Source organism: Cohnella sp. GCM10012308 (assembly GCF_042649185.1).
GTDB lineage: Bacteria > Bacillota > Bacilli > Paenibacillales > Paenibacillaceae > Cohnella.
The window spans coordinates 1-97,079 of sequence record NZ_JBHRYU010000034.1; the positions used below are offsets into that span (position 1 = coordinate 1).

The window sequence follows — 97,079 nt, forward strand, 5'->3', positions numbered from 1 at the left end:
CAACCTACACACCTCTACAATAGGAGATTTTTTCATGCCTATCCACGAAAAAAGTAACACGAAATAGAAAATATAGTAATTTATTGATTAAAAATTTAATGCGTTAGTTTTAATGCAACACTAGTGACACAGGCTCCGCTATTGTCGCAAAAGTGGCGGGATTCATCTGCGAATAAGCGAAATAAAGGCTTTCCTGTCCGTAACGATCCGTTTGAAGCCGCTAACGCAAAATAAGGGATCTGGGGTCCGCTAGACCGCCGTTTAGCGGCGAAGTTAACATCAATGGAGAAAAAGCCGCGAAGAAAGTTATAGCGATTTGATAAAACGAAGGAGCCGCCCCTCAGACAAGAGGGCGGCTCCTTCGTTACTTCCATGCAAGTTTTAAAGCTCGATCGTAATGCTGCCATCGCCTTGCGAACGGCGCACGTTCAGTCCGCGTCCGTCCGTCGCCGCGGACGCCTCGCCGCCGGAGACGCTGCGGACCGCCTCGATCCCGCGCAGCTGGATCGACCAGTCGGCGCTGCCTGCGGCTTCGCCCGATGCCGTGACCGAGATCGTGCCGCCGCTGCGCACTGCAGTGACGGTGAGACGTACTGCGCCGTCTTCGCCGACGATATCGGCGGCGGCGGACGCGCCGTCGCCGAGCTCGAACAGGTGCAGCGTCACCGCGTCCGTGTAGTCGTAATCCGGACGGTCGTCGGTCGCGCCGACTGCGATGAGCGATCCTTCGCGGGCATACAGCGGCAGACTCATGTAGTCATAAGTCTCGCGATGCCATGAGCCGCCTTCGACGACTTCGCCGGTCAGGAAGTGCGTCCATTTGCCCTTCGGCAAGTAATAGGCCGATTCCCCATCGCTATTGAAGATCGGCGATACGAGCAGGGAGTCGCCCAGCATGTACTGGCGATCCAGATAGTCGCAGGCCGGGTCTTCGCCGAACTCGAGCAGCATCGCCCGCATCATCGGCAGGCCGAACCGGCTGGAATCGGCCGCCTGGGCGAACAGGTACGGCATAAGACTTGCCTTTAGCTTGGTGAAGCGGCGCAGCACGTCGACCGCTTCTTCGTCGAACAGCCAAGGCACCCGGTACGAGGTGCTGCCGTGCAGGCGGCTGTGGCTGGACAGCAGGCCGAAGGCGACCCAACGCTTGTACAGGTCGGGCGTAGCGCTCTGCTCGAAGCCGCCGATATCGTGGCTCCAGAAGCCGAAGCCGGAGAGGCCGAGCGACAAGCCGCCGCGCAGGCTTTCCGCCATCGATTCGAACGTCGCTTCGCAATCCCCGCCCCAGTGCACGGGGAACTGCTGTCCGCCGGCCGTTGCCGACCGGGCGAACAGCGCCGCTTCGCCGCGCCCCTTTTTCTCCTCGAGTACGTCGAATACGACCTTGTTATACAGCTGCGTGTAATAGTTATGCATCTGTTGCGGGTCCGAGCCGTCGAAGTATACGACATCTTCCGTCGGAATCCGCTCGCCGAAGTCGGTCTTGAAGCTGTCGACGCCCATGTCGACGAGCGCGCGCAGCTTGTCTCCGTACCAGCGGCAGGCGTCGGGATTCGTAAAGTCCACGATGCCCATGCCATACTGCCACAAGTCGGTCTGCCAGACGCTGCCGTCCTTGCGCTTGAGCAGGTAGCCGTGCGCCATGCCTTCGTCGAACAACTTGGAGCGCTGGGCGATGTACGAGTTGATCCAGACGCAGATCTTGAGTCCCTTTGCCTTCAAGCGATCGAGCATGCCCTTCGGATCCGGGAATACGCGCTCGTCCCATTCGAAGTCGCACCATTGGTATTCCTTCATCCAGAAGCAGTCGAAGTGGAAGACGGACAGCGGGAGATCGCGCTGCGCCATGCCGTCCACGAAGCTGTTTACGGTCTCCTCGTCGTAATTCGTCGTGAACGACGTCGTCAGCCACAGTCCGAACGTCCAGGACGGAGGGAGCGCAGGCTTGCCGGTCAGCGACGTGTAGTTGGCGAGCACATCCTTCAGCGTATGGCCGCCGACAATCATATACTCGAGTTGTTCGCCCTGCACGCTGAACTGCGTTTTCGATACTTTTTCCGAAGCGACTTCAAAAGAAACAAGTTCCGGGTGGTTGACGAAAACCCCGTAGCCGCGGTTCGTGACGAAAAACGGCACGTTTTTGTAAGCTTGCTCGGAGGCCGTTCCGCCGTCCTCGTTCCAGATATCGACGCTTTGACCGTTCTTGACGAAAGCGGAGAAGCGTTCGCCGAGCCCGTATACCGTCTCTCCGACAGCCAGATCGAGCTGCTCCCGAAAATAATGAACGCCGTCCGCGCCTTTTACGAACCCGGTCTGGCGGAATCCGCTTCCCGTCAGCTTGCGGCCTTTATAAAAGTAGGTAATGCGAAGCGGATGCGCCTTCGTAATCGTGACGCTCGTATCGCCGCTGGTCAGCGTGACCCGATCCTCGTTGTCCTCGATCGTTACGGGAGCGCCCTCATTGCCGCTCGTCAGCGGGAACGAGCCAGGCGTCAGCCGTTTGCGTCCTTTGTGATGGTAAAGCTTCACGCGAATGACGTCGGGGATCGGAGAGTCGAATTCAATCGTCGTAAGCGCCTCGTTGAGCGTATTGCCCCGATGCTCGAGATGGCGATGCGGCGCGAACACCGTCAATTTGTCCGGCGCGATATCGATGCTATGCACTTCGTGAGGCGTCAGCACTTCAAAGCCTTCGCGGGTCAGCCAGTAGCCGTTGCTGAATTTCATGAATCGGACCTCCTGTTCGAGCGCTTGGAAAACGCTCTCTTTGAGTAACATAATACCGATTGATTTATCGAATTTCTTGCAATATTATGCTTATTAATAACACGATTATGAGGCGGCTGCGATTCCATGGACAATAAATTGTTAAAAGAGGACCGCAGGCACGGCACGCCGGGCTTTCCGGTCGGTTTCTACCAGCAAGCGCGTACGCCCTTAGAAGGCATCCTCGATTTTCATTGGCACGAGGAGATCGAATTTCTAAGGGTTACGTCCGGTCGCGCGGTGTTCCAGATCGGACTGTCAACCTATGAAGTGTCCGCAGGAGAGGCCTTATTCATACCCGGCGGCCTGCTGCACGGCGGATACCCGCTCGAAGCGTCCGACTGCGCGTACGAAGCGCTCGTCTTCGACCTCGGCTGGCTGGACGGCGGTCCGGACGACGCGATGTCCGCGCGTTATTTGCGTCCGCTGCAGCGCGGCCGCTCGGGACCGCCGCTCTATTGGACGTCCGGGACGCCATGGGGCGAGGCGGCGATCGAGGCGCTTGCCGCCATTCAGCGGCTGGAGCATGCCCTGGATCCCGCGCGCGAACTGAGAGTGAAGGCGGGTCTGCTCAATCTGATCGCCGATTTGATCGGCGCGGGGCAGTGGCTATCCCGCTCGCCGGCGGACGAAGGCGAGAGCCACGCGGCGGAGCGGCTCAAGCAGGCATTGACCTATATGGAAACGAATTTCGCGCGGAAAATCAGCCTCAGGGAGCTGGCGGACGTAGCCGGGATGAGCGAGGGCCACTTCAGCCGCATGTTCAAGGCGTACATGCGCAAAACGCCGGTGGAATACCTGAACCGCTACAGAGTCCGGTATGCGGCCGGCAGGCTCGCCGGATCCGATCTGACGATCTCCGAAGTCGCGATGGAGGCGGGGTTCGATAATTTCAGCTACTTTATCAAATTGTTCCGCGGCGTCTATGGCTGTACGCCGAGAGCTTACCGCAAGGCTGGTTCCGCGGAAGAAGGCGTTACGTGAGCAGAGCGCGAATTTGCGCGAAACGCAAAAAAACAGCGCCGTAAAGCAGAAGGCGCTGTTTCTTTAATAATTTTATTGGCCGCCCGTCTTGCTGCCGTCCCGCGGAGGGCGCGGAGGACGCTTTGCGCGGAAGCGCGGCGACACGTAGTTGTGCTTGCGATCGCGGAAAAAGATCCAGCCGCCGATGAAGCCGACGCCGGCGAGAAACAAAACGAAGCCGAGCAGGAAGTGCCAAAGGTCGAAATGGGGATCGGGCAGGCTGACATTCCCGAACTGTGCGAAATAATCGAACAAGGCGTCCTTCATCAGCAGGAAGCCGTAGGCGGCGGCGAGGCCGGGCACGACGAGCAAGAGAATGGCGATCAAGCGCGAGATAACGAGCTTCAACGGTCATGTCCACCTTCCTGTTCTATGTTCCTATGATAGCGATTTATCGAGAATATGTCTATTGTAAACGAGAACGGAAAGGTCGAATTCGTACAAGATCGTTCGCTTTTAACAAAATTGGCGGGAACTGGGCGGCTTTGACGAGGAATTCGCAAAAGATCAAACCGTTTGCCAGGATTCGCACCTGTCGGCACATAAATGTAAGCGCTTAATATGAAGGTGCAAGCCAATTTGAACGGAAAGGGGAAGTGAAGATGAAGGTAAAGGTAAAGGAAGCTTGGAAAAAAGCTATTCGCACGGGCCTGGCCGCTATACTGTTCGCTGTCGCAATCGGAGGAGCGTCGGTCGGAGGCGGACCGTCCATCGTCCATGCGGCGGGAAATATGTATTATGTCGATGCTGCCGGGGGCAACGACGCCAATCTTGGCACGAGTCCCGCTCTGGCGTGGAAGACGCTGTCCAAGGTCAATGCCACGACATTTTCGGCAGGCGATCAAATTTTATTCAAACGGGGCGGCGTATGGTACGGCCAGCTGTATCCGAAGGGCTCCGGCGCGCTCGCGGGAGGCGTCGCGACTCCCGTGACGATCTCCTCTTACGGGACCGGCGCCAAACCGCTGATTGACGGAGGGAGCCTCGCGCAAGGCGCCGCGGTTTATTTGCTGAACCAGGAGTACTGGACGATCGACGGTCTCGAGGTGACGAACAATTCCGGATCGGACAATGCGACAGGCGTACCCCGCTACGGCATTCTGGTCAAGGGGGACAATGCAGGCAAGCGCCTGAACGGGATCACGATTACAAACAATGACGTGCATGGCGTCAACGGCTGCTACAATTGCAACGGGACGATCGATCCGCATATTAACGCGGGCATTACCGTATTTTCCGCGCAGGATACCGACGCCTTCGCCAACGTCTATATCGGCGGCAACGCCGTGACGGATGTCGGGCGCAACGGGATTACGGTGTGGGACTACTCGTTTACCTCCGAGTATGTCAACGTGCCGGACGGCTTCAACACCCGCGTCGTGTCGATCGACGCCAACAAGGCGGGAGCGGGGCTCACGGTCGAAAACAACATCGTGACGCGGCCCGACGGAGACTCGATCCTCGTGTACGGCTACAAAAACGCGTTGATCCAGCATAACGTGTCGAACGGCGCAGGACAGCGTTCGATGCCCGGATATTCGATGGATTCAAGCGCGGGCATCTGGCCGACGATGGGCGACGGCACCGTCGTTCAGTACAACGAAGCGTTCGGCACGAAGCTGAACAGCACGGACGGGCAGGGCTTCGACGTCGACAACGGCCATACCAACGCGGTCGTCCAATACAACTACAGCCACGATAATCAGGGCGGCTTCCTGCTGCTGATGGACGGTTATTCGTCGCGGAATACGGTGCGCTACAATATTAGCGCGAATGACGGCGCGAACGGGCAGAAAGGACTGATCACCTTCTCCCTGGGGCTGCCGGACCTGACGAACATATACAACAATACGTTTTACATCGGCGCGGCCTCCGCAGCCAACCCGGTCTATTGCGATCTGTGTCCGGGCACGAATCCGGGCTCCTGGACGTTTAAAAACAATATCGTCTACAACCTCGGCAGCGGTACGTGGCAGCGCCCGCCGGGCAACAACGGCACGTTCGATTATAATCTGTTCTACGGGAATCATCCCGCCAGCGAACCGTCGGACGCGCACAAGCTGACGAACGATCCGAAGCTGACGAATCCGGGTGCTTCGCCGGCAGGTCTGTCGTCGCCGGTCGGCTACAGGCTTCAGACAGGCTCGCCCGCGCTGTACAGCGGGACGGTCATCGCCGGCAACGGCGGCAAAGATTACTTCGGCAATGCCGTCAGCGCGACCGACGCGCCTAGCCGTGGCTTTTCCGAAGGACCCGGCATCACGCAGGCGTCCGCTTACGTCGATCCGGCATCCGACTGGAGCTATACGTTCTCGCGCAGCGCGGCGTCCAATTGGCGGGTGGACGCTTCCAATGCCATCTATTTTAATGGCGATACCGGCCGATTTACCCGCAATACGACCGCGACGGCGGAGCTCGTTTACAGTCTGCCGAACGCCAGGCAGTTCAGCGCGCTCATCTACGAATTTTCGATCGATCTGTCCAAAGTTAAATTTTATTCTTCGCCGAACGGCACCGTCTGGACGGTCGTTCCCAGCGTATACGCGCCGCCGACGCTCGTCGCCAACGGCTGGTCCTATACGACCTATACGCCGTCCGCGAACCTGCCTTCCGGAACGAACTATCTCAAGGTCGAATTCAGCGACACGACTTCGGCTTACGGCACGCAGCTAAGCCAGATTAGCCTGACGACCTGATGGAAAGCCTGCGGCCGGCAGTTCCGCACCCGCTTCGCCGACGCGCATTCGTCGCCGTCGCGCTCGTCTGGGCGGTTTTGTTGATCAGCGCGTTCGTCCAGGCGGAACGATCCTCCGACATGACGGACGAGCGGCCTGCAACCGGCGATTACGCCGTCGTCGCCAAGGCCGGCGATCTGGCGATCGAAGCCGGAGAGCTCAAGCTATGGATGCGGCTAAAACGAAGCGAGGTGATCGGTGCGTATCGTAAAAGCGACGGAGAGCTCGTTCTGCCGGACGATTGGAACAAATCGTTTAACGGCCGGACGCCGCTGGAAGCATTAAAGAAAGAGGCGCTTTCCGGCGCCATCCGTGCTAAAGCCAAGCAGACGCTGGCGAAGCGATTCGGCATCGATTCCGATTACGGGTATCGCAAACTGAGCGCTATGCTAACGGCTGAAAACCGGAGACGAAACGAAGCCAAGTCGAGGGGCGAAGCCGTATACGGTCCCTTGCAATTCGAGGAAACGACGTATTATGAATATCTCCTTTCCAATCTCGATTTGAAGCTGAAACAAGCGTTAGGCGGATTGACTGAGCCCGACTATGCGTCCCGAATCGACGAAGCGGCAAACGAGCTGCAACTGAGCCTTGTCGTCGATCGCGACGTCTACGATGCCTTGACAGCGCCTTAAACCAACTGATTAGCCGCAAGTGACGGCCCCTCGTTCCGATTCGTCGGACGGGGGGCTTTGTCGCCTGCGGCGAGTTCGCAGCCAGTCAAACGAAATCGCAGGCTCATGGGTATCGATCGATTTCCGGAAGCGCTATCATCAAGATGATCCCGTCAACCGACGACAGAAAGGAAATGGACATCATGCTCAATTCCGCGCAGACGCGCGCGCAGCCGGGGACCCGCCGGTCAGGACCTGCTGCAATGCGCCGTTATTTCATCCGTGAATGGTCGTCTTGGCTGCTCGTCGTGCCGACCGTTCTCGTGTTTTTCGTTTTCGCCTGGCAGCCGCTCGTTTCAGGCATCGCGCTTTCGTTTTTTAAAACGGAGGGCTACAAAGCTACGTCATTCGTCGGTCTGCAAAATTACGTCGACGTCATTTCAAACTCCGTATTCAGGCAAACGCTCATCAATTCGTTTTCTTACGTTTTCTGGTCGCTCGTTATCGGTTTCGCTTTTCCGATCGCGGTCGCCGTCGTCATTAACGAGCTCAGGCGCGGCCAGAGCTTTTTCCGGTTCGCGGTTTTCTTTCCCGGCATGGTGCCGGCGATCGCGGCGTCCATGGTATGGGTGCTGCTGTTCCAGCCCGGCGAGGCCGGCGTGCTGAACATGATCCTCCACGCCGTCGGCATCCCCGCCCAAGAGTGGCTGCAGGACGAGCGCCTGACGATCCCGTTAATCGTCGTCACGATGACGCTGCGGGGCTTCGGCGGATCGGTACTGCTCTATCTGGCGAGCTTGCAGGGCATCAACCCGGAGCTGTATGAGGCCGCTTCGATCGACGGCGCCGGCGTTCTGCGCAAGCTTTTCAGCATCACGATGCCCCAAATTTCCAACATCATCGGACTCATGCTTATCCTGCAGATCAGCGGCGTATTCCAGGTATTCAACGAGCCGCTCGTCATGACGGAAGGCGGACCGAACAATGCGTCGATGACGCTGATGCTGCAAAGCTTCTTTTATGCCTTCCGCTACTTCGAGGCAGGTCATTCGATGGCGCTTGGCGTCATCACGTTCCTCATTCTCATGGTACTGACGGTCGTCTACTTCCGGCTTGACCGCAAATTCGATAAGGAGGGCTAGCACATGTCCAAGCCTGTCAGAGGCGGCATCATCGGCGCCCTCGAGCTTAAATCGCCAGGCATCCGGCTGCTCTATGCCGCGCTCATGCTGTTCATGATCGCGTTGGCCGTCGTCTGCATATTCCCGTCGCTTTGGGTGATGGTGTCAAGCCTCAAGGATATCAAGGAATTTTACCGGATGCCGCCTACGCTGTTGCCCGAGACATTCGATATCGGCAAGCTTGGCCGCGCCTGGAAAGAACTGCAGTTCATGCGCTATTATGCCAACACGGCCGTCATGACGGGTGGCTCCGTTCTGTTTTGCCTTTCGTTCAACGGGCTTGCGGGTTATTTCTTTTCCAAGCTGAAGCCGAGAGGCAGCGCCGTATTGTTCACGCTCGTCGTCTGGACGATGCTGCTGCCGAACACGGTGGGAATGGTGCCGATGTTCAACAATATCGTCGATTTTCCGCTGCTGCACCTGAACCTGATCGACACGTACTGGCCGATGTGGCTGATGGCGGCGGTCAATCCGGTCGTCATTTTGATTTTCAAAAGCTTCTTCGACAACATTCCGTTGTCCCTGCTGGAGGCGGCGCGTATCGACGGCGCGACCAAGCTCGGCGTATTCGCAAAGGTCGTGCTGCCGCTTAGCGTCCCGGTGATCGTGACCGTTACGATCATGACGATCAACGCGGTGTGGATGGATTTTTTCTGGCCGTACATGATCTTGAAGGATCAAGCCAAATGGACGGTCGTCGTCGCGATTTACAATATGAAAAGCATGATGCCGATCGACCTGCAATTCATCGCGCTCGCCTTCGTCATCGTCCCGCCCGTGCTCCTGTTCATGCTGTTCCAGCGTTATATCATTCAAGGCTACACGTTCAGCGGCATCAAAGGCTAGCGAATGCGCAACATTCCGAACCGTTTCTCAGTATTGCCTCCTATAGCGCCAGGAAGCGATATGATAGTCTGTTCTTGCAACGTAAGTAAGCGCTTTATACAATAGAAAAGGCGAGGGATAAACGATGATGAAACAGCAAAGATGGCTTGCGATGACAGCGGTGCTGGCCATGACCGCGACCGTTCTCGCGGCATGCGGCGGCAGCAACGAGGCCGCTCCGTCCGCATCGGGCGGAAGCTCGGCGAGCGCATCTCCTTCGGAGACTGCCGCAGGCACGGCTTCCGCGTCGGCCCAGCCGACCGAGAGCGCGGCGCCGGCGCCGGTCAAGATCAAGATCGGCAATTGGCCGAAGCCCAACGACGATGCCAACAAAAAGGTTTTCGAGGATGCCGAGCGGCAAATGAAGGAGAAGTACCCGTACGTCACGATCGACAAGGACGAGTGGGGCTACGACGTCGTCTCGTTTCTGCCGAAGGCCGTCAGCGGCCAGCTGCCGACGCTGTACGACTCCTACTATACCGAGGCGGACAAGATCATCAAAGCCAAGTATTCGGCGGACGTGACCGCCCAGGTCAAAGCCTACGGCTTCGACACGGGCATCAATCCCGACCTGCTGAAGCTCGTCGAGCGCGACGGCAGGTACTACGGCTTGCCCAAGGACGGGTACGTCATCGGCATGATGTACAACTTGAACGTGTTCAAAGAAGCGGGCCTGCTGGGCGCCGATGGCGCGCCTGCGTTTCCCAAGACCTACGACGAGCTCGCGCAGACGGCAGTCGAGATCAAGAAAAAGACGGGCAAGGCGGGCTTTTTCTTCCCGACGAAAAACAACCAGGGCGGCTGGTTTTTCATGAACATCGCCTGGGCGTACGGCGCGGATTTCGAGACGCAGGACAACGGGAAATGGAAAGCGGTCTTCAACTCGCCCGAAGCGGTAGAGGCGCTGCAGTACGTGAAGGACCTGAAATGGAAATACGACGTGCTTCCGGCCAACAATCTCGTCGATACCAACGACCTGCTGATGCAATTCGGTACCGATCAGGTCGCGATGAGCTTCGGCATGTACGAGTTCATGGCGCCGCTCGTGCTTAACGCCAAGATGTCCAAGGATGCGCTCGCGCTATCGGCGAATCCGGCCGGTCCCAAGGGCAACGCGGCCGTACTCGGCGGCGGGCTCTACATGTTCGCCCCGGGCTCTTCGCAGGAGCAGCTGGATGCGGCCTTTAAATGGCTGGAGCTGCGGGGCACTTCGCCCAAAGCATCGCCGGAGGCGCTTGCCGCGCTCGAGACGAACCTGCAGGCCCAATCCGGCCAAGGGTATCCGATCGGTCCGCACGGCCTGCAGATCTGGACCGATCCGGACCGTCTGGCCGCCGAGCAGCAGATCGTCGACAAATACACGAACGTGAACATGGCGCTGTTCCGCGATTATATGGACAACGGCACCCAGGGGCTCCGTCCGGAGCCGCCGGTCAACGCGCAGGAGCTTTACAAGACGCTGGACGTCGTCATTCAGGCGGTGCTCACGAAAAAGGACGCCGATCCGAAAGCGCTGCTCGACAAGGCCGCCGCCGAGTTCCAGCGCGATTATCTCGACAAAGTCCAGTAAGGCTGATTAAGCGGGTCAAGCAATTAAAGCCAAAGAAGACAGTGAGGCCAGCTGAGCCAGTAAAGTCAATAACGACCGAAAACGACAACAAGGCCTTCGGCGCATTTCGCGCCGAAGGCCTGATGTCTTGCCGGGCAGCCGGCTTGAACACGGCATGGGAGGAGGGACGGCGTTGTTCAAAAGCCTGGGTCGCAAAATCGTCGGCTTGCTGCTCGGAGCCGTCCTGATCTATGTGCTGGCGTCCAGCTGGATTTTGTTTCGCACGATGGCTTCCAAAGGGGCCGATACGCTGCAGGGCATGGCCGTCCAGTATACCGGGCAGCAGTTTAAAAACGCCCGGCTCTATATGCGGTGGCTGGAGGAAACGGCCCAGGTCGCGATCAACAAACCGGTGGTCGCGAAGGCGCTGTCTTCCGGTCAGGTGGACGATTCGATCCAGCCGGAGCTCGACGGCCTGCGCGCGTCCAATCTGGATATTGTCAGCATCGCGCTTTACGGCAAACACGGCGAGACGTACACGTCCGGCCACCTGGGCGGCCTTATGACGCTCGACCGGCTGGAGGGCCGTCCGGCGACTTTTTGGGCGTCCGGCGCGTCAGCCGGCTGGATGATTCTCGATCCGTCGACCTTGTACTTCACCTCATGGGGCGGCGAGCCGCGGGAAAGTCTTTTTTATATGGCGCGCATCCGCGGCGCGAACGGGGATGTCGGCCTGCTGCAGCTGGAAGCGAGCCTGCCCCGGCTCATGGCGTTGTTCAAATCCGATCCGGACACGGTATACGGCCGCATCGTGCCGTACCTGATCGCGTCGGACGGCCAATGGCTGGACGACAGCCTACGCAGGATCGATGCGCTTCAGGGTCCTTTTCCTGCGGCGGAAGGCGGGGAGACGTCGGTGCTGCTGTCGGACGATGCCGTTATGATGGGCTATCCGCTGCCGCTGTCCGACGACCGGATTGCGATCTACATCACAGATGAGCGGATGTCGGACGAGCTTGCCATGCTGCGCTGGCTGCTCGTGCTCGTCGACGTCGCGACCGCGCTGCTGTTCGTCTGGCTCGCGCGGCGGCTCTCGCTCAGCCTGACGCTGCCGCTTCGCGCGCTTTATCGCCGGATGCGCGCCACGATGAGCGGCTAGCGACCCGCGGCTACCTGCGGAACGCGGCGGAGTCGCGCCGCAGCCGGACGACGACGGTCGTGCCCGCGCCCGGCTCGCTGCGCACGGTAAGACCGCTGCCGGCGCCGTACTCGAGCCGGATGCGCTCTTCCACGTTGCGCAAGCCGTAGCCGCTGCGGAACAGGGCATTCTCGTCGGGACCGGGCAGCGCCTGGCCACCCTTGAAGCCGACGCCGTCATCATCGACCTCGAATACGTATTCCTCGGCCGTTATCCTCCCCGTGACCCGGATAAGGCCTTTTCCCCGTTTTTCGCCGATCCCGTGCTTGATCGCGTTTTCTACGAGCGGCTGCAGCAGCAGCTTCAGAATCGGAATCCGCTTCATCTCCTCCGGCACGTCGTAGCCGATCTCGAATTTGTCCGGGATCCGCATCGATTCGACGGTGACGAAGCTTTGCACCAGCTTGATTTCTTCCTCCACGGGAATGAACTTGTCGCCCTTATGCAGGCTGATCCGGAAAAAAGTCGCGAGCGAAGAGATCATCCGCTCGATCTCGGGCTGCTTTTTCAGCCGGGCGATCCAGGCGATGGCGTCGAGCGTGTTGTATAAAAAATGCGGATTGATCTGCGACTGTAGCGCGACCAGTTCCGCCTTTCGCTGCTTCTCCTTCTCCTCGTCGTTTTGCAGCAGCAGCTGATTGATCCGCTCGACCATTTGATAGTAGCTGTTTTCCAGCTCCCCGATCTCATCGCCCCGCCTGCCGCGCTCGTCTACCAGCCGAAGCCCCGTTTTGCCGTACGCGGCAAGCTTGCGGCGAAGCCTGAGCACGGGATTCGTGATTCGGCTCGCCAGATAGAACGAGAGCGCCAGCAAAAAGAGAAAGGTCAGCGCGGCGAACAGCACCGCCGCCCGGTTGCCCTCAGACACCGCAGTCAGCAGATGCGGGGCGGAGACGACGCTGACGAATTTCCAGTCGATGCCGAGCGCGGCGAGCCGGTCGTCAAGCGGATAGGTGATAAGCAAATAAGGATCGCCGTCCAGGCGAAATTTGCGGTAACCGGCCGCCGGAGCGGGATGGTACAGGTCGCTGGCCGGGAGATCGTCCCCGAGTCTCGACTTGTCGGGATGCGAGATGAGACGGTCCCCTCCGCCGACGATAAACGAATAGCCGAGCCCGTCCAGGCTATCCCCGTAGAGCGCGTAAAAGGCCGACTCTTTGACGTAAAAAACGATTTCGCCGATCGTCTGTCCCGTATTGAAGTTGCGGTACTGCTGACCGAACGGAATATAAGCTTCTCCGCTCAGTCCGTGCTTGACGCTGCCGACGACCGGCGCGCCTGTGCTGCCTATGCGATGAAGCAGCAGGTCGTCGGGCCGCTCGACGACCGTTCCGTCCGGCAGCATCCGGTACGTTTCGCCGTCCTGCGCGATGACGAAGACGTCGCCGATCCAGTCGTTGCCGTCCGTGAGCGATATGGCGAGCGTGCGGAACCGGTCGCGCTTTTCGGCCGCGCTCAGCGCCTCGTCGCCCATCGTCTTGTACACGTCGGCGTTCACGAGAAAACGCAAAAACAGCATCTGGATATCGTCCACCATCAGCTCCACGCTCAGGCCGATCTGCCGGTGCGTCTGTTCGACATGGCGATACAGGCTGCCGGTCAAATATCGTCCGGAGAAAAGATTGAAGACGACGAGCAGCAGCGTTAAATGGAGCGTCAAGCCGATCAGCACGACGACCGCGAACCGGCTTCTCACGTTCAGCCTGCGCAGCAGGCCGGTTCGCTCAGACATGGGACTTGGCATAATCGCTCGGCGACATGCCGGTCAATTTTTTGAACAGCTGGCTGAAATGCTTCGGATCGCCGAAGCCGGCGAGCTCGCACACCTCGTATACGCGGTGGCGCCCGTCCCGCAGCATCCGCTTGGCTTCCTCGAGCCGGAACTCGGTCAGGCACTCGTACAACGTTTTGTTCAGCTCTCTGCGGAATAAATGCATGAGATGCGTGGGACTGACGAATACCTCCGCGGCGATCGCTTCCGCCGTAACGTTCGAGGCGTAATGCTTGCGCATATAAGCGAGCGCCTCGCGGATCTCTCTGCGCGTCCCCGCGCCGCCTTCGTCGAGGGCATAACGCACGCTGGTCACTTCCGCGGCCGCCTTGGCCGCCGCGTCCGAAGCCGCCCGGCAGGAGACATGCAGCTCGGACAAGCTGCCGGCCGGGGTGCCGATGCCTACGGCTACGTCAGAGCAGCCGGCCGCCCTCGCTGCGGCAGCGAGCGACCTGCCGAACGCCCGCAGCCCTTCAAGGGCGGTCTCCCAGCTGCCGGCGCATGCCGCGGCCACTGCCCAGCGGTCGATGCCAAGCCGGAGCAGCGCGGAAGCGTGGACCGAGTTCGCTTCCAGAGCGCCGCGAATCAATGGCTCGCCGAGCCGTTCGCCGCTTGAGCCGCCCGCTGCAGGCGAGTGCCGGGCGACCAGCGCGACGGCATGCGGCGTCGCGCCGAGATCCGGCAACTGCAGCAGGATCCGCTTGCGCTCGCCTTCCGCCTCGTCGGCGGGCGCCGCTTGCAGCAGATCCAGCCAATATTGCCGCGCCAAAGCAGGCAGCTCGCCTACTAGCCTGCCGACCAGCTCCCGGCTTGCCAGCCGCTCGCGGGCTTCCTGCCCGAGACGGCAAACGCTGTCGGCCAGCTCCGCCGGATCGATGGGCTTCAGTAAATAAGCCGAAGCGCCGTGGCGCATCGCGGCTTGGGCGTATTGAAATTCATCGTATCCGCTCAGGACGATGATCGATGCGTTCAGCTTGCGCTCGCGAAGCGCGGCGATCAGCTCGAGGCCGTTCATATGCGGCATGCGCACGTCGGTCACGATGACGTCCGGCTCGTGGCGCAGCGCCAGCTCAAGGCCGTCCTCGCCGTTTTCCGCTTCCCCCACGATTTCGACGCCCATCTCGTTCCAGCCGATCGCATCGCGGATGCCGGCGCGAACCCAGTATTCATCGTCGATGATAAGCGCTTTCAACATGTTGCTCACCTCAGTCGTTCGTTCTGCTAATTGGATTTCGACGGCCGTATCCTATTTCCTTGCGAAAGGCGGCTCAGCGCAGAAATGCAAACTATTTCGCAGCCTGTCGGGGTGCGGGCGGGGGAGGGACATGGTACGATTTGCGCATCGAACCGCCGCGGGCGGCTCACGGGCAAGCTTCCGCAGTCCTTAGGCGACTTTTGTGGGATGCAGAGCCGGCACGATGAAGGCGCGAGAGGAGACGACCATTCGGATGAGAGAACTGAACGCGAACGCCGACACGCTTTATGCGGCGGTGGGCAAACCTATCGTCGATGACCGCCGGTCGGGCGACCGGCTGAGCGTCCCCGTCCACGAACGGATAGTAGGGCGCTCGCTGGGGCTTGCGGCGTATCGCGAGGATGCGGCGGGCAACGTTTTTTTCGAGCCGCCGTCCTATTGCGACGATTCGAAAAGCTACTTCGTCGAAGGGGGTAAAGGCGGGACCGCGCGGATGGTATGTCTGGACTGGCTGAACGATTTTCCGGTTGCGACGCACTGGGATGCTTCGCTGAACGGCGGCGGAGGAGGCATGCGCGCAGGGGGCGTGGACGGGCTTGGCCGCTTGATCTGGGACGCGGAGGCTGGAGCCGCGCAGAGCCGTCTCGATCTGGCGGACTCCGATCCGGACAGCCCTTATCTATACGCGTCGGACCGCAGCGGACTGGTCGCGGAAGACTGGGCCCATCCTGGCGGCGAGGCACTTCGCGCGCCTTCTCTTGACCGGTACATCGGCGCCGGTTACAGCTTGTTCGGGGTGGAGGAAGAGATTGCGCTCCGGCTGTCGGACGATATGCTGGAAGCGTTCGGTTATCCCGTCGTCTTCCGCAATGCCGCGCCGGAAGGACCCGGTCCGCTGCGGCATGTCGAGGCGTTTCAGATCGTCAGCGGGCACCGGCTGGGCCGATTCGGCGACCCGCCGCACCTGGCCTCCTTTATTTTGCCGCCGGGCTGGCCCGGCGAGACGGAGGCTGCCTACCCGGCCGTGTTCTCCGGCTATTACGACCTGAACGAGAGCACGTTCGCGGCTTGCGGCCCGCCGTTGCTCCGCATGATCGGCCGGACGCTAACGGAAACGGGAAAATCCGCGGTCGGCATTTTGTGGAACGGCGGCGGCGCGATCGGCACCCGAACGCAGCATGCCTCCGCTTTTGCGCAGATGAATGCGTTGTTCGGCGCGGCTTCGGACGCCTACCGCGTCGATGCCGACCGCATCGTCGCGGTAGGCGGTTCGCGCGGCGGGCTGACGGCGCTGCTCGCCGCGAGCAATCCCGAGGCGCGCGGTTACCGGATCCGCTACGCGGTCTGTTACGGGCCGCCGCTATCGCTATACGGCCGGGCCGAGCGGTTGCTGGACGCGACGTATCCGGCGCGGTGGCAGGCGATCTGCGGGGACACGGGCTTCAAGCATGCATGGTTTCCGGGCTGGCGGGACGCGGCAGGCAGAACCGCCGTCGAGCTGTACCGGGCGAACACGTTCGGCACGTCCGACGAAGCCGAGATCGGGGAGCGGTTCGCGCCGACGTCGGCGCGTTTGCTGTCCGCGCTGCGCGCCATGGGCACGCAGATCTGGCTGAATACGCCGACGCACGATCCGTTCACGGCCAGCAGCTCAGCTTTGACCTGGGCGGCCGCGGCGCGAGCGGCGGGCATCCCGCTCCAGCACGAGCTGGGATACCGGTACGGGCACAACAATTGTACGGATCCGTATGAGAACGCGTTGATTTGCCTGAAGGCTCTGGCGCTAGGAGAGCCGCTGGCGCTGGACGGCGTCAGTCAATACCGAAGGGCGGCGGCGAACGGAGCGGACTGGCGAAAGGCCGAACGCTTCTTACCTGCGGAGCCGCCGTTCTATTTCGAAGGGCCGAAGCGCGCGGTTGCAGGAATGACGACGACGCTTGGCATCTATGGCGTGCCGGGACGCAGGTATCGGCTCGCCGTGCGGTCGGTCGGCGGCTCGGACGGGGAGAGAAGCGGAGACATAGGCGGCGGGAAAGACGTGAAAGACGGCTTTGATGAGAAAGACAGCTATGACATGAAAAGCTGGAGCGGTAAGACGGACGAGGGAGAGAACAGGAAGGCGTATAAGAGCGAGAACGGGAATGCGGACAACGGCGAGGTCGGGAATGCATCCAAGAGCGAGAACTGGAATGCGGACAACGGCGAGGTCGGGAATGCATCCAAGAGCGAGAACTGGAATGCGGACAACGGCGAGGTCGGGAATGCGGACAACGACGAGTTCGGCAATGCATACAAGAGCAAGAACTGGAATGCGAACAACGGCGAAACCTGGAATAAGGCCGGCGACGATGCGCTTGGCGAAACCGACTCGAGCGGAGCCGGTGAGCATGTGCTGGCAGAAGGCGCGCTGCCCGCCGCGGCGCTGCGCGGCGGCAATTCTGCAGCGGAGCTGGCTTCCAGGATCGCCTTCACGGAGATTGCCTGGCAGGTGCCGGAGTCCTGGGGCGGCATGGCTTTCGTCTACGACCTTCGCGTGGAGGACGCGGAAGGCCGCTGGCGGCGAGTGCCGGGCGGCGGCGTCTGGCCTGGCGGCGATGCAGGAGCGCTGCCGGCGCATGATCGTCCTGCCGGAGAAGCGGCGCAGGCCCCTGACTTGATCGTGCTGCGGGAAACGCCAGACTTTACAAGCGGCGCATGGTTGTCGGCCACCATGAAGGACTTTGTAGGATGGGGACTTTCGGATGCGTAAAAAACGTCCTGATGGTTTTTCTCGAATTTATCGGCGATTGTTGGGCATGTAAGCGCGTATTTAGCATGCTGGAGCTTTCTGTCGCGTTGCGGGATTGAAAACCTGCCTTTATACAGGTATTTTCTCCGGACCGACGACACACCATGAAAAGGATGCAAATATACAGGTAAATTTAAAGCATAAGCCGGAAATCGGTTCGATACAGGAAAATAACTGCGGATTTGCAGGTATCCAGTCCAAAAGGGCAGACCTCGGCAAAAATAGCTGTAAATTTGCAGGCATTATCGCAAAAGAACGTCGCGGGCGACATTGGCCGACCCGTCGGTACGGCTAAATAACCGTAAGGGCGCTCCCCGACGGTTATTTTCTATGCACACAAAAGTATATCAGTTAGTCAAAATCCCGCCAAATTCGGAGGTTTGCCAAGTATTAGCTGTTTTTTTAGGTTCGGCGGAAATCCGGGACTAGAATTGCTAAAAAGCCACTTGATAAGCATCGGACAACCGACCATACCGCAAATAAATCCGTCAAACGCCGGCACGAAAAATCGCGCTTGCAAGTCCGCGATCGGCCGCTGCCTGAGGCAGGAAGGGCGCAGGGCCTCTGTTTCAATTCTTATTTTTGATGATTAGTTCGTCGCTAGCCCCGACCTAGCAGATTACTCGGTCTTGCTTAGCCGTGCACGCGCCCAGGCGGCTCAGCTTTTTTGTTGAGGCGCGAGGCGTTATAATGGGAGGACCAGCTGGAAGCGATCATCGGCGTTCCATTAAGCGGCGCCAAGCTCTATATACATATCCGTGCTGTTTCAAAGCCTAATTTCCGGAGGTACCTTCATGCCAATCGAAGTCGATGTCGCCATTCTCGGGGGCGGTCCCGGCGGTTATACGGCCGCCGTCCGCGCCGCACAGGCCGGACGAAGCGTCGCCATTGTTGAAAAGGACAAGCTGGGCGGCACCTGCCTGCATCGCGGCTGCATTCCGAGCAAGACGTTGCTCCGCAGCGCCGAGGTGTACGCGACGGTTAGGGGCGCAGCGGCTTACGGCGTCCGTCTGTCCGCGGCAGATGACGTCACCGTGGACTGGAGCGCAGTCATGAATCGCAAGGAAGACGTCGTCGGACAGCTCCACAAGGGCGTAGAGGCGCTGATGAAGCAAAACCGGATCCAGGTCATCCGCGGCGCCGGACGGCTGACCGGCCCGTCCATCTTCTCTCCGCGCGGGGGCGCGATCGCCGTAGAGCTCGAGGACGGAGAGTCCGAGACCGTCGTGCCCCGCCATCTGATCCTGGCGACGGGATCGCGTCCGCGCAAACTTGAAGGGCTGCCGTATGACGGCATGAACGTCGTAACGAGCGACGAAGCATTGACGTGGCCGTCACGGCCGGCCAGCGCGATCATCGTCGGCGGCGGCGTCATCGGCGTCGAGTGGGCGTCGCTGCTCGTCGACTTCGGCACGGCGGTGACGCTCGTCGAGACGGCGGACCGTCTGCTGCCCGGCGAGGACAAGGATATCTCGTCGGAGCTCGCTCGCCAGCTCGAGAAGCGGGGCGTGAAGTTGCGTCTTGGCGCCAAGCTGGACGCTTCGTCCTGCGTATCGGCAGAGGGAGGCGTCTCCGTGCGCATCGAGACGGCCGCCGGCGACGCCGAGACGCTCGAGGCGGAGCGCATGCTCGTCTCCGTCGGACGCGTCGGCAACGTCGAGAACCTCGGCTTCGAAAATACGGACGTCAAGGCGAGCGGCGGCTTCGTGACGGTCAACACGGCGACGCTGCAGACGGGCGAGCCGCACATTTACGCCGTCGGGGACGTCATCGGCGGCGTGCAGCTGGCCCATGCGGCGATGCACGAGGCGGAGGTCGCGGTTGCCCATATTCTCGGCCAGCCGATTCCCCGCACGCCCGACCGGGATGTGCCGCGGGCCATCTACAGCCGGCCGGAGGCGGCGGCTATCGGCTGGACAGAGGCGAACGCCAAGGCAGCCGGCTTCGAGACGCGCGCGGCCAAGCTGCCGATGCGCATTTTCGGCAAGGCGCTCGTCCAGGGGGAACCCGAAGGATTCGCGAAGGCGGTCGTCGACCGCAAGACGGGCGATCTGCTGGGCGTGCACCTTGTCGGTCCGCATGCTACCGATCTGATCGCCGAGGCTTCGCTAGCGAAGCTGCTGGATGCCGTGCCTTGGGAGATCGGCCGCGCCATTCATCCGCATCCGACCCTGTCGGAGGCGATGCAGGAAGTGATGCAGGCCGTCTCCGGCTCCGCCTCGCACGGTTCATAAAGGAAGAAGAGCCCGGCGCCCGCCGCGGCGCTTCGCGTTCGCGGTTTCGCCGGTTATTCAGGCGAGGCCGTTTTGCGTTGCGGGAACGGGAATGAGAGAAGCTTCCGAGACTGCTCGGCTAACCAACTTCGTCCGCGGTTTCTTTTTCGAACGTGCCGCTGTATAATAGGTTCTAGGTTCAAGTATTAAGACCAGGTTATAACACTAACGACAACTTCTAAAAAACGAAATTCTAAAACGAAGAGCCGGGAGGGACGCTTCATGACCCAAAAGGGCAGCTTGGATCAACAAGCGCGTCATCATGCGCTGGGATTGACCGACGAGCGGGCCGTCGCCATGTACGAGACGATGATGCTCGCGCGCAAGTTCGACGAACGCGGCCAGGTGCTGCAGCGCGCCGGGAAGGTAAACTTCCATATATCGGGCATTACGCAGGAGCCGTCGCAGGTGGCAATGGGCTTTGCCATGGACCTCGAGAAAGATTGGTTCCTGCCCTACTACAGGGATTACGGGCTGGTGCTGGCGATCGGCATGACCGTCAAGGAGTTGATGCTGGCGCTATACGGCAAAGGCGAGGACCCCAACAGCGCAGGGCGTCAGATGTCCGCCCACTTCGGCTGCCGCCGATTGCGCATCGCGACGGGCTCGAGTCCCGTGACGACGCAGGTGCCCCACGCGGTCGGCTTCGCGCTCGCCTCCAAGATTCGCGGCGAATCGTCCGTCGCCATCGTTTCGTTCGGCGAAGGCTCGAGCAACCAGGGCGACTTCCATGAAGGCTGCAACTTCGCGGGCGTGCAGAAGCTCCCCGTCATTTTCGTCTGCGAAAACAACGGCTACGCGATCTCGGTGCCGCTGTCCAAGCAGACGGCCGGCCGCATCAGCGACCGCGCGCTCGGCTACGGCTTCCCGGGCATCCGGGTAGACGGTCACGATCCGCTCGAGGTCTATCGCGTGTTCCGCGAGGCGCACGAACGCGCGCTCGCGGGCGAAGGGCCGACGCTGGTCGAGATCATGACTTACCGCGTCACGCCGCACTCCACATCCGACAACGACATGGCCTACCGTACCAAGGAAGAGGTCGACGAAAACCGCGGGAAAGACTCGCTGCCCACGTTCCGTACTTATCTCGAGGAGCTCGGGCTTTGGTCCGAGGCGCAAGAACAGGCGCTTCAGCAGCGCATCCGCAAGGAGCTCGACGAAGCGACGGCTTATGCCGAGCAGGCGCCGTACCAGTCGGCGGAGGACGCATTCCGCTACGTGTACGCCGAAGACAACGGGGAGGTGCGCTAACGTATGCCGGTTATCGAATATATCGACGCGATCCGATTGGCCATGAAGGAAGAGATGGAGCGGGACGACAGCGTGTTCGTCCTTGGCGAGGACGTAGGTCTCAAGGGCGGCGTGTTCGGCACGACGAGGGGATTGCAGCAGCAGTTCGGCGAGGATCGGGCGATCGATACGCCGCTCGCGGAATCCGCGATCGCAGGGGTCGCGATCGGCGCCGCGATGGCAGGCATGAAGCCGATCGCCGAGATGCAATACTCCGATTTCATGTTCCCGGCGGCTAACCAGATCATCAGCGAAGCGGCGAAGATCCGCTACCGCTCGAACAACGACTGGAGCTGCCCCGTCGTCATCCGCGCGCCGATCGGCGGCGGCGTTTTCGGCGGCTTGTACCATTCGCAGTGCACCGAGTCGGTGTTTTTCGGCACGCCCGGCCTCAAGATCGTCGCGCCGGCGACCGCGTACGACGCAAAAGGTCTGCTTATCGCCGCGATTCGCGATCCGGATCCCGTCATTTTCTTCGAAAATAAAAAATGCTACCGCCTCGTGAGCGACGAGGTGCCGGAAGGGGAGTACACGGTACCGATCGGCAAAGCGAACGTCATGCGCGAAGGCAGCGACATCACGGTCATCGGCTATAGCATGCCGCTTCATTTTGCGATGCAGGCCGCCGAAGAACTGTCCCGCGAGGAAGGCGTAGAGGCGCATATTCTCGATCTGCGCACGATTCAGCCGCTCGACCGCGAGGGGATCCTCGAGGCGGCCGGGCGCACCGGCAAGGTGCTGATCGTTCACGAGGACAACAAGACCGGCGGGATCGGCGGCGAAGTCGCCGCGATCATCGCCGAGGAGATGCTCTACGATCTCGACGCGCCGATCCGCCGGCTGTGCGGTCCGGACGTGCCCGCCATGCCTTACAATCCGGTGGGCGAAAAGCAGTTCATGCTGAACAAGGAAAAGCTGAAGGCCGCCATGCTGGAGCTGGCGCGATACTAGAACCGTCACGGGAAGGAGCTGAACGGACTTGAGCAAAAAGATTACCGAAATCATCATGCCGAAGCTGGCCGAATCGCTGGAGACCGCGACCGTCGACCGCTGGTTGAAAAAGCCGGGCGACTATGTCGAGATGTACGAGCCGCTCTGCGAGCTGATTACGGAAAAGGTGAGCGCCGAGCTGCCGTCCACGGCGCGCGGGGTGCTGGTCAAGGTGCTCGCAGGCGACGGCGAGACGGTGAAGGTAGGCAGCGCGATCTGCCTGATCGAGACGGAGGAGGCCGACGCCTACGCGGAGATTCCGGGCGGCGCGCTCGCCGCAGGCCTTCAGCCAACCGAAGACGCGGTGCGCGCGGCCGAACGCGAGGCCAGCGACAGGCCGGCGGCTTCCGCCGCGAGGCCTGCCGCGACCGGCGCCGCAGGTCAAGAGATGCGCCAGCGCTATTCGCCGGCCGTGCTGAAGCTGGCTGCCGAGCACGGCATCGATCTTGCCCGCTTGGCGGGTACCGGCATGGGCGGGCGCATCACGCGCGCCGACGTGCTGGCGGCCGCGGCGTCCGGCGGCGCTGCGGGATCGCAGCCGCCGGCGGGTTCCGCAGCGTCGGCAGCAGCAGCGCCGCCGACGGCTTCGGCACCGGCTTCGCCGGCCTCCGCTAAGCCGATCGAGCCGATGGATCCGCGCGTGCAGGTACGGTCGAGCGGACTTCATTTGTCCCAATCGCCGCGCATTCCGACGATCGAGGTAGAAGGGCACGAAGTGCCCGGACGCGGCGAATATTTCATCGACGTAACCCCGATCCGCAATACGATCGCGAGCCGCATGCGCCAGAGCGTGACCGAGATTCCGCACGCCTGGACGATGATCGAGGTGGACGTGACCAATCTCGTCGTGCTTCGCAGCAAGCTCAAGGACGAGTTCAAGCGCACGGAAGGCATCAATCTGACGTATATGCCGTTCCTCGTCAAGGCGGCCGTCGGCGCGATCAAGGATTATCCGATCATGAACTCGGTATGGGCGACGGACAAGATCATCGTCAAGCGCGACATTAATATGGCGCTGGCGGTGGGCACCGAGGATTCCGTCGTGACGCCGGTCATCAAGAACGCCGACCAAAAGAACATCGCCGGCATCGCGCACGAGATCGACGACCTGGCGAACCGTGCGCGTCACGGCAAGCTCAAGCTCGATCATATGCAGGGCGGCACGTTTACGGTCAACAACACGGGCTCGTTCGGCTCGATCCTGTCGCAGCCGATCATCAATTATCCGCAAGCCGCGATATTGACGTTCGAATCGATCGTGAAGCGGCCGGTCGTCATCAACGACATGATCGGCGTACGTTCGATGGTCAACCTGTGCCTGTCGCTCGACCACCGCATACTCGACGGCGTCATTTGCGGACGGTTCCTGCAGCGGGTCAAAGAAAACCTCGAGAGCTACAGTCTCGACACCAAGCTGTACTGATAGCAGGCTTAAACCCCAACTAAGAGAGGTCGCCCGGTGCGTGCAAGAAGCCGCGGGCGGCCTTTTGACATGGCTCTAAAGGCTGCTTCCCGCGTGTTTGCGACGACTTCGGGCTTGCGCTACAATAGGGAGGTTAAACGGGAGGCGAGATTTTCATGAGCATGCTGGACACGGCCAAGCTGGGCCGTATCGAGTACGGAGAAGCGTGGGATCTTCAAAAGACGCTGATCCGGGACATCGGCGCGGGGCAGCGCGGGGATACGCTGCTGCTGCTTGAGCATCCGCCGACCTATACGATCGGCACGGATCGTCATCCCGAGCATTTGCTGATGTCGCCGGAAGAGCTCGCTTCGCGCGGCATATCGGTATTCGAGATCGACCGCGGCGGCGATATTACCTATCACGGCCCGGGGCAGCTCGTCGGCTATCCGCTGCTCTACTTGGATGCGGAAGGCCTTGATTTGCATAAGTATCTGCGGGATCTCGAGGAGGCGCTGATTCGTTTGCTCGCGGAGTTCGGACTCGTCGGGGGCCGAAAGCCCGAGTATACCGGCGTCTGGATCGGCGACCGCAAGGTTGCGGCGATCGGGGTCAAATTCAACCGCGCGCGCGGAAGACGCGGCTTCGTGACGAGTCACGGCTTTGCTTTTAACGTGAAGCGGGGCGTCGAGCAAGAGGGGTTCGGCGGCATCGTGCCGTGCGGCATCCAGGAATACGGGGTCACCTCGCTCGAAGCCGAGACGGGCTTGACGCTCGAGGTCGACGAGATCGCGGAGCGGGTGCTCCCGCACTTCCGGGACGTATTCGGCTACGGGGACCTGCGGACCGTCACTGAAGCAGCGATCCGATCGACAGCAGCACGGTAGAGGCAAGCATGGCGATCAGCATGACGTAGACGACGATTTTAAACCAACGCGTGTTGTTCATCGGAACCATCCTTTGCGGCAATATAATGGAATGAGCATAATTATTATTTTAACCGATTTGACGCACGCTTACGAGGAGGATCCTTATGGTTCAAAAAGAACGGCTGATCGAGGAATTCATGGAACTGGTGCAGATCGACAGCGAGACAAAGCAAGAGCAAGCCATCCGCAAGGCGCTCATCGCGAAGTTCGAAGCATTCGGCCTCGAGGTGGAGGAGGACGACGTCGCCGACAAGATCGGCCACGGCTCGGGCAACTTGTTCGCTTGGCTGCCTGCGACGCCGGGCTCCGAGTCGGTGCCCGTGCTGCTGTTCACCTCGCATATGGACACGGTCGCGCCGGGAATCGGCGTCAAACCGAGGCTTGACGCCGACGGCTATATTCGCAGCGACGGCACCACGATTCTCGGCGCCGACGACAAGGCGGGCCTGGCCGCGATGTTCGAAGCGCTGCGCGTTCTGAAGGAATCCGGCGCATCGCACGGCGCCATCCAGTTCGTCATCACGGTCGGCGAAGAGTCCGGCCTGCTCGGCTCCCGCGCGATGGACGGCTCGCGCCTCAAGGCGAAGTTCGGCTATGCGCTCGACTCCAACGGCAAGGTCGGAGAGATTGCGGCCGCCGCGATCACGAATTCCCGCCAGTACATTACGATTCAAGGAAAAGCGGCGCATGCGGGCGTAAATCCGGAGGACGGCATCAGCGCCATCCAGGTGGCTTCCAAAGCCGTGTCCAAGATGAAGCTCGGACGGATCGACGAAGAGACGAGCGCCAACATCGGGCGTTTTGAAGGCGGCGGCGAAGTGAACGTCGTCGTCGACAAGATCAAGATTTACGCTGAGGTTCGCAGCCGCTCGAATGCCAAGCTCGACGCGCAAGCGGAGCTCATGCGCCAGGCGGTCGCGAGCGCCTGCGAGGAGACAGGTGCAACGTTCGAGTTCGTGAGCGAAGTGATCTATCCCGCTTACAGCTACACCGAAGCGGACGAAGTCATTCAGATCGCGAGCGCGGCGATCCGCAGCGTCGGACTGAGCCCAAGCTTGTTCTCGTCCGGCGGCGGCAGCGACGCCAACATGTTTAACGGCAACGGAATTCCGACAGTCAACCTGGCCGTCGGCTACGAAGATATTCATACGACGAAGGAACGGATCAAAGCCGACGACATCGTAAAGGTGACGGAGCTCGTCCTCGCGATCGTCGAAGAAGCCAAAAACCACTGATAGGTCCGCATTCTCGCGGAACGCGAAAAGCCCTTTCGGCCTCGATATAGAGGGCGAAGGGGCTTTTATTTGCTTTTTGTCGATTGACGCTCCTGATAAAGCAGTCCGCTTAGCCGTCGGCGATAATCGGCCCGATCAGTTCCGCGAAAAGACCTGGCTGCTTGCGCTTGCGGCTGTCCTGGGTCACGACGGCGACGAGCTCGGCTTCCGGGACGACATAAACGAATTGGCCGCCGAAGCCCTGCGCGTAAAAATAGTTGACAGACGCAATCGAACCGTCATCCGCCTGGTCGCTCGGAACGCTGCGTGTGGGTTTAAAGGTGCGGCACCACCAGTGCCAGCCGTACTCGCCTTCGTACGGCGGACTTGCCGAAGCGAAGGGGCGTACGGCATTATCGGCCAATTCGGCGGGAAACAGCCGCTTACTGTCCCATACCCCCTTGTGCAGCATGAGCTCGCCGAGCTTGAGCAGGTCGGCGGGGCGCAGACGCAATCCGAAGCCGCCGGTATGAATGCCTTGCGGATCGGTTTCCCACTCGTAAGCGTCAATGCCGATAGACTCGAATAGCGTCTCCTCGGCGAATCGCGCGACGCTCGTGCCCGCGGCTTCGGACAGGATCGCCGACAGCAGCTGAGAGACGCCGGAATTATAAGTCATTCGCGTCCCCGGCGAATCGGACAGCGGCTGGTTCAGCACATGCGTTACCCAATTCGTCTCGCGTGTCATGCGGGGGAAGGAATTAAGCCCGCCGAATTCGTCCCATCGGAAGCCCGCCGTCATCGTCAGCAAATGCAGCAGCGTCATGTCCCGCTTGCGAATATCGGCATCCGTCATGAACTGCGGGAAAAAGTCGGCTGCGGGGGTCGCCGCCGGATCCGGCAGCAAGCCGCGGCCGATCGCGATACAGAGCAAAGCGGACAAAACGCTTTTCGTGCAGGAGTTGATAATGGCGGGCTCCGTCTTGTTGCTAGGCTCCCGATAATGCTCGAACAGCAAGTGGCCCTGACGTTTGACCGAAAAGCTTCGGGGATTCAGCGACGCGATCGCCGCAGGCAGATGGTTCGTCATTGTGTGCAAGAGCGTTCACCTCGGCGTTCGTCGTTAACCTCATTTTACCCGATATGGTCGATCGAAGCTCGCGGGGAGGCTCCCGAATCAGATGCATGGTTCAATTCGGTTTTTTTCTCGTACCTCGCGTTACCGACCGATAACGCGACAAGCGCACCGGCGATCATGACGAACAGCGCCAGGATAAAGCCGTGGGAAATGGCGCCTCCAATCTCACCGCGCATAAAGGTAAGCAAATCCGCGGGCAGCTGCGCGGCGCCTTTAATGACCGTCTCCGGATTCGCCAGCGTGCCGGCTTGATCCGTTGGGATGCTGAACTTGGCGATTGCCTCCCGCGAGCTGTCTTTCAGGCTGGCATTTACGAGCACGGCCATGACGGAAGCGCCTATGACGCCGCCGATATTGCGCCAGAAGCCGACGACCGACGAGGAGATGCCGATATACTTAGGATCCACGGACATCGCGACCGCCGTTTGCCCAAGACTCATCAGCGGACCGATGACGCCAAGGCCGAGCAGGATCATGATGGCGATCACCTGCCAATAAGCCATATCGGCTGACAGATTCATGAGCAGGATAGCGGCGACGACGCCGAGCGCCATGTTAACGAATAAGACCGTGCGGAAGCGAAATCGTGCGACGAAAAATCCGGAGACGATCGCGCCGGCGATCAACGAAGCCATCATCGGCGTCAGAATGCCGTTGGAATTGGTTTTTCCCATGACGGCGGTCGCGTACAACGGGAGATAGGCGATGGCGGAAAACATGATGACGCCCTGGCAGAAGCAGAGCAGACTGACGCCTAGAACGAGCCTGTTTTTAAAAATGGTCAACGGAAGCATGGGCTCTTCGGCCTTCAGCTCCACGGCTATGAACGACGCTCCGGCGATCGCGCCCAAAGCGAACAACCCGATAATCTGCCAGGAGCCCCAGGCGTAACTATTGCCGCCGAGCTCAAGCGCCAAGAGCGCGGAGACGGTGGCGGCGACGAGCAGAACCGCGCCCCAATAGTCGATGCGCGGTTTTTTCTCCGCCTTCGATTCGCGCAGCGAAAATACGAGCACGAGCATCGAAGCGATGCCGATCGGCACGTTTACGTAAAAGCACCAGCGCCAGCTCATATGCTCCGAGATTAACGTGCCGAGCTGCGGACCCGCCACGGAGGACAGTCCGAATACGGCGCCCATCACGCCGGACAGCTTCGCCGCCTGCTTCGGATCGGCGAACAGCGTGAAGATGATCGAGAAGGAGATCGGGAACACGGACCCGGAGCCGACGCCTTGGATGACGCGAAACCAGATCAGCTGATCGATCGATTGCGCCATTCCGCATAGCGCGGAACCGAGAAGAAACAGTCCGATCCCGATTAGATAAAATCGCTTGCGTCCGAACATGTCGGACAGCTTGCCGAATATAAGCATCGTGCTGGTCGATGCGAGCATGTAGGCGGTGAAAACCCAAGATACTTTCTCGAATCCGCCGATGTTTTCGATCACTTTGTTCATGCTGGCGGACACGATCGTATTGTCCAGCGAAGCCATCAGAAGGCCGAGCGCCATGGACAATACGATGAGGCCCGTTTTTTTGGAAACCGTAGACATGGACGAGATCCCCCTTATTTATGAATGCTGGCGCGTACTCACTCAGTTTGGGCCGGGCTTGTCGGTTAAGCCTCCGATCCCGTGAGCCGCTTCAGCGCTTCGCGCAGCGTCTGGGCTTTTGACGCATTCAGGTCGATGCCGATATCGAGGCACAGCGTTTTCGACGCCGGCATGTTTTGCGCCCAGTCCGTCTTCATTCGATCAAGTTGCCCGGCGGCCGTCTCGGCTTTGCGGATCTCGTCGCGTATCCAGTCTGCAAGCGTTTCTTCGTCCGAATATTCGCCGAAAAACATCCGCACGAGAAAGTCGGAACGATAGCTGTCTTTCTCGACCGGCGCGTGCAAATAGTGCTCGAACTGCGTCCTGCCGTCCGAGGTGAGCGAATACACGTTTTTATTGGGACGCCCCTCCTGCACGATACTTTCCTTAACGATGTAGCCCATCGCTTCCATCTTGGCCAGCGTCGGATAAATCGTGCCGAAGCTCGCATCGAAAAAAAAGGATAGCGGCATCTCAAGCTTCTGCTTGATCTCGTAGCCGGATAACGGCCCTCGGTGCAGCAATCCCAAAATAACGTCTTGGCTGTTCATGTGTAGTAACTTCCTTTCTTGTTCCCTCATTTTTACATTTATTATATCGATACGATATATATCGTGTCAATATATGAAAAAGAGACGAGTCGCTTGGCTGCGATTCGTCCCTGTATTCGGGCGCCGGAGAGGGCTTATCCCGCTCGCTCAATAAATGTGCTGATGAGCGCCGGAGAGGGCTTATCCCGCTCGCTCAGAGAATGTGGGGCTGATGAGCGAAGGGGATAAGCCCTCCCCGGTACTTGTAGAAGCATATATCGCCGTACGAGCCCCTAGGAGCGCGATCGAATTTCCTGACGCATGAACGCGACGTAAGCGGCGGCAAAGGATACCGTCGTCTCTGCGACGATCGCTACGACTTGCGGCCATACGAGCAGGAGACTCTGTCCGAACGAGAGCGGCGCACTGATGGCCAGATAAGCTTGATCCTGGGTGATAAATGGGTTTAGCGTCCGCGTATCCGGCAGCATCAGCGTCGAAGCGGCTTCCTGGAACAGATAGGCCGGGGACAGCCGCGAGAGCAGCAGCATCCAATTTTGATGACGGATGACGACGCTCGCGGCGGCCGTATCCGCAGGAGACGTCGCATTGCCCACCAGGCTTACGATCATGCTGTAGAAGACAAGGAAAAAAATCCAGAGCGCGATACCGCATAGCGCCGAGGTCGCGGCCTGGCGGAAGCGGACGGAAAACAGCAGCGACAGATTGAGCCAGAAGCCGACGTACACGACCGTGATCAGCAGCATGACGACGACACGCCAAAATTCCTCGGGCGTCGGCGGATAGCCGATCGTGAACAAGCCCATGCCCATGACGAGGAAGCCAAGGGAGAAGATGACGACCGCGATAAGGAGCAGGCCCGCGACGAACTTGGCGTTCAGGAAGTCGTCCCGGTACAAGGGCTGGGACAGCAGGCGGCTAAGCGTACCTTTGTTGCGCTCCGTGTTGACGGAGTCGAAGCCGAGCGCGATGCCGATAAGGGGCGCCAGAAAGGACAGGAATGTCAGGAAGCCCGGCAGCGAGCCGTCCGTTTCGGTAAACATTTTCAGGAACAGAAAGCTGGCGCTGCCTTCGCCTGCCGCTGCACTGGCCGATTGTCCGGTTTTTAAGGCAGAGACGGCTGCATATAGCGAACCAGCGCAAGCCAGCACTACGATGGCGAGCAAGATCACGAACCGCCAGCTGCGGATATGATCGCCGAATTCCTTGCGGACCATGACCCAGAAGGGGGAAGGCCCTCGGTTCTCCGCAGCCGTAACCCGCCCTTCCCCACTACCGGAGAGAACGGGCTTCAGTTTGCTAATGAAGTTGGCCAACGGAATTCCCTCCTTCGAAGTAGCGGTGATAAATCTCGTCGAGTCCATAACGCAGCGGGCGCAGGCCGAGGAGCGAGGCTCCGCTTCCCACGACAACCGCCGCCAGCTCGGCGGCGATATCGTCCGTGCCGGTGACGCGAACGGTGACGACGCTCTCCGGGCGGTTCGCGGCGGCAAGGGCATCCGCTTCCTGCAAGTCGACGGCGGTCACTTGCGCGAGATCGTGCAGCGCGGATGCGAGAGCTTCGGACCAGCCGCCAATGTCCAGTTCGACGGCGTAGGACGAGCCGCCGTCCAACAGCTGCGAGAGGGCGGCAAGGTCGCCGGACGCGATGAGCCGGCCGCCGACGAACAGGCCGACGCGGTCGCAAATCTGCTGCACCTGATGTAAATGGTGCGATGACAGCAGTACGGTAAGCCCTTCATCGCGGCTGAGCTCCCGGATGAGCGCCAATAGCTCGCGCACGCCCTCGGGATCGATCCCGAGCGTTGGTTCGTCCAGAATGACGACTTCGGGCCGCTTGATCAGCACGTCGGCAAGTCCAAGTCGCTGACGCATACCCCGCGAGTAGGCTCCCGTCTTTTTGCCGGCTGCCGCGCCCAGACCGACTTTATTCAGCAGCTCGTGCGCCCGCCGTCTGGCTTCCGCTTCGGGCACCCGGTTCAGCATCGCCGTATACATCAGGTTGTCGAGACCGGTCCGGTCTTCGTAGAAGCCGATGTCGTCGGGCATATAGCCGACCCTGCGCTTCACCTCGATCGGATTCCGCGTCGCGTCGATGCCGCATACGGTGGCGCGCCCGTCCGATGGCTCCGTGAGCCCGAGCATCATGAGAATGGTCGTCGTTTTTCCCGCGCCGTTCGGTCCCAGCAGACCGAAAATCTCGCCGCGGCGGATGGAGAGATCCAGCTCGGATACCGCGGTGAATTCGCCGTACCGTTTGGTCAGACGGCTCAGTTCGATTACAGGTTCCTCCATGGCTTTAGCGCCTCCCGTACTTGCGGAACAGCCAGTAGACACCGGCCAGCACGACAAGGATGATCAGCACGCCGATCCAGCCCCACAGCACCGAGGTTTTGACCGTAACGCGGATGGCGGCATCGGCCGACTTCTCGGCCGCTTGCGCAGTCAGCTCCACGACATAGTCGCCGGACAGAGACTTATCCGAGCTGTGGATCGTGGCCGTGACCGGCACCGACTCGCCTGCCTTGATCGAGGGGATCGTCTTCGGCTCGAACGTGACATCCCAGTCGGTCGGCGCAGTATTCGTGAGGCTCACGCCCGTGAGCTCGGCGGTTCCCGTATTGGTCACGGACAGCTCGAGCGTCCGTTTGCCGCCGGCCGTTACGTTTGCGCTAAGCACCTGGTTGCTTGTCGACAGATCGATGCCGTAAGTGCCCGTAATGACCGCCTCCATCGTGACGTCGGCGGAGGTGCCGCTGTTTGCGGCATGAACGGGGATTTTGTACGTTTGCGCTGCTGCTTTGGAGGAAGGCGTCAGCGTCAGCGTAATCGACGATGTCGCGTTCGGTTCGATGTCGACGGCAGTTACGTTGTTGCCGCCGGAGCTGAAGCGCGCATCCCAGCCGGCCGGCGGCTCGGCGGTGAGCGCGTATTGCTGCTTGCTGGCGGTTCGGTTCGCGAGCGTCAAATTATAAGTGAAGGTAGAATCGCTGTGGCCTTCCATGTTCGGCTGCTCGGCGCTGAGCTCCGTCTTGTAGGTGCCCTGCTCGGCGACGTTAATCTTGAGCGTCAGGCTGCCGAAGGCGCCCGCGTTAAGCTGCAGCGCATAGCTGCCTTTGGCGACTTCGAAGGGGACGAGCACGCTTAGCGAGGCCGTCTGCGATTCGTGCGGCTTGACCGCGATCTCGGAGATCGGATGACCGCCCGCGGTCAGTTCGGTCTTCCAATCCTTCGTAGGCGCCGCGAAGCTCAGCGATGCGGTCTGAATGCCGTCGCTGTCGTTGATCAGATCGACATCGTACGTGACCGATTCTCCCGGCGCGGCGGACAGGCTGACATAGGGCGTGTAAATCTTGGCGGTTCCCGCGGCCGAGGCGGGGGCGGAAAGCCCGAATACGCCGAGCGCTACCAATACTGTCGCCGCAAAGCTTACCCATTTTCCGATTCTTGACTTGAACATGTGTTTCAAGACCTCCCGGCAATATATTTTTCACCTGGAGTACGCGGGAGCAGGAGCGCCGGATTTAACGTTTGGCCGATTTTTCACATAAAAAATGGCTTAAAGCAAGCTTAAAATCAGATAAAAATCGCGCCTGAACATTACGCGGACCGGCCACGATCTGCTATGAATATAGTTAAAACGTCTGTTGACGAAGGGGAACAAGCGACATGAGCGGGACTTCGGCGGCGTCTGTCCTGGAGATGGCCGAGTGGCTGAAAAAAATGGAGGAAGGCGATCCGCTGGCTTTCGAAAAGCTTTACGAGCAAGCCGTGCCCCACTTGCTGCCGCTGGCATGCCATCTGCTTGGGGACCGGATGGAGGCCGAGGACGCGGTTCATGACGTTCTGTTAAGCGTCATAAAAAGTCCGGGCCGCTACGACGCTTCCCGCGGATCGGCGCAAGCATGGCTCGCCGTACAAGTAAAGAGCAGGTGTCTCGACCGGCTTCGTAAACGAAGCCGCACGGTGCTGCGCGGCGAGACCGGGGACGCGTCCGCCCTGACAGCGGCCAGCGCGCAGCCGGAGAGCGCGGTGCTGGCGCGCATGGAGCGCGAAGCGGTGCGCAGCGCGCTCGGCCAGCTGCCGGGCGTGCAGCGCGAGGCGCTGGCGGCAGCTTATTTTACGCCGAGCAGCCACAAGGAGCTGGCCGATGCCTGGCATGTGCCGCTTGGCACGGTTAAATCGCGCGTGCGCTATGGACTGGGTCACCTGCGCAAGGCGCTCGACCGCATGGGCTGGGGCGCCGGGGAAGGAGGCGGCGGGCATGAGTGAGCGCTCTTGCGACGTTCCGGAGGAACGCTGGGTCGACCTGCTTTGCGGCAGACTAAACGTCCGGGATGCGGAAGCGCTCTGGGCGCATAAGGACGATTGCCGCGATTGCGGCGATGTATTCGCACAGTGGGCGGAGCTGCTAGGCGGCGAGCGCGGTGCTGCGAACCAGCCGGCCTTGCGGGATGAGCCGCGCAGTACAGCGGAGACAGCCGGCTTTTCCGTGCCGTCCGCTGGACTTTCCGTGCCGTCCGCTGGGATTTCCGTGTCGCTCGCCGGCCTTTCCGCGTCGTCCGCCGATATGCAGGCTTTGTCGCCCGAAAAGAGGCGCAGCCTGCTGCTGCGCGCGAGCGTATATGCTGCAGGCAGACGCGCGATGCGCGTGGTGTTTACGGCTGCTACGCGGCCGGCCATCTCCGCGGTATGCGTACTCGGCGCAGCCGTCGCCGTTGCGATATTGCTGCTGCATCCGTTCGCGCGCGGCGCGGTTCGGGTAGCCGGGCCAGAATTAACCCCGGCCGGCTACGCGCAGCTGCATGAGCCGAACGGCGTATCGATGCTGAGCGAGCCGGACACGGTCGTTTACGAAGCGGGGGACCAAAATTCCGCCGGGATGGAGGTCGGCTTTTATGGCGGAGCGAAAGAAACGCTGTGGCTGAATACGCGCACGCACGAGCTCTTTTTGCTGATGGATGGACTTCTGCCCTCGGCGCGCACCGACGTCCAGGCATGGGCCAGCTCCGGCGCCAAGCGCGCAAATCTCGGCTTGCTGAGTTTTCATGACAGCCGCGCGCACCTGTACGCCACGAACGTCCGCCCGGAGGAATGGGAGTCCGTCCTGCTCACGATCGAGCCTAAAGGCGGCAGCTTGACGCCGACCAAGCCCGAAACCGTATCGATCCGTCTTCGCGAATTACCGCAATGAGACTGATGGCAGACGGATGCGACGAACGGCTTCAAGCTTGTTCGCGGCTGTCTGTCCGCGCCTCTTTGCGGACGAGTACGCCGCTTGCCGCGAATGCTGCAAGCGAGAGCGCGAGACAGGCCGACGCGAATAGGCCGAGCGGCGCATACCCGCCAAGCTGAACGTAGAGCAGGCCGGCAACCCAGGCGCCGAGCGTATTCGCGCCGTTCATGGTCGAGTTGGCGAGGCTCGAGATCGTGCCGCGGAGCGTGGCGTCAAGCGACGTAAGCGCGCCCATGACGATAGGGAAGAGGATGCCGAGCACGGCGAAAATGATGACGTAGCAAGCCGTCGCCGTCGACAGCGGCGATAGCCGGGGCAGCAGCGCGTACAACGCGATCAATAACGCCAGGCCGGCATAAACCGTGCCCGCAGCGCCAAAACGGCGGGATGTTACCGCGCTAACCGTACTGCCTAGCATGTTGCCCAGCCCGAGAAATAGCATGACAAGCCCGATCTGGCCGACGGTCAGTCCGAACCTCTCGGACATCCATTTGCCTGCGAAGGCGAAGGCGGTGCCTCCGCCAAGGTGCAAGAGCAAATACGCGAGAAAACCGCCTCTGGCCTTGGCGCTGCGAATCAACGGCCGATAGCGGCTAAATATAGCGATCCGTCCGGCAGCCGCCGCAGGCCTGATATCGGGCAGTTGCACATAGGCGAAGAAGGCAAGCGCGAGCGAAGCTGCGCCTATGGTCCAGAATGGAACTGGCCAACCGCCGGAAGCGAGCCAGCTGCCGATCGGCACGCCGAACGCCTGGGACGCGGCAAGTCCGGCATAGGCGATACCCATCGTCTTGGCGATTCGGGCCGGGGGCATGACGGAGGGGATGGAAGCCCAAACTTGCGGCGCGGTGAAAGCGGCGCTGATGCCCGCAGCCAGTCGGAACAAACACATCGTCCAAAAGCTGTCTGCGAAACCGCAGAGGATCGTCGACGCGGAGAAAGCGACGAGGCCGCACAGCAGGACGGTTCGCCGGTTCCAGCCGTCGGACAGCGGTCCGGCGATCAGGGCGAAGACGGCCGAGCCCAGCGTGTAGGCGCCAAGCATCCAGCCGGTCCACTCGGTCCGGACGCCGAATGCGGCTTGCAGCTCGGGGAGAAGCGGCGAGATCAGGAACGTATCCGTTCCGATCATGAACATGACGAGGAAAAAAAGCAAAGCGTGCTTGAACATCGATGGATCACTCCCGCGGAAAGGTTGCTAGCGGTTCCCATCATAAGACATAATGGTGACAACAATTGTCATGAACCCGGCAAGCTTTTCAGGGAAGGGGGCCGACCGATGCCTAAATCCAAGCGATTGATGGAGTTGATGATGACCGTAAACCGCAAGCGGCGGTTCAAGGTGCAGGAGCTGGCCGACGAATTCGGCGTATCGAAGCGTACGATTCTGAGGGATCTGCAGGAGCTGAGCGAGCTTGGCGTGCCGCTTTATTCTGAGGTCGGCCCCCATGGCGGCTACCAGGTCGTGAGGGAGCGCGTATTGCCGCCGATCGCGTTTACCGAGGAAGAGGCCGTGTCGATGTTTTTTGCCGTGCATGCGCTTCGCCACTACGGCTCGCTGCCGTTCGAAGCAGAATCGGCATCGGCTTTGAACAAATTTTACCTCCATATGCCCGGCGACGTCAGGGACCGAATCGACGGCATGAAAAATCGGGTCGACTTCGTTACGCCCGCGCGACGAGGCTAAGCGCCATGCCTGGCCGTGCTGCTGGAAGCGGCCGTGAGGCAGCGGGTTCTCTCGATTATTTACGTTTCCGGGGAAGAAGGAGAGCGCGAACGGCAGATTCAGCCCGTCAGCATTTATGCGAACAACGGTCTTTGGTATTGCATCGCTTACTGTTTTCTTCGATCGGGAATACGCGTGTTCCGCTGCGACCGGATTCGCGAGGCTGCTCCGGACCAGACGGGCACGCTGCCCCTTGACCTCGGGGCAATCGCGCTCAGCCGGCGCGAGGCGACAGAGCCCGTTGCTCCGATCAGGCTTCGGGCGGAGCTCAGCAGGTCCGGCGTGCAGCGCTGCGAATCCGAGCTGTGGCTTGCGCCGATGCTGGACGTGCGAGAGGACGGCACCGGCGCGATCGATCGGGATGTGCCCCGAAGCGAACTCCCGTTTTACGCGGAATTTTTCCTGCGTCTGGGCGGGGAGGCGACCGTCGTGCAGCCGGAGGCATTGCGGGAAGCGATCCGCGGCAAACTATCGGAACTGCTCGATCGATATCGCTGACAGCGGGCCGAGTAGCAGGTTCATATTTTAAAAGTGTGAAGTTACCGTTTCCTCATTCCTTCAAGCCGGGCCGTATACATCGTCAGCTCCGGCAGCAAATCCTTCAGGCGGGCGTTTCCGCCTTTTTGCCGTTCGAGGCTGCGCAGCGCGCTTTTGATCTCCCAAGCCTTGCCTGCCCACCGGATGCGGTCCGGTTCCGCGTATCGTTTAAGCATAAGATTGCCTCCTTTTGCGTGCGCTGCCGGCTTAGCCTGCTATTCTTGCATTCGGCCGGACAAGCCTATATGGTTGATCTATGCGCCGGCGAACCGGCAGATGCTATTAAATTCAGGATCAGGGGGAAAAAAATGAATACAGAGCAACCTGATAAGAACGTCGACAAGCATCCTTTTTACGAAGAAACCTTGTCGACGGACAAGCGCTTCGAAGGGAAAATCATTTCTTTGCAGGTGGATACCGTCCGTCTGCCGGGAGGCGGCACGGCGACAAGGGAGATCGTGAAGCACCCGGGCGCCGTGGCCGTCATCGCGGTGCACGAAGGCAAGCTGTTGGTCGTGGACCAATTCCGCAAGCCGCTCGAGCGCATGCAGGTGGAGATTCCGGCGGGCAAGCTGGATGCCGGCGAAGAGCCGGAAAAAGCGGCGATCCGCGAGCTGGAGGAAGAAACGGGATACCGGGCGCGCAGCATCCGTTTCGTGCGGACGTTCGCGACTTCGCCTGGATTTGCGGATGAGCTGATTCATCTATACTTCGCCGATGAGCTTGAGGCTGGAGAGTTAAAGCCGGACGAGGACGAGTTTTTGAACCTTGAAGCGCTGACGCCCGAGCAAGCGGACGAATACATCGCAAGCGGCCGCATCTGCGACGCCAAGACGCTGATCGGCGTGCTCGTATGGCGCCATTGGCGCCAGACAGGGGAATTCGGGGCGTGAGCGGACTGCGTCCGTGCTTTGCCGATATGCATGTGCATATCGGCAGCAGCGGGGATGGACATCCGGTGAAAATCAGCGCGAGCCGGAACCTGACCTTTCAAGCGATCGCCGAGGAAGCGTCCGAGCGCAAGGGGATCGCCCTGCTCGGAGTGATCGACTGCCATTCGCCCGCGGTACAGGCCGATATCGACCGGTTGCTGGAAAAGGGCGAGATGTCCGAGGTGCCGGGCGGCGGTATCCGGTATCGGGACACGGTAATCGTCCTGGGCACGGAGATCGAAGTCCGCGAGACCGGCTGGGGCGGGGGCCCCTATCATTTGCTGGCATACTTGCCGTCGCTGGCGGCGATGAAGGAATGGACGGCCTGGATGACGCCGCGCATGAAAAACGTGACTTTAAGCTCTCAGCGGATCCGCGCGACCGGCCGCGAGCTCCAGCGGGAGCTGCTCGCGCGGGGCGGCCTCCTCGTGCCCGCCCACGTGTTTACGCCGCACCGCGGCTTGCTCGGCTGTTCGGCGGATCGTCTATCGGACCGGCTCGATCCGGACGGCATCGCGGCAATCGAGCTTGGCCTTAGCGCGGACAGCGCGATGGCCGGCCGTCTGTCGCAGCTCGACAGATATCCGGTGCTGACGAATTCCGACGCGCATTCGACGGGAATGATCGGCCGAGAATGCAATGAACTGCTCATCGGCGAACCTTCCTTTGCCGAGTTTGCCACCGCGCTCCAGGGGCTAGACGGTCGGCAAATCACCGCGAACCTCGGCCTGCATCCGAAGCTGGGCAAGTACCATGCCAGCTTTTGTCCATCCTGCCGCAAGCCGCTGCCGGCCGGCGCAGCCGACGAGGTTTGCCCGTCCTGCGGCAATCCGCGTCTTGTGACCGGCGTCGACGTGCGGATCGCCCGGCTTGCAGACCGGGATACGCCGGTCCAGCCTGCGGGCAGGCCGCCGTACAGGCATCAGGTGCCGCTCGGCTTTTTCCCTGGCGTGGGGCCCAAGATGAGGGAGCGGCTGCTCCGTGAAGTCGGCACGGAAATGGACATTCTGCACCGGATCGATAGAGAAAATATCGCGGCTGTGGCAGGCGATCGGATTGCCGTTGCCATCCTCGACGCGCGCGCAGGACGATTGCAGTTGACCGCCGGAAGCGGAGGGACGTACGGTCGTATCGGCGAACGGTCTGTTGCGCGAACTGGCTCGCGAACTGGCGCGGAGACCGAAGACCGCGAATAAACGGAGCGCGCGCCGCATACGTATAGGCGTTGATACAAGCCTATGCGGCGGGAGGCGAGCGAACGATGAAGCGCGGCGCGATGGAGATGCCGTTACGCGGCAAGCTGAATCTGTATTTGTTCGTCGGCGTGCTGATCGCCGTCGGCGCGGTGTTCGGCGCGCTCGTCGTGAACGCATTGTCGCTCGAACAGCAGCAGAACCTGTCGGACGAGCTTGGCGCATACCTCGGCGGGACGTCCGCTGGAGCGACGGCGCCGCTGGACGTATTTCGGGATCGGCTGTTTTTTCATTTGAAATGGCTAGGACTAATCTGGCTTCTCGGCATTTCTGTCGTCGGCAGCCCGTTCGTGCTCGCGCTGGATTTTCTAAAAGGCGTATTGATCGGCTTCGCGGTCGGATTGACCGTCCGCCACTTGGCTTGGAAAGGCGTGGCCGTGTCGCTTGCCGTCGTCGCGCCGCAGAATCTGGTCGTCATACCCGCGCTGGCGATCGCGAGCGTATCGGCGGTCCGCTTCGCCTATTACGTCGGCCGCGAGCGGCTGTTTCTCGGCAGGGGAAGGCTGCTGCCGCCGCTCGCCTCGCATACAGGCACATCCGCCGCGCTTTTCCTCGTGCTCGGCATTGCCGCGATGTGGGAGGCGTTTGTCGTGCCTCACATATTGTCCGGCCTGTCCAGCTGGCTGTGAAGCTGCCGCGAGCGCGAATTTTGCAAGATCGCGAAGCTTGAAGGCGACGCGGGTTTGACTTACGGAAGAAGCTCCCCCTATAATGAAAACAAGTGTGTTTTGGGGCGGAGGGGGAAGGACATGGAAGCCCGTATTGACAAAGTGAAGCAGCAATTGCAATCGCAGGGCTACAAGCTGACCCCGCAGCGGGAAGCGACGGTCCGGGTACTTTTGGAGAACGAAGAGGACCACCTCAGCGCCGAGGACGTTTTTATGCTTGTGAAGGACAAGGCGCCCGAGATCGGCCTTGCCACGGTATACCGGACGCTTGAACTGCTCAGCGAGATGCATATCGTCGAGAAAATGAACTTTGGAGACGGCGTCGCGCGCTACGATCTCCGTACCGATTCGAACAAGCACCATCATCACCATCTGATATGCGTGCAGTGCGGGACGATGACCGAGATCATGGAGGATTGGCTGACACCGCTCGAGGAGCGGCTGGAGCGCGAATACGGCTTTAATGTTCTTGACCATCGCCTGGACTTCCAGGGCATCTGCGCCAAGTGCCAAGCCAAGAACGAAGCTGCGTCGAAAAGCTCCGAGGAAGCGGCGGCCTCAGGCATATAACGAATAGCTCGAATAGCTATTGAAATGAAATAGCAAGCTAACGCAAAGCCCCGGCATGGTCCATGCCGGGGCTTTGCGTTTAAGCGCTTATTATTAAAGCAGATCGCGGATCCTGCCTTCGATTTTTTCGGGCGTATCGGTTGGCGCGTAGCGCTTAATGACCTTGCCGTCCCGGCCGACGAGAAACTTGGTGAAATTCCATTTGATTTTTCTTGTTCCGAGCAAGCCTGGCGCTTCGCGGGTCAAATGCTTGAAGAGCGGATGCGCGTCATTGCCTTTGACGTCGATTTTCGCATAGAGCGGGAAGTTCACGCCATGGTTAAGCTCGCACGCTTGCGCAATGGCCTCGTCCTCGAGCGGTTCCTGGTTGGCGAATTGATTGCTCGGGAACCCGAGTACGGCAAATCCCTCGTCCTTGTACTTATCGTAAAGCTTCTGAAGGCCCTTGAACTGAGGAGCGAAGCCGCACTTGGTCGCCGTGTTCACGATCAGCAGCACTTGGCCTTTGTACTCGGAAAGGGGGTGCATCGTGCCCCGCGCGTCGGAGACTTCAATATCGTATATCGACATGGGGAATTCCTCCTTCTTTTAATCTCGTCAAATTAAATTGTATGCAATTAAAATAAAAAGTCAAGTCATTGACACGGGACAGCCGTAAATATAATATTGGATTTGATTCGATTGCAGGCAATTTAATTGTGCGTGCTGATGATATGCGATCACGATCGTTGACCGTAGAAAGGAGAGGAGGTTCCATGTCTTCCGAAGAAGCGTTGAAGCTGGAAAACCAAACTTGCTTTGCCGTCTACGCCTGCGCCAAAGAGATCACGAGGCTGTATCAGCCCGTTCTCAAGGAGCTGGGCTTGACCTATACGCAGTATATTGCCATGCTGGCGCTGTGGGAGCGGGACTCCGTGAGCGTTAAGGAGCTCGGCGAGCGCTTGTTCCTGGATTCGGGCACGCTGACGCCTCTGCTCAAGAAGCTTGAAGCGCAAGGTCTCCTTACCCGTTCGCGGGATTCGGGCGACGAGCGTCAACTGCTGATCCGGTTATCGGCAGCGGGCGTGGCGCTTAGGGAAAAGGCGTTGGAAGTGCCGGAAAAGGTATTTTGCCAGTCGGGCGTGAACGTCGAGATGCTGTTAAAGATCCGCAGTCAAATGAGCGAGCTGATGACTGCGCTGCAGCCTGTCGGAGCCGCCGATAAGAGAGGGGAATAAACGATGTCCGTATACGAATTCAAAGCGCCTTCCATCCGGGGCGAACAAGTCGACCTGTCCGAATACCAAGGCAAGGTTCTCGTCATCGCCAATACCGCCAGCAAGTGCGGCCTGACTCCGCAATACGAAGGACTGCAGGCACTTTACGAGAAATACGGGGACCAAGGCCTTGTCGTCCTCGGTTTTCCTTGCAACCAATTCGCGGAGCAGGAGCCCGGTACGGAAGAGGAAGTCGAGAGCTTCTGCAAGCTGAATTACGGCGTGACGTTCCCGCTTTTCGCCAAGGCTGACGTCAACGGCGACGAAGCGCTGCCGCTGTTCAAATACTTAAAGGGCGAGACGGGCGGGGCTGATATCGCCTGGAACTTCACAAAGTTCGTCATCGACCGCGAAGGACGCGTCGCCAAGCGTTTCGAGCCCAAGGAAACACCCGAGACGATGGCCGAAGAGATCGAGTCGCTGCTCTGAGCCTTTACACGCCTATGCAAAAATCCCCAAGCCGCAACAGGGCTCGGGGATTTTTTCGTCATTTTACACGCGCGATTATAAGCGAACCTCGCGCGCTTGTTGCGTCATCGTCAGCATCAGCCTCTGCGTCTACGCTTGACGCGCAAGCGGCTGCCCGCACAGGAAGGGCGGCAGCGCCCGGGACGGAGCGCCTCGGCCGCCGGCGCGACCTGGAGCAGGCCGGCGCCCACCGCCCGGCGGCCGCCCGGCAGCGGCTTGGCGTTCGCAACGAGCTTGCGCGCGATACAGGCGGCCGGCTTGCCCGGTGCCAGCGAGCGCAGCAGCGCCGCGCCGCCGGCAACGTGCGGCGAGGACATGGAGGTGCCGCTCATGCGCACGTAGCCGTGTCCCGGGGCGGTCGACAAGATGTCTACGCCCGGCGCGGACAGCGCGATCCCTCTCCCTCGGCTTGAGAACGATGCCACGCGATTACGCCTCGTCGTGGCGGCGATGCCAAGCACGCCGGCGTATCTCGCAGGCGCGTCGATGCGGGCGTTGTTCGGGCCGTCGTTGCCGCTGGATGCGGTCATGACGATGCCCTTGCGCCTTGCGCGAGCGACGGCTTCCCGAAGGACGCGGCTTTCTCCCGCCAGGCCGAAGCTCATATTGATCACGTCCATGCGGTTTTTGACGCACCAGTCGATACCCTCGGCGATATCGGAGACAAAGCCGAAGCCGAATTCGTCGAGCGCCTTGACGGCATATAGCCGAACCTTGGGCGCAGCGCCATATAATCGCTTGCGTCCGGTAGCCGCGGCGATTCCGGCGACGTGCGTGCCGTGTCCGTTGTTGTCCTTGAACGAACCGCCGTTAATCGTATTGACGCCTCCGGCTACGGATAAATCGGGATTGGGACCGATGCCCGTATCGACGACGGCGAGTTTCGCGCATCTGCCCAGCGTCCGCTTCCAAACCGGCGGCGCTTCGATGCGGGCGATGTTCCAAGGGATTTTAGCAGGATCGATTCGACAGCTTCTATTCGTCTGCTTTCCGCGGCTTGGCCCCGATTTAACGGGTTTGCCGTGCGCCTTGACGAGGCGGTCCTTTTCGATATAGGCAACGCTGGGATGTCGTTTTAATGACGTCCAGTCGACGTTGCGAGGCGCCTCGCAGCCGATCAAGCGGCAACGTCGCACGGTTTTGACGGGACGAATGCCCGCGGCCTTCAGGTGCCTGATGCAGTCGTCATAGCCCTTTTTGTTTTTGAGCACAATGACGTTTCTCGTCGTTCGGCCAGCCGTTTTGCGGCCGGCTTTAAACTGCCGTGCGAGCTTGCGGATCGTCTCCTTCATGACACGTTCGCCCCCGGACGGCTATTCGCCGTTAATCGTTCGCGAGCAGTTTACGGGCGATAGCGCCCGTTGGTGCAGCGACCGTGGCATTGGCCCGGGCATGATCGTCCTCGGTCGATCATACGGTGATTGTAGACAGGGACGAGCAAGAAGGAGGCGTTCGTATGGATCGGTCGATCGGCAAATGGTGGGATCGTTTGCAATTTACGCTATTGTTTTTGTCTTTGACGGTAGCTTCTCATTACGCTTACGGCTGGCTGCAGACAGCCTTGTCGCCTCTCGATCCGTATCGCGTGCCCGAAGGGCGGGCCGAAAAAGTGTTCGGCGCCGACGGTTCGGATAGCGGCCCTTCGTCCCAAGCGGACAGGCTGCGGCTGTTTTACTGGCTGGGAGAATAACGGCGGGGCAGGATTCGCGGCGGCGGACGTGGAATTAAGCGGTATAGGCAAACGAGGAAGGAAACTGCCCCATGAACCAGGACATCAATCCGTTTCTGTCTCACCTGAAGGCGACGAGACATCTGGCCGCCAACTCGCTGGACGGGTACCGCCGCGATCTGGAAGATCTTGCGCGCGAGCTGCAGGCGCATGACGATATCGTTAGGACGGCGGACATCAAGCCCTTTCACTTGTCCGCTTATTTGAACCGGCTCAAGGAACAGGGAAGAACGAACGCAACGATCTCTCGAAGGATCGTCTCTTTTAAGGCCTTTTTTCAATTTGCGCTCGAGACCGGGTTGACGGCGGCTAATCCTGCATTGCGCCTGGCGGCCCCCAAAGCGGAGCGAAGATCCCCGCGCGCTCTCTCTTTATCCGACGTTGAACGGCTGCTTGAAGCGCCGGACCTGAGCGACGAGGCCGGCGTCCGGGACCGCGCGATGCTCGAGACGCTGTATGCGACGGGCATGCGCGTCACCGAACTTACGAACCTGGACGTCGCGGACGTGCGGACCGATCTCCGTCTTTTGGCCTGCCGCGGAACGGGCGGAAGGGAACGAATGATCCCGATCAGTTCCATGTGCCGCGATTGGATGATAAAATACTTGCAGGAAGCCAGACCAAGGCTGCTGCGCGACGCCGCGGTAGAAAATGCCTTGTTCATCAGCCATTTGGGCAGCCGGATGACCAGGCAAGGCTTCTGGAAGCTGATCAAAAAGCATGCGGCATCGGCCGGCGTCAGCACCGAAGTGACCCCGCATACGCTCAGGCATTCCTTTGCCTATCATCTCGTCGACAACGGCGCCGATCTGCGTTCGGTCCAGGAGATGCTTGGGCACGCGGATTTGACGGCGACACAGGTGTACCAGCCTTCAAGCAAGGCTAAGCTTAGAGACGTGTACGACAGTTTCCACCCCCGCACCCGCGGCGGGCAGAGAGACGAGGAAGAGTAAACGAACTACGGAGTACGAGGGAGGACATCAAGCATGCCTTTTAGAAGAATGGCCGTCATCGTGCTCGACAGTGTCGGCATCGGCGAACTTCCCGACGCGGCCGACTACGGCGACGCGGGATCGCACACCTTAGGGCATATCGCGGAGGGACCGACCGGATTGTCGCTGCCGAACCTGAGGCGCCTAGGTCTTGGCAATATCGCTCCGCTCGGCGATTGGCAGCCGGAAGACGCCCCCGGGGCCTATTATGGCAAAATGGCGGAGGTGTCGATCGGCAAGGATACGATGACCGGGCATTGGGAGTTGATGGGGCTGAAAATCCAGAAGCCCTTTCGAACGTTCCCGAACGGATTTCCTAGAGGGCTGATCGAGGCTTTCGAGAAGGAAACCGGACGCAGCGTCATCGGCAACAAGCCTGCTTCGGGCACGGAGATTTTGGACGAGCTTGGCGCGGAACAAATGCGCAGCGGGTCCTGGATCGTTTACACGTCGGCGGACAGCGTATTCCAAATCGCTGCGCATGAGGATGTCATTCCTCTGGAGGAGCTCTACGAGGCTTGCCGTATTGCCCGCAGGCTGACCAACAAAGACGAATATTCCGTCGGCCGTGTGATCGCCAGGCCTTACGTCGGCAAGCCAGGCAGCATCCAGCGCACGTCGAACAGGCATGACTATGCAGTCAAGCCTCCGGAACCGACCGTGCTGAATGCGCTCAAGAAGGCGGGCAAAGACGTGATCGCCGTCGGCAAGATTAACGATATTTTTTGCGGCGAAGGCATCACGAAGTCGATTCCGACGAAAAGCAACCAGGACGGTGTCGAGACGACGATCCGCCAACTCGAAAGCCGATTTGAAGGCTTGCTGTTTACGAATCTCGTCGATTTCGATTCGCTTTACGGTCATCGTCGCGACGTGGCGGGTTATGCCCGCGCGCTCGAAGCGTTCGACGAAGCCCTGCCCGCGCTGCTTCAGCGACTTGGCCCCGATGACCTCATCGTCATCACGGCTGACCACGGCAACGATCCCGTCCATCCGGGAACCGACCATACCCGGGAATACGTGCCGATCCTCGCGTACGGACCTTCGCTGCAGCAACCCGGCAATCTGGGCACGCTGGCGACGTACGCCGATCTTGCGGCGACGATCGCCGACAACTTCGGCGTTTCGAAGACTGCGCACGGCACCAGCTTTCTCGACAAGCTGATTTAATATTTCATTCGAGTCTAAGGAGCGGTTTCCATTGGTTTATCCCACCATCAACATCATTGAAGAAGCAGCGGCGTATATCTCCGAGCGTACGGACTTGCGTCCGGAAGTCGGTCTCATTCTCGGATCCGGACTCGGCGTCATCGGCGACGAAATGGAAGAGGCAGTGACGATTCCTTACGAGGATATTCCTCATTTCCCCGTATCGACCGTTGAAGGACATGCTGGCGAGCTTGTCGTCGGGCGGCTCCAGGGGCGTCCGGTCGCACTGATGCGCGGGCGTTTTCATATGTACGAAGGCTACGAGCCCGAGCGCACGGCGCTGCCCGTGCGCGTCATGAAACTGCTGGGCATCAAGACGCTGTTCGTGACTAATGCGGCAGGCGGGGTAAACTTGGCTTACGAGCCGGGCAACCTGATGATCATTTCCGATCATCTGAACCTGACGGGACGGAACCCGCTGGTCGGTCCGAACGACAATGCGCTCGGCGTCCGTTTCCCCGATATGTCCGATGCCTACACGCGCAGATTGCGTCAGATCGCCAAAGAAACGGCTGCCGAACTTGGCATTCCGGTGCGGGAAGGCGTTTACGCCGGACTGCTCGGCCCGAATTACGAGACCCCGGCCGAGATTCGGATGCTCCGGGTCATCGGAGCCGATGCCGTCGGCATGTCGACCGTGTCGGAGGTTCTGGTCGCGCGTCATTCGGGGCTCGAGGTAATCGGCATTTCCTGTATCAGCAATATGGCGGCAGGCATACTAGATCAGCCGTTGTCCCACGAAGAAGTCATGGAGACGACGGAACGCGTCAAGCAGCAGTTTATCAGGCTCGTACTCGCATTGCTACCGAAGTTGTAGACGTAACCTAAGGCAACCCTGTTAAGGAGGACGCTGCGACCATGAGAGCCGTAGACATCATTCGCAAAAAACGGTTTGGCGGCGAATTAAGCGAGGACGAGATCGGCTTTTTGATCAAGGGCCTCGTAGACGGCACGATACCCGACTATCAAATTTCGGCATGGTCCATGGCAGTCTGTTATATGGGCATGACAGATAAAGAGACTGCCGCCTTGACCCTTGCGATGGCAAACTCCGGAGATACCGTGGATCTCTCGTCGATCGCCGGCATTAAAGTGGACAAGCACAGCACGGGCGGCGTGGGCGACAAGACGACGTTGATCGTCGCTCCCCTCGTCGCGGCTTGCGGCGTGCCGGTCGCTAAGATGAGCGGCAGAGGTCTCGGCCATACGGGCGGCACGATCGACAAGCTCGAATCGATCCCGGGTTTCCGGACGGAACTTAGCCGCGACGGCTTCTTCGCGCAGGTGGACGAGATCGGCGTCGCGGTCATCGGCCAAAGCGGCAATATCGCTCCCGCGGACAAGAAGCTGTACGCGCTTCGCGACGTGACTGCCACGGTCGAATCCATCCCGCTTATCGCGAGCTCCGTCATGAGCAAAAAAATAGCGGCCGGTGCGGATGCGATATTGCTGGACGTTAAAACGGGGGACGGGGCGTTCATGAAGACGCCTGAGGATGCCGCTATCCTGGCCACCGCCATGGTCGCCATCGGCAACCAGGTCGGCCGACGTACCGTAGCTGTCATCAGCGACATGGACCAGCCGCTCGGCCGCACGATCGGCAACGCGCTTGAAGTACGCGAAGCGATCGAGGTACTGCGAGGCGAGGGACCCGAAGACCTGAGGGAAGTCTCGCTCGTGCTCGCCAGCCATATGCTAATCCTCGGCGGCGTATCCGATGATACCGACGCTGCTCGCCAAAGGCTGGAGGCGGCCATCTCCTCCGGCGAAGCGCTTCGCAAGTTCGCTGCCTTCGTGACGGCTCAGGGCGGAGATCCCGGCGTCACGGAGGATTTGTCGAAGCTCCCCCAGGCGCCGCTTCATCTTCCTGTACCTGCTGCCGGAGAAGGCTACGTGCTGGGCATCGAAGCCGAAGCGATCGGCCTGGCTGCCATGACACTGGGCGCGGGACGTGCGACCAAGGACGACGTGATCGACTATGCGGTCGGAATCGAACTTGCGGCCAAGCCCGGCGACTTCGTTCGCGAAGGAGATTTGCTCGCCACGCTTTATGTGCGCGCTGACGACGAGCGAGCCGCAAGCGCCGTCCAGTCCGTTCTATCCGCCTACCGGCTTGGGGCTGAGCAAGGCCCGCATAGGCCGTTACTCCACGGGATCGTACAATAACGCTCAAATTTACTTCAAAGCACCTCACCTCTTCCGTCGGAGAGGTGTTTTTTTATTGTGGAAAATAATGGATTTCAGCTCCTTGATTATATCCCAAAACGCGTTTCGGGGCTTATACCTTTCGTTCAGCAAGATTTTTGGATTCCGTTGACAATTAAGCTGGCTTTCAATTAAAATAAGAACACGAGTTCGTGTTTTTGGGAGGTGCTTTCGTGATCGTAACCGTATTTCCGGATGGTCCGTGGGAGACGTGGACGGAGGAGCAATGAAGCGATGCCCTTCGTCAAGCGCGTTGGCCCCATGGATTTCGTTGTCCGATTTGTCGCTATTCACACTGCTCCGTAATCCGGACTCGCAAGAATCCATTGTACGTTTGTTCCTCTTGCCGTCATCAGACGTCGGTGACAGCGGGGACCGTCATGCATGGAACGCGAACGCCGTTACGTCACTGGTTTAGAGCCATGCAGTGGCTTGCTGAAGAAAGCACATCCGTCGAGTTGGCTGAAATTTTAGGCGTGACATACAAGACCGCTTGGCTGATCGGACATAAGCTGCGGGATGCATTGTCTATTGAAGCCGAGCAGCAGAAGCTGCGCGGATCTGTTGCGGTGACGGGAGGCATCTACGGTTGGCGTTGTTTCTCGAGCTTGGTCCCTGAACCGACGGATCAACCCATCGTGATCGGGGCCGAGCTAGACGGCGAGGATATTGTGGCTGTTAAAATGGCGCAGATGGATTTGCATTTAGCCGGCCGATCGCGGTTGTTGACACGGTATGTTTATGATGTTTTCTCAGAGCATCACGTAGAGATCGAATTTAAAAAAGTGAATACTTACGCCTATCGCGGAATGAAGAGTCATAAGCCGCTATCAGCCGTCCTGATGCATGTCATGCATTGGTTCGATCACGTCCTCCAAGGATTAGGACCCAAGCATCTGCAAGCTTATTTAAACCATCAAACATTTGTGTTCAATTTCTCGAGCAGCAGAATGCTGATGATGGACCATCTACTGCTCTCATGCAGCTCGCTAAAATCCATAACTTATCGTGAATTGACGCAGCGAAAGCGCCGGCACTTATCGTCTTACAGAGCGGCGTAGAACCCCTGAATTGTCACATTCGTTTTGGCGGCAGCGTATACTCCTCGTTACTAAAAAAGTTTAAACGATCATTTCGATATAAGCACTAAACGATATTAATCGTCGTCAAAGGTGTCAACTCAGCACTCTTATTGAGCGAGGGTATAAAGGAGATATAAACACGCACGTATAACGTTGTTAAACATGAGGAAAAACGAAAGTGTTAAGCTGTTGAGCGAAAGGGATAAGCCTTGAAACGTGTTGCAACGCTATATATCACCGTGAGTCCACCAAAAAATTCCACCCCTTTTCCCGCCCTTCCGATTATTTCTCCAAACTATTCAAGATGACTTTCGGCCCACCTCCACAACTTGGAATATGATGCATATGCTGCGGGCACACTAGTTCTCAAGACGATTCCAGGGCGGCGACTTGGCCGGCCGGCAGGAGGGACATCATTCTTGAGCCACCAGCAACATAAACATCACAGACGTCCTTGGGGACGGGCGTTGACGCTTAGTATCGCTGCTTCACTGCTGATCCCCGCATCGGCTTGGGCGAAGGAAAGCGCGAGCCCGCAGTCAAGCGGTCCTCAAACAGACCTTGCCGCGAATGCACGTTCAGCCGTACTGATGGACGCGGACAGCGGTACCGTTGTCTACGAAAAGAACAGCCATTCGGCATTACCGCCGGCAAGCATCACCAAAATCATGACGATGCTGCTCGTTATGGAAGCGATCGACGATGATCGGATCAAGCTGACGGACCAGGTGTCGACAAGCGAATACGCGGCGTCGATGGGCGGATCGCAAATATTCCTTGAGCCGGGCGAGCAGATGACGGTGAACGACATGCTTAAGGGCGTAGCGATGGCATCCGGCAACGACGCATCGGTCGCGCTGGCTGAAAAATTGGCCGGTAGCGAAGAAGAGTTCGTGAAAATGATGAACAAGCGCGCGGAAGAGCTTGGCATGAAGGATACGCGATTTGCGAATTGCAACGGTCTGCCGGCAGCGGGACATGTGTCGTCGGCTCACGATATCGCGGTAATGTCGAGGGAGCTGCTGAAGCATCCGGAGATTACCAAGTACACGGGGGCCTATCAGGATTACCTTCGTAAGGACAAGGAAAAGCCGTTTTGGCTCGTCAATACGAACAAGCTCGTGCGTTTTTATCCGGGTGCGGACGGCCTGAAAACCGGATTTACGAGCGAAGCGAAGTTTTGCTTGTCCGCCACGGCGAAGCGGGACAATCTCCGTATGATCGTCGTCGTGATGGGAGAGCCCAACACGAAGACGCGAAACGCGGAAGTTTCGAAGCTGCTGGATTATGCGTTTTCGCAATATTCGAACGTACAAATCTACAAGGCCGGCGATACGATCGGCAAGCTTAAGATCGAAAAAGGCGAATCCGCCGAGCTGCCTTTGACGGCGAAGCATTCTTACAGCGTGCTCGTTCGCAAGGGCGAGGGCGGCAAGGAAATCCGTCACGAGCTGGCGATTCAAGACAAGGTTACGGCGCCGGTAACCGCCGGTCAGCAGGTCGGCAAGCTGATCGTGTATCGGGGCAACGAAGTGATCGCGGAGTTTCCGATCGAAGCGCCGCAGCACGTGGATAAGGCGGGATATTGGACGCTGCTCAAGCGCTCTACGGGCAAGTTGTTTTTAGGCGGAAAATGAGCTTACGCAAGGCGGCGGGACGAAAAATCGTCTCCGCTGCTTTGCGTATTTTGTCGTCTTTTTGTAGGCTTCTTCTAGTTTTGTCGGAGAGCAGGAATGAGGAAGCGGCTCGTAGAAAGATATGCATCTACCATAAACTTGAGGGCGCATGAGAGGAGAATCGGAAATGAGTTTGCAGGTGGAACTGGAGCAACAGCGCAACGTGCTCATCGTTCGCTTGAGAGGGGAATTGGACCATCATACGGCGGATATCGTCCGCTTCAAGATGGAGGACGCGATACTGCGCGGCAGGTGCGACCATGTCGTGCTCAGCCTGAGAGATCTGCAGTTCATGGACAGCTCGGGACTCGGCGTCGTCCTGGGGCGCTACAAGCTCGTAAAAGGACGCGGCGGCCGGATGGTCGTCTGCGATGCGCACGACAACGTCAAGCGTCTGTTCGAGCTGTCAGGCTTGTTTAAGATTCTATCGTTCTATGACAATGAACGCTCGGCGCTGGCCGGTCTGGAGGTCGTATCATGAGCATCGACAACCATATGAAACTCTCCTTTGCCGCAAGATCGGAAAACGAAGCTTTCGCGCGGGTCGCCGTCGCCGCTTTCGTATCGCAGCTCGATCCGACGATGGAACAGATCAACGATATCAAAACGGTCGTATCCGAAGCCGTCACCAACTCCATCATCCACGGATACGATAACGATCCTACTGGAACCGTCCATCTCGAGGTAGAGATAGCGGGCGATACGATCTCGATTATGATTCGGGACGAAGGCCGCGGCATCGAAGACCTCGATATCGCGCGTCAACCATTGTTCACTTCAAGGCCGGAGCTGGAGCGCTCGGGCATGGGCTTCACGATTATGGAGAATTTCATGGACGAGTTCGAGGCGACAAGCGCGCCTCGGCAAGGGACGAGCCTCAGAATGAAGAAGCGCATCGAGTCTAAAAAAGCATTGTTCAACTAATACCGCGGCAGGGGTTGGGGGCATGGATATCGAATGGAAACGATCTTCGCCGCCGGGTTATCTTGAAGATGCGGAGGTCAAAAGGCTCATTGCGCTTAGTCAATCGGGCGATTCGGCAGCACGCGACACGTTGGTGTCGAGCAACATCAGACTCGTCTGGTCAGTCGTGCAGCGCTTCGCCGGCCGCGGGTACGACCCGGATGATTTGTTCCAGATCGGCTGTATCGGACTGCTGAAGTCGGTGGACAAGTTCGATCTCTCTTACGAGGTCAAGTTTTCTACTTATGCGGTGCCGATGATCATCGGCGAGATCCAGCGCTTTTTGAGAGACGACGGTACGCTTAAGGTCAGCCGGTCGCTGAAGGAAATGGCGGGCAAGGTGCGAAAAACGAAGGACGAGCTGTCCAAGGTGCTCGGGAGGCAGCCGACCATCGGCGAGGTCGCCGAACGTCTGGGCGTTACGCCGGAAGAAATCGTGTTCGCCCAGGAGGCTAACAAGCCGCCGACCTCCATACACGAGACCGTGTTCGAGAACGACGGCGACCCGATCACGCTGATGGACCAGATCTCGGACGACGCGCAGGAGAAGTGGTTCGACAAGCTTGCATTGACACAGGCCATTCAAGCTTTGTCCGAACGAGAGCGGCTAATCGTTTACCTGCGGTATTTCCGCGATCAGACGCAATCCGAGGTCGCCGGCCGGCTGGGCATCTCGCAAGTGCAGGTAAGCCGCCTCGAGAAGAAAATATTGCAAAGCATTAAGGAGCAAATTGCTCAATGATCCTGCGTTTCAGCAACGCGAGCGCGAATTGAAAGACAAGACCGTGTGCCCGGATTACGGGATGCACGGTCTTTTTTTACATTGGGATCGGATGGGATGCCTGGCGTTGCTTCATACTACAGGGAAACGATCGCTGGAGGTGCGGCGGTTGAAGGCTGGAACCGTATATTTGCGCCTGCGAAGGCGCGTCGACGTGAGACCTGGCGCTGTCGTCAAGCTGGGAGACATTGCGTCCATCGAGACCGATCGCCGTTACGAAGATCGGATTCAGGAATTAATCGTTTGGAAAATGCGCCCAGAAGACGGCAATTTGCTGATGATCGACATGCTTCAGATTGTAAGATTGATTCGACGCTTCGACCCCGATCTGACGGTCGAAACATTCGGAGAGCCGCACGTATTGCTCGAAACGACGCCCGAGGGCAAGGTGAAGCCAAGATATACGCTGCTTGTCGCCGCTTGGCTGCTGCTGTTTTTCGGTTCGGGCATGGCCATCATGAACTTTCATGCGGACGTGGACATGCCGGTCGTCCAGCGGCGTATCATCGAGCTGCTTACGGGCCGTCCGGACCGTCATGCCTTGTTGTTCGAAATTCCGTATTCGCTCGGTGTCGGCCTCGGCATGCTGATCTTTTTCAACCGCGTCTTCCGTAAACGGCTGAACGACGAACCGAATCCGCTGGAGGTCGAGATGTTCATGTATCAGGAAAACGTGAACCACTACGTCATCACGGAGGAGTATGCCAAAGCCAGAGAGCGGGAGGCGGGACCGGATGCGTGAGCTTGGCGGCGAAGCGCTCGTCGCGATCGTCGGACTATCGGGCGGCTTCGCGGTCGGGAGCGCCTTCGTTGCGCTGCTAATCGTACTGGACCTCGTGCCGAGGCTAGTGCAGCTGACCCGCGCCTACAGGCGTTCGGCGGTATTCGAATCCGCGCTGCTCGCAGGCGTGATCGGCTTTAACTGTGCCGACCTATTCGACTGGCGGATGTCCCTTGGGAAAGGATGGCTGCTCGTACCGGCGATTTTCCAGGGGATCTTCGTCGGGATGCTGGCAGCGGCGCTGACCGAGGTGCTGAATGTCATACCGATCGTCGCCAAGCGGCTGCGGCTCGGGCCTTATCTGTTCGCGCTGCTGATCGCGATGGTGCTCGGAAAAGTGGCGGGTTCGCTGGCGGATTGGCTGTTGTTCCAACCGATGCATGAATGACAGGAGGGGCAAGCATGGATATGACGGAACACGGAAGCATGGAGCTGAACAAGGAAGGCGGCCCTCGCTTGAATGCTGATACGAAAGAAGAGGGAATACCGTCGATTCGGCCCTTGATACCTGCCGATCCGGAACGGAAGAGGCGCACGGGCAAGGAGAAGTTTGTCAGGCACGACGAGGAGCGGAACGAAAAGCAAGCTAAACGGACCGATACCGAAAAGAAGCCTGAGGATATCATGCCGGCCGAGATGGACGATTGGCTGGAAAAGGTAAAGAAGACGTTGGGCATGTCGGCTTCCTTCGATGTGCAAATAAGGGAAATGACCTTTAGCGGATGTCGTACGGGGCTGTTGTTTTTAAGCAGCTTCGCGAAAGACACCGCTCTGACCGAAGTATTAAAACGGCTCTCCTATCTGACGCCCGAAAGCGTCAGCCATGACGCCCTGGAAAGTTTCTTGAAATATTACATGCCGTCGATTCAAATCCGCGAGGTCGACTCGTTTACCGAAATGGTGAACGACGTGCTCGTGGGGAATGCCGCGTTTTATGTGGACGGCGAGCCGCGGGTCCTGCTGATGGACGTCAGGCAATATCCTGGACGGCAGCCGGAGCAGCCCGAGCTCGAAAAGGTGGTTCGAGGAAGTAAAGACGGCTTTACCGAAAGCTTGCTGACGAATGTCGGGTTGATTCGTCGCCGGCTGCGCGATCCGAAGCTGCGCTTTGAGATTACGAAGGTCGGCGAGCGCACGCAAACGGACGTCGCGATCGTATACATCGACGACGTTGCGGACACCAAGCTCGTCGAATCGGTAAGGGATAAGATTAAATCGGTCAAAATCGACGGCATTCCGCTCGCGGACAAGCAGCTCGAAGAGGTCACGGTCAAGACGGGATGGAATCCGTTCCCGCTAGTGCGGTACTCCGAGCGTCCGGACGTCGTCGCATCGCACCTGCTCGACGGGAGCGTGACCGTGCTCGTCGATACGTCGCCAAGCGTTATGATGCTGCCGACCACGTACTTCGACTTGATCCAGCATGCGGAAGAGAACCGTCAAAGTCCGTTCATCGGAACGTATTTGCGCTGGATCCGTTTTTTCGGATTGCTGTCCTCCATGTTCCTCATGCCGCTGTGGTACATGTACGCAGAATCGCCGGAGCTTCGCCCTTCATGGCTATGGTTCCTCGGCGCGGACAAAACAGGCGATTTGCCGCTCATTCTGCAGTTTCTGCTCGTCGAGATCGGCGTCGACCTCATGCGCCTGGCCGCGGTTCATACGCCGACGCCGCTCGTAACCGCCATGTCGCTGGTGTCGGCAATTTTGATCGGGGATATCGCCGTCAAAACGGGGTTGTTTATCAACGAAGTCATTTTGTACATGGCGGTGGCTGCGATCGGAACCTTTGCGACGCCCAGCTATGAACTTGGTCTCGCGAATCGCATCGTGCGGCTTGTGCTGCTCCTCGCCGTCTTTATGTTCCAGCTGCCCGGGTTTGCCGCCTGCGCCGCGATCATGCTTATCTCCCTGGTCATGATCCGTTCGTACAACACGCCTTATATGTGGCCGTTCATTCCTTTCAACGGTCCGGCGCTGCTCAACGTATTACTGCGCAGACCGCTCCCGAAGAGCCGAATGAGGCCATCGATTTACAGGCCGAAACAGAGCGACAAGCAGCCTGTATAAGACGTCTTGCAGCCTCTGGCGCGAAGGAATGCAAAAGTTGCGCCAAATCCTCCATTTCCCCAAATCGCATACTGGGATATACTCAGATTATCGCGTATAGCGTCGCCTTATGCGACCGGTCCAACCTTACGCCGCGATCGAATTCCAGTCCGAAAAGGGGAAATCATACATGTATTTTCACGGTACCAGCCGTATCAATGACCAAGGTCATCTTGAAATCGGAGGCGTCGACACGCTTGATCTCGCAGCGAAGTTCGGAACGCCCCTCTACGTCGTAGACGAGGCGCTCGTGCGCCAGCGCGCCCGCGAATACGTCGAAGCCTTCAAGGCGACGGGCCTCAAGTTCCAGGTCGCTTACGCATCCAAGGCTTTCTGCGTCATGGCGATGTGCCGCGTTGCGGAGGAAGAAGGCATGAGCCTCGACGTCGTCTCGGACGGCGAGCTGTATACGGCGCTGCAGGCCGGATTTCCGCCGGAGCGCATTCACTTCCACGGCAACAACAAGACGCCGGACGAGATCGAGATGGCGTTGAATGCCGGCATCGGCTGTTTTGTCGTCGACAACTTCACCGAGCTCGCGCTGCTTAACGCGATCGCCGCCGAGCGCGGACAGAAGGTCAACATTCTGCTGCGCGTGACGCCGGGCGTCGAAGCGCATACGCACGACTACATTTCCACAGGCCAGCAGGATTCCAAGTTCGGCTTTGACATCGGCAACGGCACCGCGCTTCGCGCCGTCGAAGAGGCGCTCGGCCAGCCGCAGCTCAACCTGCTCGGCGTTCACTCGCACATCGGCTCGCAAATTTTCGAGGTCGAAGGCTTCCGCATGGCAGTCGAAAAGGTTGCCGCATTCTCCCTTGAAGTGCGCGCGAAGCTGGACAAGACGTTTTCCGTTATCAATCTGGGCGGCGGCTTCGGCATCCGCTACGTCGAAGGCGACACGCCGCTGCCGGTCGCAACCTATGTCGAGGCGATTACGGGCGCCATTATCTCGTCGTTCACGGCTGCCGACTATCCGCTGCCCGAGATCTGGGTCGAGCCGGGCCGCAGCATCGTCGGCGATGCCGGCACGACGCTGTACACGGTTGGCACCAGCAAGGACATCCCGGGCGTCCGCAAGTACATTGCCGTCGACGGCGGCATGACGGACAATCCGCGCCCTGCGCTGTATGAATCCAAGTATGAAGCCGTGCTTGCCAACCGCCCCGAAGAGGAAGCAACCGAGCTCGTATCGGTCGCGGGCAAGTGCTGCGAGAGCGGCGATATGCTTATCTGGGACCTCAAGCTGCCTGCCGTGCAGTCCGGCGACTTGCTGGCGGTATTCTGCACCGGCGCCTATAACTATGCGATGGCGAGCAACTACAACCGTATTCGCCGTCCTGCAGTCGTCTTCGTGAAGGACGGACAAGCAGACCTCGTCGTGGCGCGCGAATCGTTCGAGGATATCGCCCGGAACGATCTGCTGCCGGAGCGTCTACAGAAGCAAACGGTGCGCGCATAAGGGAAGTAAGTCCTGCCCGGCTTGCCAATGAGCATCGAGAGCTTGCATTCAGGCTGAAGGCCGTCGCTTGCGGCGGCCTTTTTCCTTTTTTCTCAAAATGTAGTATGATGGGACAAGTCAAAAACAGCGAATGAGAAGGAGCGTTGATTTTCATGTCCAAGCAAGCCACGATCAAACTGGCCAACGGCAATGAGGTCGTCATCGAACTGTTCGACAAGGACGCCCCGAACACGGTCGCCAACTTCGAGAAGCTGGCCAATACGGGCTTCTATAATAACCTGAGCTTCCACCGCGTCATTCCGAACTTCGTCGCGCAGGGCGGATGCCCGAACGGCAACGGCACTGGCGGTCCCGGCTACGAGATCGACTGCGAGATCAACCCGAACAAGCACGAGCGCGGCGCGCTCGCGATGGCTCACCGCGGCAAGAACACGGGCGGCAGCCAGTTTTACATCGTTTACGCGCCGCAGCCGCACCTCGACGGCGTTCACACCGTCTTCGGCAAAGTCGTGTCCGGCATGGAGCATGTCGACGCCCTGCACGGCGGCGACAAGTTCGAGTCCATTTCGGTCGCCGAGTAAGTTATTAAATAATAAGTTAGACTCGCTCTTTGAGCGGGTCTTTTTGATTTTTAACTTCCTATCGATGTGAGGTATCGTTTTAGTGATTGACAAATGACTCCTAAAAGATACAAAATGTATCAAATAGCATTTAGGAGTGTTTGAAAATGTAAAATGGATGAACAGCTATTGAATTAAACGGTGCGGCCGAGCAAGGATGAAAATCCTTGCTTTTTTTCATTTATGATGCTAACATGCCTATAAATCGTTCATTCCGATTCTGGGAGTCGGATATAGGTTGTCTGACGGACAACCGGTCAGGGCACCACGGAAGACGAACGATTTTGATGCTTACCTTCAGGGCGGGGCGTAATTCCCCACCGGCGGTGTTCGGCATCCTTGCGGCAAGCGCGCGAGGACGGCCGTTAGTCCGTGACCCGCGTGAGCGCCTTTCATTCCGATGACGGCGCAAGGCGGTGGACCTGGTGAGAATCCGGGACCGACAGTGACAGTCTGGATGGGAGAAGGAAGCGCAGCACGGCCGAACGTGTTAATGAGGGCGGAAAGTGCGGTTACGAATAAAGCGACATCGGTATGCATTGATTGTGTTTGTGCTACAATTCACAAACTATATCGATGCAACGGCATTTCGCCATTCGTATCGGACGACTTCTTCATACATGCAGCAGGTCTGTTTCATGCTGTGCGACTATTCGACCCGGGGGAAGGCACTCCGGGTTTTTTGCGTTATCTGGCAAGTTGCCAAGCCAGCTATTGAAAAGGAGTGACGAGGGATGGAGCTGCTGAACGACGCGTTCTATATGCGCCTCGCGCTTCAAGCTGCGGCTGGCGCGGCCGGTCAGACGGGAATCAATCCGATGGTCGGCTGCGTCGTCGTCAAGGAAGGACGCATCGTCGGGCTGGGCGCGCATTTGAAGCGCGGCGAGGCGCATGCCGAGGTTCACGCCCTTAATATGGCGGGAACCGAAGCGTCGGGCGCGACGGCGTACGTCACGCTCGAGCCCTGCAGCCATTACGGCCGGACGCCGCCCTGCTGCGACCGGCTGATTGCGGAAGGCGTGAGCCGCGTCGTCGTAGCGACCGAGGACCCCAACCCGCTCGTCGCGGGCAGCGGCATCGCGAAGCTGCGGGAACGCGGCATTGCGGTCGATGTCGGCCTATTGGGCGAAGAGGCGCGTGCGCTGAACGAAGCGTTTAATCACTTTATCGTTACGGGCATGCCGTTCGTGACGATCAAGACCGCGCTGACGCTGGACGGAAGGATCGCCACGCGCACGGGGCACAGCCGCTGGATTACGGGCGAGTCGTCCCGCGAAGCCGTTCATACGCTGCGGCACCGCCATCAAGCGATCATGGTCGGCGCAGGCACCGTGCTTGCGGACGATCCGGAGCTTACGACGCGGCTTGCGGTGCCGGGACTTCATCCCGTCCGCATCGTCGTGGATTCCCGTCTTCGCACGCCGGCGGCTGCGCGCGTGCTTAACGCAGTCGCGCCTACCGTCGTGCTGACGACGGACGAAGCGGACGAGGCTGCCGCTAGCCGTCTTGCCGATGCAGGCGCCGACGTCATCCGCTGCGGTCCCGGGCCGCGCGTCGACCTGAGGGCGGGGCTTAAGACGCTCGGCGAACGCGGCATCGGTTCCGTTTTGGCCGAGGGAGGCGGCGTGCTGAACGGCTCGCTGCTTAAGGATGGCCTCGTGGGCAAGATGATGCTGTTCTACGCGCCCAAGATCGTCGGCGACGGCGCACCCTCGGGTTTCGCGTTCAGCGGGCCGGAGCTAATGGGAGATGCGGCGCATATCGAGATCGCGTCGATCGAGCGCTACGGGGAAGATTGGTGCGTGACCGGATACCCGCAGCTGCGAGGAGAAGGAGGTTAGCGGATGTTCACGGGACTCATTGAAGAGGTCGGCAAGCTGCAGCGGATCGAGAGCCGCGGCGAAGCGCTGCTGCTGACCGTAGCCGCGCGGAAGGTGCTGGAAGACGTGAAGCTGGGCGACAGCATCGCCGTGAACGGCGTCTGTCTGACGGTCGTCTCTTACAACGGCAACAGCTTCAGCGCAGACGTCATGCCGGAGACTTACAGGCATACCAATCTCAAGCATTTAAAGCCGGGGGAGCCCGTCAATCTCGAGCGCGCGATGCTAGCGGGCGGCCGCTTCGGCGGACATATCGTGCAAGGGCATGTGGACGGGACGGCCGTGATCGTGTCCCGCACGCACGAAGCGAACGCCGTCGTATTTAGACTGCGGCCCGAACAGTCGCACCTGCTGCGGCTCGTCGTGCCGCAGGGCTCGATCACGCTGGACGGCATCAGCCTGACCGTTATCGACGCGGACCGGACGTCCGGAACGCTGGCGGTATCAATCATTCCGCACACGCTGGCGGAGACGGCGCTCGTGAACAAGCAGCCGGGCGCCTCGGTCAACGTAGAAAACGACATTTTGGGCAAATATATCGATCATCTGCTGCACGATAGACACGGGGGCCGGCCAGCCGCACCGGCTGCATCTTCATCGGGGCTCACGGAAGCGAAGCTGAGAGAATTCGGCTTCTGACTTGGAAGGTACAAGGGGGAAACGAGCCATGGAGAATGGGACTTTCGATACGATCGATGAGGCGCTCGAAGATTTGAAACGGGGCAAAATGGTTCTCGTCGTGGATGACGAAGACCGGGAAAACGAGGGCGATCTGATCGCGCTCGCAGAGAAGGCGACGGCTGAAGTGATCAACTTCATGATCACGAAGGCTCGCGGACTCGTATGCGCGCCGATCACCCAAGAGCGGGCAGAGCAGCTCGAACTTCCGCCGATGGTCAGCCACAATACGGATTATCATGGCACTGCGTTCACGGTATCCGTCGACCATATTTCCACCACAACGGGGATATCCGCTTACGAACGCGCCATGACCGTTAAGGGATTGATCGATCCGGACGCCAAGCCGGGCGATTTCCGCAAGCCGGGGCATATTTTCCCGTTGATCGCCAAAAAGGGCGGCGTCCTTCGCCGTTCGGGCCATACGGAAGCTGCGATCGATCTCGCGATTTTGTGCGAGTCGGAGCCCGCGGCCGTCATCTGCGAGGTCATCAAGGAAGACGGGACGATGGCGCGGCTGCCCGATCTGCAGCTATTCGCCAAGGAGCACGACCTGAAGCTGATCTCGATCCAGGAGTTGATCCGGTATCGCAACGATAAGGAAAAGCTCGTGAAGCGCGAGGTTGCCGTTCGCATGCCGACCGACTTCGGCGAATTCGAGATGGTCGCCTATTCCAACGAAGTAGACAACAAGGAGCATGTCGCGCTCGTCAAAGGCGTTATCGACGATAGCGAGCCCGTGCTGCTGCGGGTGCACTCGGAATGCCTGACCGGAGATATCTTCCATTCGCACCGCTGCGACTGCGGGCCCCAGCTCGAGGCCGCTATGCGTCAGATCGCGCGCGAGGGACGCGGCATACTGCTCTATATGCGCCAGGAGGGCCGCGGTATCGGCTTGCTGAACAAACTTCGCGCTTATCAGCTCCAGGAAGAGGGATTGGATACGGTCGAGGCGAATATTAAATTGGGATTCGCGCCTGATCTCCGGGATTACGGCATCGGAGCGCAGATCCTCAAAGATCTTGGCGTCCGCCGCATTCGTCTCCTGACGAACAATCCGCGCAAGGTCCGCGGCCTGGAAGGCTATGGCCTCGAAATCGTGGAGCGCGTGCCGATCCAGATGGACGAAAACGAGGACAACAAATCGTACCTCCGCACCAAGCGTTCCAAACTGGGTCACCTTCTTTCGTTCGCGGAAGACCAGGAGCAGCCGCTTGCCACGCTCCAAACGATCGAACAAAACGAACAGACCGGCCTAGCGCCGAAGAGAGGATGAAAGAATATGGCATTCGTATATGAAGGCAATCTCATCTCCCAAGGGTTAAAATATGGCATCGTCGTCGGCCGTTTCAACGAGTTTATTTCCTCCAAGCTGCTTAGCGGCGCGCTCGACGCGTTCAAGCGCCACGGCGCGGAGGATCACGAAGTCGAAGTCGCTTGGGTGCCGGGCGCGTTCGAAATTGCGCTGATCGCGCAAAAGATGGCTGAGAGCGGCAAATACGACGCGGTCATCACGCTCGGCGCCGTTATTCGCGGCTCCACGCCGCACTTCGATTACGTCTGCAACGAAGCCGCCAAGGGCGTCGCGGCCGTCGGACTCAAGACCGGCGTGCCGACCGTGTTCGGCGTGCTGACCGTCGACAGCATCGAGCAGGCGATCGAGCGGGCGGGTACCAAAGCCGGCAATAAGGGCTGGGAAGCCGCGGCGACCGCGATCGAGATGGCTAACCTGACGCGGGCGCTGCAAGGCTGATCGGATCGGCCGAAGGCCGGAAGCTTATGGAGGCGGCGGGCTTTACGCCGCCTTCCACGCTTTCCGGGGCATCGCTTGAACGCTGGGGAAGGGTGAATTCATATCGGCACGACCGTTTTATACAAGCTGGAATCGTTCGAAGGCCCGCTCGATCTGCTGCTCCATCTGATCGACAAGGCGGAAATCGCCATCGAAGATATCTCGATCAGCGACATTACCGATCAGTATATGTCTTATCTTGAGGCGATGACGGAGCTCGAGTTGGACGTGACGAGCGAATTTCTCGTTATGGCCGCCACGCTGCTGTCGATGAAGAGCAGGCAGCTGCTGCCCAAGCCGCCGGTGACGGACGAGCCATGGCTGACGGATGCGGACGACTTCGGCGAGGATCCGCGCGAGGAGCTCATCCGCAGGCTGATCGAGTACCGAAAATTCAAGGCGATCGCCGGGCAATTGCGCGAGCACGAGCTCGAGCGCAGCCTGGTGTTTACGCGCGAGCCTTATGATCTGTCGCCGTTCGAGCCGAGCGTTAAGCGCAATCCGGTCGAAGGTTTGCACGTCGACGATCTGGTCCGTGCGTTCCGCAAGGCGCTGAGACGCGCAGCCGGCAGAAATCGGATTTCCGCCATTCGGCGCGACGAGATATCGGTCAAGGATCGAATACGCGACATCATGTCGGTGCTCAAGACGCGAGGCTCGGCCGGGGAGGCAAAGGTAATGTTCTCCCAGCTTATCGGCGATTCGCCGGTGCGCGAGGAGATCGTAGCCACCTTTCTCGCCGTGCTGGAGCTCATGAAGCGGCGCTGGGTCAGCTGCCATCAGAGCGGGCTGTTCGACGAGATCGTGCTGACGTGGACGGGAAGGGAGGCCGACGACGATGGATTATTCGACCTTGAAATCGGTACTTGAAGGACTGCTGTTCGTAGCGGGAGAAGACGGGCTGACAAAAAAGACGATCGCGGAAATCGTCGAGGTGGACGGCGACGTCGTCACCGACATCGTAAAAGATCTGCAGAAAGATCTTACCAGACGCAAGCGCGGCATACGCATCGCGGAGATCGCAGGGACCTATCGGCTTACGACTGCGCCCGAGCACGCGGCTTATTTTGAAAAGCTCGCCTATTCTCCCGCGCGAACGCCGCTCTCGCAAGCTGCGCTCGAAACGCTGTCCATCGTCGCTTACCGGCAGCCCATCACCCGCGTAGAGATCGAAGAAATACGCGGCGTCAAGGCCGAGCGGCCCCTGCAGACGCTTGTCGCCAAAGACTTGATCGAAGAGGTTGGCCGTGCCGAACAGATCGGCCGTCCGATTTTGTACGGGACGACCAAAGCTTTTCTCGATTACTTCGGCTTATCGGGTATCGAGGACCTGCCGGATCCCGTCGTCGCGGCCGATGCCGACGAAGACATGGAAGAGCGTACCCGGATGCTGTTCGAACGGATCGAAGGCCGACAGCTGTCGATGGACGATCTGGATCGCGCGCTGCTTGAGGGGCTGCCTGCCGACGATGATGATAGAGAAGAAGAAGGCCCTTTGCCGGATCCTATTCATGCGGATCGGGAAGAAGAGGAAAAAGAAGCGCGTACCCCGGCTGCCGCGCCGAGAGACGACGATTGGGAATTCTAATCTGTTTATGCGCATGAACCCATGTGCCGAGGCCATACTATCCCCATGCGAAAGGCGGGGGAGCGTATGGTTTTTTGGTATTGGGCCGCAGCGGCGTGCCTCCTGGCTGCCGCCGTCGCAGCTTGTCTGTCGTCTGTCCGTCTCCGGATCCGATATTCGCGCAGCGGCAAGCTCGACCAGCTCGTCGTGATCGTGCACGCGCTTTACGGCTTGTACCGTTTTCATGTAGAAATCCCGACGATCCGGCTCTCGAAGACAGGCCTGTCTTACCGTATGAAGGAGCAGACGGAGGCGCCGGCTGCCGGCCGGACATCGTCAGGCTCCCGGCGTATGCTGATCAATCTGCGAACCCTACGGCGCTTGAGGCTCGCGGTGCGGGAAATGCTAGTGTCGGTTAGGGAATTGAAGGGCTGGCTGTTCGAAGGGTTGCGCAAAATCGAATGCACGCGCTATCGGATGGATATACGCATCGGAACGGGCGATGCGGCGTCCACCGCCGTAGCGACAGGGCTTTGTTGGTCGGTCATGGGTATCGCCACCGGCGTGCTGGACCGATTCGTCAAATTGAATACGCATCCGAACGGCAAAGTGGAGCCGGTTTACGCAGGAATCGAGCTGTCTGTCGTATGGGAAGCGGATTTTCGGATCCGGGCCGGTACGGCTCTCGCTCACGGGATAAAGCTGCTGCCGCGTCTGCGATACGGTTCAGCGCTCCGTAAAGCGTTCCGGGACTGGCGATCGGTTCCCCGTCAGGCGTCCGAATCGTAAGAACGGTCGAATCGCTTGCGGGATCGGGACATCGCGGCGCTACGGGTTACATATTCCGCGCGGGCGACGGTTAACCTATAGCTGGCGGAAGGCTTCATTTATTCGAGTGCCGCGCAAGCATACAGCATAGGAGGCGAGCGAGAGCATGTCCGAACATCCGATTCAAGGCTTGATGCAGACGGCCATGGAAAACATCAAGGAAATGGTCGACGTCAACACGATCGTCGGCGAGCCCGTTCAAACGCCGGACGGGAGCGTCATCCTGCCGATCAGCAAAGTAGGCTTCGGATTCGCGGCCGGCGGATCCGAATTCCAGGGCATGGAAGAGCAAGCGAATCGCAAGCAAGGTCAAAATCATCAAGACGGCGGTCACAACGCCAGCGTACAGATGCCGTTCGGCGGCGGCAGCGGCGGCGGCGTGTCGATCAGCCCGATCGCTTTTCTTGTCGTAGGCGCTCAAGGGGTCAAGGTCGTGCCGCTTGACAATCAGACGCACTTGTTCGAACGGCTGATCGACGCGGCACCGACCTGGGTCGACAAGCTGCAGCGCATGTTCCGCGGCGACAAGGACATGATGATCGAGGAACGCCGGACTGCCGGCTCGATGCCGACGGATCCCGACCTGAACTCGCACTGAGCCCCTGGCTCGAGCAGCGAAAAACGAGCGCAAGGCTTGCCCCAATCGGGTGTTCGCCTTGCGCTTGTTTACGTTCGGGCATCGGGAGGAGACGGCCGCATAAGCGCGGACATGCCCGCATACAATGGATAGACGGTTGACAGACAAGCAAGCCCTCAGGGAGGAAACCGTTCATGCAAGCTCGTACGAAAAGCCGCCGGCGCGCGCGCGTCTTGAAAATTGCGGCGGCCGGGGCGGCTGCGTTGTCGCTTTGGATTTCGCCCAACCTTACTTTCGCATCCGCATCAAAGCCCGGCAACATTTCTGTCGCGCCTGCATCGCATGCAAAGCCCGCAGGAACTTTGCCCGGCAAGCCGTCCACGCATGCGAAGGCAGCCGCGCTGATCGACGTTGCGAGCGGCAGGCTGCTCTATAGCAGCCACGGCGACGAGTCGATGCTGATCGCGAGCACGACCAAGATTATGACAGCGATCATCGCGATTGAATTGAGCGATCTGGATGGCATCGTGACAGTTAGCAACCGGGCTGCCGGCAAGGAGGGCTCCTCGATCTATCTAAAGGCCGGGGAGAAAATGAAGCTGAAGGACATGCTGTACGGGCTCATGCTGCGCTCCGGCAACGATGCCGCTACGGCAATCGCCGAGCATGTCGGCGGATCTCTGGACGGCTTCGTCTATTTAATGAACGCCAAGGCCGAGGAAATCGGCATGACGCACAGTCATTTCGCCAATCCGAGCGGGCTTGACCAAAAAGGCCACTTCGCCAGCGCGAACGATATGGCGAAACTGGCGGCTTATGCGCTGCATAGCCCTGCTTTTCGGGAAATCGTCGGTACCAAAGTCAAAACCGCACCGAATCCCGGCGAGAAATGGGGCTATCGGTGGGTCAACAAAAACAAAATGCTCAATCTTTATGAAGGCGCCGACGGCGTCAAGACAGGCTACACGAAGCAGGCGCTGCGAACGCTCGTCAGCTCGGCGACGAGGGACGGCAGGCAGCTGGCTGCCGTGACGCTGAACGACGGGGACGACTGGAACGATCACGCCAAGCTGCTCGATTACGGCTTTGCCGCATATCGGATGGAGCAAGTGATCGCCAAGGGAGCCGCGGTTAAAGATTATCCCTTCATAGCCGCCTCGACGCTTTGCTATCCGTTCGCGGAAGGCGAGCGCAGCGCGGTCGAGATCCGTCTTGACCTGTACGGCCCCGAAACAACGGATTACAAGCTGGGCTACAGAGGAAGACTCTCGTACCGGTTAAAGGACGAGCCGATCGGTGCCGTCGAGCTGCTGCCTCAGGCGCCGACCGCCGATTGACATATAACGAAGAGGGAGGCGGTCTTATGGTCAACTGGATCTGGCTCGGCATGATCGCGCTCAGCGTCGTCTTCGGCGCCGCTAACGGTCGCGTCCAGCAGGTGACCGAGGCCGCTTTTACAGGCGCCCAGACAGGCGTTACCGTCTGCTTCGGACTGATCAGCATCCTCGTGTTTTGGATGGGGCTGATGAAAATCGCCGAGGCGTCGGGCATCGTACGCCGCCTGTCGCTCCTGATGGCGCCCGTCGTCCGCTGGTTGTTCCCGGACGTCCCGAAGGACCATCCCGCCCTCGGCTACATCCTGTCCAATATGAGCGCCAACTTGCTCGGACTCGGCAATGCCGCGACCCCGATGGGCATCCGCGCGATGCAGGAGCTCCAGAAGCTTAATCCGAATCCTACGGTCGCTACGCCGGCCATGTGCACGCTGCTCGCGCTGAATACCGCGAGTATTACGATCGTGCCGACGACGCTGATCGCCATTCGGATGAACTTCGGCTCTTCGCATCCGGCCGATATTATCGGTCCGACGCTGCTCGCCACCGCCATATCGACCGGGGCCGCCATCGCCGCGGACCGCTGGTACCGCCGCCGGCAGTGCGGGGCGCCTCCGGTGCAGCCGCCGTCCTCGGCGGCAGGCGCCCGGCATCCGGCAGGGCATCCGGCCGGGCCGCCGGCATCGTTTTAATACCTCAGGATTCCAAGGGAGAAAGGAGCGTTCGCCATGGTTGCCGCCTTGCACGCGCTCTCCGCTTGGGCGATCCCCATGTTTATCGTCCTGATCCCGCTTGTCGCCGCCTTCCGCAAAGTTCCGGTTTACGAAACGTTCGTCGACGGGGCCAAGGACGGCTTCCAGACGGCGATCGGCATCATTCCCCATCTCGTCGGCATGATGACCGCCATCAGCATGTTCCGCGCCTCGGGCGCGATGGACATGCTGGTCGGTTGGGTCGCCCCGCTGTTCGGCAAGCTCGGCATTCCCGCCGAGGTGCTTCCGCTTGGCCTGCTACGCCCGATCACGGGCGCAGGCTCGCTCGCCTTTGCAACCGACCTCATCAAAACCTACGGCCCCGACTCCCTGATCGGGCGGATCGCCTCCGTCGTCCAGGGCAGCACCGACACGACGCTTTACGTCGTGACGGTATACTTCGGCGCCGTCGGCATCCGTAACGCCAGGTACGCGCTTAAGGTCGGCCTCTTTTCGGACGCGGTCGGCTTTTTCGCGGCCATCTTCGCCTGCTGGCTTCTTTTTTAACGTCCCCCTCTTAAGGATTGTCCGCCCAAGTTGTGCAAAACCCGCCATCGGAGTATGATGGGGGGTGAGGTGAACCATCAGTGGAAGAACGATTGCAGAAAATACTCGCGAACGCGGGCGTCGCTTCGAGACGCAAATGCGAGGAACTCATCGCGGCCGGCAAGGTGACGGTCAACGGCGAGGTGGTCAAGGAGCTCGGCGTTAAGGCCGATCCATCCAAGGACGCCATCGCGGTGAACGGCAGAAAAATCAAATCCGAGAGCAAGCTTTATTTGCTGTTCAATAAGCCCAAGGGCGTCATCACGAGCATGCATGACGAAAAAGGCCGCACGGTCGTGACGGACTTTCTCAAGGGCGTCAAGGAACGCGTATATCCCGTCGGCCGGCTCGATTACGACACCGAGGGCCTGCTGTTGCTCACCAACGACGGGGAGCTCGCCAATCTGCTCACCCATCCGCGCCACCACGTAGCGAAGACTTATTTGGCGACGGTTGAGCGGGTGCCCCACGGCGATGCGCTGGACAAGCTCCAGAAGGGAATTAAGCTCGAGGACGGCATGACGGCGCCCGCCGAGATCGAGTATCACGACGTCGATCCGGAAGGCAAGCAGGCCACGATCTCGATCACGATTCACGAGGGCCGCAACCGCCAGGTAAGGCGGATGTTCGAAGCGATCCACCATCCGGTCATCCGGCTGAAGCGCGTCTCGTTCGGCGGTCTCACGCTGGACAACCTGCAGCGCGGCAAATACCGCAAGCTGTCGGATGCCGAAGTTCAATCGCTGCGCGAAGCCGCCAAAAAAGCGGAGCGGGGCGGATAAACCGGCTTTTAAGGCGCAAGTCACAGGCTTGTCGCGGCGTGTCACACAATGTTCAAAACCGGAGCTCCGGGCGCTTGCCTGCGAATCCGGTATTTTCGCTATAATGGAAGAAAAGACGCCGGTGGTGACAAAGTGAAGCGTTATCGCAAACCGATCCAATACATCATACTGGCCGTCGTACTGCTTGTCGGGGGATACGCGATCGGCCAGTCCTTTTTGACGCCCAATAAAGCGCTTAAACCCGGAAGCGAAGCGCCTGCGTTCGATTTGCTCGGCCTCGACGGCAAGACGCATAGCCTCGACTCGTACCGGGGCAAGCCGCTCGTGGTCAATTTCTGGGGGACGTTCTGTCCGCCTTGTCGCAACGAGATGCCCGCGCTGCAGGCGCAGTACGACAAATGGAAAGCGCAAGGCGTTCAGCTGGTCGGCATCAATCTGAGCGAGGACCGCGTCAGCGTCGGCAGCTTCCTCAGATCGTACGACATTAATTTTCCCGTGCTGCTCGACAAAAACAAAAAAACCGAACGCAAATACGGCCTGAAGGAATATCCGACGACATTCTTCATTACGGCCGACGGCAAGATTCAAGATATCGTAATCGGCGGCCCGATGAGCGAGGAGACGATCGGATCCCGCATCGCCCTGCTGCTCGGCAAGGATTAGGGCTCTGACAGGAGGCAGCAAGCGTTGATACACAATACCAAGTGCGAGTGCGGTCACCAGAATCCGACCGGTACCGTGCTATGCGAATCCTGCGGCAAGCCGCTGGTGGACGACCTTCCGCTCGATTCTCCGCTGGAGATGCGATACGACGGCGCGGCCAGACGATCGCAGAAAACAAATCCGGCGGTCATCGACCGCGTCTGGAACTTCTTTTCTTCGGTCAAGATCGCGATCTGGCTCATCATTCTCACGCTGGTCGGCGCCGCGCTAGGCACGATTTATCCGCAAGAGAGCACCTTTATCAACCTGGACGATCCCGCGTCTTTTTACAAAGAAACATACGGCACTTGGGGCGCGGTATATCAGGCGCTGGGCTTCTCCCGCACCTATCAGTCATGGTGGTTCATCGGCCTGCTCGTCATGATCGGCACGTCGCTCGTCATCTGCAGCCTGGACCGCGTGCTCCCACTCTACAAGGCGCTGTCCAAGCAGCAGGTTCGCAAGCATCCGACGTTTCTGACCCGTCAGCAGACCGTGCTTGAGACGGAGATCCCGGGCGACGCGGAAAAGTGGGTCGCGGACTTCGGCGCCCAGCTCAAGCGCAAGCGTTATCGCGTATGGACGGACGGCACCGCGCTGCTCGCCGAGAAAAACAGGTTCAGCCGATGGGGACCTTACATCAACCACATCGGACTCATCCTGTTCCTGCTGGCGGTGCTCGGACGCAGCGTGCCCGCCTGGCATATGGACCAGTACGTGAGCATCGACGAGCATCAGGTCAAGCAAATTCCCGCGACGAACTATTACGTGGGCAACGACAAGTTCGTCGTCGATTATTACAAGGACGAGGAGCTTCCGGACAAGCTGAAGGGCACGCTCCGCGCCAAGCTGTACCAGACGCAGGCGACGCTGTACGCTTGCACGCAGTATTGCAACGACGATCCGCTGCACGATCCGGTGCTCGAGAAGGTCGAATCTCACAACATCGAAGTGAATTCGCCGCTCGAGTACAAGGGTCTGAAGCTTTACCAGTACAACTTCGAGCAGAAAATCCGGCTCATCGAGGTGAAGCCGAAGCTGCTGGATGCCAAAACCGGCGATTCGTACGGACCGTTCGACCTTAAAATGAACGATCCTGCGGAAAAGTCCGAAGCGGGCCCCTACACGCTGACGCTGAACGACGTTTATCCCGACTTCGGTCTCGACGAGGAAGGCCGGCCGATGACCAAGTCCCGGGACTTTAACAATCCGGCTTTTGTCTACCGGATCACGGGACCCGATCTGGACGAAAAGGGCGAGCTTTACATCTACTTCCCGATGCCGAGCGCCGAAGACAAGGGCGTGCAGCAGCAGATCAACGACAGCTTCAAAAAGCTCGGGAGCAATTCGGGTCGCTTCAATTTCGAAGTCGGCAAAATGGAAAACGTGACGTTTTCGCAATACACGACTTTCCTTAACGTTCGGGTCGACAGGGCGATGCCTTACGTATGGGTAGGCGCCGCAATCTCGATGATCGGTCTCGTGATGGGCTTCTATTGGCATCACCGGCGCATCTGGCTGCGCATCGACAATGGCAGGCTGACGCTCGGCGCGCACACGAACAAAAATACGTACGGCATTCGTAATGAAACGGCGTCGGCGCTCGCCAAATGCGGCATCGTCGTCGATCCGAAGGCGCTCGATAACAGGAGGAATTCACGTTGAACTGGCTCGATATCAGCAGCACTGCATTCCAGGCCGCATTTTACCTATACTGCGCATCGTTCATTTGTTATGCGATCGCGGTAGGCGGCAAGCGCTGGAGCAACCGGGAGCCCGAGCTTCATAACCGCCGGTGGGGCCGCTTAGGCTTCATTCTGGCGGTCGCCGGCTGGGTCTGCCATCTGACCTTCTTCTTCACCCGTTGGAAGGGCGGCGGCCATATCCCGACGAGCAACATGTACGAGTTCATGACGTTCCTGGCGATGGCGATCGTCTTCGCCTTCATCATCGTACACCTGATCTACCGCAACAACTTGCTCGGCGCGTTCGCCATCCCGCTCGTTATCATCATCATTGCGTACGCCGCCGTGTTCCCGTCCGAGGTGCAGCCGCTTATCCCGGCGCTCAACAACTACTGGCTCAAAATTCACGTCACGACGGCGGCTACGGGCGAGGCCTTCTTCGCGGTCGGCTTTGCCGCGGCGCTCGTGCAGCTGCTGCGGGTCATCGATTTCTCTCGCAAAGACAAAGCCGGGCGACGCGAGCAGAAGTGGGTCGAGTTCGTCCTGTTTTTCATGGTCGTGATCATCGGCTTCCTCGTCTCCGTATTTGCCTTCCGCGGCGGCGGCTATGAAGCCAAGTTCCAACAGGAAAAGGTGAGCATCGATCAGCAGGGCGTTCAGCAGAGCGTCACGCAAACCGTCGAATACGGCTTGCCGCCGATCGTGGCGCCTTACAATAGCGATAAGCTGTCCATGCAGCCGTATCTGGGCATTAAGGAGCCGCTATTCGAGGCGCCGTCCTGGATGAACGGCGTCAATGCGGGCCGCAAGTTGAACACTGTCATATGGTCGCTGTTGTCCGGCGTGATTCTGTATGGCCTGCTGCGATTGATCGCGCGCAAGCCGATCGCGGCCGTCATCCATCCGCATCTGACCGATATCGATCCGGAGGATCTCGACGAGATCAGTTACCGGGCCATCGCGATCGGATTTCCGATATTCACGCTGGGCGCGCTCATCTTCGCGATGATCTGGGCGCAGATCGCCTGGTCGAGATTCTGGGGCTGGGATCCCAAAGAAGTATGGGCGCTCATCACCTGGCTGTTCTACAGCGCCTATCTCCACCTGCGGCTGTCGAGAGGCTGGCAGGGCACCCGCTCCGCATGGCTTGCGGTCATCGGCTTCCTCGTGGTGCTGTTCACGCTGATCGGCGTCAATCTCGTCATCGCCGGCCTGCATTCCTATGCAGGCGTTTAACCGTTATAATAAGACAAGCGGATTTTTAGAGCAGAAAGGGGCCGAACCCTATAATGAGCGCCGGTAATCGCATCTTGGTGGTGGACGACGAGGAGCGTATCCGTCGACTGCTGCGCATGTATTTGGAAAAGGAAGGTTATGTCATCGAGGAAGCCGAGGACGGGGAGACGGCGTTGAAGCTGGCGCTGCAGGAGGAGTACGATCTGATCGTGCTCGACCTGATGCTGCCAGGCATCGATGGCATGGAGGTATGCTCGCGCTTGCGTCAGTCCAAGGCGACGCCGGTCATCATGCTGACGGCCAAAGGCGAGGAAGTGAACCGCGTCCAGGGCTTCGAAGCCGGGGCGGACGACTATGTCGTCAAGCCGTTCAGCCCGCGCGAGGTCATTTTCCGAATCAAGGCGATCTTGCGTAGGTCGTCGGCGACCGCCTTCTTGTCCAAGGAGCTCAATACGAGCAATAATATCGTATTCCCGCATCTGGTCATCGAGCATGACGCGCACCGCGTCACCGCCGGCGGACAGGAAGTGAACCTGACGCCCAAGGAATACGAGCTCCTCCATTATTTGGCGAGTTCCCCGGACAAGGTGTTCTCCCGCGAGGATCTGCTGAAGGATGTATGGAATTACGATTTCTTCGGCGATCTGCGCACGGTCGATACGCATGTCAAGCGGCTGCGCGAAAAGCTGAACCGCGTCTCGACCGAAGCCGCCGCGATGATCACGACCGTATGGGGCGTCGGCTACAAGCTCGAGGTCGCCAAGTAAGCATGGCGATCTGGAGAACCGTAGTCGGCAAGCTATGGCTGACGATCATCCTGCTGGTTGCCGTGGTCATCTCGACGGTCGGCTTGTTCCTATTGAAGATCGTCGACGTGACGGTCAGCGCGGACTCGCTTGCCGAGATCAAGCATCTATTCATTTATTCGGGCGCCGTAGGCTTCTTGCTTACGACGTTCTTCGCGTTTTTCCTGCTGACGAAAATCACGCAGCCTCTCCGGGAGATGAAACATGCTGCGAACCGGGTAGCGCAGGGCGAATATTCGACGAGGCTGGTCGTTCGCTCCTGGGACGAGATCGGGGAGCTGGCTAACAGCTTTAACCAAATGGCCTCCGAGCTGAACACGCTGATACGCGACATTCAGCATGAGCGCGACCAGCTTGACGGCGTATTGCGCAGCATGAGCGACGCGGTCCTGCTGTTCGACGCGAACGGAAGGGTCAAGCTGACGAATCCCGAGGGGCAGCATCTGCTCGAGGTATGGCGCGGCCTGAAATGGGAGGACGTGAGCGAAGCGGACGAGCGCGAGACCGTGCCCGACCCGCTCCGCGACATTTATAATACGCTCATATCCAAGGGCACGACGCATACCGGCAAGATTCACGTGCAGAGCGGCGTATGGTCGGTCGTCATGACGCCCGTCGCCTCCGGCGACGGCAGCGCCGGCGGCGGCGCCGTCGCGGTGCTGCGCGACGTGACCGAGGAGTTCAGGGTGGACAAGATGCGCAAAGACTTCGTGGCCAACGTTTCGCACGAGATTCGCACGCCCGTCGCGATGGTGCAGGGCTATAGCGAGGCGCTGCTCGACGATATCGCGCAGACGCCGGAGGAGCGGCACGAGCTGGTACAGGTCATCCACGACGAATCGCTGCGCATGGGCAGGCTCGTAAAGGATCTGCTCGATCTGGCCCGCCTGGAAGCTGGTTATCTGGACATGACGATGCAGGAAGTCGACGTGAATGCGCTGCTTCAGCGCGTTCACCGCAAATTCTCGGCGCTTGCGAAGGAACGGGGCATCGAGCTCATTCGATCGGGCGAAGACAGCGGACTGCTGCTGCGTCGCGCCGATCCCGATCGGCTGGAGCAAGTGCTCACCAACTTGCTCGACAATGCATTGCGACACACGGCATCGGGCGCTTCCATCACGCTCGGCGCATGCACGAAAATCGGTGATAAGGGCGCACGACAAATCGAGATCGCCATCAAGGACGAAGGGGAAGGCATTCCGACGGAAGACCTGCCCTACATTTTCGAGCGTTTTTATAAGGCGGACAAGGCGCGTAAACGCGACTCCAAGGTCGGAACCGGTCTTGGCCTTGCGATCGTACGAAACCTGGTAGAAGCGCATGAAGGAACCATTCGCGTGACGAGCGCGCTTGGCGAAGGGACCGAGTTTAAGCTGCTGCTTCCGGCAGGATAAGCAAAAGCGATTAATAGAAGACCGTTTTTCCGCTGACGGAAAAGCGGTCTTTTCGCAAAAAAACGAGATGGAGGACAATCGGATGAGAAGAATGCGTTACGAACCGCCGACCTCGCATTACGATGAACGTGTCAAGGATGTGGATGCGCGGATTTGCGAGCTGATACGGGAGAGAAAAGACATCGCTGAAGGTAAGCCGGGTTATCCGTCCTTTGCATATATCGAGCAGTGGTCGGCGGATTACGGACTTTACGAAGAGCATTTAAAAAGCTTGTTCGGACTTCTGTACAATGAAGAACAATTCAAGCCTGTTGTCGAGCCTCGGGATTTTATAAAATACATTCCAGTATTAAAGACAACAGAGCACGCATGTTCCATGTTCTCGATTATCTCCATCAGGCAATACGCAAATGCAAGCGTCGTTACGTTGCATATCGATAGCAGCGAATCGAACTTGCAAGATGGCTTGTTTTGCGAGCTCGAGCTGAAGGCGCCGTATGTATGCACCATGGATTCCGGGAGCGGAAGCGGACATCACTTTATTTACGACTTTGTGGTAAGTCCGCCATTGCCGGATGAATTATCCGGCGTATCGTTTAAGTTCTCCGTTAGAGGACGTTCGTTTCAAACCGGTCTAAGCGATCTCGCGGTGATCGTAACAGCTTAGCATTGTAAGCATATCTTTTATCAAAATTAAAGACCGCCAGGCTCGTAGCTTGGCGGTCTGCTCACGTGTATAGAGTAAATTACACGAGCTGAATTTCTTTAGCCGAGTTCAGATCCGGCAGATCTTCAAGCTGCGCCAGCACGTTCTTCGGAACGGCTTTGTCGACGCCGAGCACCATGATGGCGGCGCCGCCGACGATCTTGCGGCCGACCTGCATCGTCGCGATGTTAACGTCGTTCGTGCCGAGCAGGGTGCCGACGCGGCCGATAATACCCGGTTTGTCGTGGTGCGAAATGAGAACCAGGTGACCCTGCGATTCGACGTCGACCGGGTACTTGTCGATCTGCGTAATGCGCGGTCCGAAGCCGTTAAGCAGCGCGCCAGCAGCAGAGCGTTCTTCGCGACCGGTCTTGAGCGTGACCGTCACCAGGTTGGTGAAGCCCTTCGCAGCCTGGGACTTCGTAGTCACAATGTTCACTTCGCGCATCTTGGCCAGGTGCATGGCGTTGACCGCATTCACTTGATCGGAGCCGAGGTGATGCGCAAGCACGCCTTGAACAACCTGGCGCGTCAACGGCTGCGTGTCTACGTCAGCAAGCTCGCCGGCATAGGAAACGTTGATCTCTTTGACCGGTCCGTCTGTGATTTGCGCCGCGAAGTTGCCGAGCTTGCGGGCGAGCGTGAAGTACGGCTCAAGCTTCGCAAGCAGGTCGCCGGGTACAGGGGGCATGTTAACCGCGTTTTTGTAAGGCTCGTTTCTCAAAATGTGCAGCAGCTGCTCGGAAACGTCAATCGCCACATTTTCCTGCGCTTCAACCGTAGAAGCGCCAAGATGGGGGGTTACAATGACCTTGGGGTGCTTCAGGAACGGATGATCGGCTGCAGGCGGCTCTTCCTCGAACACGTCGAATGCCGCTCCGGCGACGCGACCTGCGTCGATCGCTTCGATCAGCGCCTGCTCGTCGATAATGCCGCCGCGCGCGCAGTTGACGATCCGCACGCCTGGCTTGATGACTTCGAACTGCGCTTTGCCGATCATATGCCGGGTTTCAGGCGTCAGCGGCGTATGAACGGTAATGAAATCGGCGCCGCGCACGACGTCGTCGACGGTCGCCAGCGTCACGCCCAGCTTGTCCGCGCGTTCCTCGGTAAGGAACGGATCATAACCGAGCACCTTCATGCCGAACGCCTTGGCGCGGGCGGCCACTTCGCTGCCGATCCGGCCCATGCCGAGCACGCCCAGCGTTTTGTTGCGAAGCTCTACGCCGACAAACGATTTGCGGTCCCATTCGCCGCCGATCGTCTTGGCATAAGCTTGCGGGATATGGCGAGCGAGCGCCATCATCATCGCGAACGTATGCTCGCAAGTCGTTATCGTGTTGCCGTCCGGCGCGTTGATGACGACGATGCCGCGCTTCGTAGCCGCGTCGAGGTCAATATTGTCGACGCCGACGCCTGCGCGCCCGATGACCTTGAGCGACTTGCCGGCGGTCATGATCCGCTCGGTGACGCGAGTCTGGCTGCGCACGAGCAGTGCGTCGTATTCGCCGATGATGGCGACCAATTCGTCTTCGGACAGGCCGGTTTTCTTATCGATGGAAATGTCGCTTGCCTCGACGAGGAGCGAGATGCCGAGATCGCTGATCGGATCCGATACCAACACTTTAAACATAGTAATCCCCCTGTACTACGAAGTGATGAATATATAGAAAACACCCTAAAACCCCCGCGGCCCTACCGGACCAACAGCGTTTTGAGGGTGATCTCGTAAAAGCGGCGATTCTTATTGTAAAGCAACGCGACTTGAAAATGCAATGGAAAATGTGGAACAATCAGTGCCCATTCGACGTAATATTACGTGTCCGACGAGAAAAAGGGCAGCAGCGGCAAGAGCTCTTTGGAATAATACCTTGATTTAAGGGACAAATAGTCGCCGCTGCGAATCGCGTCCGTACTGTTAAGCATGTCGACGATCGAACGAATCGTCTTTTGCTTCATCTTGGCGGCTTGGCCGGAGTTGATGAAAAAGTCGATTCTAGCGGTCAGGTCCTGCGGCAAGTAGTCGTACTCCGTGCGGTTTAAAAACATGTATTGCGCAGTTACCGTATTTTTGACGAGAAGCGGCAGCTTGGACCATTCCGCATTGGTCAACACGCCTGGTAGCGCGTAGGCGTTCGGCAACGACAGATTGACCGTGGCGCCCCACTTGAGCATCGAGTCGTAATATTGGCTCTGCGCGAGCAAGCCGAGCCGCACCGCTTCGGTGAAGTAGGCATTTTTGGAGATCCGCTCCAGCGCATCGGCTGCCGAACCTTCGTTGGCATGCGCTGCGAGTTGTCCGAAGCTGCTCTCGTACAGCTTGAGGCTCTTCAAATAGTTGTTTTGCGCATTCATAAGGCTGGGCGTCAGGCTGGATACGGTCGTCACCTTGGACTCGTTGTACTTGCTCGCCGCAAGCTTCGCAAGCTCTTTGAGCGAAGAGGCGCGATCGACCGTGTCGTCGGACTGCCACCGCGTGCGGGCTGTGGACCATTCGGCCATCCATTCCCGATGCGGCTGAAATACGTTATGATAGAAGGATACGAGATCCTGCTGGGAATACGCGTTGGGAGATTCGACCGGTTTGGACGCCTGGGCGCCTGCCGGCTTCGCATAGAGCGCTTGCGTGCGGTCGGTGCCGACCTTAACGCCGCTGAAAAAGGCGGCGATCGCTACGATCAGAAAAAACAAAAAGCCGAGCGCAAAAATCAGATCAGTTCGTGAGAGACGTTTTTCCATGTAATACTCCTCGTGTAGATCGACATGATTAGCTTTTAGTATAAGGAAATGATTAGCATACGTACATAACAAAAATTTACATCAGACGAGGTAACATGCCTAAATTCGACATTAAAAACATTAAACTTAGAAAAGTGACCGTTGACGAGCTTAGCGACAAAATGCTGCTCATTAACTTGTACGCCACGCAGGCGCTTACTTTCATTATCGGATTGGCATGGGTGTTTTTTCAGGGGCAGAATATATTGGAATTATTTCGTGTTCAGGGGCCCTTTAATTTCCTTTACTGGGCCGCCGGCCTGGCTGCGCTCGTCGTCGCGTTCGACATCGGCATTTCCCGCTGGATTCCGGACGAAGCCAAGGACGACGGCGGCGTCAACGAGCGAATTTTTCAAAATCGTCCGTTGTGGCATATCGTGCTGTTGTGCGCGGTCGTCAGCCTATGCGAGGAATTGTTGTTCCGCGGGGCGATCCAGCATTCGTTCGGACCTTATTGGACGAGCATCATTTTTGCTGCGATACATGTCAGATATCTTCGTCACTGGATTCCGACGGGGATGGTGTTCGCCATCAGTTACGGTCTCGGATTGCTTCATACGCATACAGGGACGATTTGGGCGCCTATTTTCACCCATTTTCTAGTCGACCTGACGATGGGGATTATTATACGGTACCGGAGGGAAGAGGAGTAATGAGCGAGGAGCGTCTTCCGACAGCATGGGATAAATACGTAGAGGCCAAGCGGCATGCGCTGTCGCCGGTCGAAAAGGAAGAGGAAGCCGCCGATCAGGAACCAATGTCGATGGAGCAGCTGGAACGCGCGATTGCGGAGACCGCGGCCGCGTCGGGACTGCCGGAGACCGGCATGCCGCCCAGGGCTGTCGTGCATCCTTCCGCGCGCAAAAGCTACAGCAAATGGTTTTACCGCCTGCTGCTCGTTTTGTTTTCGGCGCTTGTCGGTTTTTTGCTCTGGTGGGGCTACGAACATTATTCTACGGTTTAAAAATTTAAGCGACGCCTCCGATTTCGCTCGGCGAAAAAGGAAAGCGTCGCTTTTTTTGTTTAAAAACCGGTCTCGATGGTCGAGGGATCGACAAACGTGTAACCTTTGCCTTCAAGGGTGGTCAGCAACTGATCCAAGGCAGCCGCCGTCCAGGCCAGCTCGTGCATCAGGATGTTGCTGCCGGAATGAAGCTGGTCCGTCACGTTGTCGATGATCGCTTGTGTCTTATCCTTGATCTTCGTGCCGGGCATCGTCCAATCCAGGGAGCCGTTGGACCAGGTCATGAACAGAAGGCCGTTGTCCGCAGCGATTTTGTGGACGTCATCGTTGGCGGAGGCGTTGGGCGGTCTGAAAAAGACGGGGCGCTTGCCGATCGTCGCTTCGACGATATCCTGTACTTTTCCGATCTGCGCTTTGATCGATTCGGCGTTTTCCTTGCCGAGCTGGATATGCTCGTACGAGTGATTGCCGACCGTCTGCCCCCTTTGAGCGATTTCCTTGAGCAGCTCGGGATGCGCCTTCACGCGGTAGCCGTTAACGAAAAAGATCGCTTTGGCGTGATGTTTGTCCAGCGTATCGAGGATCGGCTTAAGCGTTTTTTCGTCCTTTGGGCCGTCGTCGAAGGTAAGCAGCACCACTTTCTCGCTGTTTGCCGTCTTATCGAGCGGCACGATGTCGTAATTTTTGTTCATTTTGTAGGTCTTCGCACCTGTCTGCGGCGTTGCGGACGCGCTTGGCGACGGCGACGGCGACGGCGACGGCGAAGCGGAAGGCGTTGGAGAAGGCGACTCCGATGGCGTGCTGTCCGCAGTCGGCGCCGCCGAAGAGGCGCCCGCGGCAGGGGATGACGTCTGCGACACGGTCGGAACGGCGGAAGGCGATGCGTTTCCGTCCCCGTTGCCTCCGCATGCGGCCAGCGCGACGGCGAGCGCGCCGACGACGGACCAGCCTGCGACGTTTTTCAGCATGTACATGACATCCTTTCGACTGAGCTGAAGCATCTAACGATTGTACCATACCCATCGCCCTAGGGGGTCCAATCTTCTTCCTGAATTTAAGCGGGATGAAGCGGCAGGCGGAGGCTACACTAAGCGTGGAACCGCAACAGGCTTAACAGCCGTCAAAAACCTGTACAGGAGGCGATAGCATGAAAATGGCTACATTCGTCATGGGCGGCATCGTGGGCGCAGCCTTGACTGTCGCGATTCGCCGCAGTCCCAAGTGGTCCGTTGCCGCCGGCTTGCTTGGCAAGGAGCTTAAAAACCGTTCCTTCGGCATGAAGGACGGCGCAATCGGAAAAATGTTCGATATGCGCTTCGGCTCGGACCACGCCGAACGCAGGAGCGCGTCCGCAAGCGAGGGCGGTAGAAAAAGAGCTTCCAATGAAACGGAAACGGACAGAAACGGCCTTGGCGAGATCGCAAGCATCGTTTCCAAGGACGCCGGCGTCCGCGATGAAGTAAACGAGATACTCGCGGAAAGCGGCCAGCATCGGATCTAAATTGCCCGCGGCGGCGTCGCTGCGTTTTCCTTAGGGGGAGACGCTGGACGCCGTTTTTTAATTTTTGCGCGCAAAAATGGCCTGTCCAAGTACTTTCTATACTTAAATTTGTGGGTTTTGGCTAGTGCAATTCAAGGGTAGAAGTGATAACATATGTTAAAGCACAAAATACACACGTATTGCCCGTTGCGTCATACGCTGTTATCACCCATCGTGTGCAGAAGGGAGGATCCTGTCATGAGGATGGAGCGGCTTAGCCAAGACAAGATTAGGATTTTCCTTACCTTTGACGATCTGTCGGAACGCGGGATCCAGAAGGAAGACATGTGGCGGGAAATTCCGAAGGTTCACGAGCTCTTCAGCGAGATGATGGACCAGGCTTACAGCGAGCTTGGCTTCGACGCTTCCGGACCGCTTGCGGTCGAAGTGTTTGCGATGCCCGCCCAGGGCATGGTCGTCATCGTTACGAGGGGCAAAATGGAGAGGGACTCCGAGGCTGGCGCCGAGGAAGAGCTCGACGAAGAAGTGTACGAAATGGAAGTCACGCTTGAACAGAGCGAAGCCATCATATATCGGTTCCGTGACATCGAGGACGCCATCGGCGCAGCCAAGATGCTGAAGTCCCAGATCACGGATCAGGGCCGAATGTACAAATATCAGAATCATTGGATATTGTGCTTCGATCCGTCCACCGGCGAGAACGCGAACGACAACGCGCTGATTGCGATTCTTGCGGAATACGGCGACGCGACTTCCGTCACGCCGGCCGTGCTCGAGGAATACGGACAGTTGGTTATCCCGGCCCATGCCGTGCAAGTGCTGACGGAGCATTTCGCCTGATTCGGCGCTCCCAGACGGACATGCTGCATAAAAACGGCGAACGTTTTTAATGCAGCTGTCCTTTTTTGCGCTTATAATACAAGAAAGAAAGGAGGGGATTCGCCTTGCTGATCATCTCCATGCTGGCCGCGGCTATCGCGCCGGGTCTCGCCTTGCTGACTTATTTTTATTGGAAGGACCGTTACGATACCGAGCCGCTGTCGATGGTTTCCAAAATGTTCGTGACCGGCGCGCTGATCGTGCTGCCGATAATGATCGTTCAACGGGGACTCATGATCTGGCTCGGCGAATCGCCTTTTGCGTTTTCGTTCGTCATTTCCGCTGGCGTCGAAGAATTTTTCAAATGGTTTGTGCTCTATCATATCGTCTTTAACCATACCGAATTCGACGAGCCATACGACGGCATCGTATACGCGACCGCAGTGTCGCTCGGGTTCGCGACGATCGAAAACGTAATGTACGCTTTCGCCGAGCCTTCGACCTTCGGCTCTCTGCTCGTCCGCGCGCTGCTGCCTGTTTCAGGCCATGCCTTGTTTGGCGTTGTGATGGGGTACTTCATGGGCAAAGCGAAGTTTTCCAAGGGCAAACAAGCCCGCTTGTTCCAATCGATGGCGTTCGTGCTGCCGATCGCATGGCACGGCATCTACGATTTTCTGATGCAGTCGCTGCCGAGAACGTGGATGTGGATCATCGTGCCGTTCATGCTCTTGCTTTGGTTCCGCAGCATCCGCTACGTCCAAAGCGCCAACGACGTCTCGCCGTTTCGCCTTATGCATCGCGAAGAAGGCGGTTAAAGCTCCCTGATTGTGGCGATACTGGTTTTTAACAGTTGCGGGAGCGAGGGAATTCATTGAACAACGTACGCGTCAAAGTCACGATCAGATGCAAGTCCTGCGGAGAAAAATTTATTTTGCGGGGCAAGCGGGAACGCGGGAGGATCGATACCGGGTTCAGGCAATGTGTCTGCGGCAACGCGGATCGATTCGATATCGAAGAAGCGAATGCATAAAGCCGGCTCCTCATACCCACACTAACGGCAATCCGTAGTCTGGGAATGAAAGGGGCCGTTTTTCATGTACAAACGATTAAGCGCAGTAATGTTCCCGCTTTGCGCGTTGTTGTTCGCGGGCGCCGTCTTTTGGGGATACCAGGAGCATCAGGAGAAAAACGCGGTGCTGATCAAGGCGGAAAACCAATACCAGCGGGCTTTCCACGACTTGACGAATCATATGGGCAGCCTGCAGGAGCAGCTTGGCAAGACGCTTGCGGTCAACAGCGCTTCCTATCGCATGCAGCGCAAAGGACTAGTGAATGTATGGCGGTTAACCAGCCAGGCTCAAAACGAAGTGAACCAGCTTCCGCTTACGCTGCTGCCGTTTAATCAGGCTGAAAACTTTTTAACCCGGATCTCAGACTTTGCGTACCGGACATCCGTCCGCGATCTCACGAAGGAGCCTCTGTCCGATCAGGAAACGCAAACGATGCAGTCCCTGTACGCCAAGGCCGCCGACATCAACAAAGAGCTGGGCAAAGTTCAGGATGCCGTCCTCTCCGATCATTTAAGGTGGATGGACGTCGAGGTCGCGATCGCAAGCGCCGATCAGACGGTCGACAACTCGATTATCGACGGCTTCAAGACGGTGGATAAAAAAGTTTCGTCCTATCCTGAAAACGACTGGGGGCCATCGTCCGCCTCACAGCATCTTCAGCGCGCGCGGGGCAGCGCGTCCGGTCCGAGGATTTCTGCGGAGGAGGCTCAGCGAAAAGCCCGGGATTTTCTCGGCGTCTCCGCGCTATCGACCGGCCGAGAAATCACCATCACGGAAAACGGCGCGAAAACCGAGCATCCGACTTACACGGCCACGATGAGCGCCGCGAATCCTACGTCCCATGCGGACGGCAAGCCGCAGGTCGTGATGGATTTTACGGCAAACGGCGGCAAGCTATTGTGGTTCATGAATCCGCGCGTCGTCAAAACCAGGAGCCTCAGCGTAGGCGCGGCTAAGCAAAAGGCTATCGAATTTCTTAAGGCAAAGGGCTATGACGCGATGACGCCGGTTACCTACGACGAATACGACCATGTCGCGGTGTTCACGTTCGTGGCGGACAAAAACGGCGTGCTTATCTATCCGGACAAAGTGACGGTAAGGATTGCGCTGGACAATGGAGAGGCTGTCGGACTTCAGGCGGCGGACCATGTCTATCATGACGCGGGCATCGCAGTCGGCAAGGCGAATGTCGACGACATCAAAGCCAAGTCCGTGCTTCACCCCAAGCTTCAAGTGTCGGGGCACCACCTGGCCGTTATCGAGAACGACGAGGATAAAGAAGTGCTTTGCCACGAATATACCGGCAAGATCAACGGGGCGCAGTACCGCATTTACATTAACGCCGGTACGGGCATCGAAGAGAAGGTCGAGCAAATCCCGGATTCGGCAAGAGCGATTTTGTAGCGTAAACGCCTGAACCGCCGGGCCGAGAACCGGTCCGGCGGATTTCTATATTTTGACCACTTGCCATCTGCCGCCGGACAAGCGATCGTGCTATAATGCAAAGGATAATACGAACTAGAGGACTATGTTCGCATAATTCCGACATTATACAGCAGTCGCATGGAGGTGCAGCGTGCTTCCCAAGATAGGTCAAATGCTCTACATTCAGCCCCATGCGGCGACGAACGACGGCGGGGCGCCAGGCATGCTCCGTTCTCGCGTTACGGATGCGGACGATCGATTTTTGTATGTGGATATCCCCATCGACGAACAGACGCGCAGGCTCCACCGGACCGAGCCCGGAGACGAGCTTAAGCTTACATACTTTACGTCGGAAGGCGTCAAGCACCAGTTCGCCGCCCACGTTCATTCGATACGCAGGGACAGCATCAGCCAGCTCGTCATTCCGAAGCCGGATCCGGAGCAAATATCCAGAGAACAGCGCAGGAGCTTTCTTCGCGTCGAAGCGCAGCTCGAGATCGCGATCCGTCTCGGCGAGAAGATGCGCTTCACGGCGCTTACGGACGATGTCGGCGGCGGCGGCGTGTCGTTCAGATGCGATCGCAAGTGGCCGATCACGCCGAACATGAAGGCAAACTGCTGGCTCCTGTTGAACTACAAGTCCGGTACCGTCTCGCATGCGCAATTCGAAGCCGAGATTGTCCGGATCGTGCCCGTCGAACCTCACCATAATCTGGTGATGATGCGGTTTCAGGACATCCAGGATACCGACCAGCAAAAGATCATCCGTTATTGCTTCGAAAAGCAGCTCGAGAGAAGGAAGGATTAGACAAAAAAGGGGCAATGGCGGCATGGACGGCAAAGGAGACCGCCCGCGCGCGGACCCGGCGCGGGCGGTTGAGCGCGTCGACGGATTGTTGCGGGCGGCGGCGTTGGCCGGCGCGATTTTGCTTTTATTAACGCAGTTGCTGCTGCGGGTACCCGAGATCAGGGCGCTGATCGTTCCCGGCGAACGCGCCGAAGGAATACGCTACGAAGCCGGATAGACCCTTGTCTATTCGGCTTGCTTTTTTGCATCTGAATATATGCTGTGGTATAATTTGTTCATTCGTGCGCAGGCGGTCGCCGGCTGGTTTAATGCTCATGCAGGTGTTGCCGAACAGCTTCGTCTCCGCCTTGCCGCAGGCCGATGGACCCTCCTGTCTAATCGACCGGATGCATCAATGTTTGTGCGCTCTAGGAGGCATGTTGTTACTTCATGAATGAACGTTATCCGCAACGCATCAACATTGCGATCGACGGACCGGCCGGAGCGGGCAAGAGCACGGTCGCCAGGCTGGTCGCCAGCGAGCTTCAATACGTATATGTGGACACGGGCGCCATGTACCGTGCCGTCACCTTTGTCGCGCAGTCTCGCGGACTTCGGCTGGACGACAACGACAGTCTTGCCGCGCTTTCGTCGGGATTGGACATCTCGTTGCTTCCCGGCGATGGGGGCCAGATCGTTCTGGCGGACGGCAAGGACGTGACCGGTTTGATTCGCACGCGCGAGGTAACGTCATCCGTATCGCAGGTTTCCGCGAATGCCGCCGTAAGGTCGCGCATGTCAGAGCTGCAGCGCCGGATGGCAGCCGCCAAAGGCGTGGTCATGGACGGGCGAGACATCGGGACCCACGTACTGCCCGACGCGGAGCTCAAGGTATTCTTGACCGCATCGCCGCGGGAACGCGCGAGCCGCAGGTTTTTGGAGCTCGGGGATAAGCCGGGCGTCACTCTCGATCAGCTCGAAGAAGAGATCGCTTTGCGCGACCGGATGGACAGCGAGCGCGAGATCGCGCCGTTGCGCCAGGCCGCCGACGCGCTGCTGATCGATTCGACGGGGCGCTCGATCGCCGAGATCGTGGACGAGATCGTATCGCTAGGCCGTTCGGCCGCGCAAGCGATCGCTGCAAGGGAGAATTGACCGATGCTGTATCGATTCGCGAGATTGCTGCTTAGAGTCCTGTTCAAGCTGCTTTACCGGTTCGAGGCCATCGGCGCAGAGCGGATTCCCGCCCAGGGCGGCGTGATTCTCGCCAGCAACCATACGAGCCTGCTCGATCCGATCGCACTCGGGATCGGCGTCGATCGCAAGGTTCATTACATGGCCAAGGCGGAGCTCTTCAAAATTCCCGGCTTCGGAGCGTTGATCACCAACCTTGGCGCATTTCCGGTAAAGCGCGGCGGCGTCAGCAAAGAGGCGATCCGCACGGCGATCGGCATTTTGCGCGAGGGCAAGGTAATGGGGATTTTCCCCGAGGGAACTCGCAAGGACGTCGGCCTCATGGGCAAGCGCGGCGCGATGAGCATGGCATTTCGTGCCGGCTCGGCGGTCGTGCCGGTAGCTTTAGTCGGCAGTTATCGTCCTTTTACGAAAATGAAGGCCGTTTACGGCGCGCCGCTCGATATGGAGAAGCTTGCGGGGGACGGTTCCCCGGAGTCGCAGGAAGCGGCTACCGAGCTGCTGATGTCCAGGATCAAAGAAATGCTGAACACGGGCAGGCCCGCGCAATAATTTAATTCTTCCGGCGCATACTACGGTCGTTCGTCCTATTTTTATACTTAAGTGATTTAAACCCCGCGTAGCGGGTTTAAATAAAGTTGTGGTAGAACTGAGGAGGTTATTTCCATGTCTGAAGAAATCAATGTCCAGGAATCCGCCGCGCAGGAGCCTGTCGCTGCCGACAATGCCGCAGAGACGGTAACGCAAGACGCGCTGGAGAACGTTGTATCGCTGAAAAAGGGCGATACCGTGAAGGGAACCATCGTTAAAATCGAAGACAACCAAGCTTATGTGAGCCTTGGATATAAATACGACGGTGTCATCCCGCTCCGCGAGCTCTCCAACGTCAACCTGGAGAATGCTTCCGACGCCGTACAGATCGGTCAGGAAGTCGAAGCCAAGGTCGTCAGCATCAACGACGAAAAAGCAAGCCTTGTCCTCTCCAAGCGTCAAATCGACGGCGCGAAGGCATGGGATGATCTCCAAAGCAAATTCGACAACGGCGAAGCTTTCGAAATTACCGTTGCCGACGTCGTCAAGGGCGGCCTGGTCGCCGACGTAGGCGTACGCGGCTTCATTCCCGCTTCGATGGTCGCACGCACGTTTGTCGAAGACTTCTCCGATTACAAGGGTCGTACCCTTCGCGTTAAGGTGAAGGAAATCGATCGTGAAAACAACAAAGTGATTCTCTCGGCCAAGGAAGTGCTCGAAGCCGAATACGAATCGCAAAAGCAATCCGTTATGGAGTCCCTGCAACCGGGTCAAGTGCTTGAAGGCACGGTTCAGCGTCTTACTCCGTTCGGCGCGTTCGTCGACATCGGCGGCGTAGACGGACTGGTACACGTTTCCGAGATCGCTTGGAATCACGTTGCGCATCCGGCCGACGTTGTTTCCGAAGGCCAAAAGGTCAACGTGAAGGTGCTGAGCGTCGACACGTCGATCGGCAAAATCAAGCTGAGCATCAAGGCCGCACAACCAGGCCCGTGGGAATCGGTTAACGGCCAATTCAACACTGGCGACGTTGTGACGGGCGTCGTGAAGCGCCTCGTGAGCTTCGGCGCATTCGTCGAGATCGCACCGGGCGTAGAAGGCCTTGTGCACATCTCCCAGATCGCGCACCGCCATGTCGCTACGCCGCATGAAGTGCTGAAGGAAGGCCAAGAAGTTCAAGCGAAGATTTTGGACTTCAACCCGGCCGAGAAGCGCGTATCGCTCTCCATCAAGGAGACCGAAGAAGCGCCTGCTCAACCTGAACGTGCGCCGCGCGAGCCGAGAGGCAGACGTGAAGAGTCGAACATCCCTGCTCCTGAGAGCATGAGCTTCACGCTTGCCGAGAAGTTCGGCGACAAGCTGAGCAAGTTTAAGTAATATCCCCCTATTCTAAGACAGGCGCTGCAGAAGCATTTCTGCAGCGCTTTTTTTGCGTTTCGCGAATTCTAATTGTGAGGATTTTTAAGCTGCGCATACTAAGGAATGGAAAGGAATCCGGTTAGAGGAGGAGAAGGGCATGATTACGGCTAAGTGGCTGGCCGGTCACCACGAATTGATCGGCGTGACGCTCGGCACGCTATTCGGCTTTTTGGCGCGGGTCGTCATGCTGCGCAGCGACTACAGACAGTACCCGGCCTACCCGCACGGCAAAATTATTCATTTGGCGCTCGGGCTGATCGCAGGCGCTCTAGGCGCAGTCGCCGTCCCGGCGTTGATGAACAAGGATTATACGGCGATCACGTTTCTGTCGCTCGCAGCGCAGCAGTTCAGGGAAGTGCGCAATATGGAGAGGGGAACGCTGACCGCGATCGATCACCAAGAGCTCGTTCCGCGCGGCGCGACCTATATCGAAGGCATCGCAGTCGTCTTTGAAGGGCGCAACTATTTATCGATCGCGACAGCGCTGATTGTCAGTTTTGCGGCAACGATCATCGGTTGGATCTGGGGCGTACTGCTCGGTATCGTATGTATCGCGATCGTCCTGCGGTTTATGAAAGGGAAGACGATCAAGGACATTGCGGAAGTTTCGTTTGCGCCGGTGAAGGCGGAAAACGCAAGCGTAACGGTCGGTCCGGTCTATATGATGAATGTCGGGCTTGAGTCGGACCTCGAGATCATCCGCAAGCAGGCTATCGGTTTTATCCTGACGCCCGTAAGCGATGATGCGAAAGTAACGCTTTCCAATCTGGGTCTTAGGCAGGCGATTCTGCACGATTTATCGACAAGGCTCGGCGTTTATCGGGACGACGGAGAACCGGCGCTATTGCCGATGGCAAAGCTCGATTTGGATACGGGAGCGCTCGGCGTGCTGCTGCTGCCCAGAGAACACGGGATGGAGAAGGCGCTCAAAGCGATGCGCGACGTGCCCCTTCTAGAGTCGGCCGTCCGCAGACCGACGAAGGCCAACAAGACGAAGGGAGAGCCTGCCCATGGCTAAAATCGTCATGCTCCTCACAACCGATCCGACAAATATATCGGAGGGCTCGGCCGCTCTGATCGCGAAGTCGGAGGAGGAACTGCAAAACTTGACGAATCTGATGGAGAAAATACTCGATTGCGCCGCGCACAAGCTGAAGGACGGATTGTATATGATCGTCGATCGGCACTAGGGAAGCGTGGACGAGCGCAGGACTTTAGGAACCGTTAGCCAAGGCGGGGTATTTTTGTTATGATACTCTTTGTATGATTCAGAGGAATTCCTTAAGGAGTGAAAGTATGGCAAGACCAGTCATTGCCATCGTAGGGCGTCCCAACGTAGGGAAGTCTACGATTTTTAATCGCATAATCGGTGACCGCCTGGCCATCGTCGAAGATAAGCCGGGCATTACGCGCGACCGGATCTACGGCACCGGCGAATGGAGCGGCCGCACCTTCAGCGTTATCGATACCGGCGGTATCGAGATCGACGGCGAAGACGGCATGCTTCGCCTTGTCCGCATGCAGGCGGAGCTCGCCATCGAAGAGGCGGACCTCATCGTGTTCATGGCCGACGCCAAATCCGGCGTTACCAATGCCGACGAAGAAGTCGCCCAGATTTTGTTCCGCTCGGGCAAGCCGGTCGTCGTCGCGGTGAACAAAGTGGACAACCTGCAGCGCATGGACGATATTTACGAATTTTACAGCCTCGGCTTCGGCGACCCGATCGCGCTCTCGGGCTCGCACGGCATCGGCATCGGAGACTTGCTCGAAGCTTGCGTGGAGCGTCTTCCCGTCGGCGAAGATCAGGAGTATGACGACGATGTGATCAAGGTCGCCTTGATCGGACGACCGAACGTCGGCAAGTCCTCGCTCGTGAATGCGATTCTGGGCGAAGAACGCGTCATCGTCAGCGAGATCGCGGGCACGACGCGCGACGCCATCGATACGCCGTTCGCCAAGGACGACCAGCGTTACGTTCTGATCGATACCGCGGGCATGCGCAAGCGGGGCAAGGTGTACGAGACGACGGAGAAATATAGCGTCATGCGGTCGATGAAAGCCATCGAACGGGCCGATGTTGTCCTCGTCGTCATTAACGGCGAAGAAGGCATTATCGAGCAGGACAAACATATCGCCGGCTATGCGCACGAGATGGGCAAAGCCTCCGTCTTCGTCGTCAACAAATGGGATGTCGTCGAGAAGGACGACAAGACGATGCAGCACTTCACCAATTCGATTCGCGATCACTTCCTGTTCATGTCGTATGCGCCGATCGTGTTTTTGTCCGCGCTCACGAAGTCCAGGCTGCACCGCCTGCTGCCCGTCATCGACCGGGTTGCCGAGCAGCATGCGATGCGCGTGCCGACGCATCTGCTTAACGACGTCGTCGCGGACGCAGTGGCGATTACGCCGCCGCCGACAGACAAGGGCCGCAGGCTGCGCGTGAATTACGCGACGCAGGTATCCGTCAAGCCGCCGACGATCCTTATTTTCGTGAACGATCCCGAATTGATGCACTTCTCGTACGAGCGTTATTTGGAAAACAAGATTCGGGCCGCGTTCGATTTCGAGGGCACGCCGCTGCGCCTCTTCACGCGCCGCAAGTCCGATCAGGAATAGGAGAGAACCGTGTTGCTGCCAGCCGTCATCGCCGTCGCTTTCAGTTATTTGCTCGGTTCCGTCTCCTTCAGCATCCTTTTCGCCCGCTGGCTCCGCAAGATCGATATCCGACAGCACGGAAGCGGCAATGCGGGCGCGACCAATACGCTTCGCGTGCTCGGTAAAGGACCGGCCATCGCCGTATTCGTGCTGGACATCGCCAAAGGTCTCGTCGCCGTCGCAATCGGCCAAGCGATCGCCGGAGAACAAGGCTCCTGGCTCGCCGTCGCTTGCGGTCTGGCTTCCATCGCCGGGCACAACTGGCCGATTTATTTCCGCTTCAAGGGCGGGAAGGGCATTGCGACAACCGTTGGCGCTCTCATTTATATGGCGCCGCTTCCGGTCGTCGCCGCCGGCGTCGTTGCCATTATTCTTATCGTGATCACGCGGTACGTCTCGCTTGGCTCGATGGTTTTCGCCGCGCTCGTGCCTGTCATTCTCGGTCTGGCGGGCGAGATCGGCCCCGTTTTTTGGGGCGCGCTCATATTGGCGCTGCTTGCCATCGTCCGTCACCGCAAAAACATCGTTAAGCTGATGAACGGCACCGAGAACAAAATCGGCGCCAAGAAAAAGGAGGATTCGCATGGCATCTAGCCAAGTTACCGTCCTGGTTGCCGGCAGCTGGGGCACGGCGCTGGCTTGCGTGCTCGCGGACAACGGTCACCAAGTGAAAGTATGGACGCGCGGTGCCGCTCAAGCGGAAGAAATCAACGAATTCCATACGAATCGCAAATACTTGAAGGATGCCGAGCTGCCCAAGTCTCTGATTGCGACGACGGACATGGCCGAGGCGCTCCGCGAAGCGGACGCCGTCGTGTTCGTCGCGCCGTCATCTGCCATGCGCGAGGTTGCGCAAGCGGCCGTGGCGCATCTTAAGCCGGAGGCGCTCATCGTTCATGCGACCAAAGGCTTCGAGACGGGCAGCTTAAAACGGATGTCCCAAGTGCTCTCCGAAGAATTGGGGCGTCCCGAAGGCTCCATCGTCGTGTTATCCGGTCCGAGCCATGCCGAAGAAGTCGTACTGCGATTGCCGACGACCGTCGTCGTTGCAGCCAGCGAATTAAAGCAGGCGGAGGCGGCGCAGGATTTATTTATTAACGATGCCTACTTCCGCGTCTATACGAATCCCGATTACATCGGTGCGGAGACCGCCGGCGCGATCAAAAACATCATCGGTCTCGGCGCAGGGCTCTCGGACGGGCTCGGCTTCGGCATCAACGCCAAGTCCGCGCTCGTCACGCGCGGTCTCGCAGAGATCGGCCGTTTGGGTTCCGCCATGGGCGCCCATATGCTCACGTTCGCCGGTCTCGCTGGCGTCGGTGACTTGATCGCGACTTGCACGAGCAGACACAGTCGCAACTATCGCGCCGGGGAGCTGCTGGCCCAGGGACTTGGCTACGAAGAGGTGCAGGAACGCATCGGGATGGTCGTCGAAGGCGTCCGAACGACGCTTGCGGCCTCCAAGCTCGCCGTCCAATATGGCGTCGAGATGCCGATCACGGCGCAGCTTCATGCCGTGCTGTTCGAAGGCAAGCCGCCGCTGCAAGCGGTGGAAGCGCTCATGGGAAGAGTTCGCACGCACGAGATCGAGGAGACCGTTCTTTTTAACCGTACATAGCTTACAGATAGAGCCGTCCGCCGTCTTCAAGCCCGCCCACACCGCCGAGCCTCGTGCCTCATAGGATACAGAGCATGATTTGCGGAGGAGGGGAAGCATGGACAAGAAGATGTCCAAGGACGTTCTTAATTCAGTGAGCAAGAAAACGGGCAAGCCCGTATCGGAATCGTCGCTCAAAAAAATAGCGCAAAAGGTGTCCCCGGACATTATGCAGAGCGAAGCGCAGCTCCGCCAGCTGATCAAGCAGGTATCGAGCACGGCCGGCGTGCCCGTATCGGAGGAGACGATCAAGGAGATCGTTGGCGCCGTCAAAAAAAGCGGTTTTAACATTGGCAATCTCGAGGGACTTATGAAAATGATGCTTAAAAAATAAAAGGTCCAAGCCGCGTTAAGCCTCTCTCCCCCATAATGGGAGCGGGGCTTTTTCGTATGCTTACGCGGTCCTATCGGTCCCAAGCGATCGTTGGCGAAGCATTCCATTCATTGATTTCGAGCAATCGGGCAAGCTGAAGCAGTATTAATCATAATTGAATAGGAAAGGGGAAACGTACTGCCATGACGATGGATACGAGCGTCCGCGACCACTTTTTGACAGCCGTCAGACAACGCCGCAGCTTTTACGGTATCAGCGACGAGGCGATCGTTCCGGACGAGCGGATCGAGGAGATCGTTAAGGAAGCGGTCAAGCATACGCCGTCTTCGTTTAACTCCCAGAGCGCCAGAATCGTGCTGCTGCTCAAGCAGGAGCACAAGAAATTCTGGAACATGACGACAGAGACGCTTCGCAAAGTCGTCTCCGATCCCGAGCAGTTCAAGGCGACGCAAGATAAGATGAACGCCTTCGCTGCCGGCTACGGCACCGTGCTGTTTTTTGAGGACCAGACGGTGATCGAAGACTTGCAGCGGCAATTCGCTTCCTACAAGGACAATTTCCCCAAGTGGTCGGCGCATTCCTCCGGCATGCATCAATTCGTCATATGGACGGCGCTCGAGACCGAGGGCTTCGGCGCTTCCCTGCAGCACTACAATCCGCTCGTGGACGAAGAGGTCAAGCGTACGTGGAAATTGCCGGACAGCTGGTCTTTGATCGCGCAGATGCCGTTCGGCAAGCCGGTCGCGCAGCCTGGAGAGAAAACGTTCAAGCCGCTCGAGGAAAGAATCAAGATTTTCAAGTAATGAACGAAAGACGCCGCCGAAGCGATGCAACGGCGGTTTTCGTCATTTTTGCGTACGAAAGGCGAATGTGATTGAAGAATGTGGTATAATATGTTCCGTTTTATAGGATTGGATTGACGAGCGTTCGCGGCCGTATTCGCGCGACGGTCATTTGCCATACATAAGGCTGCAGGGTTAAGGAAGGGACTGTTACTTAGCAATGGATCCGATGATGAAAATGTGGGTGTCGTTCGTCGGCATCGGACTGATGGTTCTATCGGCGGTGCTGATTATGCTCGCCAGGGCGAAGACCAAGGGCGCGCTGCGCTTCGGGCTTTCCTTCGTCGCCTTCATCATGCTGCTTGTCGGCATGGCATGCGGACTTATATCGATCATTTGACAACAAGAATCAGGCCGGGGGATTTGATTATGCTGACCCTTAAAGGGAGAACAATCGAGTCGAGCATGGAACCGCGGGTCGGCGCCACGCTGCTGGAGCTCGCGCTCGGCGCTGGCGTCGATTGGCAGTTCAATTGCTCGAGGGGCACCTGCGCGCGCTGCCGCTGCCTCGTCACGGAAGGCGGCGAGCTGCTGGAGGAGTCGACCGACGCCGAATGGGACCGTCTCGGGCCGGAAGAGCTGGATGCTGGCTATCGACTCGGCTGTCAGGCGCGCGTCGAGACGGCAGGCACGATCGCGGCCGTCAACCGGACGTACTTCTAAGGAGCTGAAGGAAATGCCGATAGAAGGTGCAGGCGAGCATATCCTGAATGCGCTATCCGCGATCGCGGCGGCGACCGGGGACTGCGGCGAGAAATGGGTGGTCGGCGGCAGCGCCGGGCTTGCGCTTCGGGGAGCGCGTCTTGCATCGGCGCCGAGAGACCTGGATATTTATGCGGATGCTGCCGCGGCGACGGCGCTGCATGAACGGCTTGCCGGTTGGGCTATGGACGATCAGAAGTGGGACGAGACGGGACGCTACCGTTCGTTATTGTCCCATTACCGGTATCGCGGCGTCACGATCGAGTTAGTGGGGGATTTCGAGATTCGAGTCCCGGGCTCTCGATACGCGACCGAGGTCGACGCCTTTTTATATGCGCACGGGGACGACTGGATCCCGCCGGACGGCAAGCCATCTGTTCGTCTAATGCCGCTTGGGCACGAGCTTATTTTTAACCTGCTGCGGGAGCGGCAGGATCGCGCGCTCGAGGCGGCCCGGCTCATTCGGGACGAGCCGGAGGCACATTTGCCCGCGCTTGAACGGCTCGCCGCCAGACAATCGCTGTCCGATGGCGTCATAAGCGAGCTTCGGCGTCTGACGGCCGCGGTAACCGGGAGGGAAGCGGACGATGAGCGATAAAGGCGGCTGCGAGGTCGAGTTCGGACCGGAAGGACAGACCGTGAGCGTCAGAGCCGGCACGACGCTGCTTGACGCAGCCAGACGGGCCAAGGCGCCGGTACGCACGCGGTGCGGCGGCGTCGCCGGCTGCCTGATGTGCAAGGTAAGCGTGCCGCCGACTTGCGGAGATGCGCTTACGCCGCCGACGGAGGCGGAGCGCCGCAAGCTCGGTCCGCTGCTGGAGCAGGGCGTAAGACTGTCCTGCCAGTCGCGGGTCCGGCGGTCCCTTAGGGTCGAGGTTCCCGAAGATCCGCTTAAGGCGGCCGTGCGCAGGCAGCTTGAACGACAGCGATCGGACGATCTATGGTAAACGACAAGCCGCGAGTGACGGCATATATAGGGGGCTTTTGGATTTGAACAGATCGCAATGGATTAATAACGGCCAGCTGGCGGCTAAGCGAGCTGCGGTGCTGGTATGCGCGCTAGCGCTGCTGCCGCTCGCGGGCTGCTTGTATCCGGACGAATATACGCCATCGAACCAGGTGTCTGCCAAAGAGTCGGTGAGCGCCGTACAGGCTGCCGTCGACAGCTACCGCAAGGACACGGGACTTTTGCCGATCGAAAATGCTTCGGAGGGTACGCCGCAATACGAGAAGTTCCGTCTCGACTTCGCCAAGCTGAAGCGGATGGGGTACGTAACCGAAATTCCCAAGGAAGCGTTCGAAAGCGGCGGCTCCGGCCAATTTCTCATTATCGACGAAGAAAGCGATCCCAAGGTCAAACTGCTGGATCTCGCGGTCTATCAGTCGATCGGCACGGTGCAGTCCAAGGTGAACGCATACGTGCTCAAGCATAAAGGGAAGCAGCCGGTTGCGGATGAGATCTACCCGGACTTCCGCCGGATCGACTACAAGGCGCTCGGCATCGACGATCCGGCGATCCGCAGCATGTATACCGGACGGGTGCTCGAGCTGATGATCGACCCCGGCAGCGCCGTCTACGCGGATTACGGCATCGATATCGTCAAGGCGCTGGAGAAATCGGAGGCCAAGCCAAGCGAGACGGACGATTTGCGGGCAATGCTTGCTGACGAATCGTTCTACGTGCCGGTCAAATCGCCTGTTTACCGTCTGGTCGACGGCGAGCCGCGGGCATTCCTCAAATAAGGCTGCGCCTCCGTGCGCTCCAAGCCGAACCGTTCCGCCTGCGGAACGGTCTTTTTTGTTGCTTCTTCGGACATAGGCGCCCTTTTCCTGTCATATGATCATTTGGATGAGCGAACGGCGCGCGGGGCGCTTCAAAAATTATGAACCGTCGTCATATTCGCAGGCATGGCACATACAATGATACTAGTCCAAGTTCATGTACGAGTCCGTCGCGCTGACGGAACCGCAGGCTTCGCGATTACGAAGGGGAGGGAATCTCAGTGGAAAAAGTGGACATTTTCAAAGATATCGCCGAACGTACGGGCGGCGACATCTACCTCGGGGTCGTCGGCGCCGTCCGGACAGGCAAATCGACCTTTATCAAGCGATTCGTGGAGACGGTCGTGCTGCCGAACATCGCACATGAAGCTGACCGCGTCAGGGCGGTCGACGAACTGCCGCAGAGCGCGGCTGGCCGTACGATCATGACGACGGAGCCCAAGTTCGTGCCCAACAACGCCGTTCAGATCAAAGTCGGCGAAGGCCTCGAGGTCAACGTGAGGCTGGTCGATTGCGTCGGCTATGCCGTCGAGGGAGCTAAAGGCTACGAAGACGAAAACGGACCGCGCATGATTACGACGCCCTGGTTCGAGGAAGCGATTCCCTTCCAGGAAGCGGCGGAAATCGGCACGCGCAAGGTGATCCAGGAGCACTCGACGCTGGGCGTCGTCGTAACGACCGACGGAACGATCGCGGAGATTCCGCGCAGCTCCTACGTCGAGGCGGAGGAGCGCGTCATTGCAGAGCTTAAGGAGGTCGGCAAGCCGTTCGTGCTGATCGTCAACTCGACGAAGCCGAAAAGCGAGGAAGCGCTGGCGCTTCGCGCCGAGCTTGCGGCCAAATACGATATACCGGCGATCACGCTGAGCGTGGCATCGATGGGCGAGGACGAAGTGCTCGGCGTTCTGCGCGAGGTGCTTTACGAGTTCCCCGTTCATGAAGTCAACGTCAATCTGCCGAGCTGGGTCATGGTCCTGCAAGAGCAGCACTGGCTGAGATCAAGCTACGAGAATTCGGTTCGGGACACCGTCCGGGACATCCGCCGCCTGCGCGACGTGGACCGCGTCGTCTCGCAATTCCTCGAATACGACTTCGTCGACCGTGCGGGGCTGAGCGGTCTCAACATGGGCCAAGGCGTCGCCGAGATCGATCTGTACGCGCCGGACGAATTGTACGACCGGATTCTGCAAGAGGTCGTCGGCACGGAAATTCGCGGCAAAGACCATTTGCTGCAGCTGATGCAGGAGTTCTCCCACGCCAAGCGGGAGTACGACCGCTTCGCCGAGGCGCTCGAGATGGTGAAGACGACCGGCTACGGCATCGCGGCGCCGACGCTGGCGGAGATGCAGCTCGACGAGCCGGAACTGATCCGGCAGGGCTCGCGCTTCGGCGTCCGGCTCAAGGCGACCGCGCCTTCGATCCATCTGATCCGCGTCGACGTCGAATCGGAATTCGCGCCGATCATCGGCACCGAAAAGCAGAGCGAGGAGCTCGTCCGCTATCTGATGCAGGACTTCGAGAAGGATCCGATCAAGATCTGGGATTCCGACATCTTCGGGCGCTCGCTGCACTCGATCGTAAGGGAAGGCATCCAGGGCAAGATCGCCATGATGCCGGACAACGCCCGCTACAAGCTGCAAGAAACGCTGGGCCGCATCATCAACGAAGGCTCCGGCGGACTCATCGCCATTATCCTTTAAAGTGTAAAAGGTCCGCGCGCCGCATACGGCGCGCGGCTTTTTAGAAGCTAAAGAAGTGTATATTCGGCGGCCGTTCGCGTTCAATGAAGCATTCTTGTCTTACCGGAGCTTTCGACAGTTAGGCGGTTAAAAAAACCTGCATTTTTACATGTATTTTCTGTTGACGAGCGACTCGTGATGGAATGCCTGCAAATACGGCTAGGCCCCCTAAAACTGGAGTCATACCCCACAATGATTCCAATTTCATAACGCAGCTCGTTATTTCGCGCGATTACACCGATCTGTAAAAGTCCGAAGCATCGTCCAATGTCT

97 protein-coding genes, 2 pseudogenes and 1 riboswitch are annotated in these 97,079 nt (G+C 58.8%); of the genes and pseudogenes, 81 read left to right on the forward strand and 18 right to left on the reverse strand.

The genetic code is table 11. The annotated features are described in order from the left end of the window. Positions 1–381: 381 nt before the first annotated feature. Positions 382–2,727, reverse strand: a complete 2,346-nt coding sequence (gene yicI, locus ACFOTD_RS27565) for an alpha-xylosidase (RefSeq protein ID WP_378123168.1) — start codon at positions 2,725–2,727, stop codon at positions 382–384. A gap of 126 nt (positions 2,728–2,853) precedes the next feature. Here yicI and ACFOTD_RS27570 point away from each other — a divergent pair, with 126 nt between their 5' ends. Continuing rightward, a complete protein-coding gene (locus ACFOTD_RS27570; RefSeq protein WP_378123169.1) occupies positions 2,854–3,750 on the forward strand; it encodes a helix-turn-helix domain-containing protein in 897 nt (298 codons plus the stop codon). Positions 3,751–3,822: 72 nt separating this feature from the next. Here ACFOTD_RS27570 and ACFOTD_RS27575 read toward each other — a convergent pair whose 3' ends face one another. Further along, the gene (locus ACFOTD_RS27575; RefSeq protein ID WP_282908316.1) at positions 3,823–4,137 is read right to left on the reverse strand and encodes a DUF2627 domain-containing protein; all 315 of its coding nucleotides are present in this window, start codon (positions 4,135–4,137) and stop codon (positions 3,823–3,825) included. Between the two features lie 254 nt (positions 4,138–4,391). Here ACFOTD_RS27575 and ACFOTD_RS27580 point away from each other — a divergent pair, with 254 nt between their 5' ends. The 6 genes from ACFOTD_RS27580 (at position 4,392) to ACFOTD_RS27605 (ending at position 11,912) form a co-directional block, all read left to right on the forward strand. Further along, positions 4,392–6,485 (forward strand): right-handed parallel beta-helix repeat-containing protein, encoded by a 2,094-nt coding sequence (locus ACFOTD_RS27580; RefSeq protein ID WP_378123170.1) that lies wholly within the window; start codon positions 4,392–4,394, stop codon positions 6,483–6,485. Further along, complete coding sequence (locus ACFOTD_RS27585) at positions 6,485–7,159, forward strand: hypothetical protein (RefSeq protein WP_378123171.1); 675 nt, start codon at positions 6,485–6,487, stop codon at positions 7,157–7,159. The genes ACFOTD_RS27580 and ACFOTD_RS27585 overlap by 1 nt, the downstream gene beginning before the upstream one ends. A gap of 182 nt (positions 7,160–7,341) precedes the next feature. Then, on the forward strand, positions 7,342–8,280 hold the full coding sequence (locus ACFOTD_RS27590) for a carbohydrate ABC transporter permease (RefSeq protein WP_378123172.1): 939 nt from the start codon (positions 7,342–7,344) through the stop codon (positions 8,278–8,280). Positions 8,281–8,283: 3 nt separating this feature from the next. Further along, positions 8,284–9,165, forward strand: coding sequence for a carbohydrate ABC transporter permease (locus ACFOTD_RS27595; RefSeq protein WP_378123173.1), 882 nt, complete (start codon positions 8,284–8,286; stop codon positions 9,163–9,165). 124 nt (positions 9,166–9,289) lie between these two features. Continuing rightward, positions 9,290–10,774, forward strand: coding sequence for an ABC transporter substrate-binding protein (locus ACFOTD_RS27600; protein ID WP_378123174.1), 1,485 nt, complete (start codon positions 9,290–9,292; stop codon positions 10,772–10,774). A 172-nt stretch (positions 10,775–10,946) separates the two neighbouring features. Beyond that, positions 10,947–11,912: a hypothetical protein gene (locus ACFOTD_RS27605; RefSeq protein ID WP_378123175.1), complete on the forward strand. Its 966-nt coding sequence runs from the start codon at positions 10,947–10,949 to the stop codon at positions 11,910–11,912. 10 nt (positions 11,913–11,922) lie between these two features. Here the strand turns inward: ACFOTD_RS27605 and ACFOTD_RS27610 are convergent, their stop codons facing one another. Together ACFOTD_RS27610 and ACFOTD_RS27615 are read right to left on the reverse strand one after the other, a co-directional pair. Continuing rightward, on the reverse strand, positions 11,923–13,683 hold the full coding sequence (locus ACFOTD_RS27610; RefSeq protein ID WP_378123176.1) for a cache domain-containing sensor histidine kinase: 1,761 nt from the start codon (positions 13,681–13,683) through the stop codon (positions 11,923–11,925). Further along, positions 13,676–14,917 (reverse strand): response regulator transcription factor, encoded by a 1,242-nt coding sequence (locus tag ACFOTD_RS27615; protein WP_378123177.1) that lies wholly within the window; start codon positions 14,915–14,917, stop codon positions 13,676–13,678. The genes ACFOTD_RS27610 and ACFOTD_RS27615 overlap by 8 nt, the downstream gene beginning before the upstream one ends. Before the next feature lie 253 nt (positions 14,918–15,170). On the opposite strand from ACFOTD_RS27615, the gene ACFOTD_RS27620 reads away from it, so the two are divergent. From ACFOTD_RS27620 to lipB, 6 genes are all read left to right on the forward strand, one after another. Then, a complete protein-coding gene (locus ACFOTD_RS27620) occupies positions 15,171–17,666 on the forward strand; it encodes an alpha/beta hydrolase family protein (protein ID WP_378123178.1) in 2,496 nt (831 codons plus the stop codon). Positions 17,667–18,499: 833 nt separating this feature from the next. Further along, positions 18,500–19,939: a dihydrolipoyl dehydrogenase gene (gene lpdA / locus ACFOTD_RS27625; protein WP_378123179.1), complete on the forward strand. Its 1,440-nt coding sequence runs from the start codon at positions 18,500–18,502 to the stop codon at positions 19,937–19,939. A 261-nt stretch (positions 19,940–20,200) separates the two neighbouring features. Next, positions 20,201–21,229, forward strand: a complete 1,029-nt coding sequence (locus ACFOTD_RS27630) for a thiamine pyrophosphate-dependent dehydrogenase E1 component subunit alpha (RefSeq protein WP_378123181.1) — start codon at positions 20,201–20,203, stop codon at positions 21,227–21,229. Between the two features lie 3 nt (positions 21,230–21,232). Next, positions 21,233–22,219 carry an alpha-ketoacid dehydrogenase subunit beta gene (locus ACFOTD_RS27635; RefSeq protein ID WP_378123183.1) on the forward strand — a complete coding sequence of 329 codons (987 nt, stop codon included), beginning with the start codon at positions 21,233–21,235 and terminating at the stop codon, positions 22,217–22,219. Positions 22,220–22,274: 55 nt separating this feature from the next. Further along, entirely contained in the window at positions 22,275–23,681 is a 1,407-nt protein-coding gene (locus tag ACFOTD_RS27640; protein ID WP_378123257.1) for a dihydrolipoamide acetyltransferase family protein, read from the forward strand. Positions 23,682–23,836: 155 nt separating this feature from the next. Further along, entirely contained in the window at positions 23,837–24,547 is a 711-nt protein-coding gene (gene lipB / locus ACFOTD_RS27645; RefSeq protein ID WP_378123185.1) for a lipoyl(octanoyl) transferase LipB, read from the forward strand. Here the strand turns inward: lipB and prli42 are convergent. After that, a complete protein-coding gene (prli42, locus tag ACFOTD_RS27650) occupies positions 24,510–24,608 on the reverse strand; it encodes a stressosome-associated protein Prli42 (protein ID WP_090113023.1) in 99 nt (32 codons plus the stop codon). The genes lipB and prli42 overlap by 38 nt on opposite strands. Before the next feature lie 85 nt (positions 24,609–24,693). Between prli42 and ACFOTD_RS27655 the strand changes: the two genes are divergently transcribed. Then, positions 24,694–25,824 carry a M20/M25/M40 family metallo-hydrolase gene (locus tag ACFOTD_RS27655; RefSeq protein WP_378123186.1) on the forward strand — a complete coding sequence of 377 codons (1,131 nt, stop codon included), beginning with the start codon at positions 24,694–24,696 and terminating at the stop codon, positions 25,822–25,824. A gap of 109 nt (positions 25,825–25,933) precedes the next feature. On the opposite strand, the gene ACFOTD_RS27660 is transcribed toward ACFOTD_RS27655, so the two are convergent. The 6 genes from ACFOTD_RS27660 to ACFOTD_RS27685 all read right to left on the reverse strand — a co-directional run bounded on the left by ACFOTD_RS27660 (position 25,934) and on the right by ACFOTD_RS27685 (position 32,544). Further along, the gene (locus tag ACFOTD_RS27660; RefSeq protein WP_378123258.1) at positions 25,934–26,893 is read right to left on the reverse strand and encodes a serine hydrolase domain-containing protein; all 960 of its coding nucleotides are present in this window, start codon (positions 26,891–26,893) and stop codon (positions 25,934–25,936) included. Positions 26,894–26,937: 44 nt separating this feature from the next. Next, on the reverse strand, positions 26,938–28,494 hold the full coding sequence (locus tag ACFOTD_RS27665; RefSeq protein WP_378123187.1) for a DHA2 family efflux MFS transporter permease subunit: 1,557 nt from the start codon (positions 28,492–28,494) through the stop codon (positions 26,938–26,940). A 65-nt stretch (positions 28,495–28,559) separates the two neighbouring features. Further along, positions 28,560–29,084: a helix-turn-helix transcriptional regulator gene (locus ACFOTD_RS27670; RefSeq protein WP_378123188.1), complete on the reverse strand. Its 525-nt coding sequence runs from the start codon at positions 29,082–29,084 to the stop codon at positions 28,560–28,562. Positions 29,085–29,356: 272 nt separating this feature from the next. Continuing rightward, the gene (locus ACFOTD_RS27675; protein WP_378123189.1) at positions 29,357–30,400 is read right to left on the reverse strand and encodes an ABC transporter permease; all 1,044 of its coding nucleotides are present in this window, start codon (positions 30,398–30,400) and stop codon (positions 29,357–29,359) included. Next, complete coding sequence (locus ACFOTD_RS27680) at positions 30,384–31,379, reverse strand: ABC transporter ATP-binding protein (protein WP_378123190.1); 996 nt, start codon at positions 31,377–31,379, stop codon at positions 30,384–30,386. Before ACFOTD_RS27680 ends, ACFOTD_RS27675 begins: the two co-directional genes overlap by 17 nt. A 4-nt stretch (positions 31,380–31,383) precedes the next feature. After that, positions 31,384–32,544 carry a COG1470 family protein gene (locus tag ACFOTD_RS27685; RefSeq protein ID WP_378123191.1) on the reverse strand — a complete coding sequence of 387 codons (1,161 nt, stop codon included), beginning with the start codon at positions 32,542–32,544 and terminating at the stop codon, positions 31,384–31,386. A 209-nt stretch (positions 32,545–32,753) separates the two neighbouring features. Here ACFOTD_RS27685 and ACFOTD_RS27690 point away from each other — a divergent pair, with 209 nt between their 5' ends. Beyond that, the gene (locus ACFOTD_RS27690) at positions 32,754–33,356 is read left to right on the forward strand and encodes an RNA polymerase sigma factor (protein ID WP_378123192.1); all 603 of its coding nucleotides are present in this window, start codon (positions 32,754–32,756) and stop codon (positions 33,354–33,356) included. After that, entirely contained in the window at positions 33,349–34,278 is a 930-nt protein-coding gene (locus ACFOTD_RS27695) for an anti-sigma factor (protein ID WP_378123193.1), read from the forward strand. The genes ACFOTD_RS27690 and ACFOTD_RS27695 overlap by 8 nt, the downstream gene beginning before the upstream one ends. Positions 34,279–34,309: 31 nt before the next feature. Here the strand turns inward: ACFOTD_RS27695 and ACFOTD_RS27700 are convergent, their stop codons facing one another. Next, on the reverse strand, positions 34,310–35,491 hold the full coding sequence (locus ACFOTD_RS27700) for an MFS transporter (RefSeq protein ID WP_378123194.1): 1,182 nt from the start codon (positions 35,489–35,491) through the stop codon (positions 34,310–34,312). 108 nt (positions 35,492–35,599) lie between these two features. Here ACFOTD_RS27700 and ACFOTD_RS27705 point away from each other — a divergent pair. Next, positions 35,600–36,544 (forward strand): annotated as a pseudogene (locus ACFOTD_RS27705) (helix-turn-helix transcriptional regulator). Positions 36,545–36,585: 41 nt separating this feature from the next. Here ACFOTD_RS27705 and mciZ read toward each other — a convergent pair. Beyond that, on the reverse strand, positions 36,586–36,759 hold the full coding sequence (gene mciZ / locus ACFOTD_RS27710) for a Z-ring formation inhibitor MciZ (protein WP_378123195.1): 174 nt from the start codon (positions 36,757–36,759) through the stop codon (positions 36,586–36,588). 132 nt (positions 36,760–36,891) lie between these two features. On the opposite strand from mciZ, the gene ACFOTD_RS27715 reads away from it, so the two are divergent. From ACFOTD_RS27715 to fur, 4 genes are all read left to right on the forward strand, one after another. Then, a complete protein-coding gene (locus tag ACFOTD_RS27715; RefSeq protein ID WP_378123196.1) occupies positions 36,892–37,476 on the forward strand; it encodes an NUDIX domain-containing protein in 585 nt (194 codons plus the stop codon). After that, positions 37,437–38,711: an endonuclease Q family protein gene (locus ACFOTD_RS27720; RefSeq protein WP_378123197.1), complete on the forward strand. Its 1,275-nt coding sequence runs from the start codon at positions 37,437–37,439 to the stop codon at positions 38,709–38,711. Before ACFOTD_RS27715 ends, ACFOTD_RS27720 begins: the two co-directional genes overlap by 40 nt. Before the next feature lie 65 nt (positions 38,712–38,776). Further along, positions 38,777–39,397, forward strand: a complete 621-nt coding sequence (spoIIM, locus tag ACFOTD_RS27725; RefSeq protein ID WP_378123198.1) for a stage II sporulation protein M — start codon at positions 38,777–38,779, stop codon at positions 39,395–39,397. Between the two features lie 120 nt (positions 39,398–39,517). Continuing rightward, positions 39,518–40,006, forward strand: coding sequence for a ferric iron uptake transcriptional regulator (fur, locus tag ACFOTD_RS27730; protein WP_378123199.1), 489 nt, complete (start codon positions 39,518–39,520; stop codon positions 40,004–40,006). 93 nt (positions 40,007–40,099) lie between these two features. On the opposite strand, the gene ACFOTD_RS27735 is transcribed toward fur, so the two are convergent. After that, positions 40,100–40,576, reverse strand: a complete 477-nt coding sequence (locus ACFOTD_RS27735) for a glutathione peroxidase (RefSeq protein ID WP_378123200.1) — start codon at positions 40,574–40,576, stop codon at positions 40,100–40,102. A 185-nt stretch (positions 40,577–40,761) separates the two neighbouring features. On the opposite strand from ACFOTD_RS27735, the gene ACFOTD_RS27740 reads away from it, so the two are divergent. Further along, a complete protein-coding gene (locus ACFOTD_RS27740) occupies positions 40,762–41,223 on the forward strand; it encodes a MarR family winged helix-turn-helix transcriptional regulator (protein WP_378123201.1) in 462 nt (153 codons plus the stop codon). Between the two features lie 3 nt (positions 41,224–41,226). After that, a complete protein-coding gene (locus tag ACFOTD_RS27745) occupies positions 41,227–41,691 on the forward strand; it encodes a glutathione peroxidase (protein WP_378123202.1) in 465 nt (154 codons plus the stop codon). A gap of 116 nt (positions 41,692–41,807) precedes the next feature. On the opposite strand, the gene ACFOTD_RS27750 is transcribed toward ACFOTD_RS27745, so the two are convergent. Beyond that, on the reverse strand, positions 41,808–43,022 hold the full coding sequence (locus tag ACFOTD_RS27750) for a S8 family peptidase (protein WP_378123203.1): 1,215 nt from the start codon (positions 43,020–43,022) through the stop codon (positions 41,808–41,810). 164 nt (positions 43,023–43,186) lie between these two features. Here ACFOTD_RS27750 and ACFOTD_RS27755 point away from each other — a divergent pair, with 164 nt between their 5' ends. The 34 genes and pseudogenes from ACFOTD_RS27755 to ACFOTD_RS27920 all read left to right on the forward strand — a co-directional run bounded on the left by ACFOTD_RS27755 (position 43,187) and on the right by ACFOTD_RS27920 (position 74,565). Further along, complete coding sequence (locus tag ACFOTD_RS27755) at positions 43,187–43,420, forward strand: DUF4227 family protein (protein ID WP_378123204.1); 234 nt, start codon at positions 43,187–43,189, stop codon at positions 43,418–43,420. A 71-nt stretch (positions 43,421–43,491) separates the two neighbouring features. Further along, positions 43,492–44,412: a site-specific tyrosine recombinase XerD gene (gene xerD / locus ACFOTD_RS27760; RefSeq protein WP_378123205.1), complete on the forward strand. Its 921-nt coding sequence runs from the start codon at positions 43,492–43,494 to the stop codon at positions 44,410–44,412. 33 nt (positions 44,413–44,445) lie between these two features. After that, the gene (locus ACFOTD_RS27765) at positions 44,446–45,621 is read left to right on the forward strand and encodes a phosphopentomutase (protein ID WP_378123206.1); all 1,176 of its coding nucleotides are present in this window, start codon (positions 44,446–44,448) and stop codon (positions 45,619–45,621) included. A gap of 31 nt (positions 45,622–45,652) precedes the next feature. Continuing rightward, positions 45,653–46,477, forward strand: a complete 825-nt coding sequence (locus ACFOTD_RS27770) for a purine-nucleoside phosphorylase (RefSeq protein WP_378123207.1) — start codon at positions 45,653–45,655, stop codon at positions 46,475–46,477. Positions 46,478–46,518: 41 nt separating this feature from the next. Next, the gene (locus ACFOTD_RS27775; RefSeq protein ID WP_378123208.1) at positions 46,519–47,826 is read left to right on the forward strand and encodes a pyrimidine-nucleoside phosphorylase; all 1,308 of its coding nucleotides are present in this window, start codon (positions 46,519–46,521) and stop codon (positions 47,824–47,826) included. A 284-nt stretch (positions 47,827–48,110) separates the two neighbouring features. Beyond that, a pseudogene (locus ACFOTD_RS27780) lies at positions 48,111–48,209 on the forward strand (transposase); the annotation flags it as partial. 36 nt (positions 48,210–48,245) lie between these two features. Beyond that, on the forward strand, positions 48,246–48,926 hold the full coding sequence (locus tag ACFOTD_RS27785) for a hypothetical protein (protein WP_378123209.1): 681 nt from the start codon (positions 48,246–48,248) through the stop codon (positions 48,924–48,926). A 515-nt stretch (positions 48,927–49,441) separates the two neighbouring features. Next, on the forward strand, positions 49,442–50,584 hold the full coding sequence (locus ACFOTD_RS27790; RefSeq protein ID WP_378123259.1) for a D-alanyl-D-alanine carboxypeptidase family protein: 1,143 nt from the start codon (positions 49,442–49,444) through the stop codon (positions 50,582–50,584). A 166-nt stretch (positions 50,585–50,750) separates the two neighbouring features. Continuing rightward, entirely contained in the window at positions 50,751–51,104 is a 354-nt protein-coding gene (spoIIAA, locus tag ACFOTD_RS27795; protein ID WP_090112966.1) for an anti-sigma F factor antagonist, read from the forward strand. Then, a complete protein-coding gene (spoIIAB, locus tag ACFOTD_RS27800; RefSeq protein ID WP_378123210.1) occupies positions 51,101–51,547 on the forward strand; it encodes an anti-sigma F factor in 447 nt (148 codons plus the stop codon). Before spoIIAA ends, spoIIAB begins: the two co-directional genes overlap by 4 nt. Before the next feature lie 22 nt (positions 51,548–51,569). Further along, a complete protein-coding gene (sigF, locus tag ACFOTD_RS27805; protein WP_378123211.1) occupies positions 51,570–52,328 on the forward strand; it encodes an RNA polymerase sporulation sigma factor SigF in 759 nt (252 codons plus the stop codon). A 139-nt stretch (positions 52,329–52,467) separates the two neighbouring features. After that, positions 52,468–53,109: a stage V sporulation protein AA gene (locus ACFOTD_RS27810; protein ID WP_378123260.1), complete on the forward strand. Its 642-nt coding sequence runs from the start codon at positions 52,468–52,470 to the stop codon at positions 53,107–53,109. After that, positions 53,102–53,536 carry a stage V sporulation protein AB gene (locus ACFOTD_RS27815; RefSeq protein WP_378123212.1) on the forward strand — a complete coding sequence of 145 codons (435 nt, stop codon included), beginning with the start codon at positions 53,102–53,104 and terminating at the stop codon, positions 53,534–53,536. Before ACFOTD_RS27810 ends, ACFOTD_RS27815 begins: the two co-directional genes overlap by 8 nt. A gap of 14 nt (positions 53,537–53,550) precedes the next feature. Beyond that, positions 53,551–55,218: a spore germination protein gene (locus ACFOTD_RS27820; RefSeq protein ID WP_378123213.1), complete on the forward strand. Its 1,668-nt coding sequence runs from the start codon at positions 53,551–53,553 to the stop codon at positions 55,216–55,218. A gap of 169 nt (positions 55,219–55,387) precedes the next feature. Then, a complete protein-coding gene (gene lysA, locus ACFOTD_RS27825; RefSeq protein ID WP_378123214.1) occupies positions 55,388–56,719 on the forward strand; it encodes a diaminopimelate decarboxylase in 1,332 nt (443 codons plus the stop codon). 152 nt (positions 56,720–56,871) lie between these two features. Beyond that, the gene (locus ACFOTD_RS27830) at positions 56,872–57,300 is read left to right on the forward strand and encodes a peptidylprolyl isomerase (protein ID WP_378123215.1); all 429 of its coding nucleotides are present in this window, start codon (positions 56,872–56,874) and stop codon (positions 57,298–57,300) included. A 328-nt stretch (positions 57,301–57,628) separates the two neighbouring features. Continuing rightward, positions 57,629–57,812: riboswitch (FMN riboswitch) on the forward strand. A gap of 261 nt (positions 57,813–58,073) precedes the next feature. Further along, a complete protein-coding gene (ribD, locus tag ACFOTD_RS27835; protein WP_378123216.1) occupies positions 58,074–59,180 on the forward strand; it encodes a bifunctional diaminohydroxyphosphoribosylaminopyrimidine deaminase/5-amino-6-(5-phosphoribosylamino)uracil reductase RibD in 1,107 nt (368 codons plus the stop codon). A 3-nt stretch (positions 59,181–59,183) separates the two neighbouring features. Continuing rightward, positions 59,184–59,858: a riboflavin synthase gene (gene ribE, locus ACFOTD_RS27840; protein WP_378123217.1), complete on the forward strand. Its 675-nt coding sequence runs from the start codon at positions 59,184–59,186 to the stop codon at positions 59,856–59,858. Positions 59,859–59,886: 28 nt separating this feature from the next. Further along, positions 59,887–61,173: a bifunctional 3,4-dihydroxy-2-butanone-4-phosphate synthase/GTP cyclohydrolase II gene (locus ACFOTD_RS27845; RefSeq protein WP_378123218.1), complete on the forward strand. Its 1,287-nt coding sequence runs from the start codon at positions 59,887–59,889 to the stop codon at positions 61,171–61,173. Positions 61,174–61,179: 6 nt separating this feature from the next. Then, positions 61,180–61,650 carry a 6,7-dimethyl-8-ribityllumazine synthase gene (ribH, locus tag ACFOTD_RS27850; RefSeq protein ID WP_378123219.1) on the forward strand — a complete coding sequence of 157 codons (471 nt, stop codon included), beginning with the start codon at positions 61,180–61,182 and terminating at the stop codon, positions 61,648–61,650. A gap of 102 nt (positions 61,651–61,752) precedes the next feature. Then, on the forward strand, positions 61,753–62,559 hold the full coding sequence (locus tag ACFOTD_RS27855) for a segregation and condensation protein A (RefSeq protein WP_378123261.1): 807 nt from the start codon (positions 61,753–61,755) through the stop codon (positions 62,557–62,559). After that, on the forward strand, positions 62,528–63,277 hold the full coding sequence (gene scpB / locus ACFOTD_RS27860; protein ID WP_378123220.1) for an SMC-Scp complex subunit ScpB: 750 nt from the start codon (positions 62,528–62,530) through the stop codon (positions 63,275–63,277). The genes ACFOTD_RS27855 and scpB overlap by 32 nt, the downstream gene beginning before the upstream one ends. Before the next feature lie 66 nt (positions 63,278–63,343). Further along, a complete protein-coding gene (locus ACFOTD_RS27865; RefSeq protein ID WP_378123221.1) occupies positions 63,344–64,045 on the forward strand; it encodes a DUF2953 domain-containing protein in 702 nt (233 codons plus the stop codon). Between the two features lie 145 nt (positions 64,046–64,190). Then, positions 64,191–64,682 carry a GerW family sporulation protein gene (gene ytfJ / locus ACFOTD_RS27870; protein WP_378123222.1) on the forward strand — a complete coding sequence of 164 codons (492 nt, stop codon included), beginning with the start codon at positions 64,191–64,193 and terminating at the stop codon, positions 64,680–64,682. Between the two features lie 173 nt (positions 64,683–64,855). Further along, positions 64,856–65,998, forward strand: a complete 1,143-nt coding sequence (locus tag ACFOTD_RS27875) for a D-alanyl-D-alanine carboxypeptidase family protein (protein ID WP_378123223.1) — start codon at positions 64,856–64,858, stop codon at positions 65,996–65,998. A gap of 26 nt (positions 65,999–66,024) precedes the next feature. Continuing rightward, on the forward strand, positions 66,025–66,687 hold the full coding sequence (locus tag ACFOTD_RS27880) for a nucleoside recognition domain-containing protein (RefSeq protein ID WP_378123224.1): 663 nt from the start codon (positions 66,025–66,027) through the stop codon (positions 66,685–66,687). Positions 66,688–66,723: 36 nt separating this feature from the next. Next, complete coding sequence (locus ACFOTD_RS27885) at positions 66,724–67,254, forward strand: spore maturation protein (protein WP_378123225.1); 531 nt, start codon at positions 66,724–66,726, stop codon at positions 67,252–67,254. Between the two features lie 80 nt (positions 67,255–67,334). After that, positions 67,335–68,075, forward strand: coding sequence for a pseudouridine synthase (locus ACFOTD_RS27890; protein WP_378123226.1), 741 nt, complete (start codon positions 67,335–67,337; stop codon positions 68,073–68,075). A 132-nt stretch (positions 68,076–68,207) separates the two neighbouring features. Further along, a complete protein-coding gene (locus ACFOTD_RS27895; protein WP_378123227.1) occupies positions 68,208–68,738 on the forward strand; it encodes a redoxin domain-containing protein in 531 nt (176 codons plus the stop codon). 24 nt (positions 68,739–68,762) lie between these two features. After that, entirely contained in the window at positions 68,763–70,442 is a 1,680-nt protein-coding gene (gene resB / locus ACFOTD_RS27900) for a cytochrome c biogenesis protein ResB (protein ID WP_378123228.1), read from the forward strand. After that, on the forward strand, positions 70,439–71,698 hold the full coding sequence (gene ccsA / locus ACFOTD_RS27905) for a cytochrome c biogenesis protein CcsA (RefSeq protein WP_378123229.1): 1,260 nt from the start codon (positions 70,439–70,441) through the stop codon (positions 71,696–71,698). Before resB ends, ccsA begins: the two co-directional genes overlap by 4 nt. Positions 71,699–71,748: 50 nt before the next feature. Continuing rightward, the gene (locus ACFOTD_RS27910) at positions 71,749–72,465 is read left to right on the forward strand and encodes a response regulator transcription factor (protein WP_282912790.1); all 717 of its coding nucleotides are present in this window, start codon (positions 71,749–71,751) and stop codon (positions 72,463–72,465) included. A gap of 2 nt (positions 72,466–72,467) precedes the next feature. Beyond that, complete coding sequence (locus tag ACFOTD_RS27915; protein WP_378123230.1) at positions 72,468–73,898, forward strand: HAMP domain-containing sensor histidine kinase; 1,431 nt, start codon at positions 72,468–72,470, stop codon at positions 73,896–73,898. An 82-nt stretch (positions 73,899–73,980) separates the two neighbouring features. Beyond that, positions 73,981–74,565, forward strand: a complete 585-nt coding sequence (locus ACFOTD_RS27920) for a hypothetical protein (RefSeq protein ID WP_378123231.1) — start codon at positions 73,981–73,983, stop codon at positions 74,563–74,565. A 79-nt stretch (positions 74,566–74,644) separates the two neighbouring features. On the opposite strand, the gene serA is transcribed toward ACFOTD_RS27920, so the two are convergent. Both serA and ACFOTD_RS27930 read right to left on the reverse strand, forming a co-directional pair. After that, positions 74,645–76,237 carry a phosphoglycerate dehydrogenase gene (gene serA / locus ACFOTD_RS27925; protein ID WP_378123232.1) on the reverse strand — a complete coding sequence of 531 codons (1,593 nt, stop codon included), beginning with the start codon at positions 76,235–76,237 and terminating at the stop codon, positions 74,645–74,647. Positions 76,238–76,419: 182 nt separating this feature from the next. Continuing rightward, positions 76,420–77,343: a hypothetical protein gene (locus ACFOTD_RS27930; protein ID WP_378123233.1), complete on the reverse strand. Its 924-nt coding sequence runs from the start codon at positions 77,341–77,343 to the stop codon at positions 76,420–76,422. A gap of 95 nt (positions 77,344–77,438) precedes the next feature. Here ACFOTD_RS27930 and ACFOTD_RS27935 point away from each other — a divergent pair, with 95 nt between their 5' ends. Both ACFOTD_RS27935 and ACFOTD_RS27940 read left to right on the forward strand, forming a co-directional pair. Beyond that, positions 77,439–78,035, forward strand: coding sequence for a CPBP family intramembrane glutamic endopeptidase (locus ACFOTD_RS27935; protein WP_378123234.1), 597 nt, complete (start codon positions 77,439–77,441; stop codon positions 78,033–78,035). Beyond that, the gene (locus ACFOTD_RS27940) at positions 78,035–78,346 is read left to right on the forward strand and encodes a hypothetical protein (RefSeq protein ID WP_378123235.1); all 312 of its coding nucleotides are present in this window, start codon (positions 78,035–78,037) and stop codon (positions 78,344–78,346) included. Before ACFOTD_RS27935 ends, ACFOTD_RS27940 begins: the two co-directional genes overlap by 1 nt. A 59-nt stretch (positions 78,347–78,405) precedes the next feature. On the opposite strand, the gene ACFOTD_RS27945 is transcribed toward ACFOTD_RS27940, so the two are convergent. Continuing rightward, entirely contained in the window at positions 78,406–79,314 is a 909-nt protein-coding gene (locus tag ACFOTD_RS27945) for a polysaccharide deacetylase family protein (protein ID WP_378123236.1), read from the reverse strand. Between the two features lie 179 nt (positions 79,315–79,493). Here ACFOTD_RS27945 and ACFOTD_RS27950 point away from each other — a divergent pair, with 179 nt between their 5' ends. From ACFOTD_RS27950 to spoIVA, 22 genes are all read left to right on the forward strand, one after another. Further along, positions 79,494–79,847: a hypothetical protein gene (locus ACFOTD_RS27950; RefSeq protein ID WP_378123237.1), complete on the forward strand. Its 354-nt coding sequence runs from the start codon at positions 79,494–79,496 to the stop codon at positions 79,845–79,847. A 237-nt stretch (positions 79,848–80,084) separates the two neighbouring features. After that, positions 80,085–80,687 (forward strand): genetic competence negative regulator, encoded by a 603-nt coding sequence (locus ACFOTD_RS27955; RefSeq protein ID WP_378123238.1) that lies wholly within the window; start codon positions 80,085–80,087, stop codon positions 80,685–80,687. 104 nt (positions 80,688–80,791) lie between these two features. Beyond that, positions 80,792–81,481, forward strand: coding sequence for a glutamic-type intramembrane protease PrsW (prsW, locus tag ACFOTD_RS27960; protein ID WP_378123239.1), 690 nt, complete (start codon positions 80,792–80,794; stop codon positions 81,479–81,481). A gap of 279 nt (positions 81,482–81,760) precedes the next feature. Further along, positions 81,761–83,140, forward strand: coding sequence for a germination protein YpeB (gene ypeB / locus ACFOTD_RS27965; protein WP_378123240.1), 1,380 nt, complete (start codon positions 81,761–81,763; stop codon positions 83,138–83,140). A gap of 172 nt (positions 83,141–83,312) precedes the next feature. Next, on the forward strand, positions 83,313–83,969 hold the full coding sequence (locus tag ACFOTD_RS27970) for a flagellar brake protein (RefSeq protein ID WP_378123241.1): 657 nt from the start codon (positions 83,313–83,315) through the stop codon (positions 83,967–83,969). A 22-nt stretch (positions 83,970–83,991) separates the two neighbouring features. Further along, the gene (locus ACFOTD_RS27975) at positions 83,992–84,186 is read left to right on the forward strand and encodes a hypothetical protein (RefSeq protein WP_378123242.1); all 195 of its coding nucleotides are present in this window, start codon (positions 83,992–83,994) and stop codon (positions 84,184–84,186) included. A gap of 212 nt (positions 84,187–84,398) precedes the next feature. Continuing rightward, positions 84,399–85,103, forward strand: coding sequence for a (d)CMP kinase (gene cmk / locus ACFOTD_RS27980; RefSeq protein WP_378123243.1), 705 nt, complete (start codon positions 84,399–84,401; stop codon positions 85,101–85,103). A gap of 3 nt (positions 85,104–85,106) precedes the next feature. Further along, positions 85,107–85,694 (forward strand): lysophospholipid acyltransferase family protein, encoded by a 588-nt coding sequence (locus ACFOTD_RS27985; protein WP_378123244.1) that lies wholly within the window; start codon positions 85,107–85,109, stop codon positions 85,692–85,694. 114 nt (positions 85,695–85,808) lie between these two features. Continuing rightward, positions 85,809–87,050: a 30S ribosomal protein S1 gene (gene rpsA, locus ACFOTD_RS27990; protein ID WP_378123245.1), complete on the forward strand. Its 1,242-nt coding sequence runs from the start codon at positions 85,809–85,811 to the stop codon at positions 87,048–87,050. A 139-nt stretch (positions 87,051–87,189) separates the two neighbouring features. Beyond that, positions 87,190–88,110 carry a YIEGIA family protein gene (locus ACFOTD_RS27995; RefSeq protein ID WP_378123246.1) on the forward strand — a complete coding sequence of 307 codons (921 nt, stop codon included), beginning with the start codon at positions 87,190–87,192 and terminating at the stop codon, positions 88,108–88,110. Next, positions 88,103–88,282: a capping complex subunit for YIEGIA gene (locus ACFOTD_RS28000; protein ID WP_378123247.1), complete on the forward strand. Its 180-nt coding sequence runs from the start codon at positions 88,103–88,105 to the stop codon at positions 88,280–88,282. Before ACFOTD_RS27995 ends, ACFOTD_RS28000 begins: the two co-directional genes overlap by 8 nt. A 106-nt stretch (positions 88,283–88,388) precedes the next feature. Further along, positions 88,389–89,711, forward strand: a complete 1,323-nt coding sequence (gene der / locus ACFOTD_RS28005; protein ID WP_378123248.1) for a ribosome biogenesis GTPase Der — start codon at positions 88,389–88,391, stop codon at positions 89,709–89,711. 12 nt (positions 89,712–89,723) lie between these two features. Beyond that, a complete protein-coding gene (gene plsY, locus ACFOTD_RS28010; protein ID WP_378123262.1) occupies positions 89,724–90,344 on the forward strand; it encodes a glycerol-3-phosphate 1-O-acyltransferase PlsY in 621 nt (206 codons plus the stop codon). Continuing rightward, positions 90,334–91,368 (forward strand): NAD(P)H-dependent glycerol-3-phosphate dehydrogenase, encoded by a 1,035-nt coding sequence (locus ACFOTD_RS28015; RefSeq protein WP_378123249.1) that lies wholly within the window; start codon positions 90,334–90,336, stop codon positions 91,366–91,368. Before plsY ends, ACFOTD_RS28015 begins: the two co-directional genes overlap by 11 nt. A 97-nt stretch (positions 91,369–91,465) precedes the next feature. Beyond that, on the forward strand, positions 91,466–91,741 hold the full coding sequence (locus ACFOTD_RS28020) for a stage VI sporulation protein F (protein WP_378123250.1): 276 nt from the start codon (positions 91,466–91,468) through the stop codon (positions 91,739–91,741). A 188-nt stretch (positions 91,742–91,929) separates the two neighbouring features. Continuing rightward, positions 91,930–92,544: a nitroreductase family protein gene (locus ACFOTD_RS28025; protein WP_378123263.1), complete on the forward strand. Its 615-nt coding sequence runs from the start codon at positions 91,930–91,932 to the stop codon at positions 92,542–92,544. 199 nt (positions 92,545–92,743) lie between these two features. After that, positions 92,744–92,923 carry a DUF2768 family protein gene (locus ACFOTD_RS28030; protein WP_378123251.1) on the forward strand — a complete coding sequence of 60 codons (180 nt, stop codon included), beginning with the start codon at positions 92,744–92,746 and terminating at the stop codon, positions 92,921–92,923. Between the two features lie 29 nt (positions 92,924–92,952). Then, entirely contained in the window at positions 92,953–93,246 is a 294-nt protein-coding gene (locus tag ACFOTD_RS28035; RefSeq protein ID WP_378123252.1) for a 2Fe-2S iron-sulfur cluster-binding protein, read from the forward strand. 13 nt (positions 93,247–93,259) lie between these two features. Beyond that, positions 93,260–93,883, forward strand: coding sequence for a nucleotidyltransferase family protein (locus ACFOTD_RS28040; protein ID WP_378123253.1), 624 nt, complete (start codon positions 93,260–93,262; stop codon positions 93,881–93,883). Then, positions 93,873–94,232, forward strand: coding sequence for a 2Fe-2S iron-sulfur cluster-binding protein (locus tag ACFOTD_RS28045; RefSeq protein WP_378123254.1), 360 nt, complete (start codon positions 93,873–93,875; stop codon positions 94,230–94,232). The genes ACFOTD_RS28040 and ACFOTD_RS28045 overlap by 11 nt, the downstream gene beginning before the upstream one ends. Before the next feature lie 43 nt (positions 94,233–94,275). Next, positions 94,276–95,028: a DUF3939 domain-containing protein gene (locus tag ACFOTD_RS28050; RefSeq protein ID WP_378123255.1), complete on the forward strand. Its 753-nt coding sequence runs from the start codon at positions 94,276–94,278 to the stop codon at positions 95,026–95,028. Positions 95,029–95,288: 260 nt separating this feature from the next. Continuing rightward, positions 95,289–96,767: a stage IV sporulation protein A gene (gene spoIVA / locus ACFOTD_RS28055; protein WP_378123256.1), complete on the forward strand. Its 1,479-nt coding sequence runs from the start codon at positions 95,289–95,291 to the stop codon at positions 96,765–96,767. Positions 96,768–97,079: the final 312 nt, after the last annotated feature.

Coding starts and splice junctions, on each gene's coding strand:
- spoIIAB (WP_378123210.1), top strand. CDS start 51,101: ATGAGCATCGACAACCATATGAAACTCTCCTTTGCCGCAAGATCGGAA.
- ACFOTD_RS27680 (WP_378123190.1), bottom strand. CDS start 31,379: ATGGAGGAACCTGTAATCGAACTGAGCCGTCTGACCAAACGGTACGGC.
- ACFOTD_RS27940 (WP_378123235.1), top strand. CDS start 78,035: ATGAGCGAGGAGCGTCTTCCGACAGCATGGGATAAATACGTAGAGGCC.
- ACFOTD_RS27775 (WP_378123208.1), top strand. CDS start 46,519: ATGAGAGCCGTAGACATCATTCGCAAAAAACGGTTTGGCGGCGAATTA.
- lysA (WP_378123214.1), top strand. CDS start 55,388: ATGTATTTTCACGGTACCAGCCGTATCAATGACCAAGGTCATCTTGAA.
- ACFOTD_RS27670 (WP_378123188.1), bottom strand. CDS start 29,084: ATGAACAGCCAAGACGTTATTTTGGGATTGCTGCACCGAGGGCCGTTA.
- ACFOTD_RS27665 (WP_378123187.1), bottom strand. CDS start 28,494: ATGTCTACGGTTTCCAAAAAAACGGGCCTCATCGTATTGTCCATGGCG.
- lipB (WP_378123185.1), top strand. CDS start 23,837: ATGAGCATGCTGGACACGGCCAAGCTGGGCCGTATCGAGTACGGAGAA.
- ribE (WP_378123217.1), top strand. CDS start 59,184: ATGTTCACGGGACTCATTGAAGAGGTCGGCAAGCTGCAGCGGATCGAG.
- ACFOTD_RS27765 (WP_378123206.1), top strand. CDS start 44,446: ATGCCTTTTAGAAGAATGGCCGTCATCGTGCTCGACAGTGTCGGCATC.
- prli42 (WP_090113023.1), bottom strand. CDS start 24,608: ATGAACAACACGCGTTGGTTTAAAATCGTCGTCTACGTCATGCTGATC.
- ACFOTD_RS27720 (WP_378123197.1), top strand. CDS start 37,437: ATGGCGCCATTGGCGCCAGACAGGGGAATTCGGGGCGTGAGCGGACTG.
- ACFOTD_RS27655 (WP_378123186.1), top strand. CDS start 24,694: ATGGTTCAAAAAGAACGGCTGATCGAGGAATTCATGGAACTGGTGCAG.
- ACFOTD_RS27935 (WP_378123234.1), top strand. CDS start 77,439: ATGCCTAAATTCGACATTAAAAACATTAAACTTAGAAAAGTGACCGTT.
- ACFOTD_RS27685 (WP_378123191.1), bottom strand. CDS start 32,544: ATGTTCAAGTCAAGAATCGGAAAATGGGTAAGCTTTGCGGCGACAGTA.
- ACFOTD_RS27610 (WP_378123176.1), bottom strand. CDS start 13,683: ATGTCTGAGCGAACCGGCCTGCTGCGCAGGCTGAACGTGAGAAGCCGG.
- ACFOTD_RS27955 (WP_378123238.1), top strand. CDS start 80,085: ATGAGGATGGAGCGGCTTAGCCAAGACAAGATTAGGATTTTCCTTACC.
- ACFOTD_RS27590 (WP_378123172.1), top strand. CDS start 7,342: ATGCTCAATTCCGCGCAGACGCGCGCGCAGCCGGGGACCCGCCGGTCA.
- scpB (WP_378123220.1), top strand. CDS start 62,528: ATGGATTATTCGACCTTGAAATCGGTACTTGAAGGACTGCTGTTCGTA.
- ACFOTD_RS27930 (WP_378123233.1), bottom strand. CDS start 77,343: ATGGAAAAACGTCTCTCACGAACTGATCTGATTTTTGCGCTCGGCTTT.
- ACFOTD_RS27785 (WP_378123209.1), top strand. CDS start 48,246: ATGCATGGAACGCGAACGCCGTTACGTCACTGGTTTAGAGCCATGCAG.
- xerD (WP_378123205.1), top strand. CDS start 43,492: ATGAACCAGGACATCAATCCGTTTCTGTCTCACCTGAAGGCGACGAGA.
- cmk (WP_378123243.1), top strand. CDS start 84,399: ATGAATGAACGTTATCCGCAACGCATCAACATTGCGATCGACGGACCG.
- rpsA (WP_378123245.1), top strand. CDS start 85,809: ATGTCTGAAGAAATCAATGTCCAGGAATCCGCCGCGCAGGAGCCTGTC.
- sigF (WP_378123211.1), top strand. CDS start 51,570: ATGGATATCGAATGGAAACGATCTTCGCCGCCGGGTTATCTTGAAGAT.
- ACFOTD_RS28030 (WP_378123251.1), top strand. CDS start 92,744: ATGGATCCGATGATGAAAATGTGGGTGTCGTTCGTCGGCATCGGACTG.
- ACFOTD_RS27995 (WP_378123246.1), top strand. CDS start 87,190: ATGATTACGGCTAAGTGGCTGGCCGGTCACCACGAATTGATCGGCGTG.
- ACFOTD_RS28025 (WP_378123263.1), top strand. CDS start 91,930: ATGGATACGAGCGTCCGCGACCACTTTTTGACAGCCGTCAGACAACGC.
- ACFOTD_RS28035 (WP_378123252.1), top strand. CDS start 92,953: ATGCTGACCCTTAAAGGGAGAACAATCGAGTCGAGCATGGAACCGCGG.
- yicI (WP_378123168.1), bottom strand. CDS start 2,727: ATGAAATTCAGCAACGGCTACTGGCTGACCCGCGAAGGCTTTGAAGTG.
- fur (WP_378123199.1), top strand. CDS start 39,518: ATGGAAGCCCGTATTGACAAAGTGAAGCAGCAATTGCAATCGCAGGGC.
- ACFOTD_RS27595 (WP_378123173.1), top strand. CDS start 8,284: ATGTCCAAGCCTGTCAGAGGCGGCATCATCGGCGCCCTCGAGCTTAAA.
- ACFOTD_RS27630 (WP_378123181.1), top strand. CDS start 20,201: ATGACCCAAAAGGGCAGCTTGGATCAACAAGCGCGTCATCATGCGCTG.
- ACFOTD_RS27570 (WP_378123169.1), top strand. CDS start 2,854: ATGGACAATAAATTGTTAAAAGAGGACCGCAGGCACGGCACGCCGGGC.
- ACFOTD_RS27975 (WP_378123242.1), top strand. CDS start 83,992: ATGGACGGCAAAGGAGACCGCCCGCGCGCGGACCCGGCGCGGGCGGTT.
- ACFOTD_RS27615 (WP_378123177.1), bottom strand. CDS start 14,917: ATGTTGAAAGCGCTTATCATCGACGATGAATACTGGGTTCGCGCCGGC.
- ACFOTD_RS27690 (WP_378123192.1), top strand. CDS start 32,754: ATGAGCGGGACTTCGGCGGCGTCTGTCCTGGAGATGGCCGAGTGGCTG.
- ACFOTD_RS27700 (WP_378123194.1), bottom strand. CDS start 35,491: ATGTTCAAGCACGCTTTGCTTTTTTTCCTCGTCATGTTCATGATCGGA.
- ACFOTD_RS27735 (WP_378123200.1), bottom strand. CDS start 40,576: ATGTCGATATACGATATTGAAGTCTCCGACGCGCGGGGCACGATGCAC.
- ACFOTD_RS27585 (WP_378123171.1), top strand. CDS start 6,485: ATGGAAAGCCTGCGGCCGGCAGTTCCGCACCCGCTTCGCCGACGCGCA.
- ACFOTD_RS27740 (WP_378123201.1), top strand. CDS start 40,762: ATGTCTTCCGAAGAAGCGTTGAAGCTGGAAAACCAAACTTGCTTTGCC.
- ACFOTD_RS27695 (WP_378123193.1), top strand. CDS start 33,349: ATGAGTGAGCGCTCTTGCGACGTTCCGGAGGAACGCTGGGTCGACCTG.
- serA (WP_378123232.1), bottom strand. CDS start 76,237: ATGTTTAAAGTGTTGGTATCGGATCCGATCAGCGATCTCGGCATCTCG.
- ACFOTD_RS27600 (WP_378123174.1), top strand. CDS start 9,290: ATGATGAAACAGCAAAGATGGCTTGCGATGACAGCGGTGCTGGCCATG.
- ACFOTD_RS27945 (WP_378123236.1), bottom strand. CDS start 79,314: ATGCTGAAAAACGTCGCAGGCTGGTCCGTCGTCGGCGCGCTCGCCGTC.
- spoIIAA (WP_090112966.1), top strand. CDS start 50,751: ATGAGTTTGCAGGTGGAACTGGAGCAACAGCGCAACGTGCTCATCGTT.
- ACFOTD_RS28000 (WP_378123247.1), top strand. CDS start 88,103: ATGGCTAAAATCGTCATGCTCCTCACAACCGATCCGACAAATATATCG.
- ribD (WP_378123216.1), top strand. CDS start 58,074: ATGGAGCTGCTGAACGACGCGTTCTATATGCGCCTCGCGCTTCAAGCT.
- ACFOTD_RS28045 (WP_378123254.1), top strand. CDS start 93,873: ATGAGCGATAAAGGCGGCTGCGAGGTCGAGTTCGGACCGGAAGGACAG.
- ACFOTD_RS27885 (WP_378123225.1), top strand. CDS start 66,724: ATGGTTGCCGCCTTGCACGCGCTCTCCGCTTGGGCGATCCCCATGTTT.
- ACFOTD_RS27580 (WP_378123170.1), top strand. CDS start 4,392: ATGAAGGTAAAGGTAAAGGAAGCTTGGAAAAAAGCTATTCGCACGGGC.
- ACFOTD_RS28015 (WP_378123249.1), top strand. CDS start 90,334: ATGGCATCTAGCCAAGTTACCGTCCTGGTTGCCGGCAGCTGGGGCACG.
- ACFOTD_RS27820 (WP_378123213.1), top strand. CDS start 53,551: ATGGATATGACGGAACACGGAAGCATGGAGCTGAACAAGGAAGGCGGC.
- ACFOTD_RS28040 (WP_378123253.1), top strand. CDS start 93,260: ATGCCGATAGAAGGTGCAGGCGAGCATATCCTGAATGCGCTATCCGCG.
- ACFOTD_RS27635 (WP_378123183.1), top strand. CDS start 21,233: ATGCCGGTTATCGAATATATCGACGCGATCCGATTGGCCATGAAGGAA.
- spoIIM (WP_378123198.1), top strand. CDS start 38,777: ATGAAGCGCGGCGCGATGGAGATGCCGTTACGCGGCAAGCTGAATCTG.
- der (WP_378123248.1), top strand. CDS start 88,389: ATGGCAAGACCAGTCATTGCCATCGTAGGGCGTCCCAACGTAGGGAAG.
- mciZ (WP_378123195.1), bottom strand. CDS start 36,759: ATGCTTAAACGATACGCGGAACCGGACCGCATCCGGTGGGCAGGCAAG.
- ACFOTD_RS27660 (WP_378123258.1), bottom strand. CDS start 26,893: ATGACGAACCATCTGCCTGCGGCGATCGCGTCGCTGAATCCCCGAAGC.
- ACFOTD_RS27640 (WP_378123257.1), top strand. CDS start 22,275: ATGCCGAAGCTGGCCGAATCGCTGGAGACCGCGACCGTCGACCGCTGG.
- ribH (WP_378123219.1), top strand. CDS start 61,180: ATGGCATTCGTATATGAAGGCAATCTCATCTCCCAAGGGTTAAAATAT.
- ACFOTD_RS27845 (WP_378123218.1), top strand. CDS start 59,887: ATGGAGAATGGGACTTTCGATACGATCGATGAGGCGCTCGAAGATTTG.
- ACFOTD_RS27830 (WP_378123215.1), top strand. CDS start 56,872: ATGTCCAAGCAAGCCACGATCAAACTGGCCAACGGCAATGAGGTCGTC.
- ACFOTD_RS27750 (WP_378123203.1), bottom strand. CDS start 43,022: ATGAAGGAGACGATCCGCAAGCTCGCACGGCAGTTTAAAGCCGGCCGC.
- ACFOTD_RS27950 (WP_378123237.1), top strand. CDS start 79,494: ATGAAAATGGCTACATTCGTCATGGGCGGCATCGTGGGCGCAGCCTTG.
- ACFOTD_RS27880 (WP_378123224.1), top strand. CDS start 66,025: ATGGTCAACTGGATCTGGCTCGGCATGATCGCGCTCAGCGTCGTCTTC.
- ypeB (WP_378123240.1), top strand. CDS start 81,761: ATGTACAAACGATTAAGCGCAGTAATGTTCCCGCTTTGCGCGTTGTTG.
- ACFOTD_RS27715 (WP_378123196.1), top strand. CDS start 36,892: ATGAATACAGAGCAACCTGATAAGAACGTCGACAAGCATCCTTTTTAC.
- ytfJ (WP_378123222.1), top strand. CDS start 64,191: ATGTCCGAACATCCGATTCAAGGCTTGATGCAGACGGCCATGGAAAAC.
- ACFOTD_RS28020 (WP_378123250.1), top strand. CDS start 91,466: ATGGACAAGAAGATGTCCAAGGACGTTCTTAATTCAGTGAGCAAGAAA.
- ACFOTD_RS27745 (WP_378123202.1), top strand. CDS start 41,227: ATGTCCGTATACGAATTCAAAGCGCCTTCCATCCGGGGCGAACAAGTC.
- ACFOTD_RS27915 (WP_378123230.1), top strand. CDS start 72,468: ATGGCGATCTGGAGAACCGTAGTCGGCAAGCTATGGCTGACGATCATC.
- ACFOTD_RS27865 (WP_378123221.1), top strand. CDS start 63,344: ATGGTTTTTTGGTATTGGGCCGCAGCGGCGTGCCTCCTGGCTGCCGCC.
- ACFOTD_RS27985 (WP_378123244.1), top strand. CDS start 85,107: ATGCTGTATCGATTCGCGAGATTGCTGCTTAGAGTCCTGTTCAAGCTG.
- ACFOTD_RS27920 (WP_378123231.1), top strand. CDS start 73,981: ATGAGAAGAATGCGTTACGAACCGCCGACCTCGCATTACGATGAACGT.
- ACFOTD_RS27755 (WP_378123204.1), top strand. CDS start 43,187: ATGGATCGGTCGATCGGCAAATGGTGGGATCGTTTGCAATTTACGCTA.
- ACFOTD_RS27815 (WP_378123212.1), top strand. CDS start 53,102: ATGCGTGAGCTTGGCGGCGAAGCGCTCGTCGCGATCGTCGGACTATCG.
- ACFOTD_RS27620 (WP_378123178.1), top strand. CDS start 15,171: ATGAGAGAACTGAACGCGAACGCCGACACGCTTTATGCGGCGGTGGGC.
- lpdA (WP_378123179.1), top strand. CDS start 18,500: ATGCCAATCGAAGTCGATGTCGCCATTCTCGGGGGCGGTCCCGGCGGT.
- ACFOTD_RS27875 (WP_378123223.1), top strand. CDS start 64,856: ATGCAAGCTCGTACGAAAAGCCGCCGGCGCGCGCGCGTCTTGAAAATT.